94 protein-coding genes and 2 tRNA genes are annotated in these 88,822 nt (G+C 63.3%); 14 read left to right on the forward strand and 82 right to left on the reverse strand.

What is annotated here, in order from left to right:
- The 3 genes from QMC81_01600 to QMC81_01610 all read right to left on the reverse strand — a co-directional run.
- The coding region (locus QMC81_01600) for an MASE3 domain-containing protein (protein ID MDI6906169.1) at positions 1-649 on the reverse strand (649 nt) is incomplete at its 3' end.
- A 49-nt stretch (positions 650-698) separates the two neighbouring features.
- Positions 699-1,340, reverse strand: a complete 642-nt coding sequence (locus QMC81_01605; GenBank protein ID MDI6906170.1) for an ATP-binding protein — start codon at positions 1,338-1,340, stop codon at positions 699-701.
- A gap of 160 nt (positions 1,341-1,500) precedes the next feature.
- Positions 1,501-1,830 (reverse strand): hypothetical protein, encoded by a 330-nt coding sequence (locus QMC81_01610; GenBank protein ID MDI6906171.1) that lies wholly within the window; start codon positions 1,828-1,830, stop codon positions 1,501-1,503.
- 285 nt (positions 1,831-2,115) lie between these two features.
- On the opposite strand from QMC81_01610, the gene QMC81_01615 reads away from it, so the two are divergent.
- Positions 2,116-2,199 (forward strand) — tRNA-Leu (locus tag QMC81_01615).
- 260 nt (positions 2,200-2,459) lie between these two features.
- On the opposite strand, the gene QMC81_01620 is transcribed toward QMC81_01615, so the two are convergent.
- The 3 genes from QMC81_01620 to QMC81_01630 form a co-directional block, all read right to left on the reverse strand.
- Positions 2,460-2,675, reverse strand: coding sequence for a hypothetical protein (locus QMC81_01620; GenBank protein ID MDI6906172.1), 216 nt, complete (start codon positions 2,673-2,675; stop codon positions 2,460-2,462).
- Between the two features lie 52 nt (positions 2,676-2,727).
- Entirely contained in the window at positions 2,728-4,707 is a 1,980-nt protein-coding gene (locus QMC81_01625; GenBank protein MDI6906173.1) for a cell division protein FtsA, read from the reverse strand.
- 135 nt (positions 4,708-4,842) lie between these two features.
- Positions 4,843-5,121 (reverse strand): hypothetical protein, encoded by a 279-nt coding sequence (locus QMC81_01630; GenBank protein ID MDI6906174.1) that lies wholly within the window; start codon positions 5,119-5,121, stop codon positions 4,843-4,845.
- Positions 5,122-5,271: 150 nt separating this feature from the next.
- Here QMC81_01630 and QMC81_01635 point away from each other — a divergent pair, with 150 nt between their 5' ends.
- Positions 5,272-6,123, forward strand: coding sequence for a YkgJ family cysteine cluster protein (locus QMC81_01635; protein ID MDI6906175.1), 852 nt, complete (start codon positions 5,272-5,274; stop codon positions 6,121-6,123).
- Positions 6,124-6,181: 58 nt separating this feature from the next.
- Here the strand turns inward: QMC81_01635 and QMC81_01640 are convergent, their stop codons facing one another.
- From QMC81_01640 to QMC81_01655, 4 genes are all read right to left on the reverse strand, one after another.
- Positions 6,182-6,709 carry a stage V sporulation T C-terminal domain-containing protein gene (locus tag QMC81_01640; protein ID MDI6906176.1) on the reverse strand — a complete coding sequence of 176 codons (528 nt, stop codon included), beginning with the start codon at positions 6,707-6,709 and terminating at the stop codon, positions 6,182-6,184.
- 110 nt (positions 6,710-6,819) lie between these two features.
- Positions 6,820-7,464: a nitroreductase family protein gene (locus tag QMC81_01645; GenBank protein MDI6906177.1), complete on the reverse strand. Its 645-nt coding sequence runs from the start codon at positions 7,462-7,464 to the stop codon at positions 6,820-6,822.
- 75 nt (positions 7,465-7,539) lie between these two features.
- On the reverse strand, positions 7,540-9,126 hold the full coding sequence (locus QMC81_01650; GenBank protein MDI6906178.1) for a methyl-accepting chemotaxis protein: 1,587 nt from the start codon (positions 9,124-9,126) through the stop codon (positions 7,540-7,542).
- A gap of 121 nt (positions 9,127-9,247) precedes the next feature.
- Positions 9,248-10,012, reverse strand: coding sequence for a sulfite exporter TauE/SafE family protein (locus tag QMC81_01655; GenBank protein ID MDI6906179.1), 765 nt, complete (start codon positions 10,010-10,012; stop codon positions 9,248-9,250).
- Between the two features lie 217 nt (positions 10,013-10,229).
- Between QMC81_01655 and QMC81_01660 the strand changes: the two genes are divergently transcribed.
- Positions 10,230-10,943, forward strand: a complete 714-nt coding sequence (locus QMC81_01660; GenBank protein MDI6906180.1) for an HAD family hydrolase — start codon at positions 10,230-10,232, stop codon at positions 10,941-10,943.
- Positions 10,944-10,987: 44 nt separating this feature from the next.
- Here QMC81_01660 and QMC81_01665 read toward each other — a convergent pair whose 3' ends face one another.
- The 8 genes from QMC81_01665 to QMC81_01700 all read right to left on the reverse strand — a co-directional run bounded on the left by QMC81_01665 (position 10,988) and on the right by QMC81_01700 (position 16,295).
- Positions 10,988-11,173: a hypothetical protein gene (locus QMC81_01665; protein ID MDI6906181.1), complete on the reverse strand. Its 186-nt coding sequence runs from the start codon at positions 11,171-11,173 to the stop codon at positions 10,988-10,990.
- 61 nt (positions 11,174-11,234) lie between these two features.
- Positions 11,235-11,975: an ABC transporter permease gene (locus QMC81_01670; GenBank protein ID MDI6906182.1), complete on the reverse strand. Its 741-nt coding sequence runs from the start codon at positions 11,973-11,975 to the stop codon at positions 11,235-11,237.
- Positions 11,957-12,730, reverse strand: coding sequence for an ABC transporter ATP-binding protein (locus QMC81_01675; GenBank protein MDI6906183.1), 774 nt, complete (start codon positions 12,728-12,730; stop codon positions 11,957-11,959). Before QMC81_01675 ends, QMC81_01670 begins: the two co-directional genes overlap by 19 nt.
- Positions 12,727-13,725, reverse strand: coding sequence for a MetQ/NlpA family ABC transporter substrate-binding protein (locus QMC81_01680; protein ID MDI6906184.1), 999 nt, complete (start codon positions 13,723-13,725; stop codon positions 12,727-12,729). Before QMC81_01680 ends, QMC81_01675 begins: the two co-directional genes overlap by 4 nt.
- Before the next feature lie 20 nt (positions 13,726-13,745).
- Entirely contained in the window at positions 13,746-14,201 is a 456-nt protein-coding gene (locus tag QMC81_01685) for a DUF188 domain-containing protein (protein ID MDI6906185.1), read from the reverse strand.
- Positions 14,198-15,145 carry a diacylglycerol kinase family lipid kinase gene (locus QMC81_01690; protein ID MDI6906186.1) on the reverse strand — a complete coding sequence of 316 codons (948 nt, stop codon included), beginning with the start codon at positions 15,143-15,145 and terminating at the stop codon, positions 14,198-14,200. The genes QMC81_01685 and QMC81_01690 overlap by 4 nt, the downstream gene beginning before the upstream one ends.
- A gap of 45 nt (positions 15,146-15,190) precedes the next feature.
- On the reverse strand, positions 15,191-15,553 hold the full coding sequence (locus tag QMC81_01695; GenBank protein ID MDI6906187.1) for a hypothetical protein: 363 nt from the start codon (positions 15,551-15,553) through the stop codon (positions 15,191-15,193).
- A 7-nt stretch (positions 15,554-15,560) separates the two neighbouring features.
- Positions 15,561-16,295 carry a DUF1287 domain-containing protein gene (locus tag QMC81_01700; protein MDI6906188.1) on the reverse strand — a complete coding sequence of 245 codons (735 nt, stop codon included), beginning with the start codon at positions 16,293-16,295 and terminating at the stop codon, positions 15,561-15,563.
- Between the two features lie 180 nt (positions 16,296-16,475).
- On the opposite strand from QMC81_01700, the gene QMC81_01705 reads away from it, so the two are divergent.
- Positions 16,476-17,321 carry a Gmad2 immunoglobulin-like domain-containing protein gene (locus QMC81_01705; GenBank protein MDI6906189.1) on the forward strand — a complete coding sequence of 282 codons (846 nt, stop codon included), beginning with the start codon at positions 16,476-16,478 and terminating at the stop codon, positions 17,319-17,321.
- A 69-nt stretch (positions 17,322-17,390) separates the two neighbouring features.
- Here QMC81_01705 and QMC81_01710 read toward each other — a convergent pair whose 3' ends face one another.
- The 9 genes from QMC81_01710 to QMC81_01750 all read right to left on the reverse strand — a co-directional run bounded on the left by QMC81_01710 (position 17,391) and on the right by QMC81_01750 (position 30,498).
- The gene (locus QMC81_01710) at positions 17,391-17,537 is read right to left on the reverse strand and encodes a DUF1540 domain-containing protein (protein MDI6906190.1); all 147 of its coding nucleotides are present in this window, start codon (positions 17,535-17,537) and stop codon (positions 17,391-17,393) included.
- A gap of 63 nt (positions 17,538-17,600) precedes the next feature.
- Positions 17,601-21,371 carry a helicase-exonuclease AddAB subunit AddA gene (gene addA / locus QMC81_01715; protein ID MDI6906191.1) on the reverse strand — a complete coding sequence of 1,257 codons (3,771 nt, stop codon included), beginning with the start codon at positions 21,369-21,371 and terminating at the stop codon, positions 17,601-17,603.
- Positions 21,361-24,849 (reverse strand): helicase-exonuclease AddAB subunit AddB, encoded by a 3,489-nt coding sequence (gene addB, locus QMC81_01720; GenBank protein ID MDI6906192.1) that lies wholly within the window; start codon positions 24,847-24,849, stop codon positions 21,361-21,363. The genes addA and addB overlap by 11 nt, the downstream gene beginning before the upstream one ends.
- Before the next feature lie 16 nt (positions 24,850-24,865).
- Positions 24,866-25,933 carry an AAA family ATPase gene (locus QMC81_01725; protein MDI6906193.1) on the reverse strand — a complete coding sequence of 356 codons (1,068 nt, stop codon included), beginning with the start codon at positions 25,931-25,933 and terminating at the stop codon, positions 24,866-24,868.
- 1 nt (position 25,934) lies between these two features.
- Positions 25,935-26,915, reverse strand: coding sequence for a metallophosphoesterase family protein (locus tag QMC81_01730; GenBank protein MDI6906194.1), 981 nt, complete (start codon positions 26,913-26,915; stop codon positions 25,935-25,937).
- Between the two features lie 98 nt (positions 26,916-27,013).
- Entirely contained in the window at positions 27,014-27,523 is a 510-nt protein-coding gene (locus tag QMC81_01735) for a BON domain-containing protein (GenBank protein MDI6906195.1), read from the reverse strand.
- Between the two features lie 77 nt (positions 27,524-27,600).
- Positions 27,601-28,728 carry a zf-HC2 domain-containing protein gene (locus QMC81_01740; protein ID MDI6906196.1) on the reverse strand — a complete coding sequence of 376 codons (1,128 nt, stop codon included), beginning with the start codon at positions 28,726-28,728 and terminating at the stop codon, positions 27,601-27,603.
- 2 nt (positions 28,729-28,730) lie between these two features.
- Positions 28,731-29,204: an RNA polymerase sigma factor SigX gene (locus tag QMC81_01745; GenBank protein ID MDI6906197.1), complete on the reverse strand. Its 474-nt coding sequence runs from the start codon at positions 29,202-29,204 to the stop codon at positions 28,731-28,733.
- A gap of 244 nt (positions 29,205-29,448) precedes the next feature.
- Entirely contained in the window at positions 29,449-30,498 is a 1,050-nt protein-coding gene (locus QMC81_01750; protein ID MDI6906198.1) for a 3-isopropylmalate dehydrogenase, read from the reverse strand.
- 157 nt (positions 30,499-30,655) lie between these two features.
- Between QMC81_01750 and QMC81_01755 the strand changes: the two genes are divergently transcribed.
- Positions 30,656-30,898 carry a hypothetical protein gene (locus QMC81_01755; protein ID MDI6906199.1) on the forward strand — a complete coding sequence of 81 codons (243 nt, stop codon included), beginning with the start codon at positions 30,656-30,658 and terminating at the stop codon, positions 30,896-30,898.
- Between the two features lie 55 nt (positions 30,899-30,953).
- On the opposite strand, the gene QMC81_01760 is transcribed toward QMC81_01755, so the two are convergent.
- From QMC81_01760 to QMC81_01790, 7 genes are all read right to left on the reverse strand, one after another.
- Positions 30,954-31,724, reverse strand: coding sequence for an SAM-dependent chlorinase/fluorinase (locus QMC81_01760; GenBank protein ID MDI6906200.1), 771 nt, complete (start codon positions 31,722-31,724; stop codon positions 30,954-30,956).
- Positions 31,721-33,067 carry a thymidine phosphorylase gene (locus QMC81_01765; GenBank protein ID MDI6906201.1) on the reverse strand — a complete coding sequence of 449 codons (1,347 nt, stop codon included), beginning with the start codon at positions 33,065-33,067 and terminating at the stop codon, positions 31,721-31,723. Before QMC81_01765 ends, QMC81_01760 begins: the two co-directional genes overlap by 4 nt.
- 3 nt (positions 33,068-33,070) lie before the next feature.
- Positions 33,071-34,264, reverse strand: a complete 1,194-nt coding sequence (locus QMC81_01770; protein ID MDI6906202.1) for a phosphopentomutase — start codon at positions 34,262-34,264, stop codon at positions 33,071-33,073.
- 58 nt (positions 34,265-34,322) lie between these two features.
- Positions 34,323-35,207: a site-specific tyrosine recombinase XerD gene (gene xerD, locus QMC81_01775; protein MDI6906203.1), complete on the reverse strand. Its 885-nt coding sequence runs from the start codon at positions 35,205-35,207 to the stop codon at positions 34,323-34,325.
- Positions 35,208-35,261: 54 nt separating this feature from the next.
- Entirely contained in the window at positions 35,262-35,495 is a 234-nt protein-coding gene (locus QMC81_01780) for a hypothetical protein (protein MDI6906204.1), read from the reverse strand.
- Between the two features lie 21 nt (positions 35,496-35,516).
- Entirely contained in the window at positions 35,517-36,146 is a 630-nt protein-coding gene (gene spoIIM, locus QMC81_01785) for a stage II sporulation protein M (GenBank protein ID MDI6906205.1), read from the reverse strand.
- A 91-nt stretch (positions 36,147-36,237) separates the two neighbouring features.
- Positions 36,238-37,338 carry a DUF3866 family protein gene (locus QMC81_01790; GenBank protein ID MDI6906206.1) on the reverse strand — a complete coding sequence of 367 codons (1,101 nt, stop codon included), beginning with the start codon at positions 37,336-37,338 and terminating at the stop codon, positions 36,238-36,240.
- A gap of 174 nt (positions 37,339-37,512) precedes the next feature.
- Here QMC81_01790 and QMC81_01795 point away from each other — a divergent pair, with 174 nt between their 5' ends.
- On the forward strand, positions 37,513-39,252 hold the full coding sequence (locus QMC81_01795; GenBank protein MDI6906207.1) for an NFACT RNA binding domain-containing protein: 1,740 nt from the start codon (positions 37,513-37,515) through the stop codon (positions 39,250-39,252).
- 13 nt (positions 39,253-39,265) lie between these two features.
- Here QMC81_01795 and QMC81_01800 read toward each other — a convergent pair whose 3' ends face one another.
- Complete coding sequence (locus QMC81_01800) at positions 39,266-39,838, reverse strand: hypothetical protein (protein ID MDI6906208.1); 573 nt, start codon at positions 39,836-39,838, stop codon at positions 39,266-39,268.
- Position 39,839: 1 nt separating this feature from the next.
- Positions 39,840-40,187, reverse strand: coding sequence for a cupin domain-containing protein (locus QMC81_01805; GenBank protein ID MDI6906209.1), 348 nt, complete (start codon positions 40,185-40,187; stop codon positions 39,840-39,842).
- A 304-nt stretch (positions 40,188-40,491) separates the two neighbouring features.
- Between QMC81_01805 and QMC81_01810 the strand changes: the two genes are divergently transcribed.
- Positions 40,492-40,941, forward strand: a complete 450-nt coding sequence (locus tag QMC81_01810; protein MDI6906210.1) for a hypothetical protein — start codon at positions 40,492-40,494, stop codon at positions 40,939-40,941.
- A 19-nt stretch (positions 40,942-40,960) separates the two neighbouring features.
- Here the strand turns inward: QMC81_01810 and pyrE are convergent, their stop codons facing one another.
- From pyrE to QMC81_01860, 10 genes are all read right to left on the reverse strand, one after another.
- Complete coding sequence (pyrE, locus tag QMC81_01815) at positions 40,961-41,518, reverse strand: orotate phosphoribosyltransferase (GenBank protein MDI6906211.1); 558 nt, start codon at positions 41,516-41,518, stop codon at positions 40,961-40,963.
- A 95-nt stretch (positions 41,519-41,613) separates the two neighbouring features.
- Complete coding sequence (gene pyrF / locus QMC81_01820; GenBank protein MDI6906212.1) at positions 41,614-42,333, reverse strand: orotidine-5'-phosphate decarboxylase; 720 nt, start codon at positions 42,331-42,333, stop codon at positions 41,614-41,616.
- A gap of 34 nt (positions 42,334-42,367) precedes the next feature.
- On the reverse strand, positions 42,368-43,276 hold the full coding sequence (locus QMC81_01825) for a dihydroorotate dehydrogenase (GenBank protein MDI6906213.1): 909 nt from the start codon (positions 43,274-43,276) through the stop codon (positions 42,368-42,370).
- Positions 43,273-44,064: a dihydroorotate dehydrogenase electron transfer subunit gene (locus QMC81_01830; protein ID MDI6906214.1), complete on the reverse strand. Its 792-nt coding sequence runs from the start codon at positions 44,062-44,064 to the stop codon at positions 43,273-43,275. The genes QMC81_01825 and QMC81_01830 overlap by 4 nt, the downstream gene beginning before the upstream one ends.
- A gap of 88 nt (positions 44,065-44,152) precedes the next feature.
- Positions 44,153-47,368 (reverse strand): carbamoyl-phosphate synthase large subunit, encoded by a 3,216-nt coding sequence (carB, locus tag QMC81_01835; protein MDI6906215.1) that lies wholly within the window; start codon positions 47,366-47,368, stop codon positions 44,153-44,155.
- Positions 47,369-48,454, reverse strand: coding sequence for a glutamine-hydrolyzing carbamoyl-phosphate synthase small subunit (carA, locus tag QMC81_01840; GenBank protein MDI6906216.1), 1,086 nt, complete (start codon positions 48,452-48,454; stop codon positions 47,369-47,371).
- Between the two features lie 114 nt (positions 48,455-48,568).
- Positions 48,569-49,855, reverse strand: coding sequence for a dihydroorotase (locus QMC81_01845; GenBank protein ID MDI6906217.1), 1,287 nt, complete (start codon positions 49,853-49,855; stop codon positions 48,569-48,571).
- On the reverse strand, positions 49,852-50,778 hold the full coding sequence (locus QMC81_01850) for an aspartate carbamoyltransferase catalytic subunit (protein ID MDI6906218.1): 927 nt from the start codon (positions 50,776-50,778) through the stop codon (positions 49,852-49,854). Before QMC81_01850 ends, QMC81_01845 begins: the two co-directional genes overlap by 4 nt.
- 132 nt (positions 50,779-50,910) lie before the next feature.
- Positions 50,911-51,471 (reverse strand): bifunctional pyr operon transcriptional regulator/uracil phosphoribosyltransferase PyrR, encoded by a 561-nt coding sequence (gene pyrR, locus QMC81_01855; GenBank protein ID MDI6906219.1) that lies wholly within the window; start codon positions 51,469-51,471, stop codon positions 50,911-50,913.
- A gap of 188 nt (positions 51,472-51,659) precedes the next feature.
- Entirely contained in the window at positions 51,660-51,929 is a 270-nt protein-coding gene (locus tag QMC81_01860; GenBank protein MDI6906220.1) for a YqhV family protein, read from the reverse strand.
- 114 nt (positions 51,930-52,043) lie between these two features.
- Between QMC81_01860 and QMC81_01865 the strand changes: the two genes are divergently transcribed.
- From QMC81_01865 to QMC81_01875, 3 genes are all read left to right on the forward strand, one after another.
- The gene (locus QMC81_01865) at positions 52,044-53,267 is read left to right on the forward strand and encodes an MFS transporter (protein MDI6906221.1); all 1,224 of its coding nucleotides are present in this window, start codon (positions 52,044-52,046) and stop codon (positions 53,265-53,267) included.
- A gap of 69 nt (positions 53,268-53,336) precedes the next feature.
- Positions 53,337-54,131 (forward strand): phosphosulfolactate synthase, encoded by a 795-nt coding sequence (locus QMC81_01870; protein ID MDI6906222.1) that lies wholly within the window; start codon positions 53,337-53,339, stop codon positions 54,129-54,131.
- A gap of 91 nt (positions 54,132-54,222) precedes the next feature.
- Positions 54,223-54,675 carry a DUF441 domain-containing protein gene (locus QMC81_01875; protein ID MDI6906223.1) on the forward strand — a complete coding sequence of 151 codons (453 nt, stop codon included), beginning with the start codon at positions 54,223-54,225 and terminating at the stop codon, positions 54,673-54,675.
- On the opposite strand, the gene QMC81_01880 is transcribed toward QMC81_01875, so the two are convergent.
- A complete protein-coding gene (locus tag QMC81_01880) occupies positions 54,663-55,586 on the reverse strand; it encodes an RluA family pseudouridine synthase (GenBank protein MDI6906224.1) in 924 nt (307 codons plus the stop codon). The genes QMC81_01875 and QMC81_01880 overlap by 13 nt on opposite strands.
- On the reverse strand, positions 55,583-56,029 hold the full coding sequence (gene lspA, locus QMC81_01885) for a signal peptidase II (protein MDI6906225.1): 447 nt from the start codon (positions 56,027-56,029) through the stop codon (positions 55,583-55,585). Before lspA ends, QMC81_01880 begins: the two co-directional genes overlap by 4 nt.
- Before the next feature lie 138 nt (positions 56,030-56,167).
- Here lspA and QMC81_01890 point away from each other — a divergent pair.
- A tRNA-Sec gene (locus tag QMC81_01890) sits at positions 56,168-56,261 on the forward strand.
- A 235-nt stretch (positions 56,262-56,496) separates the two neighbouring features.
- On the forward strand, positions 56,497-57,501 hold the full coding sequence (locus tag QMC81_01895) for an inorganic phosphate transporter (GenBank protein ID MDI6906226.1): 1,005 nt from the start codon (positions 56,497-56,499) through the stop codon (positions 57,499-57,501).
- A gap of 84 nt (positions 57,502-57,585) precedes the next feature.
- On the opposite strand, the gene QMC81_01900 is transcribed toward QMC81_01895, so the two are convergent.
- From QMC81_01900 to infB, 23 genes are all read right to left on the reverse strand, one after another.
- On the reverse strand, positions 57,586-59,250 hold the full coding sequence (locus QMC81_01900) for a ribonuclease J (GenBank protein ID MDI6906227.1): 1,665 nt from the start codon (positions 59,248-59,250) through the stop codon (positions 57,586-57,588).
- A 381-nt stretch (positions 59,251-59,631) separates the two neighbouring features.
- Complete coding sequence (dapA, locus tag QMC81_01905) at positions 59,632-60,516, reverse strand: 4-hydroxy-tetrahydrodipicolinate synthase (GenBank protein ID MDI6906228.1); 885 nt, start codon at positions 60,514-60,516, stop codon at positions 59,632-59,634.
- 36 nt (positions 60,517-60,552) lie between these two features.
- Positions 60,553-61,770, reverse strand: coding sequence for an aspartate kinase (gene dapG / locus QMC81_01910; protein MDI6906229.1), 1,218 nt, complete (start codon positions 61,768-61,770; stop codon positions 60,553-60,555).
- Between the two features lie 32 nt (positions 61,771-61,802).
- Positions 61,803-62,813: an aspartate-semialdehyde dehydrogenase gene (locus tag QMC81_01915; protein ID MDI6906230.1), complete on the reverse strand. Its 1,011-nt coding sequence runs from the start codon at positions 62,811-62,813 to the stop codon at positions 61,803-61,805.
- Between the two features lie 20 nt (positions 62,814-62,833).
- Positions 62,834-63,421 carry a dipicolinate synthase subunit B gene (locus tag QMC81_01920; protein ID MDI6906231.1) on the reverse strand — a complete coding sequence of 196 codons (588 nt, stop codon included), beginning with the start codon at positions 63,419-63,421 and terminating at the stop codon, positions 62,834-62,836.
- The gene (gene dpsA, locus QMC81_01925) at positions 63,402-64,325 is read right to left on the reverse strand and encodes a dipicolinate synthase subunit DpsA (protein MDI6906232.1); all 924 of its coding nucleotides are present in this window, start codon (positions 64,323-64,325) and stop codon (positions 63,402-63,404) included. Before dpsA ends, QMC81_01920 begins: the two co-directional genes overlap by 20 nt.
- A gap of 80 nt (positions 64,326-64,405) precedes the next feature.
- Entirely contained in the window at positions 64,406-65,206 is an 801-nt protein-coding gene (gene dapB / locus QMC81_01930) for a 4-hydroxy-tetrahydrodipicolinate reductase (GenBank protein ID MDI6906233.1), read from the reverse strand.
- Positions 65,207-65,290: 84 nt separating this feature from the next.
- A complete protein-coding gene (locus QMC81_01935) occupies positions 65,291-65,455 on the reverse strand; it encodes a hypothetical protein (protein ID MDI6906234.1) in 165 nt (54 codons plus the stop codon).
- Positions 65,436-66,452 (reverse strand): hypothetical protein, encoded by a 1,017-nt coding sequence (locus tag QMC81_01940; GenBank protein ID MDI6906235.1) that lies wholly within the window; start codon positions 66,450-66,452, stop codon positions 65,436-65,438. The genes QMC81_01935 and QMC81_01940 overlap by 20 nt, the downstream gene beginning before the upstream one ends.
- Positions 66,453-66,511: 59 nt before the next feature.
- Entirely contained in the window at positions 66,512-66,781 is a 270-nt protein-coding gene (locus QMC81_01945) for a YlmC/YmxH family sporulation protein (GenBank protein MDI6906236.1), read from the reverse strand.
- A gap of 36 nt (positions 66,782-66,817) precedes the next feature.
- On the reverse strand, positions 66,818-67,159 hold the full coding sequence (locus tag QMC81_01950) for a hypothetical protein (protein ID MDI6906237.1): 342 nt from the start codon (positions 67,157-67,159) through the stop codon (positions 66,818-66,820).
- 68 nt (positions 67,160-67,227) lie between these two features.
- Positions 67,228-67,677, reverse strand: a complete 450-nt coding sequence (gene dut / locus QMC81_01955) for a dUTP diphosphatase (protein ID MDI6906238.1) — start codon at positions 67,675-67,677, stop codon at positions 67,228-67,230.
- 27 nt (positions 67,678-67,704) lie between these two features.
- The gene (locus QMC81_01960) at positions 67,705-68,970 is read right to left on the reverse strand and encodes a pitrilysin family protein (GenBank protein ID MDI6906239.1); all 1,266 of its coding nucleotides are present in this window, start codon (positions 68,968-68,970) and stop codon (positions 67,705-67,707) included.
- A gap of 77 nt (positions 68,971-69,047) precedes the next feature.
- Positions 69,048-69,737, reverse strand: a complete 690-nt coding sequence (locus QMC81_01965; GenBank protein MDI6906240.1) for a polysaccharide deacetylase family protein — start codon at positions 69,735-69,737, stop codon at positions 69,048-69,050.
- Positions 69,738-69,796: 59 nt separating this feature from the next.
- A complete protein-coding gene (locus QMC81_01970; GenBank protein MDI6906241.1) occupies positions 69,797-72,034 on the reverse strand; it encodes a polyribonucleotide nucleotidyltransferase in 2,238 nt (745 codons plus the stop codon).
- A 61-nt stretch (positions 72,035-72,095) separates the two neighbouring features.
- Positions 72,096-72,362, reverse strand: a complete 267-nt coding sequence (gene rpsO / locus QMC81_01975) for a 30S ribosomal protein S15 (protein MDI6906242.1) — start codon at positions 72,360-72,362, stop codon at positions 72,096-72,098.
- A gap of 84 nt (positions 72,363-72,446) precedes the next feature.
- On the reverse strand, positions 72,447-72,683 hold the full coding sequence (locus QMC81_01980) for a hypothetical protein (protein MDI6906243.1): 237 nt from the start codon (positions 72,681-72,683) through the stop codon (positions 72,447-72,449).
- The gene (locus QMC81_01985; protein ID MDI6906244.1) at positions 72,680-72,886 is read right to left on the reverse strand and encodes a hypothetical protein; all 207 of its coding nucleotides are present in this window, start codon (positions 72,884-72,886) and stop codon (positions 72,680-72,682) included. Before QMC81_01985 ends, QMC81_01980 begins: the two co-directional genes overlap by 4 nt.
- Positions 72,887-73,007: 121 nt before the next feature.
- Positions 73,008-73,943 carry a bifunctional riboflavin kinase/FAD synthetase gene (locus tag QMC81_01990; GenBank protein MDI6906245.1) on the reverse strand — a complete coding sequence of 312 codons (936 nt, stop codon included), beginning with the start codon at positions 73,941-73,943 and terminating at the stop codon, positions 73,008-73,010.
- Entirely contained in the window at positions 73,940-74,887 is a 948-nt protein-coding gene (gene truB, locus QMC81_01995) for a tRNA pseudouridine(55) synthase TruB (GenBank protein ID MDI6906246.1), read from the reverse strand. Before truB ends, QMC81_01990 begins: the two co-directional genes overlap by 4 nt.
- Positions 74,871-75,884 carry a bifunctional oligoribonuclease/PAP phosphatase NrnA gene (locus QMC81_02000; GenBank protein ID MDI6906247.1) on the reverse strand — a complete coding sequence of 338 codons (1,014 nt, stop codon included), beginning with the start codon at positions 75,882-75,884 and terminating at the stop codon, positions 74,871-74,873. The genes truB and QMC81_02000 overlap by 17 nt, the downstream gene beginning before the upstream one ends.
- On the reverse strand, positions 75,881-76,243 hold the full coding sequence (gene rbfA, locus QMC81_02005) for a 30S ribosome-binding factor RbfA (protein MDI6906248.1): 363 nt from the start codon (positions 76,241-76,243) through the stop codon (positions 75,881-75,883). The genes QMC81_02000 and rbfA overlap by 4 nt, the downstream gene beginning before the upstream one ends.
- A gap of 16 nt (positions 76,244-76,259) precedes the next feature.
- The gene (gene infB, locus QMC81_02010) at positions 76,260-78,194 is read right to left on the reverse strand and encodes a translation initiation factor IF-2 (protein MDI6906249.1); all 1,935 of its coding nucleotides are present in this window, start codon (positions 78,192-78,194) and stop codon (positions 76,260-76,262) included.
- A gap of 105 nt (positions 78,195-78,299) precedes the next feature.
- Between infB and QMC81_02015 the strand changes: the two genes are divergently transcribed.
- Both QMC81_02015 and QMC81_02020 read left to right on the forward strand, forming a co-directional pair.
- Positions 78,300-78,710, forward strand: coding sequence for a hypothetical protein (locus QMC81_02015; GenBank protein ID MDI6906250.1), 411 nt, complete (start codon positions 78,300-78,302; stop codon positions 78,708-78,710).
- Positions 78,711-78,893: 183 nt separating this feature from the next.
- The gene (locus QMC81_02020; protein ID MDI6906251.1) at positions 78,894-79,115 is read left to right on the forward strand and encodes a hypothetical protein; all 222 of its coding nucleotides are present in this window, start codon (positions 78,894-78,896) and stop codon (positions 79,113-79,115) included.
- Between the two features lie 49 nt (positions 79,116-79,164).
- Here QMC81_02020 and QMC81_02025 read toward each other — a convergent pair whose 3' ends face one another.
- The 11 genes from QMC81_02025 to QMC81_02075 all read right to left on the reverse strand — a co-directional run bounded on the left by QMC81_02025 (position 79,165) and on the right by QMC81_02075 (position 88,626).
- On the reverse strand, positions 79,165-79,485 hold the full coding sequence (locus tag QMC81_02025; protein MDI6906252.1) for a L7Ae/L30e/S12e/Gadd45 family ribosomal protein: 321 nt from the start codon (positions 79,483-79,485) through the stop codon (positions 79,165-79,167).
- Positions 79,469-79,714, reverse strand: a complete 246-nt coding sequence (locus QMC81_02030; GenBank protein MDI6906253.1) for a YlxR family protein — start codon at positions 79,712-79,714, stop codon at positions 79,469-79,471. Before QMC81_02030 ends, QMC81_02025 begins: the two co-directional genes overlap by 17 nt.
- A gap of 57 nt (positions 79,715-79,771) precedes the next feature.
- Positions 79,772-80,944: a transcription termination factor NusA gene (nusA, locus tag QMC81_02035; GenBank protein MDI6906254.1), complete on the reverse strand. Its 1,173-nt coding sequence runs from the start codon at positions 80,942-80,944 to the stop codon at positions 79,772-79,774.
- On the reverse strand, positions 80,934-81,437 hold the full coding sequence (gene rimP, locus QMC81_02040; protein MDI6906255.1) for a ribosome maturation factor RimP: 504 nt from the start codon (positions 81,435-81,437) through the stop codon (positions 80,934-80,936). The genes nusA and rimP overlap by 11 nt, the downstream gene beginning before the upstream one ends.
- A 144-nt stretch (positions 81,438-81,581) precedes the next feature.
- Complete coding sequence (locus QMC81_02045) at positions 81,582-81,803, reverse strand: cation transporter (protein ID MDI6906256.1); 222 nt, start codon at positions 81,801-81,803, stop codon at positions 81,582-81,584.
- Positions 81,804-81,830: 27 nt separating this feature from the next.
- On the reverse strand, positions 81,831-82,151 hold the full coding sequence (gene trxA, locus QMC81_02050; protein MDI6906257.1) for a thioredoxin: 321 nt from the start codon (positions 82,149-82,151) through the stop codon (positions 81,831-81,833).
- A 367-nt stretch (positions 82,152-82,518) separates the two neighbouring features.
- Positions 82,519-83,286 carry a helix-turn-helix transcriptional regulator gene (locus tag QMC81_02055; GenBank protein MDI6906258.1) on the reverse strand — a complete coding sequence of 256 codons (768 nt, stop codon included), beginning with the start codon at positions 83,284-83,286 and terminating at the stop codon, positions 82,519-82,521.
- A gap of 51 nt (positions 83,287-83,337) precedes the next feature.
- Complete coding sequence (locus QMC81_02060; protein ID MDI6906259.1) at positions 83,338-85,074, reverse strand: penicillin-binding protein 2; 1,737 nt, start codon at positions 85,072-85,074, stop codon at positions 83,338-83,340.
- A 168-nt stretch (positions 85,075-85,242) separates the two neighbouring features.
- A complete protein-coding gene (gene mltG, locus QMC81_02065) occupies positions 85,243-86,292 on the reverse strand; it encodes an endolytic transglycosylase MltG (GenBank protein MDI6906260.1) in 1,050 nt (349 codons plus the stop codon).
- 95 nt (positions 86,293-86,387) lie between these two features.
- Positions 86,388-87,125: a hypothetical protein gene (locus QMC81_02070; GenBank protein ID MDI6906261.1), complete on the reverse strand. Its 738-nt coding sequence runs from the start codon at positions 87,123-87,125 to the stop codon at positions 86,388-86,390.
- Between the two features lie 55 nt (positions 87,126-87,180).
- On the reverse strand, positions 87,181-88,626 hold the full coding sequence (locus QMC81_02075) for a VanW family protein (protein MDI6906262.1): 1,446 nt from the start codon (positions 88,624-88,626) through the stop codon (positions 87,181-87,183).
- Positions 88,627-88,822: the final 196 nt, after the last annotated feature.

Here is an 88,822-nt window from a genome sequence, read left to right on the forward strand (position 1 = left end):
CGCTTGTTCCGGCCCGGAATACCAGAAACATCGCCGCCAGGCTGATCACCAGGATAATCCCTTCGGTGATGATCTTAGCCATGGTCGCCCCCTCGCCTTCGAGGTAAAGTGCGGGCAGGAGATGGCTGTAATAGGCGATAAAGAGCGTGAGGCCCATCCCGAAGAACCAGGTGCCGGCCACGACGCCCAGGATGGGAAGACGGCGGGAATATTCGCGTTTCATCAGGGCGTAGGCAAACAACCCCAGGGCTTCGACGAAGCGGGCCAGGGCACAAAACGCAAAGGCCTTTTGGATGGAGTTGGGCGTGATGAACTTGGCCATTCCGGGATAGGACAGCGTATGGGCGAAGTACAGCAGGCCCACGATCAGAAAGGTCATCGAGAGGGTCAGGTCCTGGAGGTGATTGGTCTGTTCGTAATGGTAGAGAGCCACAATGAAAACGCACATGCTGACCACAACCGTGGTCATCTCGATGACACTGTGAAACTCCAGGAAACTCGCACGGCTGAGGGAGGAGTTGAAGCGCCAGGCCAGGACCAGCAGGCCGATCGACATCACGGCCCCGAACCCGTGAATAATTATCCTTTGAATATTGTGCGTCAGCACTACCTGGCGCGGGACGGTGGCAGCGTCCAACTCTCCCGGCACCCCCTTCCCCTCTCAACGCCCCAGGCGTCAGCGGCTCCGCCGGTAACCCCTAGTCAAGCTGGGCTACGCCCGGCAGGTTCGCGACATCATCCGGCGGGCATTCAAAGGCCTTTGGCCCGGGAGGTTTCTGCCGCAGGTTTTCAAACCCTATTTTCGCTTTGATCATGTCGACACGCGTGGCCAGGTCGCCCCGGACGATGGTGTATGGGACGTGCATAAGGTCAAGAAGGGCCTGGATACGCCGGTCAATGGAACTGGCAGCGTCCTCGTCCTGGTAGCGTATCCCGTCCGGTTCAAGCTCGAATTCCCGGGGGATGAAAAAGATCTCGTAACCCGAAAGGTCCTTCATCGCCCAGCTGTAAAGCTGGGTCAGGGCATGGATCTCCTTCGGGTTGTTCAGGTCGCAACTTAAGAGCCCGTAGACATAACACAGGATCGTGGCGTTATCGCAAAAAATCAGGTCACAATACCGCAGGTCTTCTTCCCTGCGTTTTTGCCCTTCATAGAGCAGGAACTGTTCAAAGATGCTTGTCGGCACGCCGTAACGGGCAATGTAAGTCCGCACGTACTCAAGGCAGAGCCCGGTCTTGTAGCCGGCCATGCTATAGTCGACGTCCAGTTGCTTACAGAGCGTTGTTTTGCCCGTGCCGGGACCCCCAAGAACGGCAATTTTACGCGCCCGCTGGGCCATAGGGCTTAATCTCTCCTCTCCTGCGACTTTAGACAATGAATTCAACAGCCCGGGACGGAATACCTGCCTGGTCAATACGAACGGATCTCGCTCAAAAGAAAGTGGCGGGTTATCTCCTTCCCCGCCACCCTGTATAGAGGACGCTTCACAAATATGCTTGCTACCCCTCCTCATTAGTACCTATATCTACCAGGAGACACTGTCCCTTTTCATCATAACGCGCGGGAAACTTACCCAAAACATCAATATTAAAATGCTTGAAAAAAGCGCGTCCACTGATTTTCTTCTTTTCAATGGGAAAGCCCTTTTTGGCCGCCCGCAGCCGGATGAGTTGCAGTTCGGGGTCATAAGCCACTTCGACAGTGTCGCTATTGAGTTTGTCGAGAGCCATCTTGTTTAGTTTTATTGCACCCCTAGAAAGGGTAACAATAGGTTGCCGACGACGGATAAGCTTAAGCTCTTGCTCGGGATGAAATACAATAAAAGCCAAAACCCACTCCTCCTCCCTATACTATGTAAAGTTCCCAGAATCATCTTAAAGGTTTAAAGTATCCATGTCAATGCATGGTTTGTGGGTTTTTGGACAAGTCAGCGCTTGAAAGCGGCCTTGAGATCAAGAAAGGCTAGTGTCAGTGGTGATGTAAAAACGTCAACGGGGGGTGAATGTGTAGCATCCCGCGACGGGATAAACGTCTAAGCGGCCCTCACCCGGAACCCCACCCGGATGCCGTTGACAACGGGCACGGGAAAGGGTAGACTAGAGATGTGCCGAAGTGTCGGAGTGGCGGAATGGCAGACGCGCACGTTTGAGGGGCGTGTGGGTTATCCCGTGCGGGTTCAAGTCCCGCCTCCGACACCATACCAGAGACTAACAGGGCTTTTGGCCGAACTGCCAAAAGCCCTTCTACTTATCCCGTCCTATTGCAGCCGGCTTACAGCTTCCCGTCCTTGAGAGGGGGAACCCCCGGCGCATCGTATTCTCGACGTTCCCGCCGTCGGGAAGATAGTTTTGACAGTTAAGCCCGCCTGCGCTCACAGCGGAGCCTTGCCGCCAGGGCAGGGCTCCATGAAGGGCCGGTCGTACGTAAATGGTGTAGGATCACTCGCTCTGCAGTACCGTCATTCCGCTTTCGAGAAGATGGCCGTGACCGATACGGTATCTTCTTCGGCCACCGGGGGCAGGAAGACGGCCAGGTTCGAGCCCGGGGCCAGGACGATCCGGCCGTCCAGATCGAGGATAGTGGTTTCGTCCGGTTCGGCCCGCAGGAAGAGGAGCAGCTGGCCAGTTGGCATGACTTCGGGGCCGTGGAGAAAGCCCAGGCGGGCGATGGACATACCATGATATGACACCCGCCATAGGATGGTACTATAAACGTCCGGTTCCCTCTTAATTCTCCCAGAAGATAAGGATATCGTCCCCGTCCTTCAGGGGCTGCGTGTACTGTGCGGTTTCGCCGTTAAGGAGTACGGTGGGATGTCCCCGGCGCTGATCAGGGGCGATATCAAGAAAATTGAAGATGTCGATGAAAATCGGGTTGGTGACCCCTGTGAGGGCGATCTCCTCCCCATTTACCGTGACCCGTACCGCCCTGCCGGCCGCCGCGGGAATGTCATCCACGTGTGTGTGTGGGCGGTACTGAATATCGTCGCCCGGTTGGATGACGTAGTCCACTTGCACCTCCCGGCCGTTAACCGTGAAGACGCACCCAGCGGGGTCGAGGCGCCGGAGGCGCGCCAAATCAGCCAAGGTGGAAGGATAGGTGATGCGGAGCACATCCCCGTCGTGGATTTCGGTCTCCGGGGGCACCGGGTGGTCGTTCAATGTGCAGACCGGGTCCAGCGCCACCCGCTCGCCGTTCAGGGTGCAAGCGACCCCGGGCCCCGCCAGGTAATCGGCCACGCGCGCGCGGGCGTCGGCGCCGTTTTCGGCGGCAATGACCGTGAGGTCATCCCCGTCGTGGAGGGGGGTTTGCAGGTTGGCGCGTTCGCCGTTTACCAGGATCCGGGCCGGCCGGCACAGGCCACCGCGAACTATTTCCTCCTGTCCGTTAAGGCTAAACACAAGGTCACGGCCGTTCCTGCCGAACAGCTGGCGGGGGTCGAATTCGATGAGGCCGAGGACGTAGGACACGGCCACGTTCTTGGAATCAAATATACGGTAGTCGAGGCCGTTAACGCGTACCGTCAGAAAGGTATGGCCCGTCTGCCGCGCCGTGAGAGACGCTATCCCAAGCACGGTTACGCCTTGCGGACCCGCAAGGGGGTCGTGGTCAAGGGTCTGTATTCCGCGCAACATATCCCTGCCGCGGACCACCACATGGCTGGCGGGCAGGTCGAGGTGCTGGGCGATGCGGTCGGGCAGGGTGGGGACCTGGGCGCCGCCGCCGATAAGGATGACCGAGCGGGGAGGATCGCCGCCGTTCAGATCGCGGATCGCACCGGCGACCTCCCGGGCCAGGCCGTCGAGCGCGGGAGCGATAATGTCCAGCAGTTGCTCGCGGCTGACGGATTCTGTTATTCCGAGGATGTTATGGTAAGTTATTTCCTCGTTGGCAAAGATGCTTCGTTTGATCTTTTCCGCCGTGGTGAAGTCCACCAGGCAGGCCTGGATGACGGCCTCGGTGATTTCGTCGCCGGCCACGGGTACCATACCGTAGGCAAGGATACTCCCGTCCCGGGTTAGGGCAATGTCCGAAGTGCCGGCGCCGATGTCCACGAGCGCGAGATTCAAAAGACGTACGTCGGGCGGGATGGCCACGTCAAGGGCGGCGATGGGCTCCAGTGTCATGTTCACCGGTTCCAGGTCCACGCGGTGCAGGACCGAGAGCAGACCGTTGACGACCGAGGCCGGCAGGAAGGTCACGATGGCCTCGACGACAATGTGGCGCCCCCGATGGCCAAGCAGGTTGGCCAGGCGGAGTCCGTCCAGGTAGTGGCGGACCGGCGAATAACCTACACAGTACAGGTTTTCACGCTCGGCGGATTCCTGTTCAAGCCTGGCATGTGCTTCATGGAGGGCCAGCAGCTCAAGGCTGCGCAGTACATTCTGGTCGATCTCGGCGTCGGGGTCAATCTCACGTTCGGCGCGGCAGAATTGGGTGCGCAGCGAACGCCCCGCAGCGGCCACGGCCACTTTTTTCAAAGGCAGCCCGCTGGCGTCCTCGAGACGTTCGCGGACGCTGGCCACGGCCTGGGCGACCTTGGGTATATCATGGATCTGGCCGTCGTACATGGCCCTGTCCTGATGCTCGACGACGGCTTGGTGCAGGACCCGCAGTCCGCCGCCGCAGGCCTCGGCCAGGATACCGATTATCGTACGCGTTCCGATATCCAGCGCGAAGATCGGTTCGTTTTCTGGCAGGATCACGGCCTGTCACACCTCCCCGTACGTTTTTTCGACACGGCTAGTAAAATCATACAATAGACAAAGAGGAAAACGCCAGGGGGGTATTGGGCAAGGCGCCCAAAGGGTACTGCATACTCTTCCGGTCAGCGCCGGATTCTAGTGGATCTCCCTCCGCGTGACCGGCATGTCCGGTCCGCCTATCTCGACTTCGCGGAGGATGGTCCCCTGGTAGATAACCAGGAAATGGGTGGGATACACGTGCCGGTTGCAGCAGGTGACCGTTTCACAGGTGATATCCGGCCAGTCCTGGTCGGCCAGGGCTTCCCACGGCGAAGAGAAACGCTTGACGATGACCCCTGCCCATTGTCCGCACTTCGGGCAACGGCCGGCTATGGCGGCCGCCATCTCTTCGATGTCTTCCGGTATAATGATCAAGTCGCAGCAGCCTCCTAAACCAGTTTCTTTCATTTTAGCAGGATCCGCGGTACATTCCCACCGGCCCTCCGCGCAGTGTTGACACCATGTGACACAAAGGTTTAGTCTTAAACAAGTTAGCTGTCCATACTCGATAACGGGAGGCAGAATATGAAGCCACATCTGTACGCTGATCTGCAGCAGCGTCTGAGTGATGGAACTATCCCCGAAATGGGCCCCGAGGACGAATTCAGGTTTGCCTGCCGGACGGAGTGTATGGGATTATGCTGCCAGAACATAACAATTCTTTTGGATCCCTGGGACGTGGAAACCATGGCCCGGCACCTCGGCCTTTCCGAGCGGGAGTTCATGGACCGGTACTGCCGTGTGCGCACGGGTTCACGTTCCCCCTGGCCCGTGCTTTCTCTTCGCGACGCCGAGGACGGCCGGTGCGCCTTCCTCCTTGAGGATGGCCGGTGCCGGATCTACCCGGCCCGGTCACGCAACTGCCGGACCTATCCGCTGGGCCGGGCGGTGCGCTTTGAGTTCCACGACGGGACGTTGGAGACGATTGAGAAGATGTTCCTGGTGGAACGGATGGATGGCTGCCTCGGCCATGAGGAAGGCGACCCGTGGACGGTGCGGGAATGGCTCGACGATGCAGGGGCCCTGCCCTATTACAAGCTGGGAGACGAATACCTGCGCCTTATTCATTACGCGGCCACCGAACTAAACGCCGCCGCCTGGTTGTCGGGGCGAACGCTTAAGATGCTGTACCCGTTGCTCTACGGGGCGAGCGCCCTGCGCGAGCGCCTTGGACTCGCGGTCAATGATGTCGGCCACGAGGAGTTCTACCGGCGCCGGGTACGGGCGTTGCGGGTCATTCTGACGCAGATGGCGGGGGCGCTTGGGCACGGTCCCCTCGCCGGGGAGGTACCGGCGTCGGGACAGGAAACAATGATGGAACGCGTGCGTGGCATGCTGCTCGATACCGCCCGCTGTGGTGCGGGAAACGGCGAATAAGAAGGCGAAAGGGCCGGCCTCTCTGGAAGGCCGGCCCTTCCTCAACCTGAATTGCGGGTTAACGCTCGAGCTGTTTGGCCAGGAAATTGGCCGCGGTCTCGCACAACTTCTTTTCAATGTCGCCCATTTGAGCGTCTTTGCCGAGGAGGAGAACGCATCCTCCCGGCTCCCCGGCGACAAGGATGGGAGCGACAGCCGCTGACGAGTACTGGCTTATGATGTCCCGGGGGGCCAGAATGGGCGCGTCGTTCTCCTGGAAGCCGCGGTCGAGGTTGATGACCAGCGTTTCACCCTTTTCCAGCGTCTGCTCGGCCAGCGGACCGATAGCCTGGTTCGCCAGCTGCTTCGAGCCGCCGGCTATGGCCAGGACGGTACGGTCATCGCAGATGCAGGCCGTGTGTGACGTTGCCTCGTAAAGGGCGTCGGCGTATTCCTTGGCATAATTCCCCAATTCCCCGATGGGGGCATACTTCTTAAAGATGATCTCTCCGTCCCGGTCGGTGTAGATCTCGAGCGGGTCACCGTCCCTGATGCGTAGCGTGCGCCGAACCTCTTTCGGAATTACGATACGTCCCAAGTCATCCATCCTTCGTACTACGCCTGTTGCTTTCATTGCACACACCACCCGCTTTTTGTCAGGTAGTCTGCTTTGACAAAGCAAAAAGTATACCGCCGGGAAGGATTGTAAAGACAGCTTTATAGCCAGGTGAGTATCTCGTCAATCTCCTTGCGCCTGGGCGGATGCGGCACGTGATCGGGGCGTCCGACCGGCACAAGCAGGACGATTTCTTCTTCGGGCGGGATACCCAGATAGGCTTTCATTTCCGTGCCGGCAAAGGCCTGCGGCGCACTCATCGGGCAGGCGCCGTACCCCAGCGCGTGGGCGGCCAGGAGCAGGTTTTGCGCGGCCAGGGAAACGCTCTTCAGGCTTTCCACGCTGCGGGCTTTTTGTTCATAGCCGAGGGCTTGGAAAACGGCGGCGCTGAAACGGGATTGGTAGGGCCTGGCGACGCAAACGATCAAGAGGGGCGCGCCGCCGAAGAAAGTCGCGTAGGTCCCGAAGGACTTTAGACGGGCGGCCAGTTCCTCGAGCCCCCCGTCACGGGCTTCGATGATCAATTCGTTCAGTCGCCGGTCGACCAGGCGCGCCAGTTCGGCGATTGCCCGGCGTGTTGCGACGGCGATGAACCGCCAGGGCTGCTGGTTGGTGGCGCTCGGGGCCCACCGGGCGCACTCAATCATCTTACGCACGTCCCCCTCGGGCACCGGTTCGGGCCGGAAACGCCGTACCGAACGCCGGGAAGCAATGATGCCGTGCAGGACCTGGTATTGGTCGACCATGCTTGCCATCCCTCCCCTTTCCTTCATTATAACAGGGACGGGGATTCCAGAAAGGGGAGACTGATGGCGTACGGGCTACAGTTTTAACGTCGCCAGCGCTTCCCGCAGTTCCAGGGCCAGGCCGTCCAGTGTGGCGCTGACCTGGGCTACATTCTCGACCAGGATGGTCTGGGCCTGCGAGGCCCTGGTTACCCCGGCAAGGGCGGCGGAGAAATCTCTGATAGCCGCCGCGGTTTCGTCGATACGCCCGGTGATCACATGCACCTCTTTGACCAGGCCGCTAAAAGCCTCGACCGCCTGCCTGGCGGAGATGCGCCCCTCGGCGACAAGGCGGCAGTCCTCATCCACCGAGGAAACAGCCTCGCGGGCATGCCGCTGTACCGTGGTAATGAGCTTGGTGACCTCATCGGTGGCCCGTGCCGCCTCCTGGGCGCGGGTACGGATTTCCTGGACCAGGTTAAGGAAGACTCCTTTCTCCTCTCTTGACATCCCCTCGTCCATCAGTTCATCGGCGGCCTTGCGGGCGAGCAGGTTCGCCTGCTCAGCAAACTGGGAAATGAACTCCACTATCTGCCGGACATCGGCCAGGGATGCGCCGAGGTCCCGGACGGCTTTGCTGGCCCGGGCGGCCACACGGTTGGTGGACTCCATCTGGTGCAGGACGCGGGCCGTGGCCTCCTGGACCTGTGCCGCTTGCTCCGAGGCGCGGTCGGACACCCCGGCCAGCGCCTGGGCGCGCTCCGTCAGGTCGCCTACGGTGTCGGTGGCGCGGGCAAGGACCTCGGTCGTGGTGCCCGCGGCCGCCACGGCATCCCGGGCGTTGGCCCGGAGATCGGTGGCGAAACGCCCCATTTCCTCCGCCGTCGTCTGCAGACGTCCGGTCACGCCGCGAAGGTTGGCCAGCATCACCCCGAAGGATCGGGCCAGCCGCCCGACCTCGTCACGTGAGGCGATTTCCAGCTCATGGGAAGTGAGATCACCACGAGCGATGCGGTTTACCTGTTCCTCGATCTGCCTTACAGGATCCGCAATGGTACGTGAAATGTACAGGGCGGCGATAACGCCGAGGACCAGGCTCAATAAGCCGAGGGTGGTGGAAATGCCCGAGATGCGCTTCACCCAGGCTTCATTGGCGGCCACGGCCTGATCCATCAGCCTTTGCTGGTAGGCAATGAAATCCTCCCCCTGGGCGATGATGCCTCGGACCGTGCCCCGCTTGGCCACCGTGATACGGATGACCTCGGCCAGTTTCTGCTGGTCCGTAAGGTCGGAACGCTGGCGGACGGCGAGCAGGGTTTCGGCATATGACTCGCTGAGACCCGTAACCGATCTCTTGAGACTGGCGAACAGGACCTTTTCCTCCTCGGTTGTCAGGCCCGCCTCCAGTTGAGCCAGCCGCTGGTCAACCAGCTGTGCCTGGCGGCGATACTCCGCATTCCACTCCTCCCCGCCCGTGAGAAGATAGGTTCTGAGCATCAGGGCCTCGTACTCGACGGCGAGAAGCAGGTCTTTGGTCTCGCTGACCATGCGGGCACGGTGATCAATGAGTTCCCGATAGGAGTTCTGCATTCGGTACATGTTTGTCAGAGTAAAGACACCCAGGACTGAAAAGACCAGGAATACGCCAAGGTAACCGGCCAGAATCTTATACCTGATATGCATCGGGCATCCCCCTTCCCCTACCCCGGTTAGCAAGACACTTGCCCGCGTGAGGTGAACTTTTTCGCAATATAACGCTATGGGGGAATTATTGCAAGGAAAACATTTTGTCTCTACACTCCTTCTAAAACGGCAGGCCCATCGCGGCCTCGGTCTCGCTGAGAGCGGCGGCCAGGGTGTAGGCGGCGGTGGCCAGAACCAGTAATGGCACACCCCGCTGGAAATGCGCCTGCGGGACGAAGGGAAACAAGCGGGCGCCGGCCGCCGAGCCGATGAGGGCGAAGGGGATGAGGGTCAGGGAGAGACGGATGGTGGCGAGCGGTATCGCCCCCGAGGATACCAGCAGGAGCAGCCCGACCGGGTATACTGCCGTAAAATAGGCGGCGGTAGTGGCCCGGAACCGCTCCTTGGGCAGGTGGCGGCAGTTGAGGAAGAGAATGACCGGCGGCCCCGGCAGGCTGATGCTCCCGGCCAGGAAACCGGAAACCGAGCCGATGAGACGCTCTGTCCAGGTACCGCTTATGAGGTACAAGCGCAGGCGGGTGGCAAGGGCCAGGCTGAAAGGGATGGTGACGCCGCAGATCAGGATCTTCAGCAGGGTGACGTCAAAATGTAGAAAGCCGTAAACGCCGAAGGGGATACCGGCCAGGCTCCCAAGGAAAAGGTTCGCCACCAGGGGGCGTACGACCGCCGCCCGGACCCGGATGGTCAGCAGCAGGAGAGTAGTGAACGAGACCACCATCGTTACAGTGATTGCCGTGCGGGGATCATAAACCAGGAGAAAAAGAGGCACTGCGATAAGGGCGAAGCCAAAGCCGGTAACGGACTGTAACGCGGCGGCGACGAAGACAACCAGGCAGGAGACAAACCAGGCTTGATCATAGAGCATCCCGTCACCTCACCTCACTATTGTACATCGGGGCGCGTGCGAACCGTGGCGACATATGGCGGCCGCCATATCATTTATCAGGGCCATTGCGTGGATTTCGGCAGCCCGCGGATGCGGTCCTTGCACCCCCGAAGGCGGGGTTCCACAAGAAGGCAGGAGTTCTTGTACGTTCCGCAGAAAAATACGGGATTATAAACTTACCCCTTGGAGGATGGACATGCCCCTGCGTTACCTGCTGCTTGACCTTGACGGTACTCTTTTACCGATGGACATGGATGAGTTTTTGGGGGCCTATCTGAGACTGCTGGCCCGCAGGCTGGCGGCGTACATGCCTCCGGAGCGTTTCGTCCGGGAGCTGATGACCAGTACCGATATAATGATCCATAACCTTGACCCCGACCGGACCAACGAGGATGTCTTTATGGCGGACTTCTTCTCGCGCACGGGCTTGCCACAGGCGGAGGTGCGCCCCGTCTTCGATGACTTTTATGCCCGCGATTTCCGGACCCTGATCGACCACACGCAGCCATCGTCGCTGGCGCGGGCGATCGTCGAGGAGGCGCAAAAGCGCGGCCTGGAGCTGGTGATCGCGACCAACCCCCTCTTCCCCTTGAAGGCCATCCGCGAGCGCATGCGCTGGGCGGGGGTCGCCGACATTCCCTTCCGCCTCGTGACCGCCTACGAGGACATGCATTTCTGCAAGCCGTACCCCTACTATTACGAAGAAATTCTTGAACGAATCGGGGCGAGAGCGGAGGAATGCCTTATGGCCGGTAATGACATCGACGAGGACCTGGTGGCCGGGCAGGTCGGCATGCGCACGTTTCTCGTGGAGGATTGCCTGATCAACCGCCGGGGGCGGAACGCGGTAGCGGATTACCGTGGGAGCCTGGCCCACCTGCTGGCCTTCGTGAAGGAACTGGCCCCGTAATGAAGGTGAAGCGCCACCCTTGCGGGTGGCGCTCTTGGTATCCTTTACTGCACTTTTTCCTCTTTGGAATCCTGGGCGTCGGTCCACCGGTCAAGGCCTACCGATTCCTTGATCGCCTCCCAAGCACGGCCGAGGTAATTGGGGTCGTCTCCCCCGCCCTTTTCGGCCCCGGCCTCTACTTCCGGTTCCCCGCCCTGCGTGACTTTGTCGCGGTCGATGTCGGGCTTCATTGATATCACCTCGCCCTGTAGTCTGCCAAAAGCGGGACGGGGCTATGCAGGGGCGTAGTCCTCACAGGTGCTCCCAGGGGCAGAATCGACGGTCGGCGAAATCGATAACGGTATAAACGGCGAAGCCCATAAGGCCCATCGCGATGATCCCGGCGTAAAGCTCGGGGTAATGCCATTGCGTCCATGCGTCGAGCAGGTAGTAGCCCAGGCCCTCCTGGCTGGCGATGGTCTCGGCGATGAAAAGGACGGCGATCGCCGTACCGGACCCGATGCGCAAGGCGGTAAAGATCTTGGGCAGGGCCGCCGGCCAGATTACGTGGCGGTAGATATCCGGCGTCCGCGCCCCGAGAGAGCGCACGGAGTCGATGACCGCACTGTTGACCTGGCCGGCGGCATCGCGTGTCGTGACGAGAAGCTGGAAGAAGACGACGATGACGATAAGCAGGACCTTGGAGAAGTTGCCCACGCCGAAAAAGGTCATAATCACCGGGAGAAAGACGATGACCGGGATGGGATAGATAACGTAGATCAAAGGGGCGATAAAGCGGTCGAGGCGCTCCTCCCGGCCGAGAAAAAGCCCCAGGGGGACCGCCAGGAAAAAAGAAACGGCGATGCTGACGGCCACGCGGGCCAGGCTGATGAGGAAGTGCCCTCCGAGTTCACGCGGCAGGTCCCGGGCGAAGGCCTCCATCGCAACGAGAGGCGTCGGCAGGACCGGCTTGCCGAGGGCCGTCGCAGCCAGGTGCCAGAGGATGATGAGAACGGCGACACCGGCCAGCTGCGTTAGCAGGCGGCGAAGCAAGGGCGATGTTCCCCCTTCCCCTCCAGGAGGTCCCGCAGGCGGGTACAGACGCGGTGGAACTCGGGGCTCCTGCGCCAGGACGGACGGCCTACGCCGGGATTCTCCACCGTGGCGATGACGCGTGCCGGCCGCGGGGAGAGGACGATGATGCTCTGCCCCAGGTAGACCGCCTCTTCGATACTGTGGGTGACAATAACCATGCTCACTCCGCGGTGTGCCCACACGTCGAGCAGGCCGTCCTGGAGCGACTCGCGGGTCAGGGCGTCCAATGATGAGAACGGTTCGTCCATCAGGAGAAGGTCGGGCTCCAGGGCCAGGGCGCGCGCGATGGCGACCCGCTGGCGCTGGCCGCCGCTCAACTGCGCCGGGTAAAGGTGTGAAAGGCCATCCAGGCCCAGTTCGGCGAGGATTGACCGGCAGCGGGATATGATCTCCGCCCGCGGAGCGCGGCGGACCTCCAGGCCGAGGATGGTGTTTTGCCACACCGTCTTCCACGGCAACAGTCCGTAGTCCTGTAAAATGACGGCCGTCTTCAGGCGGCCGGGCTGGACCGGCTCCCCGTCGATGGTAACCCGCCCGGCCGAGGGCGGCCGCAGCCCGGCCAGCACATATAGCAGCGAGGTCTTCCCGCAGCCGGAAGGACCGATGACGGCCAGGATATGGCCGGGGTCGAGGTGCAGGGAAATGTCGGCGATGGCGGGCACCGTCGCGTTATGTTGTTGATAGGTCACCGCCAGGTTAAGGACGTCGATCATGCCTTGCCAAGCACCCGTCCATCGACAAGGTCCTGGTACCCCAGGGGCCGGTCCAGGAGGCCGTTGGCGCTCATCCAGTCCAGTACGCGGCGGACCTGGTCCTCGGTGGGCAGTTGGGGCGGCGAAAAGAGAACCTGCATTCCATGTGCGGAACTGGAGAGAACCTCCTGGGGCACCCGGGCCTTCTCGGCCAAAAGGTCGTTAAAGGCGGACGGGCCGGCCTGGATGTCCTCCACGGCGCGGGCGTAGGCGCGCATCAGCCTTTGTACGCCTTCCAGGTTCTGTTCCAGGACAGGTTCCCGGAAGTAAATCACGGTTTGGGTAATGTTCTCCCGGGTGTCATCGAGGATGAGTCGGGCGCCCTTGACCTCCGCCAGGGCGGCGATGGGGTCTGGCAGGACCGCGGCCTGAAGAGTACCGTTAAGCAGGGCCTCGAGGCGCAGCGGTATTTTGGGCATCTGGTTCTTCTTGATTTCCTCCGGCTTAAGGCCCGCGCCGGTAAGGAGCTGGTCCACGACATATTCGTTTATCGTCTTCAGGGAACAGCCGATCGGCACGTTCTTGAGTTGATCGACACTTGATATTGAAGATTTCGGCGAGGCGAGAATCGCGAAACGGCCTTCCTCCGCGGTTGCCCCCTGCCCCACGGAGACAATGCGTACCTTGGTGCCGCCGTTGTTCAGTTGCGCCACGGCCAGAATGTCTCCCAGGGCGCCGTCGATCTGCCCGGCGGCCAGGGCGCTGTCGCGCTCCATGGCGCTGGGAAAACCGATGAGTTCCACCTGCAGTCCTTCATCGGCGAAGTAGCCCTTCCGCTCCGCCACCCAGAACGGGAGGTTGTCCTGGATGGGCAGCATGCCCAGCCGGAGAGGGGGCGTTTTGGGTGTCTTCTCCGGCGGCGAAGCCGGTTTGCTATTGCAGCCGGTTATGGTAAAAACCAGGGCCAGAGTCAGAACCGAGAGCGCCATTAAAAAAAGTGGGCGTTTCGGGTGCATAACTCCACCTCCTATCCGACCTATTTCGATCCCGGCGGCGTAATTCCTGCCTCCAGCAGCCTGCGGAGGGACGAGGTGAAGCGGCGCTGATCGGCGGGCGTCCGGCGGGCGGGGCCGGGAGTGCGGCCCCCCGTACGCCGAAAACGGGCCTTGATCTCTCGTTCCTCAAGGAGGAAATCGATGGTCTCCGGCTTAAAGATGCGGCCCCCCGGGGAAAGGGCGCGGGCCCCCCGTCCCAGGACCACGGCGGCCAGACCCCAGTCCTGGGTAACCACGATGTCCCCGCAACCGGCCAGGTTGGCAATCTTTATGTCGGTCTCCTGGGGGGCGTCCCCCACGGTTATGTGACGGTCAGAGGCGATATCATGCTTAAAGCTGGCGACTGTCCAGACCGGAACACCGAATTCCGCTCCCAGGCGCAGGCACGTCGCCAGGGCATCCCTGGGACAAGCGTCAGCGTCAATGATGATTTTCACTGTGAGGAGCCTCCGGCGGGGGCGATGATGCGGATGGCGCCGGGCAGGATGTCGAACGTGGCGGGGAGAAAACCTGCGAGTTCGCCGTCGGCCTCAACGTGGACCCATTCCTCCGAGGTTATGGTCACCGTCCGGCAGCGGCGCTGGATCAGACGCGGGTGGCCCAGGTGGCGCCCACAGTACACCCTGAGGAGCAGGGGAACCCGGCCCAGCCGGCCGACGCCGTTCAGGGTGATGATGTCGAAAAGGCCGTCATCGGGGACGGCGTTGGGGGCGACAAACATCCCGCCGGCGAAGTAGCGGGCATTGGCGACAACAGCGATGGTCAGGTGCAGGTCGTGAGACGGCTCCCCGTCAATGGAAAGGCGCACTTTCTTATTACGGTAGCGGGCTAGCGAGGCCAGGGCGCCCCAGAAAAAGGAGAGAAAGCCGCCGAAGAGCTTGGTCGTCCGGTTGACGCGGTCGGCGGTCTCGCCGCCCAGCCCGGCGTCGGCGATGTTGACGAAGTAACGCGTCCGGCTCGGCCCGCCCGGCTGGTGGAAAACAATACGCCCGACGTCGAACGGGCGCACGGCGCCGGTGGCCAGAATGGCGGCAGCCTGCCGGATCTCGCGGGGAATGCCGAGGGTGCGTACCAGGTCGCGTCCGGTGCCGCAGGAAATGATCCCGAGGCGGGGCCGGGTCTCCGGACTGCCCGGGGCGGCGAGGATGGCGTTCACCACCTCGTTGGTCGTCCCGTCCCCGCCGACGGCGATCAGAGGGTCGTACCCCTGGGCCACGGCCCGGGCCGCGAGGACCGTCCCCTCGCCGGGCGCCTCCGTCCGCGCCAAATGATAGCGTATCCCGGCTTCGTCCAGGGCGCGGGCGGTGAGCGGCCACGCCCGCCCGGCGCGCCCGTGGCCGGCGGCGGGATTGAGAATTACAAAGGCGGTTGATCCGTTCATTGCATCGAAAACAGTTCAACGACCGGGGGAAAAGTCCTCCATATCCTATTCGAGTTTAACGCCCCGGCGCCTCAGTTCCTCGAGCTTGCGCGGGGAACAGTCGGTACAACGGAACTCGGGCTTTTTGTCCTTTATCCGGTCGTAGTTTTTTGTCCGGATCAGGCGGTAGCCGGTGGCGCGGCGCCCGCAGTCGGCACAGATCACATCCTCCTTTATCTCCCACTGGGGTGCCAGGACGGCCGACGTAAAGATAAACTTGTCGACCCAGAAGAAGATCAGGCCGCCGATAAGGTTGGCGACGATGGTCGCGAAGAGTTCGCCGAAGGGGTTCAGCCACCATAGGACCACGGCCAGGATCGGGGTGGAGAGCTGCCAGCGCAGCAGGTAGAGCGCGTATCTCCTCAGCATGACAAGGTCACCTCTGTGAGTAGAGTACCATCCTGCGGGGCCTGGCGTCATGGGGGATATACCGGAAGTGATGCGTGATGCGCGTGGGCCAGGACGTAAGGCTGTCGGCCTCTACGGCACAGGGCCCCGCGTTATGGATGAGCAACGGTACCCCGTCCGGGCGCCGGCGGTCCGACACGATCCCGATGTGCTCCAGGGGCGGACCGTAAACGACGATGTCGCCCCCCTGCCATTCACTCAGGTTCTCGGCGTCACCAGGGCGGACGACGGTGGTTAAGGAGACCGCTTGGCGCCGGAAGAAGACGATCAGGTTCGAGACGCGGCGAAAATCGATGTTGGGGTCCGGCTGTCCCCTGACGCCCGGGTAGGCATGCGGGTGGGCGCGGATATCGGCGTCCACCATGGACTTCAGGTCGTACCCGGCGGCGCGGAACGCGCGCCAGACGACGTCGGTGCACGCGCCCTCGCCCTCCGGCGGATAGCCGCCGGCGTAATAAGCACCGCTGTACTTTGTCCGCCGGCGTGCTTCCTCCCTGGCCCCGCCGACCAGGTCATCGGCGTCCAGAACCCCGTCGGCATCGCGGTCGATGCGGGCGGCGACACGTGGCACCTCAACGGCCCCGGCCGGGCCGATCGGGGGTAAAACCTGCCGCGCGGCGGGCCAGAATACGAAGAGGGCTCCCGCCACCGCGGCACAGCCGAGGACCCCGATACAGGCGGCCATCCACTTCACCCGGGACATGTGCGATACCCCCGGAACGGGCAAGAATTGTTACCGTCCGTTGTTCGCCCGTCCCTAATGTTTTTCCTTCCGCAGTGTCAGATTAGAGTTGAGAGCCGGATTACTGTTATTGAGAAACCTCCCACGGGGACAAAGCTTTGTGTTACCATGGCGTCGAGACAGTAAAAAGGTGGCGATAGCGTGAAACGTTTACTGGTTCTGGCCGTGGGCCTGCTCGTGGCTCTGTCGGCCGTGGCGGTGGCGGGCTGTGGCGGGGATAAGAAGAAACCGTCCGCGCCGCCAGGTGATGTGGATCAGCCGGCGACCATGCCGGTGGCGGTCTATTACCTCAAGACCACCGACAAGGATATGTACCTGGTACGCGAGGTCCACGAGGTGGCGCGGACGGAGGACACCATCCGGGCTGCCCTGGAGGAGTTGATCCACGGGAACCCGGTGACCGAGGGGGCCGCCCGCGTCCTGCCTCCGGAGACCAGGGTCCGGGGCGTTAAGGTGGACAACGGCCTGGCGACCGTCGATTTCTCGCGCGAGGTCCTGCAGGCCAACGTCGGCGCGGTGGGAGAGGCCCTGGGCATTCAGAGTGTCGTCAATACTCTGACCGAGTTCCCGGATATCAAGCGCGTGGCCTTCCAGGTCGAAGGCGGCCTTGACGAGCGTGCAATGGATTGGTGGGGACATGTCGGCCTTCATGAGCAGCCCTTTACACGCAACCTGTCGACCGTGTGGGAACCGGCGATCTGGGTAACCTCGCCCCGGCCCGGAGACAAGGTGGAAAGTCCCCTGAAGGTGCAGGGCAGCGCCCGTGTTTTCGAGGGGGCGGTGAGCCTGCGCCTGACGGGGGATGACGGGCAGAAGCTCGCCGAGACCTGCACCACGGCCGCAGCCGGTGCTCCGGAACGCGGGGACTTTACGGCGGAACTGACTTTCAGCGCCCCCATGGGCGGGCAGGGGCGGCTGGAGGTTTTTTGGAACAGCCCCAGGGACGGGAGCGAACTTGACAAGGTTCAGATACCGGTGAAGTTCTAAATACGGGATGGTTAATGTGAGAAAGGCCGGGCATGCCCGGCCTTTCTCCTTTTGCCCCGAAACGCGGAGCTACTTTTTTTTAAACGTTTCACACTTGGTGTGATCGGAGTTCATTGCGCTGGCCGCGTGATTGCGATCCACCTGAATCATCGGGGCGTCGCACTTCACGTTCTTGTTATACTCGCACTCGGTGACGGTGCACTTGATGTCGGGCACGGGCTCACCCCCTTTCAGCGTTCTCCTTTCAGTATTCCCAGGCGGTGGGCCGATATGCATAATTTACAACTCTATTTCTTCACCAAGAGAGAACAGGTAGAGGTACCGTTGAGCCACGGGCCGGCCGAGGATCCCTTTCACGGCGCGGGCATAAAGGGCGAGCTGGCCTTCATACCGGGCTTTTACCGTCCCGGTGTCACCGGGGCGGGCGCGGTCGGTCTTAAAGTCGATGAGCACCAGTTGCCCGTTCTCCTCCTCGATAAGGCAATCGATGATCCCCTGGACGAGGACGGCTTCGCCGGTCAGGCCCGCTGCCCTGTCACCGTAGATCTCGGTCGCCGGCAGGGCCAAGCTGAACGGCAGTTCGCGCCACACGCCGCGCGCGGCGCGGACCCGCAGCCCCAGCGGGGAGGCGAAGAAAGCGGCGACCGCTTCGGAGTCGACGGCGGCGGCCTGCGCCGGAAGAAGCAGCTCCCGGCTGACCATAGCGGCGAGTTGGTCGGCGATGTCGGCGGCGTCCAGGGGCCGCTGCAGGTCGAGGTGTTGCATGACCGCGTGCCAGGCGGCGCCGCGCTCCGGCCCCGTAAGGGCACCCTTCGAGAGCAGAAAACGGGGCCGGCTGCTGACCGGGGTGGAGAAGGTTCGGTCGGCGGGGCCGCCCTCTTCGGCTTGCAGGGCGGCGAAGCGGCCTTGGACCTCAGTTACGGTGACCTTGGCCGGGAGAACCATGGCCGCGGGCAACGGGTAGGTCCAGTCCAGGACGCGGGCGGCGGCTTGCAATGTTGCGGGATCGGCCTGCTTAACAGGGCATCCTTCGCGGACCGCGTTCAGGGGCCCTGGCGGGACGACCGTCGGCCGCGTGCCCGCGGCGTCGGAGACATCTACCAGGTGGATGCTCCAGGTGGAAGGATCATCGGCCAACGGACCGCCCGGCTGCAGGGCGGCACCGGCCAAGCGGCGGATCGGGTCCGCTGCGGGATGGCGCGCCAACGCGCCGCCAAGCCAGTCCAGGGGCGTACGCGCGGAGAGCAGGTAGGCGTCCGGCAAGGCCGGTTGGGGATGCCGGGTGAGCCTGCACCATTGCGTCGCCGCCCGGCGGAGGTTTCCTGCGCTCCCGAAAAGAAGGAGACGCTCCCGCGCTCTTGTCATGGCTACGTAAAGCAGGCGAAGCTCTTCGGCCAGGCTCTCCGCTTCCAGGCGCCTGGCGACCGCGTGCCGGGCGAGGGTCGGGTATGCCAGGCGCATGTCGGGATCGACCAGGTTCGGTCCGAACCCCAGTTGTTTGTGCAGCAAAAGGTCGCTGCCGCGGTCGGAACGGTTGAATCGCCGCCCCAGACCGGCGACGACGACCACCGGGAATTCCAGGCCTTTGGCGCGGTGGATGCTCATGATCCGGACGACGTTTTCGTTCTCGCCCGCGGGATGAGCGGCGCCCAAATCGGCCCCTTCCTCCTGGAGGCGGCCGATAAAGAGAAGGAACCGAAAGAGGCCGCGCAGGGACGTGCGCTCAAACTGCCGCGCCCGGTCATATAGCGCCTGGAGATTGGCCTGACGCTGGGGGCCTCCGGGCAGGCCGCGAACGTAACTCGGATACCCCGTCTCGCGGTAAATGCTCCAGATGAGGTGCGCGACGCTTCTCCGCCGGGCAAGGGTGCGCCAGCGCTCCAGGTCGGCGAGAAATCGCTGCAGCACGTCCGCCGGGGGGTGGCCGGAGTGGGCGGCGGCCCGCACGGCATCGAGGAAGTCCCCCTGCGGTGCGGCGAGGCGGATGCGTGCCAGGCCCTCGGCATTCAGACCATACAAGGGTGAACGTAAGACGGCGGCCAGCGGGATGTCCTGGCGCGGGTTGTCGATAACCTGCAGAAGGGCAAGCATTGTCTGGACCTCGACGGCGGCGAAGTAGCCGGTTCCCAACTCGGCGTAAGCCGGCAGGCCGAGGTCGTGGAACTCTTGCAGGTAGACATTCGCCGGTCCGCGCGTCGCCCGGAGCAGGACTGTAACGTCCCGGTACGTCAGAGGCCGGTACCCGCCCGCATCCGGGTCGTAGACGAGCGGCCGTTCCTCCTCCACCATCCGCCGGATCCGCCGGGCCACGGCGCGCGCCTCGACCTGAAGAGCGTCAAGGTCTTCCGCCGGAACGGGGTAGTCGGCACTTGCTTCCCCTTCCCCTTCGCTTTCCACTTCTTCTCCCTCTTCCGCCTGCCGGGCCCGGCCTCCAGTGAGCGATCGGTCAATAAGATGGACTTCGACGGGGCCCGCAAGGGTCGGTGCCCCCTGGGGCGGGGCAGGGTAGGACGCCCGGCAGACGAGGACGGTACGGTCATCGTAAGGGATCTCCCCCGACGCGGCGGTCATTATCTGCCGGAAAACAAAGTTGACGGCGGTGACAACACCCCTGCGGCAGCGGAAGTTGTCGGGCAGGTCGATGCGGATGCCCGGGCCGCCGTGCCGACCGTAGGCAGCGTACTTACGCAGGAAGAGGGCCGGCTCGGCCAGCCGGAAACGGTAGATGCTCTGCTTGACGTCGCCGACCATGAAGAGGTTCGGCTCGGCCGTACCCTGCCGGGAAACGAGCTGGAGAATGGTCTCCTGCACGGCGTTGATGTCCTGGTACTCATCGACCAGGACCTCAGTGAACCGCTCCCTGCAGGCAAGTGCCGTCTCCGAGGGCCGGGGGCACCCGGGGGTTGAGCCAGGGTCGATAAGCACCTGCAGGCAGAGGTGCTCCAGGTCATGGAAGTCAAGCAGCCCGCGGCCGCGCTTGATCCTGGAATACGTCGCCGCGAACTCCCGGGCCAGATCGGCGAGGGATCTCATAGCGGGAGCCACGCAACGGAGGTCGGTAAGGAGTTCGGCTGCGGGACGGGCAAAAAAGGTACGGCATAGTTCGGAGAAGGCGTCTTTCGCTTTTTGGCGCCATTTTTGGGCATTCGCCTTCCGCACCGGGTCGATTTCGCCTCCGCGGCAAGCCGGCAACCGCCTGAAGGCGTCGACGGTGAAGGCCTCGCGCAGGGCTTCCCACGGTTCACCCTGTTCAACGGCCGCAAGAAGCCGCTCCAGGGCGGCCAGATCATCCATTAGGACCGGGACATAGGGCGCGGGCCCGCCGGGGGCCTGCGCCTGGGCAAGGGCGTCCACAACTGCACGGTGCGCCCCCTGAAGCACGGTGGCGAGGTGGCGTCGCACCTCCCCGGTCCAGGGAAGGGCGTCGAGGTCCTGGTCCGCTGGCACATCGAACGCACCGGCGGCGCCGGCGAGCCACTCCATGGGCCACGGGTGGCTATGGGCGAAGTCGTGCAGCCGGAGCACGATCTCCTGCAGCCGGCTGTCATCCCGCGGGCCGCCGTAGATATCCACGAGGGCCAGGAAGGAAGGTTCGCCGGAGGCGTAGCGGGCTTCAAAGAGTTCTTCCAGGGCGTCCTGGCGTAACAGGGCCGCCTCGGTATCGTCGGCGACCCGAAAGGCGGGATCAAGGTCCAGGCGGTGGAAGTTGCGGCGCAGGACATCAAGGCAAAAAGCGTGCAGGGTCATAATCGGGGCGCGTGTCACCAGGGCCGCTTGGCGGGCAAGGTGGCCGGACCCGGGGTCTTCATCCAGGGCCCGGGCGAGCGCCGTCCCGATGCGCTGACGCATCTCGGCGGTGGCGGCGTTGGTGAACGTCACGACCAGCAGGGTATCGATATCCACAGGGTCGTCCGGGGATGTGACACGGCGGATGATCCGTTCAACCAGGACCGCCGTCTTCCCGGCTCCGGCGGCCGCCGAGACCAGCAGGTTCACGCCGCGGGCGGTGATGGCCCGTTCCTGCGACAGCGTCCAGAGCTTATGCGTCATTTCCGCTCTCCCCCCCTTCCCCGCTGTAGCGGCGCCGCAGACGGCTCCAGAAGGCCTCGGGCGGCTCCTCGCGTAAGATGCGGAAGAAGTTCTCCCGCAACTGCCGGTCAAACCGGCAGACAGCGGGGTACGGGCAGTAACGGCAGGCCGTCTCATCTCCCAGGCGGTAGGGCGCGATATCCACCACCCCGTCGGCGATATCCCGGGCGGTTTCGGTCAGCAACGCGTGCAGGTGCCGCCGCAGCAATTCAAACTGCTCGCCGCTGAGCACGCGCGAGTTCGCACCGAACCCGTCCCTTGTCAGGTGGACCGGGATAAGGTCGGAAACCGTACGGGCCTCGCGGTCCATCAGGGCGACAGCCTTGGGGTCGGCGAGGACGTAGCCGTCCATGCGCAACCGCCGGAGGAGGCGTCTTTCCAGCTCCGTGCCCTGGAGAGGCCCGTGGTCGTGCAGCAGGGGATTCTGCACGGTAAAGTACAGGATCCCGGCCGGCAGCACGGCAATGTTGGAGATACCGAGGATGTTTCGGGCACGGGCCAGAGCGATATCGAGGTAGGTCAAAAGCTGTATCTTCAGCCCATGCTCCATCTCAGGTATGGTCAGGCGGGCGCGCCCGGACTTGTAATCGATGACGCGGAGCAGAAAGCCGGACGGGGTCCGCGCCACGTCGATGCGGTCGATCCTCCCGGCCAATTCGGCCCCTGGAAGGCGAAGCGGCCCCAAGGGTGTGTCGGGGCCGAAGGCGAGTTCCAGTGCCACGGGACGGAAAAGGCCCCGGCGGGCATGCTCACCCAGCACCATCGCGGCGCGCTCGACGGTACGCTGCAGCTTGCCCGTGAGATAGCGGTGGCGGGCGGTCGACAGCAGGATCTCGCTTTGCAACTGCGGGGCCAGGCCCGCCACGATACAGTCCGTTAGAGCGGCGCACTCGGCGGCCGTAAGATCCCCCCACTCGCGACCTTCCCGCATGAGTTGTCCCGCGAACTGCTCCAGGGCGGCGTGGAAGAACCGGCCCAGATCGGGGGGAGCCAGCCTCTGGACCGGGCGTTCCCTTAAGCGCAGGCCGTGTTCCACAAAATGAGCAAAAGGGCAGGCACGGTAGCGCTCAAACCGCGAGACGCTGGCCCGGATCGGCCGGCCGAACAGGCGTGCGGCGGTGTCCGGGTGCAGCCGGGAGTCCTGGTTGACATGAAACAGGGCGGCCGTCGCACGGCGCAGGGCGGGGGCCCACGCCGGCCGGGAGAGAAGCCAGTCATAGGCGGCCCACCAGATTGGGTGGATCGCTTCGCCGTCCCGTGCCGCCCGGAGGCGATCCACCAGGTAGGCCAGGGTCGGGCCGGGCCGGGTCACAAAGGCCGTGTCATCACCCCCGGTCGGGGCGGTGAAGCAGACACTTACCCGGACGCCGGGCAGGAGCCGGCGGATGCGCTCGATGACGGGCGACGGAGCGAGGGCGTTGCCTTCCTCATCGGCCAAGGGGTAACTAATCCAGAGATACCGGCTGGCACGAGTGAGGGCGATGTACACCAGGTACTGCTCGTTAAGAAGGCGCCGCCTCGCGCCGGGGGCCAGCTCAAGGCCGATCTCCTCGAGGCGTTGGCGCTCGGCGTCATTCAAGAGGGCATCTTCCGCGGAACGTGCGGGCAGGACTCCGTCAACCGCCCCGAGGACGAAGGCGGCCTGGATTTCCGGGCTGCGGGAGCGTTCAAGCGAGCCGACGAGGACCTGGTCGAGCGCCGGCGGGATGAGGCCCAGCCGGAGCGCCTCGATCCCGGAGTCGAGCACGCGGGCATAGTCCGCCAGAGAAAGGGAGCGCTCGCCGAGGGCCTGCACCATCTGATCCAGGACATCCAGGACACCATCCCAGATCTGGGCGTGTTCCTGGGCCTCTTCCAGGCGCCCCGAAGCCTCGGCCTCCCGGCGCCACGCCTCGATCCCGGCGGGGACTTCCAGTTCCTCCAGGAGCCTGAACAAGGCGGACGTGAGGCCCAGTACGTCCCGCGATTCTGCCGCCGAGCGGCAGAAGGCGTGTAACGCCCCGATGGCGCGTTGCCGGGCATTGTTGATGGCCGCCAGTTCTGCGGCCTCTTCCGGGGACGGGGCCCGGTCTTCCCCCTCCCCGGCCAGAGTGAAACGCCGCCGATAGGTCCAGGGTCGTCCGTCCGTCCAGCGGTCGCCCCGGATGCCGTGGGCCAGGACGTAGTTTTCCAGGCGGTCCACTTCGTCCCTGGTCAGCGGTGCAAGGTCGGCCTTCAGGTATCGGAAGAGCGGTTCGAAGTTCCAGCCGGTGACCGCCACCTCCAGGGCGGCGCGTATCAACTCCACCAGCGGGTGGTGGAGTACGGGGCGCTTGTGGTCAATGAAGAACGGGATGCCGTAGTCCGTGAAGACGCAGGCGATGAGTTCGTGGTAACCTTCGAGATCCCGCAGGACAACGGCGGTATCCCGCCAGCGGAAGCCATGGTCGCGGACCAGGCGGATTATTTCCCGGGCCGCCCCTTCCACCTCGGCACGGCGGTTTGCCGCGGATACAAGGGTGACCTCGCCCGGACCGGCCTTCTTCTCCGCGGGTGCCGGGCGGACGTAAAAGCAGCGCTCCAGGTGGGCGAGCGCCGGCGCACCGGCAAACCTGGGGGGCGTCCCGTTGTCCAGGATGAGCGGAGGTTCTTCGGGGACGCCTTGCTCGGCTGCCAGGGCGCGCACCCGGGCCAGAGTCGTCCGCGTGGGATAAAACACATCGGTCTCGCCGGGCGGCTCGTCGGCATAACGGCCGTCAAGGCACAAGGCCAGGTTGACCTGCGGCGCGCAGCGTAAGAGCTGCTCCAGTACGGCATATTCCTGCGGGGTGAAGCCCGCAAAGCCATCGACCCAAAAAACGGCTCCGTTCAACGAGGCCGCCCGGGGTAGGGATTCGGCAAGCAGGTGCAGGTAGTCGTCGGGATCGGTGTAACGCCCCGCCAGGACCTGTTCCAGGGCGTCATGAAGCAAGGCCAGGTCCGTAAGTTTGTCGGCCAGGGGGTCCGGGGAATGGCCGGCGAGATCTTGGGCGGCGCTTATGAGGTGGGACGACGTTAGGCCGTAGACCTTGATTTCCGATAGTGCGTGTCCGACCAACCCGGCGAAGCCGGGCTGGTTCGCGGCGCGGCCGAAAGCCCGCAGGCGTGGCCGCAGCTCTTCAAGCAACGCCCTGAGAAGCATATGCTTGGCGAGGTCGCTGAGGTGCGGGCGGACGGCGCCGCCGGTCTCTTGCAATACCCTGTGGGCCAGGCGCCGGAAACTGGTCACCTGGGCCCGAACGGTCCCGCCCAGGCCAGGGGAGGTCACTAGAGCGTATTCCGTCTGGAAAGTCGCCTGCTCGGGAACCAGGAAGATGAGCGGCGGCCCGTCGGCGCTCCGGTGCAGGGCCGCGCGGATCTCGTCCAGGCAGCGCCGTGTTTTCCCGGTACCGGCGCGCCCGAGGATAAGTCGGAGGGACATGACGCCTTACCCCCTCTTATTGCGGGTCCAAAGGCTTAAGCGGGGCCCGGTGGCACTTGCCGCGGGGATGGGGGGCGGCCACGCCGCCTTCGTCGGCCAGAACGAACACGGTATCGGCCGCCCCGGTCAGGTGCTGATCGTGGGTGGCGACGATGACTTGCCGGTGAAGGTCCTGGGTCACGAGTTTTAAAAAACGGGCAAGGTCAGAGATGTACTGATCGCTGAGGTGCCGGGCCGGTTCATCGAGAATCAGCGGTCCGGGCAGGGGCGGACGGGCGACGACAAGCATGGAGAGGCGCAGGGCCAGGCCGATCAGGTCCACCAAGCCCCCGCCATGCGCCCGGGCCAGCGGCTCCCCGTCGCACAGCGCGCCGTAAGGTGTCGCCAGAGCAAAGAGGACCGTCGTCTCCCCCTCGGAGCCGTCGCTGTGGATGCGAAAGGAATATCCCACGCCAAAGACAGTCTCCAGCGCGAGATTCACTATCCGCTCTACGGTGGCGTATGTTTGTCTGCGAATCGCGGCGGCCAGCTTCTCCAGGAGAAGGCTTGCCAGGCGGGTCTGTTCCTCGCGGCTCTCGTTCCCCAGTCGGGCGGCCGCTGCGGCGAGGTGGGCCCCCCGCAGCCGGCCGAAAGCGGCGGCACGCTGGGAGACATCTCCCTCCACGAGGAAGGGGGGCGAAAACTGATCGGCCAGATTCGGATTCACCGTTCGACCATGACCGAGGGCTAAAGGGCGCATGCCGTGCGCCGCTAAAACCGCCGGCGGGATGCTCATCCCATCGTCGGGGACGGTTAAAGGCGCCTGCCCCGGGAGACGCAGGATGTAAGTGAGGTCACCCCCGTGGCGTTCACGGGCAACCATGGCACCGTCGTCAAGAAGCGCGGAGACCCTGCACCAGTAGCTCCCCGCACGCCGAAAGTCGGCGCCCGGCGGATGGTTGAAAAAGAGCCAGCCCAGGGCCCGGATGAGGGCGCTCTTCCCCTGCTCGGCTTCACCGACGATGACATTCAGTCCGGGCGAGAAAGCGAGCCTTGTATTGCGATGGTTCTGGAAGTTCTCGACGTGCAGGCAGCTGATGTGCAAGCTAAACGGCCACCTCCCGGCGGGCGGCGGCCAGCAGCCGCAGGGCTTCGTGAACGACTTCCGGGGAGACCCCGTCCTCCTTGGCCTGCAACACCAGGTCCGTTTCCAGATCATCCGCACCCTCCGGTGCCCCGGCAGACGCACCTGCGGCCAGGCGGCGGAGGGCCTCGCCACAGGCGGCCGCCAGGACGCCGGCCTCGGGGTCGATGACCTGTGGACCTGGCAAGGCGCTGGCCAGAGGGATATGGGTGGCCACAGGCAGAGGGCCGGCGTCGAAATCAAGCATGATGACCTGCGGGCGGCGCACCAGGTCGGCCGGGTGCGCCGACATTCGCGCCACTGATCCCGGGTTGACAAAAAGCTTGCCCTGGAGGTGGACATCCGGGTAGCCGAAATGCGCGTGGCTGCCAAGGGTAACGTCGGCCTCGGTAAAGGGCGCGATGTCCGCGATAACGGTATGGGAAGGGCCATGCTCCAGGGGCGCGTCAAGGAGCATGCCGTGGGCAACGTGAACGGCGACGTCGCAGTCGTTCTTGGTAACGCAGTAATCCAGACGGGGGTCGCGGCGGTCGATGTCCCGGTGAAAGTGAGTACCCGTCAATTGTATCCGTTGGCGCCCGTCGTCAAGGTAAACGGCCCGGCCCTGGGGCAGCAGGCGTAGATGTCCCAGGCGGGCGAGAAAACCCAGCATTGTCCGGCCCATGGTGCCCGGGTCGTAGGCGAAGACGTCATGGTTTCCTGCCACCGCATAGACCGGTGCGCGCAGTGCGGTGAAAAGCGAAAGGAACTCACCCGCCTCCGACAACGAAGGACAGGGCAAGTCAAAGAAGTCGCCGCCGTGTAGTACGGCCTCAACTCCCAGTTCGTTGGCCAGGGCGACGATCTCCGTTAGCTTGGCCTTCAGGCTGGCGGCGAAGTCATCTTGCCGGACAGGTGGATTTGTGTTGCGGATATGGGTATCGGTTAGATAAAGGAGTTTCACGGGCGCCGCACCTCGCGCGTTTCCTTTTGGCAAAAGGATTCGCGTTGCCGGCGGCAAAGTCCTGCCCCGGTTTTCGGGCCCTTTGTAAAGGGCCGTTTCTAAGCGAGCGGCCCTTCTTTTTCATTACGGACCTGGGAGTGGAAGATGTTTTCCAGGGTGTCCGGCGCACCGGGCTCGACAATCCTGACGTCGCTGATTACCTCGCGTACGCCCCGCCCCTTGGCGGCCGCTTCCCGGGCGGCCTGGATTTCACCGGGATCCTCGGTCCGGCCGACGAGCCGGACAATGCCCCCCTCGACTTTGGCGCCCACCCGGGCGACATCCAGGCCGCGGGTCTGGGCGAACTCCTCCATGACCTCCTCGAGGACCTCGGCGTCCGTGATCTGACCATCGGTACTGATACTAACGTCATTCTCTAGCGCCATGACGCCGGGCAACGCGGCCAGCGCATGGCTCAGTTCCTCTCTTTCGGCAAGGGTATCGACGATACCGGTGACCACGACCCGGCCGTCGCGGACTTCGGTACGCAGGTGGTAGTTGGCGAACCGGGGATCCTCTTCCAGCAGGTCCTTCGCACGCTCGGCGAGCAAGCGGTCTTTACTTTGCACCAATGCCGGCGTCACCTCCCGCCGTTAGTATGCCCGCGGGAGGGAAAGTTAGAAGGCTCGGCCTGCACCGCGCCGGGCTACTCTGCAGGCTGGACGGTATCCTGATCCGTACCCGTAGCGGCGTCAGGGGCGGGTGCCATGTCAGGAGCCGGGGACGCCGGCTCCTGTTGTCCCCCGGCAGCGGAAGGACCGCCCGCCGGGGCCGCGCCGGAGAGCGTATTCAGAAAAGAGACCAACTCCGGGGATGCAAGGCGGAGACAGCCGGGGCCGTGGAGCCCCGACACGAGGACGGTTTCCCCGTACGGGGCACCGATCGCGATTTGCCGGCCGTCCTTAAGATCGATACGGAGTTCATCCAATGGAGGCGGTTCCTCGCTGTAAGACTCGCCGCGCGCGGTGACCAGCCATTGCACAATTTGTTCGAGTTCTTCGGGGGTTATCGGGCGGACGCCTTCCTCATCCTTGACATACTTGGCCCCCAAGACCTGGTCGCGCGTCAGCGCCGGGACGCTGAGGGCGTGCATTTTGTCGCCGGCCGCGCCGTTGCCCGCACGGGCCGTCTGGCTGACGTCCTGCGCCTGCCAGCGGGCTTGGGCCGGGACGGAAGGAGCGGGCGGCTGCTGTACCCGGGCCGGGCCGGGTCCAGGCGGACGGGAATCGGCGGCGGCCGGGGCGCCCTCCACCGTCAGATCGTTTTCAGCCATAAGATATAATTCCTCGCGCTGCCCGTTGACTTCGCTTCCCGGGGAATCAACCTTATCGCGCGCAGCGGACGTTCCCGCCGGTGCCGTTTCCGCCGGCGGCACGCCCGCGCCCTTGCCGGGGGCGGGTTCGGAGGAGGCCAAAGGCGGCAGCCCTCGACTCGTATCATGGCGGAGGCCCGTGCCGATCCCGAAGATGAGGCAGACCACGGCGGCCATGGCCACGATGCTTATCCAGGGCCGCTGGTGCCAGTGCGGCCGCGGCGTCCGGTGCACGCTGACCCACAGCCGCTTCCACGCCGACTGAACGTCCAACACGTCGGCGTTCAGGGCCGTAACGTAGGCGGCGAGGTGCCGGTCGACCATTCCGGCCAGGGCGCGCAGTTCAGCTTCCTCCTCCCTGCAGCGGGAGCAGCTATTAAGGTGGTCAACCACCCCGAGGGCGTCAGCAGGCGTCAATTCGCCGTCCACATAGGCCATCAGCGTTCCCTTGTCATGGCACATACTCAGGCACCCCCCTCGCGGCGGTTATACTCGTCACGAAACCTTGACCGGGCTCTGGCCAGGAGCGTGCCCACCGAGGATGGTTCCACCCCGATAATTTCCGCTATCTCGGCGTAACTGTATCCGGAAAAGCGTAGCAAAAGACAGGTCCGGTCACGCCGGGACAGGGTTTCCAGGACGGCACGCACATCCCGCACCTCTTGCCGGCGTGTGACCGGGTCGACTCCGGCCCGGTTGTGTTCGTCCTCGGCGGCGATCTTCAATTCGCGCCGGCGGCGGTTCTGCTCCTTTTGCAGGTGCTTGTAAGCCAGATTGACGGCCACCTTCCGCAGCCAGGCCGGAAGGTTATCCTGGTGGCGCGGAGGGTGGGCGTATAGCTTGAGAAAGGTCTCCTGCGCCAGATCCTCAGCGGTGTCCCGGTTCCCCAGGATATAGGCCAGTTGCCGGAAGATTTCCGGGTAATAACGGTCAAAGATCTGCTGGAATTGCTCCAGAGTCAGATCGGCTCCCTTGAGAAGTCCTCCCCCTGAGATAGGTCCACACCCCCTGGACCGCTCTCTAGTTATCTAATCGAAATGAGCGGTCGGATGTGACGCAACGTGAGAAATTTGGCCGCCCGGCTGATGGAACAGGCACGGCGGGCACAGTAAAGCGGACGCCTCACGCCCGGGGCTGGTGACGTGCCATTCCGGCCCGAACACGTCAGCCTGTCGGGTGCTCCTATAGATAGCCGACGACAAGATCCCCTACTTCGGACGTTGAATAACCCATCCGGCCCGCGGCAAGGCTCTTGAGGTTCTTCGCGCAGACCTGCCGGATGCCGTTCTCGACGGCCGACGCCGCCTCCCCCTCTCCAATGTGCTCCAGGAGCAAGGCCAGGGCGCCGATGGCCGCCAGGGGGTTAATGACATTCTTCCCGGTGTACTTCGGGGCCGAGCCGCCGATGGGCTCAAACATCGAGACGCCATCCGGATTGATGTTGCCGCCGGCGGCGATGCCCATCCCGCCCTGGATCATGGCCCCCAGGTCGGTGATGATGTCGCCGAACAGGTTATCCGTGACGATAACGTCAAACCATTCGGGGTTCTTGACCATCCACATGGTGATCGCGTCCACGTGGGCATAATCCCGGGTGATGTCGGGGTACTCGGCCCCCACCTCGTTGAAGGCGCGCTCCCAGAGGTTGAAGGCATAGGTCAGGACGTTGGTCTTGCCGCAGAGGGTCAGTTTCTTCGCCCTGTTACGCTTCCGGCAGTACTCGAAGGCATAGCGCAGGCAGCGCTCAACGCCCTTACGGGTATTGATGGACGTCTGAATGGCGACCTCGTCGGGAGTTCCCTTCTTCAGAAAGCCACCGCTCCCCGCGTAAAGGCCCTCGGTGTTCTCCCGGACCACGACGAAATCCACATCCTCCGGCCTCTTCCCCTTCAGGGGGCAGTCCACTCCGGGGTACAGCTTGACGGGGCGAAGGTTGATGTACTGGTCGAGGGTAAAACGCAAGTGGAGCAGGATACCCTTCTCCAGTATGCCCGGCTTGACGTCGGGGTGGCCAATGGCGCCAAGATAGATGGCGTCGAACTTCTTGAGTTCCTCGACGGCATTGTCGGGCAGGACCTCCCCCGTGGTCAGGTAGTGTTCCCCACCCCAGGGAAAAGTGACCGTTTCATAGGCGAAGTTGAATTTACAGGCAACGGCCTCCAGGACCTTGAGGCCCTGGGCGATCTGCTCGGGGCCCGTACCGTCTCCGGGAATAACGGCGATGCGATGCATTAACCAAGCCTCCTGTACCTATCATAGTATCGTTATTCTTCGATACTATTCGCCCCCAGCATACCCAACTCCTATCGCGAATGACACAAAATAGCCCCGGAGCAGTCGTTTCGGGGACCGATACGCGGCACACACTAGCCCTAAGGAGGGATGACGCGTGCGGACGATCCACTTTGATCTGGGGCCCGAGGTGGAAGCGCGCGACTTCGTCCGGTTGGCACGGGCGTTGCCGCTGGTGGAGCCGGAAGACCGCCTGGAAATAACAATGGAAGCTGCCGACGTCCACCAGGCCGGCCGCGTGTTCACCATGCTGCGTGAAAACGGTTTCGACTTCCAGCCCAAGGGGAGCCATGAGGGCTTGCTCTATAAGGTTTCGGCCTGGCGAAGAGCCGTTCATTAAAACCAAACCGCGTCGCGGTTAAATGCCTGCCACGGTCCCGATTTCAGTTCCCGCTTTACTCGCCTCGTTCTTGGGGGCCCAAACTCTCCAGTTTTACCCTTGTCCCTACCGACAGGGCGAAGAAGGGACGCAGCCTTTCCCATGCCGACCCGGCGGGGACGGCGATCTCCAGGGTATCCGCCGACCCGGTGGTGAGCATAGGCTCACCGTACCGCCCGCCGCTGTAAGAGGGGTGGTAGGGCAGGTCAAGGGTGCCCCCGCCGGACGAGAGCCGGTAGGCTCCGGCGCCGGGAACGGGAGGGATGTTGGTTACAACGTTGCCGAAGCGGTCGATGTGCACGACCTCCCCTTCCCTTCCGCACCTGTGGAAGCGAAGGACGGTTCCGGGCTCGCTGGGCCTGCCGAGGGATGCCGGGTCCGCGCCAGCGGCCAGGCGGGCGGCGGCCGGGGCGAAAACATCGCGCCCTTCGAAGGTGCGGCAGGCCTCGAGGGAACGTGGAAGGGCCCAGGCGGAGGTCAGGCCGTCGTCCTCGGCGGCCGGCAGGAGCAGACCATTGTCCGGCCCGACAAAGAGGTACCGCCGGGTGCGGATGACCAGCGCCTGGCGGTCACCGCCCACCCCCGGGTCTACAACGGCGCAGAAAACAGCACCCGGCGGGAAATGGCGGTAGGAAGCGAAGAGCAGCCAGGCCCCATCCCGGACGTCCTGCGGCGCTATGTCGTGCGCCAGGTCAATGACCGGGCAGCCGGGGGCCAAACGGGCGATGACCCCTTTAAGAATGCCCACATAATGGCTGAATCCGAAGTCGGTCAGCAGGACGATCACCGGAGGTCACGCGGGCCGGCCCCGCCTCCTTGCCCGCTTTCCCCAACAACATGGTAAAGCATACGTTGCGGTCCGGGGCGCGTGTCTCCGATACGGTAGGCATTTTTCAGAGCGGCTGCCGCCTCGCCGGGGCGGACCGGGTCATTGACATGCATCACGGCCAAGGCCTCGTAGGCGTCCACGGGGTCGCCGATCTTCTTGCGCAGGACCACACCGACCGCCGGGTCGATGGACGCCTCCTTGGTCAACCGGCCGGCGCCGAGGAGCATGGCCGCCCTACCGACGGCGGCTGCGTCAATCGCCTGTACGAACCCGGCGGCCGGAGAAGGAACTTCGATCCGCCGGCGGGCCCGGGGCAGCCGTCCGGGATCGTCCACGATGGATACGTCACCCCCCTGGGCGGCCACCCACTCCCGGAAGCGGGCCAGGGCCTTTCCTCCCGCCAACAGGCCTTCCAGGGTCTCGCACGCCCTCCCGGTATCCGGAGCCAGGCGTCCCAGGACGAGCATATGCGAGGCGACGAGAAGGCAGAGTTCACGCAGGTCGGCCGGTCCCTCGCCGCGCAGGACGGCCAGGGCTTCGGCCACCTCCAGGGCGTTGCCCACGGCCCGGCCGAGGGGCTGGTCCATGTTGGTGATCAGGGCCGTGACGGCCAGCCCTTGGGACTGCCCGATGCCCACCATTGCCCGCGCCAGTTCCAGGGCGTCTTCGGCCTGCCGCATGAAGGCGCCGCTGCCGGCCTTGACGTCGAGGACGACGGCGTTCGCGCCGGAGGCGATTTTTTTCGACATGACGCTGGCGGCGATCAAAGGGACGCTGTCCACCGTCGCCGTGACATCCCGCAGGGCGTAGAGCTTCTTGTCGGCCGGGGTGAGGTTGCCGGTCTGGGCGACAATGGCGAGTCGGACGGCGCGGGCCTGGGAGACCATCTCTTCCGGCGAGAGCGCGGTCCGGAAGCCGGGGATGGACTCCAGCTTGTCAATCGTGCCGCCCGTGTGTCCCAGGCCACGCCCCGACATCTTCACCACCGTGCCTCCCGCCGCCGCCACCAGAGGGGCCACGACGAGGGTCGTCTTGTCTCCAACGCCGCCCGTGCTGTGCTTGTCCAACTTGATGCCGGGAATGCCGCTCAAATCGGCTCGTTCGCCCGAGTCAACGATGGCGGCCGTAAGGTCGGCCATCTCCCGCACATCCATCCCTTTAAACCATACGGCCATCAGCCAGGCGGCCACCTGGTAGTCGGGGATCTCCTCCCGAACGTAGCCGTCGATGAGGTAGCGGATCTCCTCCGCGGTAAGGGCTTCCCCATTGCGTTTCTTTAAAATGAGGTCATACATCCGCATTCCCTATGACTCCCCTTTCTCCCTGCGGACAACGCTCTTCAGGAAACTCTCCCCGGTGGGCCACCGAAGACCGAAGGCGGCGGCAATCGTGGCCGCCACGTCGGCAAACGTCTCGCGGGTGCCAAGCGCGCGGCCTGCCGGGCGGGTCGGGTTGAAGACCAGCAGCGGCACGTACTCCCGCGAATGATCGGTGCTGGCGGTCGTCGGGTCGCAGCCGTGATCCGCCGTGATGATCAGTAGGTCCCCCGGACGCAGGAGCACCGTGATCCCGGGCAGGGCGGCGTCGAAGGCTTCGAGGGCGGCGGCATAGCCGCGGGGGTCGTTGCGGTGGCCGTACAGCATGTCGAAGTCCACGAGGTTGGCGAAGATCAGGCCGCGGGCGACATCGGCGGCCGCACCGGTGATGGCGCGGAGGCCCTCGTCGTTGTCGGCGGTATGGATGGCCCGGGAGATACCGCGGCCGGCAAAGATGTCGTAGATCTTCCCCACGGCGGTCACAGGCACGCCGGCCTTCGAAAGGGCGTCAAGGACGGTCGGCCCGGTGGGAGGCAGAGAGAAGTCGTGCCGGCGCTCGGTGCGGCGGAAGTTCCCCGGCGCACCGGTGAAGGGGCGGGCGATAACGCGCCCGACGGCGTGTTCGCCCTGCAGAATCTCGCGCGCGATACGGCAGATCCGGTACAACTCGTCCACGGGGATGACGTCTTCGTGGGCCGCGACCTGGAAAACGCTGTCCGCCGAGGTGTAGACGATGGGGTAGCCGGTGCGCAGGTGCTCCTCCCCCAGTTCCTGGATGATCACCGTCCCGGATGCCGGCCGGTTGCCCAGGGTGCGCCGGCCGATGAGCCTCTCGAACTCGCCGATAACCTCCGGGGGGAAGCCCTCGGGATAGACAGGGAACGGGCGGTCCAGGATCAGTCCGGCCAGTTCCCAGTGGCCGGTGGTCGTGTCCTTGCCGGGGGATCGCTCCGCCATCCGCCCCCACGACGCCCGGGGTGTGAAAGCCGGGGGGACGCCGTCGAGCCGGATGACGTTTCCCAGGCCCATTGCGGCCAGGTGAGGGAGTTTCAGCCCTCCGACGGCTGCCGCGGTATGGCCCAGGGTGTTGCTGCCGGCATCGCCGTAAGCCGCGGCGTCGGGCAGGGCGCCGCACCCGACGCTGTCCAGGACGATAAGAAAGACCCGATCAACTGTCGTCAAAAAAGCCGTCGCCTCCGTTAGGACTTTCTAGATAACGTTCCCGGCATGGTTGTCCCCCTTACGCCCGCGGATGGGACGCGTCGTAGACCCGGCGCAGCTTGGCGGTGGTCAGGTGGGTGTAGATCTGCGTCGTTACGATGTCGGCGTGGCCTAGAAGTTCCTGCACGACGCGGAGATCGGCGCCGTTGTCCAGGAGATGCGTGGCGAACGAGTGCCGCAGGGTATGGGGGGTAACCGCCTTGGCGATCCCGGCGGCGCGGGCGTAGCGCGCGACCAGCTTCCAGACCGTCTGGCGGGTTAAGGGGCGTCCACGGCGGTTCACAAAGAGCACCCCGCTGCGGCGCCCGGCCAGGGCGGGGCGTATGCCCTGGAGGTAAACGCCGAGCCAGTGCGCGGCCATAGAACCGAGCGGAACGATGCGCTCGCGGCTGCCCTTGCCGAGACAGCGAACGAACAGCTTCTCCAGGTCAACGTCGCGGACCTGCAGGCCCGTCAGTTCCGAGACACGCAGCCCGCAAGCGTACAGGGTCTCCAGGATCGCGCGGTCCCGCACGCCGAGAGGCGACTCTGAGCCTGGAGCGGCCAGCAGCCGCTCCACCTCGGTGACGGTGAGGACCCCGGGCAGGTGCTGTGCCGGGCGCGGGGATACGATTTCGGAAGCCGGATCCGCGGGAAGGAAGCCTTCGTCGGCCAGGAAACGCATAAGGGTTTTGATAGCCGAAAGGTGGCGGGAGATGGTCGCCGGGGCCCGGGCCGCGTTCTGCAGCTCAATGAGGTAGGCCGTGATGTGGCCCCTGGTAACGTCCTTGAATCCCGCCACTCCGCGCCGGTGGAGGTAGGAGATGAACTGCTTGAGGTCGGTGGCGTAGGCCCGCCGCGTGTTGGCCGCCAGACCTTTCTCGACCTGCAGGAAGTCCAGGAAGCTGTCAAGCGCGGTCAGCATCTTCGTCTCCGTCCGTTGATGATACTTATCCCTTCGCCCCGCAGGAAGAAAATCCTACCTGGTGCCGCGGTAGTAATCTTTAAAGAACTCGATGATGCCTCCCCAGGGGGTCGTTTCAGCGGTGGGGCCGAGGGCGGGGTCGGCCCCACCGCCCGCGGTGGTGGAGAGGATGCCGTAGAGCTGAGTGCACAGGACGGTGATGATGATAAACAACAGGAGCAGGCGGAAGGCAAATAAAAGCTTGTGTTTCAGGGACGAGACGATAAAAAGGACCAGCGGCCGTTCCATTTTTCCCCGCACCTCCCTCCTTCAATCGCCGACAAGAGCCAAAACGGCCTCCAAGAGGTACGGGCTCAGGTAGGCTTCGATCAGCCCCGAGCCGGCGGCAATGGCCAGGCAGGCCGCCGCCAGGCCGGTATAACGGACGAGGTTGGCCCAGATGTTGACCTGGGGATTAAAGCCGCGACGGATAAGGAGAATGGAGAATGAAAGAGAAGCCGCGGCGGCGATGACGATGGCCGGGATCAGTATCAGGTTCTGTGGCAGCAACGCCGCGGCGGCGAGCAGCACCCCCTGCCAGCCGCGATCCTCGATCAGCAGCAAAACGGCGAAACCGAGGGCGAAACCGCGTACGAAGAGGAGCCCCAGCATGACGGGGATGCCGATCACCGACAACCCGGACAGGTATATCGCTCCGAAAAGCATCAGGTTATTGACCGTCGACGTGCGGAGGACGGCGCCGCTGTCAATCTCAAAGCCGGCAGGGTGAGTGAACAGGCCCCTGATGTAGGCCTCCAGTTCGCCGACCTGTTCGCGGTGGAGGCCGCAGGCCGACCAGATGCCGGTGGCCAGGCCGGCAGCGAACACGACGACGACTACCAGGTAGAGCGCCCAGTTGCGCTTGAGCGAAGCCTGCCAGAACCGGCGCGCCGTCAGCATCCTGATCCTCCTCCCGGCCCGTCCTAATTAGAAATCTATGGACGGGCAGAGGGGGATATGCCTTCGGGAACGGCGAAAGGGACAGGCAAGATCATTGCAGCGGCGGAAGACGGCCGGCGAGAGCGCGGGCCGCCAGGACGGCCGCAGCACCCGCGGCCAGGAAAAAGGCGGGCTCGGTGTCCGGGCCCCGGCCCATGGTGGTGACCTTGAGGTTCAGGTCCCGCATGGCATCCAGGGCGACATCGCCGGGAACGGTAACCAGGCGGTGGCGCTCGGCGAGGCCGGCTTCCGCCGCCTGACGCCGGATGAGGGAAGCCTGGTCGGGCGGAAGATCGGGCAGGGCGACGTAGCATGGCGCCAGGGCCACCCGCCCCAGGGCGGTCCGGGTATGGTGGGACAGCCCCCGGTGGCGGGAGCGCGGGTCGGCAAAGCCGATCCGCGGAATGGCGATCGCCAGGCCGCCCAGGGTCTGAACGGCGTTGACCAGCTGCCCTTGCTCCAGGGCGGTGCAGCCGAAAGGCGACCCGGTCCCGACGACCCCCGGCCCCATCGCGACAATGGCAGCATCGGCTCCGTTGGCCATGGCGGCCAGCAGCCCGGAGTAGATATTCACGGCCTCCAGGTCGCCACCGAAAGCATGGCCGCAGGTGACGGTAAAGTCCAGGACCCCGGTTTCCCGCAACTCCCGGACGAGACGGCTGAATGCTATGGGCAACGCTCCGCCATCGGTCATAACATAGGCGAGGCGCGCCGCCGGCGCCTGGCGGCGCAAGGCGGCGGCCGAAGGACCCAGTTGGCTGTGCAGGCTGCCGACTAAGACCGGCATGCCGTCCAGCGTGGTCAGGCCGCGGATGGCGTCGGCGAGGGGACTGTCATCTTCCTCGGCGGCGAGCACCTTCAGCTGTCCCGGAGCGTAACGGAGTTTCATGATATGCCCCGCCTCCGGGACCTCGGTCCCCGTAATGTTCAAGTTGGCGACCACGAAATGGTAGCCGCCCGTCCCCAGGTCTTTATGAACTGCGGTGGTGTTCAGAATTACCTCGTCCCCGGCGGCCACGGGGCCGGTTAACTCTTCATAGCAAACGGCCTTCTCTTCTTTACCGTCAACGTTAACGAGAATCTCGGTAAGTCCGGGGCGCTGACCCAGAAGCCGGGCCACGTGCCCCCGCCGCAGGCGGATATAAATGACCATCACTCCCGTATGAAGCGGTTATCCAAACGTGTTCTTCTCAGCTTCCATGTTACCCGCGGGGGCTCGAAAATCCTTCCTGCGATGGGGCCAGACCGGGCGGACGGCGGCAATTGCTCTCCCGGCGGCCGGGCGTGCTATACTGGTGTAGTAATTATTGCTGGGAGCGATGAGACTTTGCCTTTTGATGGTCTTGTGCTCGCCGCCGTGCGCGCCGAACTGGCCGGGGCCCTCACCGGCGGACGTATCGAACGTGTGCAGCAGCCGGCGGAACACTATATCGTCCTCACGGTGCACAGGCACAAACGCCACCGCCTGCTGATCTCCGCTCACCCGGAGGAGGCACGGGTACACATGACCGCGCACGGCACGGTTTCCCCGCCACGGTTACCGGTTTTTGCCGCCGTGCTGCGCAAGTACCTGGAAGGCGGCCGGATGGTGTCTATCAAGCAGCCGGGGTTCGAACGCGTTATCGAAGTGGTCGTAAGAGGGCGCGATGCTTTGGGGCAGGAGGCCAATATCCTGCTGATCGGGGAGTTTATGGGAAAGCATTCCAATATCCTGCTCGTGGACCCCGGTTCAGGGAGAATTCTGGACGGTATTCGTCGCTATACGCATGCCGTAAGCCGTCACCGGGAGGTGCTGCCTGGTGCTCCGTATATCCCCCCGCCCCGCACCAAGCGCGACCCCCTGGAGCTGGATGAGGAAGGCCTTACGGCCGAGTTGCTCGCCCTTCCCCTGGAAAGCGGCATTGCCCGCGCTTTACAGGCACGCCTCGAGGGACTGAGTCTGGTCGCTGCCCGGGAGGTTGCCCACCGGGCGGGATTGGCCGCCGAAACCACGGTGGGCGAGTGCGGCGCCTACGACTTCGCCCGTCTGTGGTCAACGCTGCGCGATGTGTTCGCCGGCGCCCGGGACGGCGCCCTGTCCCCCTGCCTGGCCCTGGACCGCGCAGGCGAGCCGTATGACTTCTCGGCAATATCCCTGACCCACCTATCGGACGAGGTGAGCCTGGAAAGCGGCGGTATGAACGATATCCTGGACCGCTTCTACACACACCACCGGGAACGGCAAAGGCTGGAAGGCCTGCGCCGCGCCATCATGAGCATCGTCGCCCGTGAGCGCCGGCGGGTGGAGAAGCGCCTGGCCCACTGCCGGAAGAACCTGGCCACGGCGGCACGTTTTGAAGAATGGCGACGTTACGGCGATCTCCTGATCGCCAACCTGCACGCCGTGCCGCCCAACGCCGAAACCATCACCCTCAACGAGTTTGAGACCGGCAAACCGGTGGCCATCGCGCTTGACCCCAAGCTGAGTCCGGCAGCCAACGCACAGGCGTATTTCCGCCGCTTTCAGAAGCAAAAGGCCACCGCGGCGCGCGCGGCCGCTGAGGAAGAAAGACTGTCGGCGGAACTGGAGTATCTGGCGGGGGTCGAGACCGCCCTCATGCAGGCGGAGAACAGCGCCGACCTGGGGGATATCCGTGAGGAACTGGTGGCGCAGGGCTACCTTTCGGCGCCCGCCCCAGGGAAAAAACGGGTGCCGGCCCGGGAAGCCGCCCCCGCTCCTCTCACCTTCAAGGCCCCGGACGGGACGACGATCCTCGTCGGCAAGAACAACCGGCAGAACGACTACGTCACCTTCCGCGTCGCCCGCGAGGACGACCTCTGGCTTCATGCCCGGGGCATCCCCGGGGCGCACGTCATCGTCCGCACGGCGGGCCGGGCGGTCTCACCCGAGGCGCTGGAGGCGGCCGCGTCTTTGGCCGCCTATTACAGCCGGAGCCGGCAGGCCGGGAGCGTGCCGGTGGACGTCACCCTTCGGCGGCACGTGAAGAAGCCCCGCGGCGCCCGCCCGGGGTTCGTGATCTACCGCGAGGAGCGAACCGTTATGGCCCGCCCCGCCCGCCCGTCATAGGATGATACTCTTTCTACAGACCGGTCGCGGTCCGCGTAAGCATCTCGACTTCCTTACAGAGCCACGGGCCGTAACCGGCCATCCTGACGCGGCGCCACCGCTCCGGAGCCGTCGGCGACTGTATGGCGAGGAAGGCATCCTCCGCGGTTCCCTGGTCAAGGTAAAGAATTACGTCGCCGTGGGGCCAGGCGTTCTGACCCGCCGCCGGCGTAAAGGGCCGGCAGAAAAACCGTACCCGGCAGCCGGACGTCGGCGCGTCATCGGCCGCCGTTTTCTCAACGGCCGGCAGCTCGTTCGCGGTACACTCCTGCGCTTCGCCCCAAAATCCACGGGAGGCAAGGAAAAGGAGTTCCGGTAGGTGGTGAGCGAGGGGGGTGTCGTCAGACCCGGGCAGGTTGACCGTCAGGCCGTGGCGCTGGACGAGGATACCCCGCAGGCTGCCGCCCTGTTCGGGCTCTTCGGTCACCGCGGGCTCAGCCGCCGCCGGGGAAGAAGCCCGCGGAGCGCCCGAAGCGCACGCGGCTAGGGCCAGCACGCCGGCCGCGAGGACGGCGGCAAGCAGCCGTAGAGGAACTCCGCCCCGCACCTTACGCGTCCCCTTCCTCCGGTACGATGCAGATGAAGACCAGGTCTTTCTCCCCCGTATTCATAAACTGGTGTTCGGCATTCCCCGGGATGAAGGCGATCGAGCCGCGCTCGACCTGGTGTTCCTTGCCGTCCAAGAAGAGCACGCCCCGGCCGTCCAAGACGTAGTTGATGTGCGGCCAGGAATGGCGGTGCCGGGGGGTAAAACCTTCTTTACCCAGAGTGAAGGTGCGCATCACCCACCCGGTCCACCCCTCCCGGGGGCCTATCAGGGCCTTCTTAACCACGTTGCGTATCCCGCGCCCTTCAATGACCGTCCCCTTGACTTCTTTTTCGTGACCGACAAACAAGCTGCTCCCTCCCCTTTTGGAATCCATCTGCTTTGAAGGTATAACACACTCGACGGCACGCACCACCGGGCGGCCCCTGACATCCTTGACAACACCGGGATCACCGGCCGCCGGCCGCTCGTCGGCCTGCCCAGGTCAACCTGCAGTGCTATCGTAACCATGGCTTGCCTTATTGTCAAACCGCGGGGAGACGGACGGTTACGCGGCGGCGCCGATGGCATTGCAGGCGTATTTGAGCGGGCGTCAGAAACCGCTTCGAAGGAGGATTAGAAAAGACAAAGGAGCGGAAAGGGGCGCGCGGCACTTGCGGTATCAGGGATGGTTGCTACAGTTGCTCGGGGGCCTGTTGCTTTGCGTATCGGCCTGCGGGTGCTCGCTCGGCCAGGAGAGAAGTCTTGCTATCGCCAAAGCGTTTCTGGTCGCGCACGGGATGGAGGTCGTACGGGAGCCGGAGCGCCCCGTAGTGCAAAAGGTTGAGGCCAAGAAACTGCACCCCATGCAGGTCGCGGCCTGGGACTTGCAGCAAAAGCATTTCGGCACCCGGCTGGCGGACTACGAAGGCCGGGAGGTACATTATTGCACCTTCATCGTCCGGTGGCACCCGATCATTTCCCGCTGCGCGGCCGAGGGTGTCCAGGAAGCCCAGGTCACGGTCTGGGTCACCGACGGGAAGGTTATCGGGGGCATCAGCATGCCCGTCGGCCCGCGAGGCGAGGTTTATACCGGCCTGGGTTACCCGTTGCTCGGCCCGTGACGACACAACCGCCCGCCGCTCACATGGAAACCTTGCGGCTCCCGGGCTTGACCGGAACGCCTCCGGCGGCGCAGAGGGGGCATCCCTCCGGCGTGAAGGTGGCAATGCTGGTGGTGAGAAGGGCTGTCAGGGGAACGCCGAAATCGACCCGCCCGCCGCTGCGGTCGACGATCACCCCCACGCCCTCGGCCTCACCGCCCGCGTCGCGTACCAGGTCTATCACCTCCCGCACCGAGCCGCCGGTGGTGATCACGTCTTCCACGACCAGGACCCTCTGGCCGCGCTCCACGGTAAAACCACGCCGGAGGGCCATTCTCCCGTTGGCGTCGCGCTCCGCGAAAAGACAGGGCGTATCGAGGGCGCGGGCCACCTCGTGGGCGATGATCACCCCGCCCAGGGCCGGGCCGACGACCAGGTCAATCCCGTGATCGGCGTACGAGGCGGCCAGGGCGCGGCCGAGGGCCTCGGCATAGCGCGGGTGCTTGAGGACCTGGGCGCACTGGATGTATTGCGCGCTGTGCCGCCCCGAAGTCAACAGGAAGTGACCGCTCAGGAGCGCCCCGCTGGCCTCCAGCATTCTCCGGACATCGTCCTCGGATAGGCGTGTAAGCATATCGGTCCTCTCCTTCCCCGTTCATCCGTGAACGCCCGCCGGAAAGGCCGGCGTTGACATCAGTTCAGTCCGCCCATCTCCGCCACGATCCGCCTGGCGGCGTTGACCGGATCCGGGGCGCCGGTGATCGGCCGCCCGATAACGAGGTAGTCGGCCCCGGCCGACACGGCGGCGGCGGGGGTGGCAACGCGGCGCTGATCCCCGGCGGCTTCACCGGCCGGACGGACGCCGGGGGAAACGATACGGAATTGCGGTCCGGTCAGCACGCGGATGGCCGAGGCCTCCCAGGCCGAGGCGACAACCCCGTCCAGGCCGCAGTGCATGGCGAGTTCGGCCCAACGGAGGGCAAGGTTTCGGGCGCCGGTTTCGAAACCGAGTTCCCTGACCGAGGAATCATCCAGGCTGGTCAGGACGGTGACCGCGACCAGCAGCGGGCGGGGCCGTCCAATCCTTCCTGCCTCTTCCGCCGCGGCTTCGGCCGCGGCGCGAAGCATAGCCGCCCCACCCCCGGCGTGTACGTTGAGCATGGCCGCCCCCAGGCCTACCAGGGCCCGCACGGCCTGTCCGACGGTCTGCGGGATGTCGTGCAGCTTTAAATCGAGGAAGACAAACGGCGATCGCTCGGCGATCTCGCTCACGATCCCCGGCCCCTGGCGGTAGAACAGGCGCATGCCGACCTTAAAGCCTCCGACGACATCGCGCAGGCAATCTGCGAGAGCAAGGGCCTCGTCTCTGCCGTCCACGTCAAGGGCCACCAGCAACCGGTCCTTGGGGTGCATACGAACCTCCTTGAAAGCCAACGGATTTATCCGTTCAAATGTGGCCCGCCCCGATAAGCTGGCGGATGTCGGGTATTCCTTCGCGCTTCAGGTATTCCTCTATCCCCTGCAGAACGTCCACCGTCGCCTTCGGATTGACGATGTTGGCCGTTCCCACGGCCACCGCGGTGGCGCCCGCCAGGAAGAACTCGACGGCGTCGGCGCCGGTGGTAATTCCGCCCATACCGATGATCGGCAGGCGCACGGCCTTGTAGACCTGCCAGACCGCCCGGAGGGCGATGGGTTTTACGGCGGGGCCCGAAAGCCCGCCGAAGACGCTGGCGAGAATGGGCCGCCGTGTCCGAATGTCGATTGCCGTTCCCAGGACGGTGTTGATCAAGGACAGAGCGTCGGCGCCGGCTTTGGCCACGGCGAGGGCCACGGCTGCGATATCGGTGACGTTGGGGCTTAGTTTGGCGATCACGGGCCGGGATGTGTTCGCCCTAACGGTCCGGATCACCTCCGCGGCCATTTCGGGAACCGTGCCGAAGGCGATCCCACCGGCGCGCACGTTGGGGCAGGAGATATTAACCTCCAGGGCGGCGATCCCGCGGGCCGTCTCGAGGCGGGCGGCCAGCCGGCCGTATTCATCGACCGTCGCCCCGGCGATACTGACGATGAGCGGGGTATCCAGTTCGACCAGCGGCGGTAGTATCTCGGCGACAAAGCGTTCCACGCCGGGGTTCTGCAAACCTACGGCATTAAGCATCCCGGCAGGGGTTTCCGCCACGCGCGGCGGCGGGTTGCCCTCGCGCGCCTCGAGGGTGATGGTCTTGAGAGCGAGGGCTCCCAGACGGTTCAGGTCCACGAAGGGAGCATACTCTGTTCCGAAAGTGCCGGCGGCCGTCATCACCGGGTTTTTCATCCGGATCCCGGCGATCTCGACCGAGAGGTCGGCCTTCATGACCAGGCCACCTCCCTCACCGGAAAGACCGGGCCGTCGGCGCATACCCGGGCATACCCGGTGCCGGAGTCGGATTGCACCCCGGTACTGCAACAAAGGCAGGCCCCCAGGCCGCAGGCCATCCGCTCTTCGAGGGAGACCTCCCCCTCGAGGCGGTACTCACGCATGCGCGTCGCCAGGGCGCGCAGCATGGGGTATGGCCCGGCGGCATAGACGTAGGCGTAGCGGTAGCCGGCGACCAGGGACGCCGTGAAGAGGTCGACCACCGAGCCCCGGTGGCCGGCGGTGCCGTCGTCGGTCGCCAGGCGGCGCTTGAATCCCGGAACGGTCTCCTCCGCGCCCAGCAGGAGGCCTGCCGTGCGGGCGCCCTGGAAGAGGGAACCCTTGATCCCCGCGGCTGCCAGGCGGCGGAGGAGAAAGGCCAGAGGAGCGATGCCGAGGCCCCCCGCCACCAGGGCCACCGGGAGCGCCGGGGCGGGCAGGGTGAAACCACGGCCCAGGGGTCCCAGGACATCGAGGACGCCACCGGGCCGGACCTCGGCCAGGATGGCGGTCCCGCGCCCCACGACCTGGAAGAGGATGGATACGGTACCGCACTCCCGGTCCACGTCATGTACGCCGAAAGGCCGGCGAAGGAGCGGGTCGTGGGTCGATCCGACCCTCAGGTGGACGAACTGTCCGGGCTGTACCGTACGGGCGATCTCCGGGGCGGTGAAGGCCAGGCGGTACACCCCCGGCACCACCGCCGCCTGTTGGACTACAGGCGCCTTGCATAATACGGGCGGCATGCTACTCCCCTTTCAGGTTGCCCTGGAACGCTTTGAGCGGGTACACCTCTCTGCCGGAGCCGGTTGGTCTCCATAGGATACCAACCTTCTAGTGTTTAACATACTCCTGCAGAGGCACGAGACTTACGTCTTCGCCCTGGCGGCGGGACTGGAGGACCTCGATGATCGCCCGCGCCGTGTCGAGCGAGGTCAGGCAGGGGATACCCATCTCGACGGCGGCACGGCGGATGCGAAAGCCGTCCCGTTCGGGGGCCTTCCCCCGCGTCAGGGTGTTAATAACCAGGTGGATCTTGTTGCCGCGGATCAGGTCGACGATATTCGGCGAGCCCTCATGGAGCTTCCGGGCGCGCTTGACTTCAATTCCCACCGACTCGAGGGCGACCGCCGTGCCTTCGGTGGCCAGGACCTCGAAACCCATACTTAAGAGCCGGGACACCACGAATACCGCCTCGTCCTTGTCCTTGTCGGCCACCGTGACGAGGGCCGTCCCCCGCTCCGGGATGTCATAGCCGGCGGCGATGCTTGCCTTGTACAGGGCTTCGGCGTAGTCCGGGGCCACCCCGAGGACCTCGCCCGTCGACTTCATCTCGGGCCCCAGGCTGACATCGACATCCAGGAGTTTGGCGAAAGAGAAGACGGGCGCCTTAACCCCGATCAACCCCTTGTTCAACAGAAGCCCGCTTTGATAGTCCATGCCGGCCAGGCGTTCGCCCAGAAGGATCCGCGTCGCCAGGGACACCATCGGAACCCCCGTGATTTTGCTCAGGTAGGGCACGGTCCGGCTCGAGCGCGGGTTGACTTCGAGGACGTAGAGGTTGCCGTTGTGCTGGACGTACTGGATATTTAAGAGCCCTTTCACGTGTAAAGCCTGGGCCAGGCGTATTGTGTATTCCACCATCTGCTCGTGGGTTTCACGCGGGAGATCTCGCGGCGGGAAGACGGCGATGCTGTCCCCCGAGTGCACGCCGGCGCGCTCGATGTGTTCCATCAGGCCGGGAATAACCACCGTTTCCCCGTCGGAAATGGCGTCGACCTCCAGTTCCTTTCCGAAAAGGTACTTGTCGACCAGAACCGGGTGTTCCGGAGTGACCTTGACCGCCGTGGCCATATAGTTCAGGAGATCCTTCTCGTTATAGACGATTTCCATCGCCCGGCCGCCGAGGACGTACGACGGGCGAACCAGCACCGGGAAGCCGACGCGGGCCGCAATGGCCTGCGCCTCATCCACCGAGTAACCGGTACCCCCCGGCGGACGCGCAACATCAAGCTCGTTGAGCAAGCGGTCAAAGCGCTCGCGGTCCTCCGCGGCGTCGATGTCGTCCACCGACGTCCCGAGGATCTTAAAGCCGGCCTCTTCGACGGCACGCGCCAGGTTAATGGCCGTCTGGCCGCCGAACTGGACGACGACACCTTCGGGTTGCTCGCGGTGCAGCACCTCGATAACATCTTCGGCTACAAGGGGCTCGAAGTAAAGACGGTCGCCGGTGTCGAAATCGGTGGAGACCGTTTCCGGGTTGCAGTTGATGATCACGGCCTCCAGCCCCGCCTCCCGGATGGCCCAGACCGCGTGGACCGAACAGTAGTCGAACTCGATACCCTGTCCGATGCGGATCGGGCCGGAGCCGAGCACCACCACCCGGCGGCGTCCGGTCTCGTGGACCTCGTCCTCATCCTCGTAGGAACTGTAGTAGTAGGGCGTCTCGGCCTCGAACTCGGCGGCGCAGGTATCGACCATCTTATAAACCGGGTGGATGCCGTGGCGGTGGCGGAGAGCACGGATTTCGCCTTCCGTGGTTCCTGTCAGGTCGGCCAGGGTGCGGTCGGACAGACCGAGGCGCTTGGCGGTGCGCAGGTTTTCCGCGTTGAGGCCTTCCAGGCCGCCGGCACGCACCTTTTCCTCCGCCGCCACGATGTTGGCTACCTTGCGGACGAAGAAGGGATCGATGGTGCTGAGGCCGGAAACTTTCTCGACGGGCATCCCCCTGCGCAAGGCCTCGGCCACCAGGAACATCCGCCGGTCGTCCGGCACGGCCAGTGCCCGGCACAGTTCATCCGCGCTGAGGGTGCGCGCTTCGGGCAGTTCCAGGCCGTGCACCCCGATTTCCAGGGAGCGCACGGCCTTCAAAAGGGCCGCCTCCAGTGTGCGGCCGATGGCCATGACCTCCCCGGTGGACTTCATCTGCGTGCCCAGGCGGCGGTTGGCCAGTGCGAACTTATCGAAGGGCCAGCGCGGGAATTTAACGACAACGTAGTCGATCGCCGGCTCGAAACAGGCATACGTCTTCCTAGTGACCGCGTTCTTGATTTCATCCAGGCGTAAGCCCGCCGCGATCTTGGCGGCCACCTTGGCGATAGGGTAGCCGGTGGCCTTGGACGCCAGAGCCGAAGAGCGCGAGACGCGCGGGTTGACCTCGATGACGTAGTACTGGAAGCTGTTGGGGTCCAGGGCGAACTGGACGTTGCAGCCGCCCTCGACGCCCAGGGCGCGGATGATTTTCAGGGAGGCCGAGCGAAGCATCTGGTACTCCCTGTCACTCAAGGTCTGCGTGGGTGCAACGACAATGCTGTCCCCGGTGTGCACGCCCATCGGGTCGATGTTTTCCATGCCGCAGATGGTGATACAGTTGTCAGCCCCGTCCCGCATCACTTCAAATTCGATCTCCTTCCAGCCGATAACGCACCGTTCAACCAGGATCTGGTGGATCAGGCTGGCTTTAAGGCCACGGGTCGCGGTTTCGACCAGTTCTTCCTCGCTGAACACAATGCCGCCGCCGGTGCCTCCCAGGGTATAGGCCGGGCGAACCACGACGGGATAACCAATCCGGCGGGCGAAGGCCAGAGCATCCTCAACCGACTCGACAATCTCGCTTTCCGGGATCGGCTCCCCGATCCCCTGCATCATCGCTTTGAACCGCTCGCGGTCTTCGGCACGACGGATGGTCTCCAGCGGGGTTCCGAGCAGTTCAATCCCGAATTCGTCCAGAATACCGCTCTCGGCGACCTGCTTCCCCAGGTTCAGACCGGTCTGCCCGCCGAGAGTCGGCAGCAGCCCCTGGGGCCTCTCCCGTCGGAGCACGCGGGTGACAAACTCAGGGGTCAGGGGTTCGATGTAAACGCGGTCGGCCATATGGGCGTCGGTCATAATCGTCGCCGGGTTGGAGTTGATCAGGACAACCTCCAACCCCTCTTCGCGCAGCGCCCGGCAAGCCTGCGTGCCCGCGTAATCGAACTCCGCCGCCTGGCCGATGATGATGGGCCCGGAACCGATGACCATAACCTTCTTCAAGTCCTTGCGGACCGGCATCTATTTCTCCTCCTCCCGGGCGATCGCCGTCAGGAATTCCTTGAAAAGGTATTCGGAATCGTGAGGACCGGGCGAGGCTTCAGGGTGGTACTGCACGGCGAAAATCGGCAGCCGGCGGTGCCGCAACCCTTCCACGGTGCCGTCATTCAGGTTCCGGTGCGAGACTTCTAGATCCAACCCCTCAAGGGAGGCCTCGTCGACGGCGAAACCGTGATTGTGGCTCGTAATGTATACCCGGCCGGTGGCGGTATCCTGTACCGGGTGGTTGGCGCCGCGGTGCCCGAATTTCAGCTTGTAAGTCCGCGCTCCAACCGCAAGGGCGATGACCTGGTGGCCCAGGCAGATACCGAAAAGGGGTTTCTTGCCAACCAATCCGCGCACGGTCTCGATAACCCCAACGGCGCGTTCCGGGTCCCCGGGGCCGTTGGAGATGACGACACCGGCCGGGTCTTCAGCCAGGATCTCTTCGGCCGTGGCCGTCGGGGGAACGATGACGATTTCGCATTGATGGTGGGACAGGGAGCGCACGATATTCAGCTTCGCTCCAAGGTTGATCAGAGCCACCCGGGGTCCGGTGCCGGGGACGACGGTACGCTCGGCGTGGGCGACTTCCTGAAGAAGATCCTGGTCGCTGAGCTGGGGGCAGGCTCTGGCCCGGGCGACGAGTTCCTCCGGCGGGACATCCAGGGTGCTGAGTATCCCGCGCATCGTCCCGTAACGGCGCAGGCGGCGTGTCAGGGCGCGGGTATCAACGCCGGTGACGGCCACGATACCCTGTTCCAGCAGTAAGTCCCGCAGGGAGTGCTCGGACCTCCAGTTGCTCGGGTCATCGCATGCCTCGCGCACGACCAAACCGCGAGCGTAGATGCGCGCCGACTCAAAGTCCTCCCGGTTGGTACCGTAATTTCCGATGAGGGGGTAGGTCATCACTACAATCTGGCCGCAGTAGGATGGGTCGGTAAGCACGCCCTCGTAACCCGTCATGCCGGTGTTAAACACGACCTCGCCCCAGGTCTCTCCCGGCGCGGCGAAAGCTTCGCCGGTGAAGACCGTCCCGTCTTCCAGAGCCAAAACCGCCTTGCGCATGTCATCCACCCCTTGTAACCGGCGCGCGGGTGTGTCCCGCATACGCCAAAGTCTGCCATTTGCCTGTCGATAAAGCTGTACCAGACCATATACATCGGCCGTACAACGGCCCGCTCATATCAGATCCCCGTCCCGCATTACGACCTTTCCTCCGACCACCGTCATCACGGGGAGGCCCTTGAGGGTGTATCCGAGAAAGGGCGTATTCCGGCTCTTGCTCCTGAGAGCTTCCGCGCAAACGACCTCGGTACGGTGCGGGTCGATCACCGTCAAGTCGGCGCGTGCTCCGGGCGCCATGGCAGGGGGCTTGATACCCAGGATGCGCGCGGGGTTGACGGTCATCTTGGCAACGGCCGCAGGGATATCCAGGATTCCACTCGCAATGAGTTCGCTGAAAACCAGGCCCACGGCCGTCTCCAACCCGATGATCCCGAAGGGGGCGCGATCAAACTCCACGTCCTTTTCGTGGTCGGCGTGCGGGGCGTGGTCGGTGGCTATAACGTCGATCGTCCCGTCCGCCAGGCCCTCGCGCACGGCGGCGACGTCCTCCGGGCCGCGCAGGGGTGGGTTGACCTTGGCGTTGGTGTCGTAGCCCCGCACAGCCTCGTCGGTCAGGGTAAAGTGATGCGGTGTGGCCTCGGCGGTGACCCGAACCCCCCGGGCCTTTGCCTCTCTTATCAGCCGGACGGTTCCGGCTGAACTGACATGGGCGACGTGCAACGCGCAACCGGTCAGCTGGGCCAGGATAAGGTCCCGGGCGACCATCACTTCCTCCGCCGCGCCCGGAATACCGCGAAGCCCCAGCGCCGTCGCCAGCGGCCCCTCATGCATAACTCCTCCGGCAGCGAGGGCGGGATCCTCGCAGTGGCTGATGATCGGGCGCCCCAGCCTGGCCGCGTACTCCATTGCTCTGCGCATCAGGTGGCCGTCGCTGACCGGCCGCCCGTCGTCAGAAAAAGCGACGGCCCCCGCCGCCGCCGTTTCGGCCATGGGCGCCAGCTGTTCCCCCTTACTCCCGGCGGTCACGGCCGCCACGGGATAAACCCGAGCCAGCCCGGCAGCCGCGGCGCGCTCCTTGATGAAGGTAATAACGCTGGCGCTGTCGGCGACAGGGTCGGTATTGGGCATGCAGGCCACCGAGGTAAACCCGCCGCGGACGGCCGCGGCCGTGCCGCTGGCGATGTCTTCCTTGTATTCGTATCCCGGTTCCCTCAAATGTACGTGCATATCGATCAGGCCGGGGCTTACGAGGTGCCCGGATATGTCGAACACCTGTCCGTCTTCGAATGACAGGTTCGGTCCGACGGCCGCGATACAGCCGTCGGCAACGAGTACGTCACTCGTACGGAGAGTCCCCTTCACCGGGTCGACCACTATTCCCCCGCGCAAAAGAAACCTCATGCCACGGCCCCCTCTCCAAGCAGCAGCAGGTATAATACAGCCATGCGTACGGCCACGCCGTTGGTGACCTGCTCCCTGATTACCGACTGCGGTCCGTCCGCGACCTCGGACGTGATCTCCACGCCGCGGTTCATCGGTCCGGGGTGGAGCAGGAGCGCGTCGGGCTTGGCCAGGGCAAGTCGATCCCGGTTAACGCCCCAAAGCGCGGCATATTCGCGTAGCGACGGCAGGAGTCCCTGCCTCTGGCGTTCCGTCTGAAGCCTCAGGACCATTACCACGTCCGCCCCATCCAGGCACTCGTCAAGGTCCACGCAGACTGTGGCCCCCATCCTCTCCAAGCCCGGGGGGAGCATCGTCGGCGGTCCGCTGACGAAAACCGAAGCCCCCATTGTGGTCAGGCCCCAGATGTTGGAGCGTGCGACGCGGCTGTGCAGGATGTCGCCGACAACGGCCACCCTCAAGCCATCCAGGGACCCCTTCGCCTCCCGGATGGTAAACATGTCCAGGAGGGCTTGGCTCGGGTGTTCGTGCATCCCGTCCCCGGCGTTGATAACGGCGGCCTTCACAAAACGCGACAGGTAAGATGCCGCGCCGCTCATAGGATGGCGCAGGACGACGGCGTCGGCCCCCATCGCCTGGATGGTCCGCGCCGTGTCGGCCAGGCTCTCACCTTTGGTGACACTGGAAGAACCGGCGGAGATGCTCACCGTATCCGCACTCAGGTATTTGGCCGCCAGTTCGAAGGAAGCCCGGGTACGGGTGCTCGGCTCATAGAAAACGGTGGCCACGGTCCGTCCGCGCAGCGGCGGGACCTTTTTGATCTCCCGTGTGATGACCTGCTTCATCGGCCGTGCGGTGTCGAGGATCAGCGTGATCTCTTCGCGCGAAACCCCCTCCAGGCCCAGAAGGTGCCTGAAGGACAGGGGCTTATCGGCTGACAAAAAACCTCCCCCCTTCTTCCGGGGCGGAGGCCGGCAAAAACTCGGCGGTTTGGTCACGCCTTCGTTCCTTTGCCGGCCTCGCGGGACCGAGCTTAAAAGGACGGCCGCTTCGCTTTAGGTTCTTTCCAGGATGAGCACTCTGTCCCGCCCATCCACCTCTTCGATTTCGACTGAAATGACCTCCCGGCGGGACGTGGGAACGTTCTTCCCCGCATAGTCGGCCCGGATAGGCAGCTCCCGGTGCCCCCGGTCGATGAGGGCCGCCAGCTGAATGGAACGCGGCCGCCCGAGGTCCATGATCGCGTCCATCGCCGCCCGGACCGTGCGGCCGGTGAACAGAACGTCGTCGATAAGGATGATGTCCCGGTCGGTGACCGGAAAGGAGACCTCCGTCTGCTGCAGCTGAGGGTGATAGTCGAGGCGCGTCAAGTCGTCTCGATAAAGGGTGATATCCAGATAGCCCACCGGAACCGCAACCCCTTCGATCTCACGTATGCGCAGTGCCAGGCGGTTGGCCAGAGGCACCCCCCGCCGCCGGATGCCGATTAAGGCCACGGATTCCACGCCATGGTTACGCTCAATGATTTCGTGGGCGATACGCGTCAAGGCCCGGGCCATTCCCTGAGCATCGAGTATCTGTGCCTTTTCCTTGAAATCTCCGAATTCCAGCCCGATCACCACCTGTGCATTAAAAAACCTGCTTCAACCACCTCGGTGTCAAAGCAGGCACAGTTCACCCTCGGAGGGGCGCCGTTATGTCCTACCTTCCCGGCCTCTCCGGACCGGGTTAAAGGTGGTTTGTTCTAAAACATTGTATAGGCCTCCGGGCAGGGTGTCAAGAGGCCGCAATCACTGCCGCGACCCTACTGGGAGAGAGTTCGAATCCCCAGGAAAATGAGGGCCACTCCGGCGAGGACGAGGAGCATGCCTTGCGGCGACAGGCGGGCGGCCAGGCCGCAGAGGCCGAGGGCGGTGACCAGCAGGAGCACCGTCGGCCCGACAATGGCCAGGGAGGCGTTGATCTTAACGGCCGTTTCGACGCGTCCGAAGTACAGCATGAGCATCGCCGCCGAAAACTCGATCGAAGCCGAGAGGAAACGCAGGCCGGCCATGCCCCAAACCAGCTTTTCCACCGGGGAATCTCCTCCTTCCATGAAACACCGTTCGTCCCTCCCCTTTCTATATGCCGTCCCGACGCCGCATATGGCAACCGGGGCGGAGGGACAATAGCCTGAGGGGGTCGACTGATGGACGGTAAGCAGCGCCTGGCATTGGCCGCGCTCAGCACGGTACCCTTCGCGATGGTCCTGGGAAACTCCATGCTCATCCCGATCCTGCCCCAGATGCAGCGTTCCCTGGATCTCACATCCCTGCAAACCAGCCTGGTGATCACCCTTTTCTCCGTTCCTGCAGGACTGACCATCCCTTTCTCAGGCTTCCTTTCCGATTGTCTGGGACGGAAAAAGGTTATTATCCCGGCGCTGCTCCTTTACGGCATCGGGGGGCTGGTCGCGGGAGCGGCGGCGCTGATGGAATGGGGGGGCGCCTTTGCAATCATCCTCGTCGGGCGTATTCTGCAGGGAATCGGAGCGGCCGGGACGGCCCCCATCGCCATGGCCCTTACCGGCGACATGTTCCAGGGGCCGGTCCGCAGTAAGGCCCTGGGAGTCATTGAAGCGGCGAACGGCGGAGGAAAGGTGCTCAGCCCCATCCTCGGGTCGGCCCTGGGTTTGTTGTCCTGGTTTGCTCCCTTCTTCGTTTTCCCGGTCATTAACGCCTTTTCGGCCGGGGCGATCTGGCTCGGCGTCAAGGAGCCGGAAGGCTTGCGTACCCGGCGCGGGATACGGGAGTACCTGCGCTCCTTCGCGCAGGTCTTCTCCAAGAAGACCGCGCTGTTACTCACATCCTTCTTCGCCGGGAGTCTGGCCCTTCTGACCCTTTTCGGGCTCCTCTTCTTCCTTTCCGACCACCTGGAGCAACGGTACCGCCTGGACGGCATCCTTAAGGGCCTCGCTCTGGCCGTGCCCGTACTTTTTATGGCGGCTACGGCCTACGGCACCGGCGCGGTTATCAAGCGCCGCGCTCTCCTCATGAAGATCCTTATCGTCAGCGGCATGGGCGTGACGGCCGGGGCCCTGGCTTTGTTCCCCTGCTGCCGCACCACTTTCTTTTTCTTCACTGCAGTGTCCGCCATCGGTATCGGCACCGGACTGGTCCTCCCCTGCCTGAACACCATCATCACCAGCGCCAGCGATGCGGATGAGCGAGGGCTGGTGACCGCGCTTTACGGCGGGGTGCGCTTCCTGGGCGTGGCCGCCGGACCGCCCCTCTTCAGTCTCCTGCTGGGGTTCAGCCTTGAAGCCATGTCATGGGTGACGGCGTCGGCCAGCGCCGTCGCCGCCGTCCTGGCCTTCGCCTTTATCCGCGTCCGCGACATCTCTGCGCAGTCCTCGCCCCAGTCCAGGCGGTAACACCTTCTGGAAATCCTGCATACATTACCCCAAAGCCATCCTGTGGCCGAACTGAAAGGAGTTGGCAGAATGGAAGACTGGCGGGAGATGGTGGCCTTTCCCTTGCCCGGCCGCAGCAGAAAACCCCGCCGGCGCGGCCTGACCATGGTCTTGGACAAGGGTCTTGGGCTGGGCGAGACGAAGGATCTGCTGGAAATCGCGGAGGAACACATCGATTTCATTAAACTGGGGTTTGGTACCTCGGCCCTTTATGCCGACGGCGTCTTGCGTGAGAAAATCGAGCTTGTGCGGCGCTACGGGGTGGATATCTATCCCGGCGGCACCTTTCTCGAAATAGCGGCGGCGCAGGGGAAGCTCGCTCAGTTCCTGTGGCTCGCGCGGGACCTCGGCTTTACGGCCGTTGAGGTTTCGGACGGTACCATTGCCATGGACCCCGCCGACCGGGTAGACGCCATCCGGCGCGCACGGGACCTCGGGTTGACCGTCCTGACCGAGGTGGGGAAAAAGGATCCGCGCGCCACGGTGTCCTCCGCCGAACTGGCGGACCAGGCCCTGAATGATCTCAATGCCGGCGCCGACTGGGTGATCGTGGAGGCGCGCGAGTTCGGTAAAAACGTGGTTATCTACGATCAGGCCGGCCGTCTAAAACCGGGCGTCCTGGAGTCCTTTCTGGGTGTCATCCCTGACAGTACAAAGGTGATCTGGGAGGCGCCCTTGAAGGACCAGCAGCAGGAACTGATCCTGCGTTTCGGGCCGGATGTAAACCTGGGGAATATCCCGCCGCAGGAGATCCTGTCGCTGGAGGCCCTGCGCGTCGGACTGCGGGGCGACACGCTGCGATTCTGTATGTCGCGCCTGGGATAGGATCTCCGGAGGTCTAAAACAGAAGGCCGTCACATACCGTATGTCAGAGGGAGAAAATGAAGAGACAGCCGGAACACGAAAGGCGGAGACAATGACGCCCGAACTGATTCTGACGGCCCTGCTGATTGTCGGGCTGGTGGCCAAATCGAGCCTCATCGCCGCCGCATCCTGTATTCTCCTAATCATCAGACTGGCGAACTTCCAGTCTGTTTTTCATTTCCTGGAGAAACAGGGGCTTGATATCGGGCTGCTCTTTCTCCTGATGACCATCATGGTCCCGCTGGCGAGCGGGAAGGTCGGTGTGATGGAGATTGTAGGCAGCCTGTGTACCCTGACCGGCCTGTTCGCCTTTTTGGGCGGGGCGCTGGCCACGCACCTTAACAGCGAAGGGCTTAAGATGCTGCAGCTCGACCCGGAGATCATCTTCGGGCTAATCATCGGCTCCATTTTCGGCATTGTGTTCCTCGGAGGTATACCCGTGGGGCCGCTGATGGCCGCCGGGATTGCCGCGCTCTTCGCCGAGTTCGCCCGCTATTTCCGTTGAGCTCCCAGGCGGTCCAAAACGGACTGCAATTCACCCGGCAGCGGTGCCTCGAACTCCAGGTAGTTCCCGCTCGAAGGATGAATAAAACCCAGGCGTCCGGCATGCAGGAACTGCCCTGACAGTCCCAGTTCGGCCCTGGCGTGACCGTACTTCAGGTCGGCCACCAGCGGATGGCCGATGTGTGCCAGGTGCACGCGGATCTGGTGCGTCCGCCCGGTCTCCAGGCGGAGGCGCAACAGCGTATACGCACCGTAACGGCCCATAACGCGATAGTGGGTCACGGCCGGCCGGCCGTTGCGCGGGACAACGGCCATGCGCTGACGGTCCCGCGGATGGCGGCCTATAGGCGCCGCGATGGTCCCTTCCTCCACCGTCAAACGGCCGTGTGCCAGGCCGATATACTCCCGGGTGACCGCACGAGCCTTCAACTGGGCGGCCAGCGCGAGGTGGGCGCCGTCATTCTTGGCGACCATGAGCAGGCCCGACGTATCCTTGTCCAGGCGGTGGACAATGCCCGGACGGAGTACGCCGTTAATGCCCGAGAGGTCGCGGCAATGGTAAAGCAGGGCATTGACCAGGGTGCCGCGGTAGTTGCCGACCGCCGGGTGGACGACCATCCCGCGGGGCTTGTTGACCACGATTACGTCCCCGTCCTCATAATAGATGTCCAGCGGAATGGGCTCGGGTCGGATGGAAGGCGCCTCGGGTTCCGGGATCTCGAGTGCCACGATGTCCCCGGCGCGGAGGCGGTATGCCTGGCGCGCCGGAACACCGTTGACGGTCGCCCGGTTCTCACGAATAAGGTGCTGGATACGCGAGCGGGTAAGGTCCGAGTGCTCATTGGCGAGGAAAACGTCCAGTCTGAGCCCCGAGTCCTCTTCATCGGCCTCAAGCCGGCTCAGAACCGTCATGCGCCCGCACCGCCGCGGCCCGAGCCACGAAGGGTGGCCAGGACGATAAGGATCGCTCCAAGGGAGATGTATACATCGGCCAGGTTGAAGACCGGCCAGAAGCGCAAATCAAGAAAGTCGATTACCTGGCCGAGACGCAGCCGGTCGAGAAGGTTGCCGAGCCCCCCGCTCAGTATCAAGGCCAGGGGCAGCCCCAGCCCCAGGTCCAGGAGACGGCGGTGAAAAGCTACAGCAACGGCGATAACAATCAGCGTGACCATGACCAGCGCCGCCCCATGCCCGGGGAAGAGGTTAAAGGCCGCGCCCGGGTTCCGGGCGTGGGTCAGCCAAAGCACCCCGGGGATGAGAGGGACGCTTTCCCCGCGCGTAAGGAAGACTGTTACCGCCCACTTCGTAAGCTGATCCAGGCCGACCAGAGTGAGGACGGCCAGCCAAAAGCGCAATACAGGAGACCTCCCTATGGCGACGTAAGTTAATGGTAGCAGATGGGGATTGGGCGGGTCAACCGGCCATCGCTGACTGGGACTTGGCCCGCGGCAATTTGCCATGCTATAATGAGTGAGTGCGGCTCGTCTGAATACGGGGGTGGATGGGTCCTGGTGGACCTCCCGGTCTTCAAAACCGGTCGCGGGGTGAGAAACCCCGGGTGGGTTCGATTCCCACACACTCCCGCCATATTACAATACAACCGGACATTTATGGTAAGGCAAGGATTCCAGGGGGGCGGTAACCGCCCCCCTTTGTTTGTCCTTTGCAGTGAAACCCGCCCGTACCCCGGCTACCTGCCTTTCCCGCGGGGAGAATCTTAAAACTAATAACGAATATCAATAACACTACGCGGCTTACCAGTGTGTTACTGGTAACCCGCCGGCTAAAAACGCCTTTCCAGGGCCGTGCCCGGGAGGAACTTATGGAATCCGATTTCGCATTTGTTGTTGCCGTAGTGGTTTTGGCCCTGGCCTTTGACTTTATAAACGGCTTTCATGATACGGCCAACTGCGTCGCCACGGCGGTTGCCACCGGGGCCTTGCCCCCCAGGCTTGCCGTGGGAACAGCCGCCGCCTTAAACCTCGTCGGGGCGCTGGCCTTTACCGGGGTGGCGCGCACCGTAGGCGGGGGCATCGCCAACCCGTGGGCTTTGGAACACGGGTTGTACGCGGTGCTCGCCGCCCTTATGGCCGCGATCCTGTGGAACCTGGCCACGTGGTGGCTGGGCCTTCCAAGCAGTTCTTCACACGCCTTGATCGGTTCCCTGGCAGGGGCCGTTCTGGCGGCCGCCGGCTTCGGAGGGTTGCATTTGCGCGGTTTTATGGTCATCGCCGCGGCGCTCCTCTTCACCCCGCCCCTGGCTATGACACTCGGTTTCGGTATGCGGTACCTGATCGGGTTGCTTCCCCTGAGTCCGGATCGACACCGCGCGGAGGCCGTCTTTCGGCGCGTGCAGGTTTTTACCGCCATCGGGCAGTCGTTCAGCCATGGCACAAATGACGCCCAGAAAACAATGGGCATCATTACGCTTGCCCTGGTGGCGGGCGGCCTGCAGGGCGACATGAGTATTCCCCTGTGGGTCAAGGTCTCGGCCGCTTCGGCGATGGGCCTGGGCACGGCCTGCGGGGGCTGGCGGATCATCAGGACCGTCGGCTACAGGATATTCTCCCTCCGACCCCGTAGCGGCGTGTCGGCCGACCTGGCCAGCGTCGCCACCATCATGGGGGCGACGCTGGGCGGACTGCCGGTCAGTACCACACACGTCGTTTCCTCGGCGATCGTCGGCGTGGGCGTTGCCGGGCGCCCGTCGGACGTCAGGTGGCACACCATGAAAATGATTGTGAGCGCCTGGATTATTACCCTTCCCGCCACCGCCGTGCTGGCCGCGGTTATTTACACCCTTATCGCCCGGCCCCGGCATTTTTAACAGCAAGAGGATACCCCGCGGGGGTATCCCTTTCTGCTTCGTCTATCCTGCTTACTCCACCGTGAGCGGGGGTGCTCGTGCCGCCTAGACCTCCATAATAATCGGAAGGATCATCGGGCGCCGCCCGGTCTTTTCGTAGAGGAACTTGCTGAGTGTGTCACGGGTTTCCGACTTGATCGTCGCCCATTCCGTGATCTTACGCTGCATGCACTGGTCCAGCGTAGCCCGCACGCGTTCCCGGGCCTCGTCCATCAGGTGTTCCGACTCGCGCACGTAAACGAAGCCGCGCGAGACGATGTCCGGACCGGCGAGAACCATTCCGTTCTCGATGTCGATGGTCACTACCACGATCAGGATACCGTCCTGGGCCAGCTGTTTGCGGTCGCGCAGGACAATGTTACCCACGTCGCCCACGCCCAAACCGTCTACCAGAACGCGACCGGCGGTCACGCGCCCGGCGACGCGCCCTGCCTTGCGGGTGAATTCGAGAACCATGCCGTTCTCCGGGACAAAGACGTTCTCCGCAGGCACCCCCATCTCCCGGGCCAGTTCGGCGTGCTTCTTCAGCATGCGGTACTCGCCGTGAACCGGTACAAAGAACTTCGGGCGGACGAGGCTGATCATCAGCTTAAGCTCCTGCTGGCTCGGATGCCCGGAAACGTGGATGCCCGACGCCGGCTCGTAGTACACGTTCGCCCCACGCCGGAAGAGGTGGTCGATAACGCGGGCCACCAGCTTCTCGTTCCCGGGGATGGGCGAGGCGGAAATAATGATCGAATCCCCCGGGACAATCTCCACCTGCCGGTGATCGCTGAGGGCCATCCGTGTCAGGGCGGACATCGGCTCACCCTGGCTGCCGGTCGTCAAGAGAACCACCTGGCTACGCGGCAGGCGATTGGCCTCCTCCAGTTCGACCAATGTCCCCGGCGGGATCTGTAAGTAGCCCAGCTCGTGGGCGATATTCACGACGTTGACCATGCTCCGCCCGACCACGGCCACCTTGCGGTTATACTTATGTGCCGTGGTAATCGCCTGCTGCAGCCGGTGAACGTTGGAGGCAAAGGTGGCGACCAGGATACGCTCCTTCGCCGTGCCGAAGACCTGATCAAACATCGCCCCCACGGCGCTCTCGGACTCGGTATAGCCCGGGCGCTCCACGTTGGTGCTGTCCGAAAGAAGAACCAAGACGCCCCTTTCACCCACCTGAGAAAAACGGTGCAGATCGGTGATCTGGCCGTCCACGGGGGTGTAGTCGATCTTGAAGTCTCCGGTGTGCACCACCGTGCCTATCGGGGTGTTAATAACCATCGCCACCGCATCCGGCACGCTGTGGGAAACGCGGATGAACTCCACGGTAAAGCAACCGATAGAAACGCTCTCCCGCGGTTTGACGGCATGAAGTTCCACCTGCCCTTCAAAGCCCTGCTCTCTAAGCTTGCCTTCCAGGAGACCGAGGGTGAGCCGGGTACCGTACACGGGAATGTTAATCTGCTTCAGGACGTAAGGAAGGCCGCCGATATGGTCTTCATGGCCGTGGGTTAAAACGATCGCCCGCACCCGCTCACGGTTTTCGATAAGGTACGTGACGTCCGGGATGACGATATCAATCCCGAGGAGTTCTTCCTCCGGAAACATAAGACCGGCGTCGATAACCAGGATATCGTTACCATAGCGGATGGCGGTCATGTTTTTGCCGATCTCGCCCAGACCGCCCAATGGGACAATCTGAAGTTTTTGCTCGCGCGTCAGGTATGCACCTCCTGCCGTGCGGGCGTAAAACCATCAGCATGAAACAAGAGGGCACTGCATGTCCTGGATCCGGTCACCATGGGGGAGCCCCGCGGTACTCCGGCGACCCATGGCCACGGCTCTGCCTGGACGCCCTCCGTTCCTGTTGCGGCATCACGCCCGACGCATGATTTTGCTTTTACTGAAACAGCGGTACCCGTCCGTCCTATCAGCTATTGTCAATTATATCGAATAAGCGCATAGGAAACAAGCGGCAGGCTTTTCCCCCCGGCGCGGCCGTACCACGGCTTGTGGCGCAGCCGGACCGGAAGGAATGGAGGTCGAAGGGTCTAAAAAAGCCGGGCGGTAAAGCCTGGCTGTACTGTTATGGGGCAGAAGCCGCTACATTAGCCCCGCTTCCTTGAGGAGCCCGCGGAGGATTTCCTTTTCCTGCTCCGCGGCCTCCACCAAGGGCAGCCGCGGCGGGCCGACGTTGAAACCCAGCAGGTTCAATGCCGCCTTCACGGGAACAGGGTTGGTGGCGATGAACATCCCCTTCATCAATGGGAACAATTCACGATGCAGCTTGGCCGCCAGCACAACGTTGCCGGAACGGAAAGCGTTAACCATCTCCGCCAGGCGGGGCCCCACCAGGTGTGAGACGACACTCACAATACCACGGCCGCCGACCGCCAGTATCGGCAAGGTCATAGCGTCGTCTCCGCTGTAGACGGCGAAGGTCTCGGGCACGCGGCGGATGATCTCCGTCACCTGTTCCAGGCTGCCGCTCGCTTCTTTGACCGCCACGATGTTTGGGACCTCGGCCAGGCGCGCCACGGTGGCCGGCAGCAGGTTGACACCAGTGCGCCCCGGTATGTTATAGAGCATCACCGGCAGGGCGGTGCTTTCGGCGATGGCCCGGAAATGCCGGTAAAGCCCGTCCTGCGATGGCTTGTTATAATACGGGCACACAAGGAGCAGGGCGTCGGCGCCGGCACGTTCGGCGGCCCGGCTCAAGACGATACTCTCCTCGGTGTTGTAACTCCCGGTACCCGCTACCACGACTGCGCGCCCGCCGACCTCCTCCACGACAACCCGAAAGAGTTCTACCTTCTCTTCCGGAGACAGGGTCGGCGATTCCCCGGTGGTACCGCTGACCACCAATCCGTCCGAGCCGTTGTCAACCAGGTGGCGCGCCAGTTTACGTGCCTGGGGAAGGTTCAATCCCCCCCTTTCGTCAAAGGGGGTCACCATGGCCGTTATCACGCGTCCGAAATCAAGGCTCAATGTGGCCGACACCTCCCATATTTAAAGCCCCCCTGCCTATCCGTCCCCGAGATGGAAGGCGCGGTAAAGGGCGCGTATGGCTCGCTCCATATCCTCGCCGGGCACGAGCACCCAGATGGTCGTGTAGGAATCCGACGACTGCAGGATCGGGATGTTTTCGGCGGCGAGCGTACTCACGATACGGCCCATCACGCCGGGCACCCCTGTCATCGCGGCGCCTACGGCGGCCACCTTGGCGCAGTCCGGCCGGACGGACGGGCGAAGCCCCAAACCATCCAGGATGCCTGCGGCCCTCTCCGCCATCGCCTCCCGGACCGTAAATGCCACCAGGTCCGGGTGAACGTTAATCAGGTCCACTGAGATTCCGGCCTCGCCCAGCGCGTTAAACAATGAGGCCGCCGCATTACGCCCCGCGACGGGGACGGAAAACTGTGTGATATTCCGGATGTAGGTAATACCCGTCAGCAAGCGGTCGGTCGTAATGTCGATGGCTCCGGGGAACACTTCCGCGTGACTCGTGATTAGTGTACCCGGAGCGCCGGAGAAGGTCGACTTGACGCGGAGCGGGATATTCTTCTGCATCGCAATCTCGACCGCGCGCGGGTGGATGACCTTCGCTCCCTCTTGCGCCAGCTGGCAGATTTCATTATAAGTAACCTTTTCCAGAAGCCGTGCCTCGCCCACGATCCGGGGATCCGCCGTCATAACCCCGTCGACGTCGGTGTAAATGTCAATCGCCGCGGCATCGAGGGCGACAGCAAGGGCCGCGGCGGTAGTGTCACTACCCCCCCGTCCGAGAGTCGTCACTTCCCCGTCTTCACTAATCCCCTGGAAACCCGCTACCACGGCGATCCGCCCTTCGGCGGCCGCGTTGAGAATGGACCGCGGCTCGACGCGGAGAATGCGTGCCTCGGTGAAGTTTCCGCTCGTGATGATGCCCGCCTGCGCGCCCGTGAGGCTGAAGGCCTCAAGACCGCGCCGGCGCAGGGTCGCGGCCGTGAGCACGGCGGAAATAATCTCCCCGCAGGACAGGAGCAGGTCCTGCTCGCGTCCGGGCAGTTGGTCATCAATATCCCGCACCAGGTTGAGCAGGCTGTCGGTCGCATAAGGATCTCCCAGCCGGCCGATGGCCGAGACAACAACCACGGGGTGGAAGCCCTGCTTAACGGTCTCCAGGACGCGCTCAGCCATCTTAGACCGCAATTCGGGGGTTGCTACCGAGGTGCCCCCGAACTTCAGCACCAGAAACCGCATAGACCCGGAAACCTCCCCCAGTCTCTTTTCCCTTATACCATCCCGTATGCTATAAGGGTTTCAGCAATCTGGACGGCGTTGGTGGCCGCGCCCTTGCGGAGCTGGTCGGCAACAACGAAGAAGTTCAGGCCTTGCTCGGTAGAGTTGTCCCGGCGGATACGGCCCACAAAGACCTCATCACGGTCGCAGGTCTCGACGGGCATGGGATAGCGTTTGGCGGCCGGGTCATCGGCGACAATCACGCCGGGGAACCTCGCCAGCAGATCCCTGGCTTCCGCCGGGGAGAGAGCACGCTTCGTTTCGACGTTTACCGCTTCGGAGTGGCACCGGAAGATAGGTACCCGCACGGTGGTCGCGGTGATCCGGAGTTCGGGATCGTGCAGGATTTTACGGGTCTCGTGCACCATCTTCCACTCTTCCTTGGTATAGTCCAAATCCATAAAGACGTCGATATGCGGTATCAGGTTAAAGGCGATCTGGTAGGGAAAAACCTTCGGGGTGTATTCCTGCCCGTCGAGGATCGCCCGCGTTTGGGCGCGCAACTCTTCGATAGCGGCGGCACCCGCCCCGGAAACGGCCTGATAGGTACTGACGACGATACGTTCGATACCGGCCGCGTCGTAGATCGGCTTCAAGGGAACGACCATGATGATGGTCGAGCAGTTCGGGTTGGCGATAATCCCGTCGTGCCAGCGAACATCTTCGGGGTTTACCTCCGGCACCACCAGGGGGACTTGCGGGTCAAGGCGAAAAGCACTGGAGTTGTCAATCACCACGGCCCCGTTTCGGCGGGCCGTATCGGCGAATTCCTTGCTCGCCGCGCCTCCGGCAAAAAGCGCAATCTCCATACCTTTGAAGGACTCAGGCCTGGTCTCCTCGACGATCAGGTTTTCACCCTGGAAAGCCACCTTCTTCCCCGCCGAGCGGCTGGTGGCCAGCAACCGTAACTGACCGACCGGAAAATTCCGCTCAGCAAGGACTTTCAAGAGTTCCCCGCCCACGGCGCCGGTGGCGCCGACAACACATACGCTACGACCGCGCAAGCACTACCGCCCTCCTCGGATCAATGATATGAAATCAGAACCGGCTGGATCTGGCGCCCGGCAAGGGCCTCCTCGATGGCCGGGATGAGGAGGTCAATCCGTGCCATAAGGGAATTCGGTTTTTCCCGCGGATTATCCTGCCCGAAGGGCACCAGATACAAGTTCTTTGTGTTCAATAACACGCCAAGGTTGCGCGCGTTCAGACCGAGACCGTCATTTGTTGAAATGGCCAGAACCACAGGCCGCTGGTTTCGAAGCTGCGCCTTGATGGCCATCAGGACCGGTCCGTCGGTGATGGCGTTGGCCAGCTTGGCCATGGTGTTCCCGGTGCAGGGCGCGACGACCAGGACATCAAGCAACTTCTGCGGACCAACCGGTTCGGCATCCGTGATCGTGGCAATGGGGTCGCGGCCGGCGATTTGTTTCAGACGCTGAAGCCATGATGCCGCCGTTCCAAACCGTGTGTCGAGTACGGCGACCTCCCGGCTGACGATCGGAATTAACTCCGCCCCCTGGTTGACAAGCTTCTCGATCTCCCCCATAACGGTATGCAGCGTGCAGAATGAGCCCGTCAGCGCCAGACCTATCTTAACGCCCTTCAACGACATGCTGGGCACCCCCCCGTTTCGCGATGCCAGGGGCGTCATTGAGGAGCAGGCGCGCGATAATACGGGCCATAATCTGCCCGGCCGTCTTAGGGGCCACCTTTCCCGGGAGGGACGGGGCCAGCGTGGCCTGGATGCCCAACCTGGCCGCGGCGCCGAAGTCGGTGCCGCCGGGGGCCGAGGCCAGGTCGCAGATATGGACCGCCGGCTTTAGAATTGACAGGGTGTCCTCATCCAGCACCAGGGCGGGGACGGTATTGAAAATAATGTCGGCGCTGCTTATGGCCGGCCGCATGGTTTCAAAGGAACAGGCCGCGTAACCCATCTCTTCCGCCCTTGCACGGGCTGCCGGGTTACGGGCGACCACCGTGACCTTCGCCCCAATGCCCGCCAGCATGCGCGCCAGGGTCATGCCCGTACGGCCGAATCCGAGCACCCAGGAGGCGCTGCCGTGAATGGTGATCGGCGTCGCATCCATTGCCATCTGGATGGCGCCCTCGGCTGAGGGAATGGAATTCCAAATGGCAAATTCATCCAGATTGACCAATTCAATGACACGTAGGTTCAACTGCTCGGCGGCACGGCGCAGAAACGGACGCGCAAACACGCTGAAGACGGGTACGTGTGACGGAATCAGGGCCAAAAGGCTCTTGGAAACCAGCGGCGCATCCCCGTTCAGGACCGGGAGGCGGCCTTCGTCATCGAAACCCGGTAAGGGGATAACGAGGGCGTCGGACTCGTTGAAGGCCACCCTGAGGTCGTCACAGGGCTTCACAGCAGGCGCCTCGGGCGGCAAGGGCAGGCCGTAAACGAGAACATCCGCCCCGCGGGCGGCCAGTTCAGCCGCGGCATAGATCCCGCGGTTATCTCCGCCCAGAATGCTGATTCTTAACCCTGCCAGCTCCATCCTTCCACCTCCCCTGGCTTATAGGCCAGTATATGACCGGGCCTTCCGGGGAGGTGCCTGTCAGGCTTGGAGCCGGAACTCTATTCGAATATCAGCTTGTCCAGACCGTATACGATACGGTCAAGACCCATCACCCGGCGGATGGCCAGAATCACGCCGGGCATAAAGGATTCCCGCGTTATCGAATCATGCCGGATGGTCAGCGTCTGACCCTGGCCGCCGAAGAGTACCTCTTGGTGGGCCACAAGGCCGGGCAGGCGGACACTGTGGATACGCAGCCCCCCGCGATATTCGGCCCCGCGCGCCCCGGCGAGCTTCAGTTCCTCCCGGCCGGTGTTGGCGCGGAAGTCTTCGCGCACGGCGGCGATCATCTCGGCCGTCTGCACGGCTGTCCCCGAGGGCGCGTCAATCTTCTGGTCGTGGTGGAGTTCAATGATTTCAACGGTCGGGAAGAACTTTGCCGCCATGGCGGCAAACCGCATCATCAGGACGGCCCCGATAGCAAAATTCGGGGCCACCAGGCCCCCGATACGCCTCTCTTCGGCCAGTCTCATAATGCGTTCCAGGTCCGCCGCCGGCATGCCCGTGGTACCGATTACCGGCCGTACGCCCGCCTCCAGGGCGCAGATAACGTTTTTCGCAACCGCGGTGGGGGCGGTGAAATCCACCATTACGTCGGGCTTAAATTCCTCCAGGAGAGCGCTCAGGTCATCCGCCACCAGGACTCCATTCGGTTCCAACCCGGCGAGCACACCGCAGTCTTCACCAATGTGGGAGACATCCACGGCTCCGACAAGCTCAAGATCCTTTTCCCGCGTAACGGCACGGACGACCTCGCGGCCCATGCGGCCGGAGGCGCCGGATACGACTACTCGAACCAAAACCTCTCTCACCTCCTCGGCCCCGGGGTTAACGTTATTGTTACGCTATCAGTGACAGGCTGTCAAGCCATTTGCCTCCAGCGGTCAGCGGTTGTCCCTAATCACCACCCGCGATCCCGGGTCGCCGTACGGGATGCGGAAAGAGGCCGAAGGGCACCCACTCGACTCCCCGACGGTATAATAGCGCGCCGGTGTCGGGCGGTTGACCCGCACCCGGAAAACATGCTTCTCACTGTTGTCCGTGTTCAACGTTCCACCCCCTCCAACCGGGGCACCACCCTTGGTGCAGAATGTCGACGTTGACCTGGACCCCCTCGGGGTGATTCCGGCGCTCAACGGCGCCGCTGAAGGTAAATACGTCCTGCCCGATATCCGATTCAATAAATCCCCCGGGCACCTCGAACTCGCAGCGGTTTCCCCGGAGCAGTTCAGCAGGATTGAACGGGCGGTCAATGGCCAGTTCATCGCGATAGTCCTGAAACAATTCCCACATAATGGTCTCCAGCCGGCCGTCGGGCCGGGCGACCGGAAGACCGATATCGTCCGCCGCTTCGCGCCGGGAGATCATGTGGTTATGGGCGTACAGTTGTTCAGTAAGGCTGTCGACGATGTGTTGAACATGCTCCGGGGGCGGGGCGTTAACGCGTAAGGAGATGAGCCGCTTCGCAAGGGAACGCACGAGGAGATAATTGCGGTGCACGTTACCCAGCGCCAGGGGGTGAATCAGCGCGGCCAGCCGCAGGAAGACCTGCGCCATATGCTGTTCGCTGGAAAGGCCGGCCTCTTCGCGGGCCAGCGCCAGATAGGAGTATACGTCCTCGACGTTGACCGGGATTCTCGCCGCCGGGTTATGTGGATCCTCCGGGTTGAAGGCGTTTACTACGCTCGGGTCGATCGGCCCCAGTTCCCCCAAGGTTCCCATCACAATTTCATCGGCGCCCAGGCAAATGAGGGTGCCGGCGCTGTAAGCGCGATAAGGAACCAGAACCCCGAAGAACGGAGCGAACTCCCGTATCAGGTGCACAAGGCGCCAGGGGGTTAGGACGTCGCCGCCCCGTGTATACAGGAAAAGGTCGATCCGAGGGGCGGCCGGGCGGGCACGCAGGTGACGGTAGATAACGGGCAGGGCGTCGGGGGCGATACGGGTGGAAATGTTCTCCCGGTCACCGGTGAAATAGCTGACCACCCTGGAATTCCGCAATCGGGCGATCTCTTGGATTAGTTCCCGGCGCTTGGGGTAAGACAAGAAAATGCCTCCCGGCTTTTGGCCTTAGTATGGCCGCCTGGAGGTTAAGGTATCACCGCCTAAAGGGCAAAACGCGAGATGCGGGCCGTAGTCTGGTCAAGGTCGACCACAATGACCTCGCTGCCGATCTTTCGTACGCAGTCCCAGGGCAGCACCAGTTGTTGCCGGTCAAGCCACATGTTCAGGAGATTGGCCCGGCGGGGCAGAATGATAGAATGGATCTGGCCCGTCTCGGGGTCGAGTATCAGGTCCGACTCTCCGACCACGCCGAGGCGTGCCCCGTCAAAGATATTGACGATCTCTTTCCCCACAAGGTCTCTGATCCGCAAGGGTTATTCGCTCCCTTCCGCCGTGTCTTGGGCGCTCTAAACCAGGAAACGACGGCGTAGAACCTGCACAAGCCTCAGAAACAGGGGCTGGACTATGGCAACGGCTATCGCCAGCGTGGCCAGGGGCTCCAGTTCCAGTTTCCCCAGGTGGATACGTGACGGCACCTCAATCTCGAGAAAGGTCAGTAGAAGGACAAGGGAAAGGTAAATTCCGCCCGCGACCCCGATCAGGTTGCCGAGGGCCCTGGAGAAGGGCGATTCACGCGCCCCGGTATCGAGATCCTTGCCGGCGCGGTAGGAGCTGATACGTACGCGCTCGCGCAAGGACCAAAACAGCAGCACGACCACTATGATAGTGAAAAGGAGCACGGTTCCCACTATTCCCACCCCCGTACATGTTTATGGGACAGGGGTCAGGAATATGCCCCGATGGTGGACAGGGATCTTTACATACCCGTGGAACCGAAACCGCCGTCCCCGCGTACGCTTGGGCTGAGCTTCTCCACCCATTCAAGGGCCGCAGTGGCGACGGGGAGAAAGAGGACCTGGGCGATCCGGTCGCCCGGCGTGATGGTGACGGGGTCGGGGCCGAGGTTGATCAGCGGGCAGAGGATCTCCCCCCGGTAGTCGGCGTCGACGACCCCCACGGCGTTGGCCAGGGTGACACCGCGCCGCGCCGCCAAGCCGCTGCGGGGAAAGACAAGGGCCACAAAGGCGCGGGACGGCAACTCTATCGCCAGGCCGGTGGGTACGAGTTCCCTTTCCCCGGGCCCGAGCGTGAGGGGGCTTTCCAGGCAGGCGGCCAAGTCCATTCCGGCCGCCCCGGCCGTGGCATAAGCGGGCTCGGGAACCGTCACGCCGAGCAGGGGCGAAAGCCGTTTGACCCGTACCCTGATGGATGCATCAGACAGATTGAATTCCCCCTACTTCAACCGCCCCAGGGCGGCATGCCAGCCGTCTTCGCCGGTCCAGGGACCGATGGCCGCCAGACACATTTTTTCCGGGCGCAACAGGCGCCGGGCCAGGTCTCGCACCTCTTCCACCGTGACGGCCTGGACCCTGGCCACCACTTCCTCCGGTGACGGGACGCGGCCCAGGTAGAGTTCATACTTGCCCAGCCGGCTCATACGGGCGTTCACGCTCTCAAGGCTTAAGAGGAAGTTGCCCTTGAGCTGGTCCTGGCTGCGTTTAAGCTCTTCGGATGTGATACCGTGCGTGCGGATGTCTTCGATCTCGGCGCAGATAAGGTCCAGGACACGGTCGACGTTCGCGGCGGAAAGGCCTGCATATATGGCAAAGACCCCGGTGTCACGATAGGCGCTATGATAGGAATAGATGCTGTAAACCAGGCCCAGGTCCTCGCGGATACGCTGAAACAACCGGGAACTGATCCCGCCTCCGAGGATCGTGTTGAGCACCTGCAACTGGTAGATACATTCGTGGTTGAGCGCCAGTCCTTGTGTTCCCAGGCAAAGATGAACCTGCTCCGTCTCCTTGTTGCGGCAGATAAAACTCCCATGCCCCACCGGCGTTTTAAGCTCCCGCTCCCGGGCTGTCCCCGAAAGATCGGCGAATACGGGGGACAGGATGGATACGACCCGGGCGTGGTCGATATTCCCGGCCGCGGCGATAACCACCCGCCGGCCGGTGCGATAGTGGCGCCCGTAGAAGTACCGCAAGTCGTCCCGAAGCAGACGCTGAACCACGTCAACGTGCCCGATGATCGGACGTCCAAGGGCATGGCCCTGCCAGAGAGTGGAAGCAAGGACGTCGTGGACGAGTTCGTCCGGCGCGTCCTCGTACATCTTGATCTCCTCGACGATAACGTTCTTCTCGCGTTCAATGTCATCCTGGTTGAAGCATGAGAAAAAGAGCATGTCGGTGAGGATATCCACGGCCAGGGGGAAGTACTCGTCCAACACTTTGGCGTGATAGCAGGTGTATTCCTTGGTAGTGAAGGCGTTAAGCTGGCCCCCGACGGCGTCAAGGGCCTCCGCGATCTCTTTCGCCGTGCGCCGCTCGGTACCCTTAAACAGGACGTGCTCTATAAAGTGTGAAATTCCGCTGACGTCTTCCGGCTCGTCCCTGGAGCCGACAGCGATCCACACACCGATCGAGGCTGAGCGGACGTGCGGAATGTATTCGGTCAGGATCCGTACCCCGTTCTCCAGGGTACTTATCTGCGGCATGGTTTAACCTCCCCACTGAGGAACGTCTATTCGCACCGTCGGAGGAAAATCCTGCCCGATGCGGAGAGGTTTCAAGTTCAGTCCGCAATCAGTTCGGAAACGGTCACCAGTTCATATCCCTTGTCTTTAAGGCTTTCGATGAGTTCCGGCATAGCGGCCGCCGTGGCCTCGGTGGGATGCATAAGGACGATCGCCCCGTTGTGGGCGCGCCCGGTCACGCGGCGGACGATATAAGCACGGTCACGGTGGCGCCAATCCACGGAGTCGACGCTCCATAGGACCGTACGATAGCCGGCCGACTCGGCCGCTTGGAGGACGGCGGGACCGCGCTCGCCGTAAGGAGGTGCGTAAAGCCGCGGCCGCACTCCGAGTATCCTGGTGAGAACATCTTCCGCCCGCCGGATGTCACGCAGGTTGCCGTCCACCGACAGGTGATCCGGGTGCGGATGGGCATACCCATGGCTCCCCACCTCGTGGCCCGCCGCCGAAATCCTGCGGACCATATCGGGAAACTTCTCGGCCCAGCGCCCCGTGATAAAGAAGGTCAGGCGGACGTTTTTCGCAGCGCAGGTCTCAAGAATCAGGGGGAGATACTCTTCTCCCCAGTCAACGTTGACCGTGAGCGCGATCCGTGCCGAGGCCCTGCTCCCCTCGCAGACCGGCTCCTGGACCACGGGGCGCGTGGCATGGTTCAGGGCCAAAAGGTAGCCCCCCACAACCGGGAGGCATATGGCAGCCAGGAGAATAGTCAGCATTTTGCGGCGCACGCATCATCACCTCAAAGAGATGATATGCGTGCATCTCTGGAAAAAAACCTGCCGGGATGTTACCTGTCCCGTCCGCCGCGCATTCTTGGCCTGTGCTCCCTTTCCCTTCGCGGTGCCGGGGCGCCTCCTGCTCCCGGCTGTTCCCCGGCGGCGGCACGTTCCTCCGGGGTCATGGCCTCCTTCTTCGAAAGCTTCAGGCGGCCCTGCTGGTCGTAGCCGATGGCCTTAACGAGGATCTGGTCGCCCTCCTTGACGACGTCCTCGACCGCCCGGATGCGGACAGGCGCCAGCTGCGAGATGTGCACCAGACCCTCCTTGCCGGGAAGTCCGAGAACGCCCGGAATAACCTCCACGAAACATCCGAAATCCGTACACTTGGTAACGCGGCCAAGATAGATCTTCCCGACCTCCACCTCGGCCGTGATGGCCTCAATGATCGAGAGGGCTTTCTTCGCGCTCTCGCCGTCGGGCGCGGTAATGAAGCATCGCCCGTCGTCCTCAATATCGATGTCGGCTCCCGTCTCCTCGGTTATTTTCCGGATAACCTTCCCGCCGGGACCGATGACCTCGCGGATCTTATCCGGGTTGATCACGGTATGCAGTACCCTCGGGGCCAGCGGCGACAGCTCCGGCCGCGGTGCCGGCAGCAACTCGCGGATGCGGTCCAGAATGTAAAGGCGTGCCTGCCGCCCCTGGGCGAGCGCCCGCGAAAGGATTCCCTGCTTTACGCCGGAGATCTTGATATCCATTTGGAGCGCGGTGATGCCCTTGGTGGTGCCGGCCACCTTGAAATCCATGTCGCCCAGGTGATCCTCGATCCCCTGGATGTCGGTGAGGATGGTGAAGTCCTCGCCCTCCATAATGAGGCCCATGGCGATCCCGGCCACCGGAGCCTTGATCGGAACACCGGCATCCATCAGCGCCAGGGTGCTGCCGCAGACGCTGCCCATAGACGTCGACCCGTTGGATGAGAGGACCTCTGAAACGATCCGCAGGGTGTAGGGGAACGTGTCCTCGGGTGGAATCACGGCCTCCAGGGCCCGTTCGGCGAGGGCGCCATGGCCGATCTCCCGCCGGCCGGGAGACCGTATGGGGCGGGTTTCCCCGGTGGAGTAGGACGGGAAGTTATAGTGGTGCATAAAACGCTTTGATTCCTCGGGCGAGAGGTTGTCCAGGATTTGTTCGTCACTGACCGCCCCGAGCGTAACCACCGAAAGGACCTGCGTCTGTCCCCTTTGGAAGAGACCGGACCCGTGCGTCCGGGGAAGAACGCCGGCTTCCACCTTAATCGGGCGGATCTCATCGGTGGCGCGCCCGTCAATGCGCACTTTATCACGCGCGATGAGGGTGCGGAAGACTTCTTTTTCCGCACTGTCGACGATCTCCCGGATCACGGCTTCCTGTTCAGGGAAAGCCTCAAGGGCCTGGGTGCGGAGTTCTTCCTTTACCTTTTCCAGAAGTTCTTCACGCGGCTTCTTTTCCAAACGGTTGTCCCGACAGTAGAGCACGGTCTCCTTGATCCGATCGGCGGCGCCCGGCTTGATCGCCGCCACGAGTTCGGGGTCCGGCTCGACCGTCTCCACCACAAGCTTCTCCTTGGCAAGGCCCGCGGCCAGACACTCGGCGCGGAGGTCTTCTATGAACGCGACAATCCGCTTTATTTCCTCGTGTCCAAAGGCGATGGCCTCAAGGATGACCTCTTCCGGCACCTCGTACGCGCCGCATTCAACCATGTTGACGGCGTCCCGGTGCCCGGCCAGCGTCAAGTGCATATCGGAGTGAACGGACTGTTCCAGGGTCGGATTGATAACCAGGCGCCCGTCGACCCGCCCCACGATGACCCCGCCGACCGGGCCGTTAAAAGGAATATCCGAGACGGCCAGAGCGCATGAGGTGCCGAACAGCGCGGCCACGATGGGCGCGCAATCCTGCTCGACGGAAAGCACCGTATTGACGATATGAACGTCCCGGCGGAACTGCTTCGGAAAGAGCGGGCGAATGGAGCGGTCAATGATGCGCGCCGAAAGAATGGCTTTCTCCCCGGGCCGCCCCTCCCGTTTCAAAAAGCTTCCGGGGATGCGCCCGACAGCGTAATGCCGCTCCTCAAAGTCCACTGTCAGAGGGAAGAAATCCAGGCCTTCGCGCAACTGGGCATGGGTGGCCGTGGAAAGCACCACCGTATCGCCGTACCGGGCCAGAGCCGCGCCGCTGGCCTGTCCCGCCACGCGGCCGATTTCAACCGAAAGCTCGCGTCCCCCGACTATCAGGTCGCGTTTGATAACCTTTTCCGGCGTCATTTGCTGTTCTAAACCTCCTACGTCTTCTCCCTGTTCAAAGCAAAAGTAGGGGTACCTCCCCCTACTTGCGCAGTCCCAGGCGTTCGATCAAAGTCCGATAGCGTTCAAATTCGTTTTCCCGCAGGTAGTTTAGAAGCGCCCTGCGTTGGCCGACCATCTTCAACAGGCCGCGACGGGAATGAAAGTCCTTCTTGTGGCTCTTCAAATGCTCCGTGAGCTGGTTAATGCGCTCCGTGAGGATGGCCACCTGCACCTCCGGGGAACCGGTGTCCTGTTCATGGGTACGAAACTCCTTGATAATGGACTGTTTCTTTTCCGGGGACAGCATGCTTTGATCCTCCAAATTGTTTATTATGAATCGCTGCGGGCCAAGCACGGTGTTGGAGGAACGCCGGGCCTAGCCTGCAGTTCATCACTTCCCAATGACGGTGATCACCACGCGCCGGTCGGACAAGTCCTTGACAACAAGGTCGAAGGGCCGGCCCGAGGCTGCTATAAAGCCCCGAAAGCGGGTGGCGGTAACAATCATGCCCGGGATGCTGGTTGCGGCCGCGACGATATCGTCGACGGTGATTGCCTGTTGCCGCATTTCGCGCAGCCGTTGTTGGGCATGTTCGGTGATAATTATCGGTTTTCCCTTTGAACTCAAGTTTTCACGCCAACCTTTTCCGCCAGAAAAGCAAAGAGGGCGTCGGAAAAGGCGGTACGACTCACGTTACTCTGGCAGGCCGAGGCATAAATCGTCTCCAGTTCCTCCCGCAGGCGTAAAAAGCCTTCGCTAAGACAGATAACGGCAATGTCATCGGTCAGGTGCCGCATCTGCTCTTCCGAGAGTGAAACGGGGCGACCCACCTCTTACCTACCTCCCCCAACCGGGGTCTCATTTGCGTCAGGCACCCGACTCTCAGTGCATGGCACAGCCGGCGGTACACCCGACATATTTTAGCATAGTTGACCGGCGGTGTAAATGTGCCTACTCGGCGTGGACAGCCCGGGCCCGCATAATATCGGCCTCAATCTGCCGGGAAAGCTCTTCCGGTGACGCAAACTTACGCTCGCCGCGGAGCCGGTCACGGAACAACACGCGGATGGATTCCCCGTAAAGGTCGCCGGCGAAATCAAAGACGTGGACCTCGATATTCCTTGTTTTATTCTGCCCCTTGAAGGTCGGGCGCAAACCGATGTTCGCCACTCCAAGGAAGGTCTCGCCGCCGATCAAGACCCTTACCGCGTACACGCCGTCCGGCGGCACAACCAGCCCGGCAGGCATCTCGATGTTGGCGGTGGGGAAACCCAGCAGCCCGCGCCCGCGCTGGTCGCCGCCCACAACCGTACCCTCGATGAAGGGTTCGTAACCCAGGTAACGAGCGGCTTGCCGTACCTTACCTTCAGAAAGCAAACGGCGGATCAGGGTGCTTGAAACCACCTGCCCCTCGATGGTCACCGGAGGAATAACGCACACCTCGAAGCCCATAACCATTCCCAATGATTCCAAAAGAGGCGGATCCCCGGCCCCACGATGCCCGAACGTGTAGTTGTAACCTACGAAAACGCCGTCGACACCCAGTTCATCAACCAGCACGAGGCGGACAAACTCCTCGGGCTGCATCCGTGCGAATTCCAGGTCGAACGGGATGGAAAGAAAAACGTCTATCCCCATGCGGGACATTAGTTCCTGTTTCGTGCCGGGGGAGAGAAGAAGTAACGGAGCGTCCTTGGGCCGCAAAACGGCCACCGGGTGCGGATGAAAGGTGAAAATGCCCGGCACCGATCCGGTCACCCGGCATCGCTGCACCAGCGCCCGAATGAGAGCCTGATGGCCGGCGTGAACACCGTCGAAGTTGCCCAGGCCCAACATCAGGTGCGGATAGTGTGCTTTTAAGGACTGAAATCGGGTGTAGACGTTCATTTCAACCTTGTGTCTCCTTCTCGGCCTTCGGCGGTGATCCACACTGGCTGCAGCCAGACCTTATCTTTATCGTGCCCCTCACGCCATTCGGCCACACCTAACAAGCCATGTGCGTCATGCAGGCGCACGAAGCGCACCGCGCCTTCCGGCCAGTTAACCGCCCCCGGGCGGAAGAGGCGGGCGCCGTTCTTAACGGCGCGCACCGCCGACTCCCGCACAAGAACCACTGGAAAGGCTGCCAGGGCCTTATCTGGCGGCAGCAACCGCCGGGGCAGTGATCCCGCCCGTACATCCTGCGCCACCTGCTCGAGGGTGAGCGTTGTGGCAAGCTTAAAGCCTCCCACCGCCGTGCGTATCAGGAAGGACATGTAGGCCGGAAGCTGCAGAGCGGCGCCGATATCGGCGCAAAGGGTCCGGATATAGGTCCCTTTTGAACAATGCACGTCAAAGACCGCCCGTGGTCGAGGGGTTCCAAGACGCGAAACCCGGATCAACGACAGGCTGTAGATGGTCACACGGCGTGGCGCGCGCTCCACATCCCGGCCTTCACGCGCCAACTCGTACAGCTTGCGCCCCCCCTGTTTGATGGCTGATGTCATGGGAGGGACCTGCTCCAGGGACCCGACAAACCCCGTCAGCACTTGCTCCAAGGCCTCGCCCGTCAAGCGCCCGGCATCGGCCTCCGCCACCGGTTCACCGAAGGCATCCTGGGTGCGCGTCGACAGCCCGAACGTGATTTCGGCGCGATAGCGCTTGTCGGCGGGCTCCAGGAACCGGGCCAGGCGTGTGGTCCGGCCCAGGCAAAGGATGAGCACCCCCGCTGCTCCCGGGTCCAGCGTCCCGGTGTGCCCGATTCTTCTAACGCCGGTCAGGCGCCGGAGGTAGGCGACGGCGTCATGGGATGTCATGCCGGGGGGCTTGAGCAGGTTAAGGATGCCCTCCATTGCCCTCGCTGCCTCCCCCGTCAAGCGTCTCCAGCGCGGCGGCCACGATACCGGCCTCGACCTCATCAATGCTTCCCTCTATCACGGAACCGGCCGCGCGCGGATGACCACCGCCCCCGAAGCACCCGGCCAGGCGGCTGACGTCGACCGCGTGCTTCGAACGGAAGCCCACCTTGACCTTTCCGTCCGCCGTCTCACGAAAGAGGAGGGCGACCTCCACGCCCTCAACCATCCGGGCGTAGTTGATGAGACCGTCCGCATCCTCCTCCCTGGCCTCAACCTGCCGTTCCATCGCCTGCGTAAGGCGCATCCAGGCCAGCCGGCCCAGCCGGCGGGGGTCACTCACCCGCAGGGTTTGGAGCACGGCGGATAACAGCCGCAGGGCGGAAAGGGGCTTCTCATCGTAAATGGCCGTGGCCACCATGGCCGGCGACAGGCCGCATTCAATCAGGCGCGCTACCCGCCGGTGAGTGTCGGCCGTAGTGTTGTCGTACCGGAAACACCCGGTGTCGGTGAGAATCGCTGTGTAAAGGCATACGGCGATTTCCCGGGTGAGTGGTACATTGAGGAGGCCGGCAAGGTCGTAGACGATCTCCCCGACGGCGGATGCCCCGGCGTCGATATAGTTATAATCGCCGAACGGTTGCGTGGAGATGTGATGGTCGATATTAACAACCTGAAGCCCCGGCCTGGATAGTAGCAGCTTGACGGGGTCACCCAGCCGCTCGGGGACCGAGCAGTCCAGCATTATAAACAGGTCGTACTCCCCGGGAGGTACATGCCCGACATGAAAGCGGTCGGCCGCGGGCAAAAAACGGTAGATTAACGGCACCGGGTCGGCACTCACGAGAGTGGGCTGCTGGTCCAGCGCCTCCAGGATAAGGCTCAGACCCAAAACCGACCCGATGCAATCCCCGTCCGGCATGACGTGTCCGGCAATGACCGGCCGTCGCGCCTGCCGCACGACCGCAGCAATGCCCGGGAGGTCGTTAATCATCTCTCTCGCGGTCCACCTTCCTCCCGCTTGCTGATCTCATCGATCAGGGTCGTGAGCCGTATACCCTCACGAATCGAGTCATCAAGCGTGAACGTGACCTCCGGCGCGTAGCGGAGGCGAATGCGGCGCCCCAACTCGGTGCGCACAAACCCCTGCGCACGTTGCAGCGTCCGCAAGGTCTGCTCCTGTTCATCCGGATTTCCAAGGACACTGACGCGAATCTTCGCATAGCGCAAATCGGATGAAACGTCCACAGCGGTAACGGTCGCAAAACCAATGCGAGGATCCTTTAACTGTCGCAGGATTTCCGCCGTTTCGGCCTTAATGACCTCGGCCAGGCGTTCCGGCCGGTATGCCATCCTTATCGCCCCCTGCTTACGACAACTCGCGCCGTACGGTCTCTATCGTGTAGAACTCCAGTTGGTCGCCCTCCTGGATGTCGTTAAAGTTCTCCAGGGTCAGGCCGCATTCATAGCCTTGGGCCACTTCCCTGACATCGTCCTTGAAACGTTTTAAAGATGACAGCTTGCCCTCGTGAACGAGAACGCCGTCGCGAACCACCCGGACATTGGCGTCCCGGGAGATCTTGCCGTCAAGAACATAGCAGCCGGCGATGCTGCCGATCTTCGAGGCCCGGAAGACCTTGCGGACCTCAGCCTGCCCAATGGTCACCTCGCGGTATTCGGGCTCCAGAAGACCGGTCAGGGCGCCCCGGACGTCATTGATGGCGTCGTAGATCACCTGATACAGATGGATATCCACCTTTTCGCGCTCGGCGGCACGCCGGGCGTTAACATCCGGCCGCACGTTGAAGCCGATGACCACCGCATTCGAGGCCGAAGCCAGCATGATGTCGGTTTCTGAAATCGCGCCCACGCCCTGGTGAATGATCTGAACCTTGACCTCGCCGGTGTTGAGCCGCTCAAGGGCCTGGGCGAGCGCCTCCACCGATCCCTGTACGTCCGCTTTCAGAATCAGCGGGAGTTCTTTTACCTCCCCCTCCTGGATGCGCTTGAATACGTCCTCCAGGGACAGGCGCCCGGAGGCACGGAACTCGTCCTGGCGCTTTTTCAGCTGCCGCTTATCCGCGATCTCACGTGCCAGCTTCTCATCGTCGGTGACGAAGAAGGTATCGCCGGCCGCGGGGACCTCGGAAAAACCGAGGACCTCCACCGGCGTGGACGGCCCCGCCTTCTTTACGCGGCGGCCCTTGTAGTCCATCATGGCACGCACACGGGCGAAGCAGCTTCCGGCGACCAGGGCGTCGCCGCTCTTTAGTGTGCCGTTCTGGACCAGGACGGTGGCCACGGGACCGCGACCTTTATCCAGGCGGGATTCTATTATCGTCCCCCGCGCCGGCCGGTTGGGATTGGCGCGCAGCTCGGACATTTCGGCGACTAAGAGTACCATCTCCAAAAGATCCCCCAAGCCCTGGTGGGTAAGTGCCGATACCGGGACCATAATCGTGTCGCCGCCCCATTCCTCGGAGAGGAGGCCGTGCTCTGTGAGTTGCTGTTTAACCCGCTCCGGGTTGGCGTCGGGCTTATCGATCTTGTTAATGGCGACGATGATGGGGATACCCGCCGCCCGGGCGTGGTTAATCGCCTCGACGGTCTGCGGCTTGACGCCGTCATCGGCCGCCACGACCAGAATGGCGATATCCGTCACGCTGGCGCCCCGGGCACGCATCGCGGTGAAAGCCTCGTGCCCCGGGGTGTCCAGGAAGGTAATCCGCTTCCCTTTATGCTGCACCTGGTAGGCGCCGATGTGCTGGGTGATGCCGCCGTGCTCCGTCGCTGTGACGTTCGTGTCCCGTATAGCGTCCAGCAACGAAGTCTTCCCATGGTCAACGTGGCCCATTACAACCACCACGGGCGGGCGCGGAGCCAGGCTGGACAGGTCATCGGCGGCTTCGGACTCCAACTGCAGCGCCTCAACGTCTTCCTCCCGTTTGATCTCAACCGGGAAGCCGAATTCCTGGAGGATAATCGCCGCCGTCTCCACGTCAATCTCCTGGTTGATTGTCGCCATCGTCCCCATTTCCATCAGGCGCTTGATAACATCCGCGGCCTTAATGGACATCTTCTCTGCCAGATCCTTAATCGTAAGGCTGTCCGTAAGGACGATCAGTTTCTTCTCGACCGGGACACGCTCCGCGCGGCCACGCCCCTGGCGGGTGCGAATCAGCTTGTTTTCATTGAACCCTTGTTTACGGGAACCGTCCCACTTGCGCCCGGCCCCGCGGCCCTGATCACGGTTGGCGGCCAACCGCTGCTGTCCGCCGCCCTTCTCCAGCCGTGCGGCCTCCACCACCTCTGCGGGCGGCTTGGGAATGGCCCGGCTAAGGTCCAGACCAGGCCGGCGACCGTGAGGGCGTCCCGCAGGCCGTCCCGGTGCGCCGGGACGGGGTGCCCCGTGCCGTGGCGCACCCTGGGGGCGCGGACCGGCCCCCTGCGGCCGCGGGCCGGCGCTATGCGGGCGCGGTGCGCCACCCTGCGGGCGCGGACCGGCCGCAAATGGAGTACGCTGCTCGGCCGGACGCGGGGTCGCGGGCCGTTGCTCCGGCGTCTGCGGTGCCGGACGTGGTACGCCGGGCCGGGCCGGCCGCACATCAGCCGGGCGCGCCGGGCCGGGCCGGCGCACGGGCTCCTGCGGCGCCGGGTGCGCAGCTTTTGTCTTGGCGGCCGCCGGTGCAGGCTCAGTCTTCTCCGGTTTCACGGGTGCGACCGTTGGCGCAGGAGCGGCCGGTCTTTCCTCGGAGGGACCGGGGACGGCAGCCTGGCGCTCGGTTCGCACCAGGGGCTGCAGGTGACCCGGAATATTTAGAGGGCGCTCCAGAAAGCGCCGGTCCGGCGGTCGCTGGGGCACCTTATCCACCAGCCCGGGCCCGAACTGGCTAAGACGCGGAGGGCGGCTCTTAGGAGGTGGCGGTGGGGGAGCCGGAGAGTCCTTGGCCGTCGTCGCGGCCGGACCGGGAGCGGGGCCCGTCCCGGGGGAGGCCTTCTTGGGTTGCGTCCGCGTCGCCGGGCGCTGCGCCTCCGTCTCCGGAACAACAGGTTTCCGCTGCTGCCGCGCCCTGATGTGCCTCGTAACCGCGGCGATTTCATGGTCTTCCAGGGTGGAGAGAACGTTCTTCACGTTAACCCCCACCTCCGTCAGGGCTCGGAGCAGTTCTTTACTCTCCAGGCCGATGTCTTTCGCTACTTCGTGGACACGTCTCTTGCCCATTAAACCACCTCCAAAAATGCCATACCAAAAACCCTCCGCCATTGCTGACCGGCTATCCCTGAGATTGTTGCGACGGTTCCTGAAGGCAGCCCAGGATACGCCGCGCCAGATGTTGATCGAGGATCGTAACCACAGCACGGGGAGACTTCCCCAGGGCCGCACCCAGTTCCGCTTTCGCACCAAAGAGCACGAATGGAACGCCGAACCTTCGGGAGAGGGCGGAAAAATCCTGCTGCGTCGCCGGGGCGGCGTCGGCCGCGATTATAACCAGCCGTGCCTGGCGGCGTTCCAGCTTGGCCCGCACCCCTTCGTCGCCCGAAACAACGCTGCGTGCCCGCTGCCCGAGCCCGAGAAGCTTAAGAACCTGATCCACGGTTCATGACCTCCTCCCGGAGGCGCGCCATCAAATCCGGGTCAAGACGCTGGTGGAGCACATGCTCGAGGCGTTTACTCCGGGCCGCCTCCTCAAAACAGGCTATGTCAGGGCAGAGATAGGCGCCGCGCCCGGCCCGTCGCCCGGTGAAGTCCAATACCACCTGGCCGTCCGGGGTTCGAACGATCCGGATGAGTTCGCGCTTGGGCCGCATTTGCCGGCAGCCCACGCAGAGCCTCAGAGGTACCTTCTTTATATGCGCCAGGGTTGCACGCCTCCCCGCAGCTCAGGCCCGTTCCCCTTGCCCGGAATCGGTCACGGGCTCTAAATCCTCGCTCTCGCCGGCATCCAGTTCCGCTTCCGGCTTCGTCTCCATACCCGGCTCTCCGGCGTAGCCCTGCTGTTCCATATATTCCCGATAGATTTCGGCCATCTGGGATTCGCTCTTGATATCGATTTTCCACCCGGTAAGCTTGGCGGCCAGGCGGGCGTTCTGCCCTTCCTTGCCGATGGCCAGGGACAACTGGTAATCAGGTACAATAACCCGCGCGATCTTCTCGTCCTCCCATATCTCCACGGCCACGACCTTGGCCGGGCTCAAGGAGGCCGCTACGAATTTTGACGGGTCGGGGTGCCACTTGACAATGTCGATCTTTTCCCCGTTTAGTTCGTTGACAATGGATTGCACGCGGATGCCTTTCGGCCCGACGCAGGCCCCCACCGGGTCGATATGTTCGTCGCCCGAATAGACGGCGATCTTGGAGCGCACCCCGGGCTCACGCGCAACCGCCTTGAGTTCCACCAGCCCCTCCTGCAATTCGGGAACCTCGAGTTCAAAGAGCCTTTTGAGGAGACCGGGATGGGTGCGGGAGAGGATGATTAAAGGCCCCTTGGTGGTTCGTTTGACCTCGACGATATAGGCCTTGATACGTAAACCCGGATAAAGGCGCTCGCCGGGGATCTGCTCCTGAGGGGTAAGGACCGCATCGGCGCGCCCCAATTCGATGTAGGCGCTGCGCTGCTCCAAACGCTGGATAACCCCCGTGATGATGTCCCCTTCCCGGCTGGAGAATTCCTCGTACACCAGGTTCCGCTCGGCCTCGCGGATCCGCTGCACAACGACCTGCTTCGCCGTCTGGGCGGCTATCCGCCCGAAGTTCCGGGGCGTGATCTCGGTCTCCACGATGTCCTCCAGTTCGTAGGAAGGGTTAATCCGACGCGCCTCGGCGAGCGAAATCTCGGTGTTGGGATCCTGGACCTCATCTACGACGGCACGCTTGCTGAAGACACGACATTCCCCGGTCCGCCGGTCGATATGCACCCGGGCGTTGGCCGAGGTGCCGAAGTTCCGCCGGTAAGCGGACAGCAGCGCGGCCTCAATGGCCTCGATCAGGACTTCCTGCGCGATCCCGCGCTCTTTCTCCAACGCATGGATGGCCTCAAGGAACTCACTGTTCATCTTTCACTGAACCTCCTGCGGGGGAATCGCCCCACTCAAAAACAAGACGGGTCACGGCAATGCTCTCCCATGGGACGAGGATGGGCTGTCCGTCGACCTCAAGATGCACGCCCTGAGCGTCGTGCCCCAAAAGGACTCCGGTAAATCTCTTCCGCCCGTTGACCGGTGCGAAGGTGGTCAGCTTGACCCGGCGTCCCCGGAAGCGTTCGTAGTCTGATGGCTTTTTAAGGGGCCGCTCCAGCCCGGGAGATGAGACCTCCAGAAAGTAGGCTTGCGGGATGAAATCCTCTTCGTCCAGGATGGGGCTGATGGCATTGGACACCGCCTCGCAGTCGTCAAGCCCTACCCCTTCGGGCTTATCAATAAAAAGACGGAGGTACCAGCGCCCTCCCTCTCTGCGGTACTCAACGTCGACCAGTTCGAGCCCGTACCGGGCGGCCACCGGGGCGGCCAGTTCGGCGACGCGGGCGGCGACTGTTGATGCCTGTGCCAACTTCATCCTCCTCGCGTAGGATTCAGGGCTAAGACGAAGGAGTGGGTCAAACCCACTCCTTCGGGAAAAAACGCTCGGCCACCAGGTCCTAAACCACGGTAAGTATAGCATAAGATGATCCGCCTTACAAGTCCCTACTTAAATCTATTCTTCCCGCCAGCTCACGACTTCATACCCCGCGCCGCCGATGGCCTCCGCCACGCGCGCCGCGAGTCCGGCGTCGGCAACCCTCACCCGCACCTCTCCGGACGGCAGGTCGACCCGCACCTCCCGCACCCCGGGCACCGCGCCGACCGCCTTCTCAACAGCAGCCTTGCAATGCCGGCAACTCATACCCTTAACATAGACAACGAGGGATCGCGACATAAGGATACCGCCTCCCGAACCGCGGCCTCAGCCGAGAAGACCGTTGAGTTTCTCGACCACCGTTTCCTTCGCCGTAAAGCCGACCTCTTGGGCCACAACCTTGCCCCCCTTGAAGAAGAGCAGGGTCGGGATCCCCCTGATGCCGAACTGCGCCGTAAGCTCTTTATTCTCGTCGACGTTCAGTTTGCCGACTTTGACACGCCCGGCGAACTCCTCGGCTACCTGTTCAATGACGGGTGCCATGCTCCGGCACGGCCCGCACCACGGGGCCCAAAAGTCAACCAGGACCGGTTCACCGCTATTTAAAACCTCCGCCTCGAAATTCTGCTGATCAAGCTTGATCACCATTCTCTGAACCTTCTTTCTATGAAATAATTTTTGCAAGATTATCTGCTGCGGGGAACACACTGTCCCCGGCGCTAAACAGCTCAGCCGCCGCCTGAAGCGCCTGCCCCTGCGCCGCACCCGCCCCCTGCGGACCCGCTCCCGAGGCTGAATGAGCCCAGGAGCAAGCGCACCTGCTTGCTGGCACATCGCGGACACACTACCCGTTCCCGCTCGGCGTACGGCACGAGGACGGTAAAACGATACCGGCAGTCCTGACAGCGAAACTCATACAAGGGCACCCCGAACACCCCTTGGTGCTGGATTAAATTACTATACGATTTTAATATAAAGACCAGTGACTGACAAGACCGAATCCCGCGGCCCGGCATCAACCGAGCCCGGACTGCTTGAACATCTGAATAAAATTCAAAACAAACTGCAGTTCCTTGCGGTTCAGGTTACACACCAGCCCCAGGATGGCTTGAACGTTCGGATGGACCAGCAGTTCGCGCAGTTCCGGGTTCATCATGCTGAGCATCTGATCCGGGGCCCCCGGCTCCATGATGAAGTAACATGGGGAGACACCCATGGCCTGAGCCAGCTTCTCCAAGGTCTTGAGCGAGGGTTGGACCTTTCCCTGTTCCACCTGCCCGATTAGTCCCGCGGTAACCCCCGCCAGGCGGGCCAGTTGAGCCTGCGTCATGCCGTATTCTTCGCGCAGCATGCGGAGTTTATGCCCAAGCGAGCCCTCGTTGCCGATGAGGACCAGCGCCGGCACGCCGAGTTCCTCTGCCAGCCGCTTAAGGGTCGCCAGCGAGGGATAGACCGCCCCCCGCTCGATTTCCGACAGGTAGGACACCGAAATCCCGGCCCGCTCGGCAAGGGCGGACAGGCTGAGGCCCTTTTCACCTCGAAGAACCCGGATCTTTTCCCCGATGGTCAAGCTCGCACCCCGCGGTTCCCCTTCGACCAGTTGGGCCTTGGTGACGTTAAGGGCCGCGGCCAGTTTCTCCAGACTCTTCAGCGAAGGGCGCTTTGAACCGCGTTCGATCTCGGAAAGGTAAGATAGCGACAGTTCAGCACGCCGTGCAAGTTCTTGCAGAGTATAGCCCCGTTCCTCGCGCAAGGCACGGACCTGTTCACCACGGATAATCACGTTGCGCTCGCTCTCCCGTCACACTGAAAATGTTTTTATTTTACTATCATTCTATAATAGTGGGACTTGAGTTGACAACCCGTCGCCGGCCCTCGCCCCGGGCTTCGGCGCGCAGGCCAATAAACGATCGGCGATCTCCCGGAAGACCGGACCGGCCGCCTCACCGCCGCTGACGCCCCCCTCGATGAAGACGGCGATGGCGTAGCGCGGCCGGGCCAGAGGCGTATAGCCCACAAACCAGGCGTTCGTACAGCCGTCGCCGAGTTCCGCGGTACCGGTTTTCCCCGCGCTGCCCCAGCCGGGGACCCAGGCACTCCTGCCGTTCCCTTCAGTGGTTACGAGTGTCATAAGGCGGCGCATGGCGGCGGCTGTACCGGACGACACCGCGGGGCGGCCTTGATCAGGCGGCAGCCGCCGCAGGACCTTGCCACCCGACCGTACCTCCGCCACCAGGCGCGGCCGGAAATATGTCCCCCCGTTGGCAAAGGTGGCGGCCAACCCGGCGGCCTGTACGGCGTTGAGGAGGACCGGCCCCTGACCGATACTGGCGTTAACCAGATTGTACGGCCGTGCGATGGCGCTCAAGTCCTGCCGCGGGTCATGTTTCACGGGCAGGCCGATGATGCCGTCATCCTCCAGCCCCAGGCGCCGGCTAAAGGCCGCCAGACGCTCCGCGCCAAGGCGGAGCGCAACCTTGGCGAAGGTCGGATTGCACGATTCGGCGAAGGCACGGCCGAAAGTGAGTTCACCGTGACCGGCGCCGTTCCAGCACGGAATCAACTGCTCGGAGCGGCCTTCACAGCGGAAAACGCTTTCAGGAGTGACCAGGCCTTCCTCGAGCGCCGCAGCCGCCACCACCAGCTTAAAGACCGAGCCGGGCTGGTACAAGGCCAGAGCGCGGTTCACGAAGGGATCTCCATCCTTCTTCGCGGCCTTGCCGGGGGCGCGCGGGTCAAACCCCGGCCGCGAGGCTACCGCCAGAAGGTCCCCGTTACCGACGTCAAGCACTGCCGCGGCGCCCCGCACGCCGTGGCGGTCAAGGACTTCCTCCACCGCGGCCTGCACGCGACGGTCAAGGGTGAGGACGAGGTCATGGCGCCCGTCCGGCGCCCCTTCCGTGACCACCAGGCCCAGTCCTTGAAGCGGGCGGCCCCGGGCGTCGACGAAGACCCGTGCCGTGCGGGCGGGCCGGCTGCCCTTCAGGTCCTGCTCGTAGGCCAGTTCAAGTCCCGCCTTCCCTACCCGGTCGCCCAGACCGTAGCTCTTGCTTCCCGCCCTCGACAAAGCTGCGATCTCGTCACGGCCGGCTACAGGACCGGTGAAACCCAGGACGTGCGCGGCCAGGGATGGCGTGGGGTACCGAACGGTAACGGGCAGGACGTAGACCCCTTCCCACTGGTGTGCGGCCAGGGCCCTCCGCTGTGAAGGCGAGAGGCTGTACGGCAGAGCGCCCGGCTTCCCCATTTGCGAGCGGACCTCGGATACCGGCCGCCCAAGGACGGCGGCCAGCCGGCGCACTACATGGTCGGCGTCCTTCATTAACGCAGGGATTATCACCACGCATTCCTCGGGGACGCCTCCGGCAAGGGGCGCCAGGTTGCGGTCCAGGATACGCCCCCGCGGCTCGCTCTCCAAAGGCACGGCCGCCGTGCCCTGTTCCAGGCGGGCACCTGCGTAAAGGTCATGCTGGGCCACCTGGATGACACCGAGGCGCCATATAAGCAGCCCGAAGCACGCGAGGAGCGCCAGAAAAAGGCTCCGTACACGCCGGGGATGGGAACGCCCCACGTCTATCCGCCTCCTGCACGGGTTCATCAAGGCTCCCCCGGCCTGGAGAACCATTTTCCTAGTATTCCCATGCAAGGGCGGAGCTATTCCTTAATTCCGGTAGCCGCCGGGTTAAGGCCCCGCGCCGGCGCCGTATCCCGCCCGGGCCGGGCCCCCGGGCCCTCTGCCCTACCTCTGATACAGAGCCTTGTTGCGGTTGTGCTCCTCCAGGGTACGCGCAAAAGCGTGGCTGCCGTTCGGCTTGGCCACGTAATAAAGATAGGGGGTCCGGGCCGGGTTCACGGCGGCGGCAAGAGAGGCGGCGCCCGGATTGGCGATTGGCCCGGGCGGAAGGCCGGTAATGCGGTAAGTATTGTAAGGGGAATCAACCTTGAGGTCGTCCAGCGTAACCTGATAGGCGGCGGTGCGGCCGAGGGCATACAGTACCGTGGCATCTACCTGCAGGGGCATTCCGAGGCGCAGGCGGTTATGCAACACCCCGGAGATAAGCCGTCGCTCATCATCCCGCCGGGCCTCCCTTTCAATCAGGGAGGCGAGTATTACGGCCTGATGGAGATCCAGGCCGACTCGCTCGGCGCCCGCGGCCAGGTCCAGCCGCTCACTCTCAGCCGCGAAGCGGGCGAGCATACAGTCTATGATGCGGTGGGGGCCCAGGTCTCGCGTGACGGCGTAAGTATCGGGGAAGAGGTAGCCCTCGAGGCGGCGCGGCCCCTGAGGCAGCGCCTGCAGGAACGGGTGGGAGAAGCGGCCCGTGGCGACCTCGTCCAGGAAGGCCTTGGGGTCCACCAGGCCTTCCTTCCCCAGGATGGCGGCGATCTGGGCGGTGTTGTACCCTTCGGGGACGGTAAAGCGCTGCGTGGCCTGGCGACCAAGAAACAGCCGCTCAACAATGGCCGGCGTTGAAAGGGCGGGCGAAAGTTCATACTCACCGGACTTAAGCCCGGACTCGAAGCCCTTGTAACGGACGAAGGCGCGAAACGCCAGGTCACTGCGGACCAACCCCTCCTCACGCAACAGGGAGGCAATCTCGGCCGCGGTGCTCCTGGCGGGGATACTAAGCCTCCGGCTGGCGGCGTCCGGCGGCCCCACAGGACTCAGGATAAACACAGCGTAGAAACCAAAAATGCCTGTCACAATAAGGAACAGGCCGAAAAAGAACAGCAACCGGTCCAGAACGCTTGTACGACGGCGCCGAAGGGTGCGCGGAGCCTTCCCCAAGGAGGCCACCCCTTAACGGTTGGTAGATGGCCCCATTATAGCATCGCTCTCGGGGCAGCTACAACCTTCCTTCGACGCTTCTCGCGGACCGCACTTCACTCCTCGTGGGCAGCAAGGGCGCCGGTGGCAGTGTCAATAAGCAATAACGGCTCGGCAAAGCGCTTTACGACTTCATCCACGACCAGATCCAGGTGGACTCCCTGCGTGGCCACAACGGGAATGATAGGCTTGTGGCGGAAAAAGCGCTGCAGGAGTTTTACCGTGGTCGAAGAGACACTCCGAGGAGTGTCGTCTATCTTGGTTACCACGATGATATCGGCCTCGTCGAGCAGGATGTTTCCGGGTTCCATCAGGATCTCGTTCTTTATGTTGGCCGGAACGGTGCTCACCAGGATGTCGGCCAGTTGCCGGGTTTCCAGAGACTTGTACCCGTCGTTGATGCCCACGGCCTCGATCAGCACCAGGTCCGGCAGGGTCGACACCGGCGGGATGTCCTTCTGGGAAAGGTATCCCAGTTCGAGGACCGACCGCACCTTGTTCAAGTCATCGAGAGCCTTGCGGGCGTTCAGGATAAGCTGGTTCTTTTCCTTGATCTGGTTCACGGACTGCCGTACGACACGTTCTATGTCCTCGGCTACGTCACGGCCGGGTTCGGGGATGGCGATGGTTATGTAATTGGGGTCGATCCCTTTGTGAAAGTAAGGCTTCTCGTCCTGAACCCCGGAGCCGATCGCCAGCGGCTGGTAGCCCCGCGCCCGGAGAGCCCGGTAAATCTCGCCCAAGACGGTCGATTTACCGGAGTCGTTTCGCCCGGCGACAACCACCTTCTTCAACAGCGGCACCCCCTCGTCGGATCTAATAATCTATATGGGTGCCGGCGTGATATTATTATTGATTCAGCGGCGGCAAGGGCGGCAGTTCCGGAGCCGTTTCACCGGTTGCCGGCACGTCCGCCCCGGGTTTTGGCGTAATAGTCACCGGCGCAGGTTTCGTCCCGACGGCGATGATGCGGTTCAGAGGGCGGTAATGGCTTGACGGAAGGGGCTCCTTGACCACGCTCCCGTCGTTCTGCCAGACCCACCTTTCGGCCCTTGCCTTGTATCCTTTCAGGCCCTTCTGCTTGACAACCTCCTCTCCGGCGTTCAGGTTAGGGTCTTCTTCCCGTATCACCTTCGGCTCTATCGTCTCGGTGACCCAACTGTGCACCTCGACCCGCCTCTGGCGGGCGGTGTCCCCGAAGATCTTGAAGGTGAGGCGGCCCCTGCCCATGGACTGCTTAATAAAGACATAGCACCCCGTGTTATTCCTGAACTTAAAATCCACCGCCCCGTAAACCACCGTGGCGTCCCGGCCGATCGGAACGTAACTGATGGGCAGGGAGTGATTGGCCCGTTCGACGATCTCCAGGTTCGCCAGGAGTACGGCGTTGTAGAGCGTTGACGAGACCTGACAGACACCGCCTCCCATGCCGTCTTCAAACTGGTTATCGATAATGATGGGCGCTTCCCGATAACCCGCGGTGCTGTCCCGCGGACCGACGATGGCGTTAAAGGATACGACCTCGCCCGGCGGTACGAGAAGATTGTCCATCGCCGCCGCCGCCACACTGATGTTGTAAGACCGGTTCACGAGGGACGGATCGAAGCTCGTTGTGTAGCTGGCCAGAAGACCGGTCAGGCCCATGGCCTCGATATCCTCGGCCGTATGTTCGGGTTGAACCCTGCGCACGGGAAGGGGAATGGGATGGGGGTAGGTCCAGCTGAGGGAACCCAGGACGTCCTGATAGAGGCGGTCCGTATCGATGACCCGCCCACCCTCGCCGGGGACGATCACGACCCGGTCATCGGCGGTAATCCGGAAGCCGGCGTCACGAGGCTGCCGCACGAGATCCCCGGCCAGTTGCTCCGTCACGAACGCCAGCCGCGCCCTGTCCACGGCCGCCCTGAGGGGGATGCTGCCCCCGTCACGCGCCAGGCGCCGCCTCTCAAGCCACTGGCGGACAAAAAAGCCATCCCGGCCGGCTATTAGGGCCTCGTCCGCCATGGCTTCGGCATCCAGGGTGAACCCCAGTTCCGCCAGGGTGACAGTCCACTTCCTGCCGTCAAGGGTGAACTCCACCTCGCGGCCGCGCAGCTCCTTCTCGAGCGCCAGCAGGCGGGCCACGGCTTCATCCCTTGTCAGCCCGCCCAGGTCCAGCCCCAGAACGGATACCCCCGGGAAAATACGCTGGGCGGCACCCTGACCCGCCACCACCCCCCAAAAGAGGCTCGCTGCGAAAACAATACTCGTCAGTAAACCCAGCGCAAGACGGCGCAAGACATTAGGGCCGGCCACCTGTCTTCCTCCCCGACGCCCAGATGTGAACCCCCGGCGTCATTACCAGATGCCCGCCGTTGAGGCGGGCGGCGCCGGGGGTCTGGAACTTCTCATAGGTTCTAGGTTTGAGCCTCTGCCTAATGTTCTTTGGCAACCCTATCCTGCCACGCGTCGGCCACCTTTTCCCACTCTTCGTCCTCGACGTCGATCAGGA

The sequence above is a fragment of the Thermoanaerobacterales bacterium genome, from assembly GCA_030019475.1.
In the GTDB taxonomy this organism is placed as follows: domain Bacteria; phylum Bacillota; class Desulfotomaculia; order Desulfotomaculales; family JASEER01; genus JASEER01.

Coding starts and splice junctions, on each gene's coding strand:
- QMC81_01680 (MDI6906184.1), bottom strand. CDS start 13,725: ATGCACCCGAAACGCCCACTTTTTTTAATGGCGCTCTCGGTTCTGACT.
- addB (MDI6906192.1), bottom strand. CDS start 24,849: ATGTCCCTCCGACTTATCCTCGGGCGCGCCGGTACCGGGAAAACACGG.
- QMC81_01960 (MDI6906239.1), bottom strand. CDS start 68,970: ATGCCGCAGATAAGTACCCTGGAGAACGGGGTACGGATCCTGACCGAA.
- QMC81_01895 (MDI6906226.1), top strand. CDS start 56,497: ATGGAATCCGATTTCGCATTTGTTGTTGCCGTAGTGGTTTTGGCCCTG.
- spoIIM (MDI6906205.1), bottom strand. CDS start 36,146: ATGCTGACGGCGCGCCGGTTCTGGCAGGCTTCGCTCAAGCGCAACTGG.
- QMC81_01635 (MDI6906175.1), top strand. CDS start 5,272: ATGAAGCCACATCTGTACGCTGATCTGCAGCAGCGTCTGAGTGATGGA.
- QMC81_01920 (MDI6906231.1), bottom strand. CDS start 63,421: ATGTCGTTGAAGGGCGTTAAGATAGGTCTGGCGCTGACGGGCTCATTC.
- QMC81_01605 (MDI6906170.1), bottom strand. CDS start 1,340: ATGGCCCAGCGGGCGCGTAAAATTGCCGTTCTTGGGGGTCCCGGCACG.
- QMC81_01780 (MDI6906204.1), bottom strand. CDS start 35,495: ATGGAACGGCCGCTGGTCCTTTTTATCGTCTCGTCCCTGAAACACAAG.
- QMC81_02045 (MDI6906256.1), bottom strand. CDS start 81,803: ATGTCGCGATCCCTCGTTGTCTATGTTAAGGGTATGAGTTGCCGGCAT.
- trxA (MDI6906257.1), bottom strand. CDS start 82,151: ATGGTGATCAAGCTTGATCAGCAGAATTTCGAGGCGGAGGTTTTAAAT.
- QMC81_01765 (MDI6906201.1), bottom strand. CDS start 33,067: ATGCGGATGTATGACCTCATTTTAAAGAAACGCAATGGGGAAGCCCTT.
- QMC81_01990 (MDI6906245.1), bottom strand. CDS start 73,943: ATGAACGTCTACACCCGATTTCAGTCCTTAAAAGCACACTATCCGCAC.
- QMC81_01750 (MDI6906198.1), bottom strand. CDS start 30,498: ATGCATCGCATCGCCGTTATTCCCGGAGACGGTACGGGCCCCGAGCAG.
- QMC81_01660 (MDI6906180.1), top strand. CDS start 10,230: ATGCCCCTGCGTTACCTGCTGCTTGACCTTGACGGTACTCTTTTACCG.
- truB (MDI6906246.1), bottom strand. CDS start 74,887: ATGGAGGGCATCCTTAACCTGCTCAAGCCCCCCGGCATGACATCCCAT.
- QMC81_01650 (MDI6906178.1), bottom strand. CDS start 9,126: ATGCATATCAGGTATAAGATTCTGGCCGGTTACCTTGGCGTATTCCTG.
- QMC81_01830 (MDI6906214.1), bottom strand. CDS start 44,064: ATGCCGCCCGTATTATGCAAGGCGCCTGTAGTCCAACAGGCGGCGGTG.
- rbfA (MDI6906248.1), bottom strand. CDS start 76,243: ATGGCATACCGGCCGGAACGCCTGGCCGAGGTCATTAAGGCCGAAACG.
- QMC81_01880 (MDI6906224.1), bottom strand. CDS start 55,586: ATGACGGTTCTGAGCCGGCTTGAGGCCGATGAAGAGGACTCGGGGCTC.
- QMC81_01970 (MDI6906241.1), bottom strand. CDS start 72,034: ATGACGCCGGAAAAGGTTATCAAACGCGACCTGATAGTCGGGGGACGC.
- dpsA (MDI6906232.1), bottom strand. CDS start 64,325: ATGGAGCTGGCAGGGTTAAGAATCAGCATTCTGGGCGGAGATAACCGC.
- QMC81_01665 (MDI6906181.1), bottom strand. CDS start 11,173: ATGAAGCCCGACATCGACCGCGACAAAGTCACGCAGGGCGGGGAACCG.
- pyrE (MDI6906211.1), bottom strand. CDS start 41,518: ATGCTGGAGGCCAGCGGGGCGCTCCTGAGCGGTCACTTCCTGTTGACT.
- QMC81_01875 (MDI6906223.1), top strand. CDS start 54,223: ATGACGCCCGAACTGATTCTGACGGCCCTGCTGATTGTCGGGCTGGTG.
- carB (MDI6906215.1), bottom strand. CDS start 47,368: ATGCCGGTCCGCAAGGACTTGAAGAAGGTTATGGTCATCGGTTCCGGG.
- QMC81_01690 (MDI6906186.1), bottom strand. CDS start 15,145: ATGAACGGATCAACCGCCTTTGTAATTCTCAATCCCGCCGCCGGCCAC.
- QMC81_01740 (MDI6906196.1), bottom strand. CDS start 28,728: ATGTGCCATGACAAGGGAACGCTGATGGCCTATGTGGACGGCGAATTG.
- addA (MDI6906191.1), bottom strand. CDS start 21,371: ATGACGCATAAGCTCTGGACGCTGTCGCAGGAACGGGCCATCACCGCC.
- QMC81_01640 (MDI6906176.1), bottom strand. CDS start 6,709: ATGGATGACTTGGGACGTATCGTAATTCCGAAAGAGGTTCGGCGCACG.
- QMC81_01645 (MDI6906177.1), bottom strand. CDS start 7,464: ATGGTCGACCAATACCAGGTCCTGCACGGCATCATTGCTTCCCGGCGT.
- nusA (MDI6906254.1), bottom strand. CDS start 80,944: ATGAACAGTGAGTTCCTTGAGGCCATCCATGCGTTGGAGAAAGAGCGC.
- QMC81_01695 (MDI6906187.1), bottom strand. CDS start 15,553: ATGCTGAGGAGATACGCGCTCTACCTGCTGCGCTGGCAGCTCTCCACC.
- QMC81_01825 (MDI6906213.1), bottom strand. CDS start 43,276: ATGAAGGCCGACCTCTCGGTCGAGATCGCCGGGATCCGGATGAAAAAC.
- rpsO (MDI6906242.1), bottom strand. CDS start 72,362: ATGCTGTCCCCGGAAAAGAAACAGTCCATTATCAAGGAGTTTCGTACC.
- QMC81_01865 (MDI6906221.1), top strand. CDS start 52,044: ATGGACGGTAAGCAGCGCCTGGCATTGGCCGCGCTCAGCACGGTACCC.
- QMC81_02000 (MDI6906247.1), bottom strand. CDS start 75,884: ATGATTAACGACCTCCCGGGCATTGCTGCGGTCGTGCGGCAGGCGCGA.
- pyrF (MDI6906212.1), bottom strand. CDS start 42,333: ATGCACCCCAAGGACCGGTTGCTGGTGGCCCTTGACGTGGACGGCAGA.
- QMC81_01870 (MDI6906222.1), top strand. CDS start 53,337: ATGGAAGACTGGCGGGAGATGGTGGCCTTTCCCTTGCCCGGCCGCAGC.
- QMC81_01675 (MDI6906183.1), bottom strand. CDS start 12,730: ATGATCGACGTCCTTAACCTGGCGGTGACCTATCAACAACATAACGCG.
- dapG (MDI6906229.1), bottom strand. CDS start 61,770: ATGCGGTTTCTGGTGCTGAAGTTCGGGGGCACCTCGGTAGCAACCCCC.
- QMC81_01700 (MDI6906188.1), bottom strand. CDS start 16,295: ATGTCCCGGGTGAAGTGGATGGCCGCCTGTATCGGGGTCCTCGGCTGT.
- QMC81_01655 (MDI6906179.1), bottom strand. CDS start 10,012: ATGCTCTATGATCAAGCCTGGTTTGTCTCCTGCCTGGTTGTCTTCGTC.
- QMC81_01845 (MDI6906217.1), bottom strand. CDS start 49,855: ATGAGGTTTCTTTTGCGCGGGGGAATAGTGGTCGACCCGGTGAAGGGG.
- xerD (MDI6906203.1), bottom strand. CDS start 35,207: ATGCTGACCGCGCTTGACAGCTTCCTGGACTTCCTGCAGGTCGAGAAA.
- QMC81_01620 (MDI6906172.1), bottom strand. CDS start 2,675: ATGTCCATCGCCCGCCTGGGCTTTCTCCACGGCCCCGAAGTCATGCCA.
- QMC81_01790 (MDI6906206.1), bottom strand. CDS start 37,338: ATGGTCATTTATATCCGCCTGCGGCGGGGGCACGTGGCCCGGCTTCTG.
- carA (MDI6906216.1), bottom strand. CDS start 48,454: ATGCGCAAGGCGGTTTTGGCTCTGGAAGACGGGACGGTCTTCACCGGC.